Genomic DNA, 106826 nt, shown 5'->3' with positions numbered 1-106826 from the left:
ATCAGCATCGGCGTCAGCATCGGCATCAGCATCGGCGTCGGCATCCGCGTCAGCATCGGCATCTGCATCTGCATCGGCGTCAGCATCAGCATCAGCGTCAGCATCCGCGTCAGCATCCGCATCGGCGTCAGCATCGGCATCAGCGTCTCCTTCTTCAGGAGGTGTTACAACAACCTTTGTACCATTAACAACTAAAGGAACTGACGTTGTATCTGATAATGCTGATAATAGCGAAATATCAATAACATTTGCACTCAAAATTCCAGCCTTAACTGCAATTGGATATGTGCCTGCTAAGTCAGCGTTAATTAATGACTCTTCTGGAATATTTAATTTAACATTTTTATAATTAACTGACATTTCTCCCAATACTTGTACTTGTAATAAATCATTAGCAATATCAATTGTACCATCTGATATTTTACCAATTGCATCTGTTAACAGTGACGTTGTTGAGGTTACTGTTTTGAAAACTGTTGCAATCAATGCATTTAACGTTTTTGGTACAAGTCCAATCAGTGGAATTTTTTCAGCTTCAGGTAAAATTTTTATTTCTAAAGCATTTAAAGCCGTTACAACATTTTGCAACGTTTGAACAACAACATCGTTCACAGCACTTTCGAGATGATTACCTAATCCAGCCGTAAAATCGGCAACTAGCTCACCATTCTCACCCACTGTGACAGACACATCTTCATCGTAAGCTAATAAATTAGCTAATGCCTTATCAATATTATTTAACGCATCAACTGCTGTTGACAGTTCTTCAATCCCTTTGATTGTAATTAATGAATTAGGAATAACTGATTTGTCTAATTGATTAACTAAATCCAAGACAGAGGCAACAGTCGTTCCAACAGTATTAGTTAGACCTCTCACTAAACTACCTAGGCTGGTAAATCGGCCATTGTAATTGGTAATAATTCGACATGCACGTGAGCACCTTCAGATGTAATCGTCACCTGATCACGTAATTCTTCAGGTATACTGCTTAAATCAACCTGGGCAACACCTTTTCGATTTGTCCCTAACAATTCGAGATCAGCTAAGGCTGTTCCTGCAACCGTGATATCATAAGCATTTGTTCCAACTGCTGTTTGAGACACACTTGTATTGCCAAGTAAATTAACTTGTGCTAATGAAGCCGTGTCTGCCGAAACAGTATGATAATCAAATGATAAGTTTTTATTAAAATTGACTGACAGTGGCGAAGTTACGAGTCCAAAAGCGACAACCGCCGTTGCAATTTGTTGAATTCTTAGTTTGCGTTTATTCTCAATTCTTTTCTTGAAATCATAGTTCTTTGTTTTCTTCAAAAGAATTCCCCCATCCCATTTATGGTTGGCCATGTCAAGTGATATAGCCAGTATATAAATTATATCATAAAAAGAGAGACAATTCTGAAAATTAAATCATTTTATAATATAACAACAAAATAATAGCGATTTAGGACTGTTTTAATCAAAAAAATATTTTAACGATACTTATAACTAGCCAAAATAAAAATATGCAACTCGATTTTCACTTTTTGAACTAGCGCCACCTTGTTTGATTAGCTATTAAAAAAAAACAGTCATTTCCTCGGTTATGTACAAAAAAAGCAATCGCTATTTGCGACTGCTTTTTGCTTTAATCAACACCTTATTGTTCATTTTTCTCATACAAGAAATGGTGCAATGGCACACAGATGATTAAAATAAAGCCTAAGATTAAATACAAGCCTTTATAACCTAAGGTTGGCACAACATAGCCTTGTACAAATGGCCCAATGCCTAAACCGATATCGGTTAAGATAAAGAAGGTTGCTGTTGCTAAGCCAATCCGGTGTGGCGGTGCCTGTTTAATCGCAACTGCTTGACAGCTCGATAAATACGTCCCGTAGCCTAAGCCAATAAAAGCACCTGCGATTAGCAAGACGGCACCAGTTGTTGTTTGGCTTAAAATAAACATCCCGATAATGAGGATGATTAACGCCGGGTACATAATAAAGTTGGGGTCCTTCGTATCAAATAAACGACCTGTGACCGAATCTGGCCGCTTGCTTTATCAACATGCCAAACAAATGATTAACCAACTGGATTATGTCAAAACCGAAATCGCCGCGCTTGAAGGTGGACTTATGGGCACACTGGCGATTGGTGTCGCCACCAGTTGTGCCAAATACTTACACGAGATGATCCACGCTTATCGCCAACATTATCCCGACGTTTTCATTAAAATGTATAAGGGCGATTCGGCCTATCTCGAACAGCTCTTATTAACTGAAGAAATCGAGCTCGCCTTTATGTTACAACCAGCCGACTTAACGAATTATGATGTCATTCGTTTGAAGCAGGAACCCTTTGTTGTTGTTATGCCGACGAGCTGGCATCAACAACTCGCAACACCAGCGATTTCGTTACAACAGGTTAATAAGTATCCGCTGTTGATGCTCGGTGCGATGGATGGCTTTTCGATCCACGAAAACATCCTCAATTTTTTTAGCCTCAAAAACTTAACGCCTAATATTGTGTTAGAATGCAAAGATATTTTCACCTTGCTCAACTTTGTCGTCGAAAAAATCGGGGTCGCGATTTTACCACAATCTGAAATTCACGACGTCTTTGCGAATCAGTTGCAAGCGGTTGCGATTAAAGACGTCACTTCCGTCACCAAACCGAGTATCATCACCTTAAAGTATGCGACGCCCTCACGTCGTGCCCGTTTCTTTATGGATGTTGTCGCTGCTATTTTGATGGAAAAATACCTTGAAGTAAACAATTAAGTCGTATCGATTGGCAGCTAGCAGACCATTGCTCAGCTGTTTTTTGTTAAGGCTAATCCTTTGTAACTATTCAAGCACTAGACTTGCAGTTATTTCAACATCGTTGTATACTTACTTTAAGTAAGAGGGTTACCTAAAATAAAAGGATGAAAGAAGGAGATTTTAATGATGGTTACAGCAAAAACAATTGGGTTTGATCGATTTGGTGACGTTGATGTGTTTGAAGAACGTACGGGTGAGATTGCCCTTAATTCGACGAATAATGTGCTGGTGAAAGTCAAAAAAGTTGGCATTAATCCTGTTGAAGCCTTCGTTCGCAGCGGTAAAATGAGTCGTAGTGCCGCACCAGCTCAGTTCCATGTGTTAGGTAATGAAGTCGTTGGTGAAGTCGTTAAATTATATGACAATGCAAGCAACCTCAGTATCGGCGATAATGTCATCGTCAAACCTGGCGCTGGCGGCTATGCTGATTATTTAACAACTAACGCGCGCAATGTCTTTAAAGTCCCTGCTGAGATGCCACTTGATTTCGCAGCCGGGTTTTCGGCGACTGCTTCAACCGCTTATTGGGCGCTCTATGGTGGTTTTTATGACCTCAAAAAAGGTGATACGCTCGCTGTTGTTGGTGCCTCAGGTAGTGTTGGTAACTTCGTCGTTCAACTGGCCAAAAGTTTTGATGTGACCATCATTGCCCTCGCAAGTGCACATAATGAAGCCTACCTCAAAGAATCGGGTGCCAATGTTTTTATTGACTATCGTGACAGTGATGCTGTAGCAGCTTATGCTAACAAAGCCGACTTCGTCGTTGATGCATCGCTCTTCAATAAGGGTGAAAAAGTTGCGTTACAACTTGTGAAAGAAGGCGGCACTTATTTAGGGATGACAACCTTACCACAGGATACCCTCGGTAAAAACGTCAAAGTCGTCTTCTTATCACGGACACCGGCAATGACGAATGCGGTTGTGATGCCATTCTTATTCAAATTTTACGAAGAACATGGTCTAACACTCAAAATTGCTGAAACATTACCGTTAACTGTCGCCGGTGTACAAGAAGCCCATCGCTTAATCGTCAGTGATCGCGCCGCTGGAAAAATCATTTTAACTACTGAGGATTAATAAAAACTAAAGGAGGAGATCGTATGTATAAAGATAAAATTGTTGTTGTCGCTGGTGGAACGGGGAGTGTTGGTGAAGGGATTGCCAAATGGTTTGTTTCTCAAGGAGCAACTGTCGTTATTCCGACGCGTAATATGACTAAAATTGCGAAGGTTCAAGCTTACATTGCACCGAATGGTAAAAACCTCCATTTTATTGAAGGAAATATTGCTGATGAAACAGATGCGATTCGTGTGAGAGATGAAATTATTGCGACATACGGTCAAATCGATGCAATGGTCTCTTCCTTATTTGGCTGGTGGTCTGGTGATAAATTAACCGACCTTTCATTAGAACGATGGAATTACATTATCAACAGTAGTTTAACCACACACTTTATCGTCGCGAAAACGTTTATTCCTTATATCGCACCACGCGGAAGCTATAGCTTTATCGTTGGTCTTTCATCGGTCAGACCCGTGCCTCATTCAGGACCAATTTCAGTAGCCAATGCCGCTGAGTTAATGTTACGTCGTGTCTTATCGGCTGAAAATGATCCGAACCAAATCCGCATTAACGATATTAACCTTGGCCCAATCAATACGCGTTCACGTGGTGCGATGTACTCTAGTCCTGATTATATCGACGCAGTCGAAGTGGGACGCATTGCTGGTATCATCGCCTTTGAAGAAGGACAAAATATTACTGATGCTTCCATTGCACTTCGCTTAAAAACAAATTATCACGAATGGTTAACTCAAATGGGTATTAACTAAGACCCATTCGTTAGGAGGAATGTTCTGATGATGAAAGGTAAAGCTTATCCGGTCGATTCAGCCCGAATCCCGGTGCAAAACCCCTTTATTTTAGTCGGTCATCACACGGATACTTATCCTAGTGGCGACGGTAACATGGCACCGAGTGAATACCCGACTGACTGGATTAAAGGCAATGATTTTAGTAAAACACGGGGCTGGAAAATGTATCATGGCCGCCATGTGCCGGGTTTTCCCGCACATCCACACCGTGGTTTTGAGACGATTACATACGCACGTAAGGGGGTAATCGACCACTTCGATTCATTTGGTAACAGTGGCCGCTATGCTGATGGCGATGTGCAATGGATGGTTGCAGGTAAGGGCATTCAGCACGCTGAAATGTTTCCTTTGATTGAAACCGAGCAGCCGAATCCGTTTGAAATCGTCCAAATTTGGCTCAACATGCCCAAACGTTTAAAAATGGGCGAGCCGGCCTACCAAATGCATTGGCGTGAAACGATTCCAGTCGTGCCATTGGCTGAAACAAACCCTGCTAAAAATTATTTAAAAGTGCTCGTTGGCCGTTACGATGATGCCGTCTCTGGCAGTGCCCCTGCCAGTTCTTATGGCTTTGAAGCCAACCATCACATCAATGTCTGGGATGGTCAAATCGAGGCTGGCAATCACTTTGTGATTCCGGCTTATCCAACTGATGTTAAGGTACAACTGTATGTTATGAGCGGTAGCCTCACTCATAAAGACTCCGTCATTCCAGCAAAAACATTACTCGTTTATACCGATGATGAGCCGACAACCTTTGAAGCCACAGCTGACACGACCTTTATGGTGTTTATCGGTCAGACGATTGATGAACCGGTCTTTGCTTATGGCCCATTTGTGATGACTACGCGTGCAGAAGTTGAACAAGCCTATGCCGATTTTGAAGTGACACAATTTGGTGGCTGGCCGTGGGATAGCCATGACCCTAAAATAGCGGCTGATCAACCACGCTTTTCGTCAGCGGATCAGTTGAAGTCCTAGCGTTAAATAAATCGGTTAGAAACAAATAACTTAGAAAATAAATGACATTGAATTAGACTTTGTCTACAAACAGAGAGCCTCCCCTGAATAATGTCGGGAGGCTCTCTGTTTGATAATTAAATTGTATAACTAGCAGGTAGTCCAGCAGTTGACTATAGGCAGCCACTGATCATTTCTCAACATGACCGCTTAATTCACTTACAAATTGCTGACGTTGTTTTGAATAGCGATGCACATACCACCCCCAATATTTTAGTGACACTGATTATGAGTGCAATTGTAGAGAAACTAAAGAGTACCAACCGACAACACAACCACACCATCTTTGTTAGCCGTCTTTGATGAAAAAAGAGCTATAAAAAAAAGCCAAAGCTGCCAATGTAACAGCAGCCCTAGCTTTGTTTTAATCTCTAACCAATTGATCCTTCCATCTCAAATTTAATGAGACGGTTCATTTCAACGGCATATTCCATCGGTAATTCTTTGGTAAAGGGTTCAATAAAGCCCATTACAATCATTTCAGTTGCTTCTACTTCAGTCAAGCCACGGCTCATGAGGTAAAATAACTGTTCTTCAGATACACGTGACACTTTAGCCTCATGTTCTAATGAAATTTGACTGTTTAAAATTTCGTTGTACGGAATCGTATCCGACGTTGATTCATGGTCCATAATGAGCGTATCACATTCGATATTCGAACGCGCATTTTTCGCTTTACGACCAAAGTGAACCATCCCACGATAAGTAACGTTACCACCTTGTTTAGCAATTGATTTCGAGACAATCGAAGAAGATGTGTTTGGCGCCAAGTGAATCATTTTTGTTCCGGTATCTTGACGTTGGCCACGGCCACCAATCGCAATTGTTAAGGTTGTGCCACGCGCGCCTTCGCCCCGAAGGTAAACCGATGGGTATTTCATTGTTAATTTTGAACCAATGTTCCCATCAATCCATTCCATTGTTGCATTTGCATCACAGAATGTACGTTTTGTCACTAAGTTATAAACGTTGTTCGCCCAGTTTTGAATCGTCGTATAACGGCAATAGCCGCCTTCTTTTACCATGATTTCAACGACAGCAGAGTGCAGTGAGTTCGTCGTATAAACAGGAGCAGTACAGCCTTCAACATAGTTGATTGAACCGCCTTCGTCAACGATAATCAACGTTCGTTCAAATTGGCCCATATTCGGTGAGTTAATACGGAAGTACGCTTGTAATGGCGTTTCTACCTTTACACCAGGTGGGCAGTAGATGAACGAGCCACCCGACCAAACGGCTGAGTTCAAGGCTGAAAACTTATTATCTTGCGGTGGGATAATTTTACCGAAGTACTCACGGAAAATAGCTTCATTTTCGCGTAAGGCTGAGTCGGTATCTTTAAAAATAACACCCTTGTCTTCAAGGTCTTTTTGAATGTTGTGATACACCACTTCTGATTCGTACTGTGCAGATGCACCGGCTAAATATTTTTGTTCAGCCTCTGGAATACCAAGTTTATCAAACGTTGCCTTGATTTCAGCTGGTACTTCATCCCAGTCACTTACTGTTCCTTCAGACGGTTTAACGTAATACGTAATGTCCTCAAATTTCAGTTCAGAGAGGTCACCACCCCAAATTGGCATTGGCATTTTATAAAATTGTTCTAGGGAACGTAAACGGAAGTCAAGCATCCATTGTGGTTCTTTTTTCATGTTGGAAATTTCAGTAACGATTTCAGCTGTTAAGCCACGTTCTGTTCTAAAAATAGAGACGTCCTTATCGTGGAAACCATATTCATAATCGCTTAATTCTGGCATATTGGGAGCCATTGTCATTCCTCCTCGTTAATTGTTCGTTTCTGTCGTTGCCAGTGCTTTTTCCATCGCCTTCCAAGCTAAGGTGGCACACTTGATGCGGGCTGGAAACTGGGCAACGCCTGCCAAGGCTTCTAATTCACCGTTTTCTTCATCGATGTGTGCATGTGGTTGCCCTTGCATCATCGCTGAAAAGTCGTCCGATATTAGGAGCGCCTGTTCAATCGTATGTCCTTTAATTGTTTCAGTCATCATTGAGGCTGACGCAATTGAAATCGAGCAACCTGAGCCAGTAAACTTCGCCTCTTCAATTAGGCTATCTACTACTTTCAGATGTAAAAAAATCTGATCGCCACAGGTTGGGTTATTCATTTCAATTTGATGCGTCTCATTCGTAAGCTCGCCACTGTTACGCGGTTTACGATAATGTTCAATAATTACTTGTCGGTATAATTGATCTAAATTACGCTTCACCATAGCCAAAATACTCCTTTGTCAGTTCGATTGCTGCCACGAGGGCATCGACTTCCGCTTTCGTATTGTACATATAAAAACTTGCACGGGCCGTTGATGAGGCCCCGAGCCATTTCATTAACGGTTGGGCGCAGTGATGACCGGCCCGAATCGCAATCCCTTGTTCATCTAGTACCGTCGATAAGTCATGCGGATGTATATCACCGACATTGAATGACACTAAGGCTGTTCGTTGTTGCGGATCAAGCGGACCGTGTATGTCAATGCCCTCAATTGTACGTAACCGTTCAAGCGCATAGGCCACCAGTTCTGTGCCATGGGCTGCTACGGTTGCCATCCCGATCGTATTCAAGTAGTCAATTGCCGCACCTAAGCCAATTGCCCCGGCAATAATCGGTGTACCTGCTTCGAATTTCCACGGCAACTCTTTCCAAGTTGCCCCTTCCAACGTTACAAAATCGATCATCTCGCCGCCATACTCAACTGGATCCATTGCTTCGAGCAAAGCCCGTTTGCCATATAAGACACCGATACCGGTTGGTCCCATCATCTTATGTCCCGAAAATGCCAAGAAATCAATGTCGAGTTCTTGGACATCAACTGGTAAATGTGGCACGGATTGTGCCCCATCAACCACGATGATGGCACCGTTGGCATGAGCGATGGCCGCAATCTCTTTAATTGGATTAATCGTCCCCAGCACATTTGAGGCCTGGGCTAAAGCCACGATTTTAGTTTGTTTATTAATCGCTGCAGCTGCTTTCTCAACTGTCAGACGACCGTCTACCTCCAACTCAAAGTAAGTTAAGGTTGCACCGGTTTGCTGAGCAACCTGCTGCCATGGAATCAAATTACTGTGATGTTCGGCTGGTGAAATGACGATTTCATCGCCTACCTGCAACTGTGCCATCGCGTAGCTTGAGGCCACGATATTGATAGAAGCTGTTGTGCCACGGGTAAAGATGATTTCAGCTGCATCGTTTGCCTTAATGAACGCCTGTACTTTCGCACGGGCACCCTCGTATAAATCTGTCGCTTGAGAACCGAGCGTATGTACACCACGGTGCACATTACTATTCGTTGTTTCATAATAATGCGACACTGCATCAATCACGCATTGGGGTTTTTGAGACGTCGCAGCGTTATCAAGATAAACAAGCGGACGTTCATTAACCACCTGCGTTAAAATCGGAAAATCAGCTTTGACAGATAAAGGGTTCATTAGCGTTTCACTTTCCTTTCAATCTCGTGTGAGAGTAATTCACTCACGCGTTTAATTGGTAATTGATCCACAACTGGATTCAAGAAACCGTGAATAACTAAACGTTCAGCTTCATGTAAGCTCAGACCACGACTTTGAAGATAGAATAACGCTTCTTCATCCACACGACCGACAGAGGCAGCGTGACCCGCTGTTACTTCGTCTTCATCAATTAATAAAATCGGGTTCGCATCGCCACGTGCGCTATCGCTTAACATGAGAACACGTGATTCTTGTTGTGCATCAGCACCTTTGGCATTGTGCATAATATGACCAATACCGTTGAAGATTGACGTCGCTGCGTCTAATACAACACCGTGTTTTAAAATCATGCCGTTAGAGGCTTTCCCAAATTGACGGATTTCGGTTGTGAAGTTTTGTGTTTGTTTACCTGTTCCAACCGTAACTGTTTTAACATCACTGTTTGAGTTATCACCCACAAGGTTTGTTAAATGGTTAATGACTGAGTTGCCATCATTCATCACACCGATTGCCCAGTTTAAAGTAGCATCGCGTAAGACGTGACCACGACGGTTAATGTATGACGTCACGCTTGCGTCTAGCGTATCGACTGCACCGTAAGTAACGATGGCGTTATCTTTAACGATAACTTCTGAAATAATGTTCGCAATCGCACGACGTTTCCCTGTTTGACCGACATAGTTTTCAACATAAGTTAATTTTGAACTTTCGTCAGCCACAATAATCGCATGGTTCATAAACGGTTTACGGTCATCATTTTGAATGAAAACAGCTTGAATTGGTGTTGACAATTCAACGTTTTTAGGCACATAAATAAACAGGCCACTATTAACAAGCGCTGTATGGAAGGCTGTTAAACGGTTTTCATCCATTTTGACAGCCGTTGTCATAAAGTATTGTTGCACTAACGCACTGTTTTCTTTAACAGCTGTTGCTAAGTCTTGCACAATAACGCCTTTATCAATCGCTTCTTGTGACAGGTGTAAGTGGACAGGTGTTTGATCTTCTTGAATGTAAAGCGACATCTCTTGATTGTCGACATCGGCAATTTCAGCCACGATTCCAGGTAATTTCTTCCCGAAGTTAGGTTGTGCCAAGCCAGCGTATTGGCTGAACTTTGTGAAATTCCATCGTTTAATCTTTGTTTTATCAACGTACGGTAACTCTAATTCTGCTGCTTTAGCCCATGCTTGTATACGTAAATCAGTTAACCATGACGGTTCTGCTGTTTTTTGCGCAAATGACGTAATAAATGCAGGGTTAATGGTTTCAATCGTTTGTAAGACCATCTGTATCTTCCTCCCTTTTTTAGTCGTTTGCTACTTCTTTCGCATCTACTTCAAGTCCTAATTCAGCACGAATGCCTTCATAACCTTCCGCTTCTAAGCGTTTAGCTAATTCTGGTCCACCTGATAAAGCAACTTTACCGTTCATCATCACATGAACGTGATCGGGTGTAATGTAGTTTAAGAGACGTTGGTAATGGGTAATAATCATGCAACCAAAGTCGTCGCCACGCATTTCATTGACACCTTTAGAAACGATTTTCAATGCATCGATATCTAAGCCTGAGTCAATCTCATCCAAAATTGCGAATTTAGGTTTGATCATCATCATTTGTAAAATTTCGTTACGTTTCTTTTCACCACCAGAAAAACCTTCGTTGACATAACGTTCTGCCATTTCTTCAGTCATTTCAAGGCCTTCCATTGTTTTATCTAATTGTTTCAAGTATTTCATAATTGGCATTTCGTCGCCTTCTTCACGACGAGCGTTGATTGCTGAACGAATAAATTCAGCGTTTGTAATCCCAGTGACTTCACTTGGGTATTGCATTGCTAAGAAAAGACCTGCGCGTGCGCGTTCATCAACTTCCATTTCTAAGACATCTTCGCCGTCTAATAAAATTTCACCAGACGTTACTTCGTATGAGGGATGCCCCATAATTGCTGATGATAAAGTTGATTTACCTGTTCCGTTTGGTCCCATAATGGCATGTACTTCACCGGAATTCATTGTTAGGTTAACACCTTTTAAAATTTCTTTTCCTTCAATTGACACATGTAAATCTTTCACTTGTAACGTGCTCATTAATATCCCTCCAACTTTTTCTAATAATTATTAGTTTAGTATGATTTTAATCTAAAAGCAATGCTGAAATCACATCAGTGTAAGGTTTCTTTTAGCGATTATCACTTAGATGATTCAAATTGATAATCAAATTCAGCATACTGTCATACCCTTATTGTAACAAATTACGAAAACATTGTATGCCTTTTAAATTGATAAATTCTTGATCCACATTAAAAAAGGAGAGACATGTAACGTCTCTCCTTTCATTACTGAAAAATCCTAGCTACACGAATCGTCAAGCTTTCAGGAAAATGCGTGTGCCAGTGCTATCTACTTCACTGGCACAACGGCACCTTCATATTTATCAGTAATAAAATCTTGGATTTCTTTTGATTGTAAAACTGCAACTAATTTTTTGATGGCTGCCTTGTTTTTATCCTTGGCATTAACCGCAATCACATTTGCATACGGTGAATCAGCATCCTCTAAAATTAAGGCATCTTCCGTTGGTTTCAAGCCCGCATCTAACGCATAGTTCGTATTGATGGCATAAAGATCAGCCTCGTCATTTTTATAGGCTTTTGCAAGTAAACCTGGATCGATTTGATTTAAGAATTTCAAGTGTTTCGTGTTTTCAATATCATCGAGGGTCGCATCGACTTTATTTTCAACTGAATCGTTAATCTTCACTAAGCCTTCTTTTTCTAATAACATTAAAATACGACCATGTTCAGCAACGTTATTACTAATTAAAATGGTTGCGCCGTCTTTGACATCAGCCACATCTTTGTATTTCGATGAGTAAATACCGAAGGGCTCAATATGAATTTTACCGGCATTGACTAAGTCTGTGTCGTTTTCTTTATTCGATAACTCCAAAAAGGGAATATGTTGGAAGTAGTTGGCGTCTAATTCACCATCTGCTAAGTTTTTATTCGGTAAGATGTAATCTTGGTATTTTTTAATATCTAAGATAATACCTTCTTTTTTCAAGATTGGTTTTGCCTCTTCTAAAATTTCGGCATGCGGTACGTTAGATGCCCCTATCACTAACGTCGTTGTTTTCTCTTTCTTCTCGGCTGTCGCATCGGCTGACCCACATGCTGCCAATACCACTAATAAAATGGCGCTAATAATTACTAAAATTGCTTTTTTCATATCCCATTCCTCCTAATTGATAAATATTGCGAATATTCACTCTTTTTGAACTATATATAAAATAGCGAAGGAGCGAACTCCCACACTATTGTTATATCGTTACTTGGTTGGTAAAACCGCACCCTCATATTTGTCAGTAATGAAGTCTTGAATTGCTTTCGAGTGCAATACTTTAATTAATTTTTTAATATTAGCATTGTCTTTATCTGCTTTGTTCACCGCTACAATGTTCGCGTATGGTGAGTCAGAATTTTCAAGAATCAACGCATCTTCTGTCGGTTGCAAGCCCGCATCAATCGCATAGTTAGTATTGATGGCATATAAATCAGCTTCCTCGTTTTTATACGCTTGTGCCAAGAGGCCAGGATCAACTTGATTTAAAAATTTCAAGTGTTTGATGTTGTCAATATCTTTAATTGTAGCTGTGACTTTATCTTTAATGCTGTCGTTAATTTTAACGAGCCCTTCTTGCTCAAGTAACATTAAAATCCGTCCTTGGTCAGCTGTGCTGTTACTAATTAAAATCGTCGCACCGTCTTTGATATCACTGACTTTTTTGAATTTAGCTGAATAAATACCGAACGGTTCAATATGAATTTTGCCGGCACTGACTAAATCGGTCTCGTTATCTTTGTTGTATTGTTCTAAGTAAGGAATATGTTGGAAATAGTTGGCATCTAAATCACCTGATGCCAATTGTTTATTTGGTAAAATGTAATCTTGGTACTTTTTGATTTCAAGTTCGACCCCTTCTTTTGCAAGGAGTGGTTTTGCTTTTTCTAAAATCTCAGCGTGCGGCACGTTTGAGGCACCGACCACCAGTTTAGCACTGTCTTTTTTGGCGTCATCATTGCCACCACAGGCAGCTAAGGTGACAAGTACTAATACAGTAACAAGACTTAAAATGATTTTTTTCATGTTTGTTCCCCCCATTTAATTAATTAACGTTTATCAAGTTTCGTTGTAATCTTATCGCCAATAAATTGGATAATAAAGACGAGGATTAAAATAATAACAGTTGTTACAAATGTCACATCATTTTGTGAGCGTTGGAAACCAGTGAAGTAAGCCATGTTTCCTAAACCACCAGCGCCGATAACCCCCGCCATTGCCGTGTAGCCAATCAATGAAATCGTCGTTACGGTTAAGCCAGAAATAATGGCCGGCATCGCTTCAGGCAATAATACTTTACGAATAATCGTCCATTGACTCGCACCCATTGCACGACTCGCTTCAATCACACCTTTATCAATTTCAACGAAGGCGATTTCAACGAGGCGGGCATAAAATGGTGCCGCTGAAATGATCAAGGCCGGGAATGCGCCCGCAGTACCAATGACTGTTCCCATGATGGTTTTCGTAAATGGCATCAGGAGGACGATTAAGATGATGAACGGAATCGAGCGGAAAATATTAACGAAGGCCACTGACACCCAATTGATTAGTTTAATGAAGATGTTGCTTTGATCGCGTGTTAAAAATAAGAGTAACGCGAGTAACAGGCCTAAAATAAAGACAAAGACGATTGAGATAACTGTCATAATTAACGTTTCTTGCGTCGCCGTCCATACTTCTGACCAGCTAATATTCGGTAACCATTTTTCCATTAATTCATTCATGCACGAATCACTTCCATTCTGACGTCAATCTCTGCTAGGTATGCTTTCGTTGCTGCAATGTTCGCTTCGGCCCCAACCAGTTGGATAAAGAGGAAACCATACGCACCGTTGCGTGTTTGTGTCATCGATCCATGTAAAATGCTAATATCGATGTCGAATTTTTTCGCCAAGTCGGTAATGACTGGCTGCGTCGTTTGTGAGGCTGTAAAGACTAAGCGCGCTAGTAAACCGGTCGGATACGTTTCAATCAACATTTGTTCAATCTCAGCTGTTTGGGTATCATCAGTGGCCTGCGAGACGAAACGACGGGTGATTTCTTGTTGTGGTGTTTGGAATACCGTCAAGACCTCGCCTAATTCGACGACTTTACCGCCTTCCATCACTGCGACACGGTTACAGATTTTACGGATAACGGGCATTTCATGCGTAATTAGGATAATTGTTAAGCCAAGACGTTTGTTAATATCGGTTAACAAGTTGAGTACCTCACTTGTTGTCTGTGGATCGAGCGCACTGGTCGCCTCATCACACAGCAACACGTCAGGATCATTGGCTAACGCTCGGGCAATGCCGACCCGTTGTTTTTGACCGCCACTGAGTTGTGCGGGATACGATTTGTCACGTCCGTCTAAGCCAACTAAGTGGATCAGTTCAGCTACACGACGCTCACGTTCTGCTTTTTTCACACCAGCAATTTCCAATGGAAACGCAATATTTTCGGCGACTGTGCGTGACCATAACAAGTTAAAGTGTTGAAAAATCATGCCGATTTTTTGGCGTGCCTTGCGAAGGTCTGCCCCTTGGATATTTGAAATGGCGATATCATTTAACTGAATATTACCGGCTGTTGGTGTTTCAAGGCCATTAAACATCCGGATAAGCGTACTTTTACCTGCTCCCGAATAGCCGATTATTCCGAAAATTTCGCCAGTTTCAATCTCAAAACTAACATTTTTAACAGCGTCTACTGCACCGTTGCGCGTTTGAAACGTCTTGCTGACATTTTCTAATTTAATCATCTGCTCCAACCTTTCTTATTAACCGCTTTTTAAGCATAAAAAAACATCTTTCTGAATTTCAGAAAGATGTGAAACGTCTATTATTAGAATAGCCCGCTTCTCATCTTTCTAAGTGATCACTCACTTAGCTTGATTTAGCACCGTCCATTCTCATGGGGTTGCTGGGTTTCATCGGGCAAGTCCCTCCACCACTCTTGATAAGAAATATCATATAAAGTTATACTTATTAACGTAATTATAAAGGCTTGCGCTACACAAGTCAATCACTGTTTCACTTTTTTTTTTAGCACTATTAACTCACGATACAATTCGGTCACATTATCAATCACGGTGAGGCGCTTGACGACACCGTTCGTATCAAAGCGGTACACGCTTGGAACGCTTTGAATTTGATAAGTTTGCACGATTTTCGGTAAATAATTGAGATTCATTTTAACTAACGTCAGTTCTGGAACTGTCTCTGCAATAATATCGAGTTGTCGTTCCACGACGTGACAACTGCCACACATCGGTGTGTAAAACAAGACGGCAAAGGCGCGCTGCTGTTCCCTTGCTTCATGAAATGAGGGTTCGTACCACTCTTGCATGACATCCCTCCTTCTTAAAATAAAAATCATTCAAAGCGTCTGTCGCCTTGAATGATTTCAGATGATAGTCAAAGTGGAATTAAACTGCTTTGATTTGAGCGTTGAATAAGCTAACAGCTGGGATATTTGATGCGAAAGTCAGCGACTGTCATTAGTCGCGCTTCTTTCACATGTCAACATCTGCGAAGTTATGCCTGCTGCCTTCACTTTTATTGCTCTCTTTTATGCTTCTGCGATAAATGCTTCGTACTGTTCATATGTTAGTAGCTCATTATAAGCTGCCTCATCAACATCGGTTAATGCACAAATCCAACCTTTTTCATACGGATCTTGGTTTAACGTTTCAGGCTCATCTTCAAGTAGCTCATTGACTGAAACAACGGTACCACCAACTGGTGCATAAAGTTCTGAGACTGTTTTAACAGATTCAACACTTCCGAATGAATCGCCTTTTTCGATTGTATCATCGACTTCAGGAACTTCAACAAAAACGATATCGCCTAGTTCATCTTGTGCATGTAATGAAATACCGATGTAGTAATTATCGCCGTCTTTTTTTACCCATTCATGTTCCTCTGTGTATTTATAAGCTTTGTAATCAGTCATATTAAAAAAACCCCTTTTCAGTTAGTTTAGTTTTATTTCCAAAAACGCGCGTAATCTTCTTCTTTAAAACCTAAGGTAACCATCTCATCACTGATTGCTAATGGACGTTTAATTAACATCCCATCAGTTGCAAGTAAGGCGAAAATTTCATCATTTGTCATGCGATCAATCTTATTTTTTAAGTTTGATTCGCGGTATTTTTGACCACTTGTGTTGAAAAAACGTTTGATTGGTAAGTTTGTTTTCTCAAAGGCTGCTTTTAATTGTGCGGCAGTCGGTGTTTCTTCTACGATATCAATTGCTTCAAAAGCGACATCGTTATCAGACAACCATTTTTTGGCTTTCTTACACGTCGTACACTTAGGGTATTCATAAAATTTAATCATTTATTATCCCTCACTCTTCTTTTTTCTGTTTCTATCCTTATCATAGTTGATTTTTAGTATTTGGACAACCTTTTAGCGGAAAGATTCTGAATAAAAAAAGCCAGCATCTTTCTGTAAGGAAGGTGCTGACGGCAGTTATTATTTTCGTTTCTTAACATCATATAAGGCAATATCAGTTTCTTTTTCTTCTTTCGAAAACATTGAATCAGGTGAGTTAAAACGCATCGACATTATGACACCTATCCCTAACAAGTTAACGACGAGCGAGGTCCCACCATAACTAATAAATGGCAATGGAATCCCTGTAATCGGTAGCAAGCCAATTGTCATCCCGGCATTTTCAAGCACATGGAACATAATTGTCATCACAACACCGGTACAAATAACCGCGTAAAACTCATCTTTTAAATCCAAGGCTGTTCCAATAATTTGGTAGACGAGAATAAAGAACAAGGCAATAACGATACTGCCGGCAATAAAGCCCCAGTGATGATTAATCATCGCAAAAATCATATCGGTATGACCTTCGGGAATTGATGCCATTCCATTCGTGCCTTCATAACCGGTAATTTCACCCGATCCGATGGCTTGCATTGCTAAAATTAATTGATAGCCATCTGAATCAGCAGATGAATAAGGATCCAACCACGAGGTGATTCGTCCAAATTGATACTGTTTGAAACCAATCAATGCGAGCCATTCTGGTTTAACCATTACAGTATAAATCATCGCTGCGCCTAATGAGAACACGCCTAAAATCAAGGGTAAGAGAATCCGCCACGTAATCCCTGAAATGATAAACATACCTAGCGTAATCGCCATTATAACTAAGCCGGTTCCTAAATCGTTCTCCAGTAAAATTAAGACAAATGGAATGAACGATGTTAGTGATATTTTAAACAATAACACCCAGTCGGTTCTGACTGTTCTAATTTTAGCCGCCTTATTATGTTCGATAATAACTTTACCTTGCATTAATACGAGGCAAATCTTCATTAATTCAGCTGGTTGAAACTGCCCAACAACTGGAAGTTTTATCCAACTACGTGCCCCATTGACTTCGACACCGATGCCAGGAATAAGGACGAGTAGTAAAATAAACAGCCCAAATACGTATAAATACGGGGTCAGTTTAATCATGAGTTCCCGATCAATCCGCATAATTACAGCAACTGCGACTGCTCCGATTATGTAAAATGCCCCTTGGCGAATAACCAATGAACGACCATAGGCTGGATCCGTATTTAAGGCGGTATAAATTGCGATTAAGCTAACGGCCGCAAACAATAACATCGTGACGATAATACCATAGTCAATCCGTTGGCCTTTATTTTTATTTTCCATATCATTCCCTCTTCCATCCAAACGTCTGCTACTGCACTTTCACAAAACGTATCAAATTGTTCACTTCATAATCTGCCTGGTAAATACTAGTTGGCTCCGCCTCAAACAGCGTTGCTAACAGCGGTTTAATATTGTTAACCACTCCTGTATTATCCGGTGACAGCACCCATTCAATTGTTTTAAAATCCAATAACCCTTCAATGCTCACCTGCGGACCAACAAATGGTTTTTTTGTTAATTCTGCGGTAAATAAATACATACCTCCATTAGCGGTGCCAAAATTAGTCCATCGCATCTCACCACGCGCGGTCACTTTGTCAAGACGTATCCCTGTTTCTTCATGTATTTCTCGAATGATACAGGCTTGCGGCGTTTCATTCGGTTCCAACTTGCCACCGACACCATTCCAACTGCCCATCCATGGCGCTTTTAAACGATTCAACAGTAAAAGTGAATCGTGATATTTAATAAAACAGATGGTATATTTTAACATCTTAGTCCTCTTTTCGTTCAAAAAATGGTCTTATTTAAGAGTACTCTTTTATTGCTGAAAAGGACAGTGATTTTCCTTCTCAAACAGTGATTTTTTATAAAAAAAGTTAGGTGTTTTGGTCGTATTCGCATAGGGCTGATGGAAAATATGTGTGCTTGCAGGCGACATCGGTGGTATCAACCACGCCCAGTTCCCTGTAACTTCACGGTGTGCTTCCACTTCATTCGACTCAAATTGGGCAAATTGTTTGGCTGCCGTATGATGATCGACCATTTGCACTTTTGCCCGCTTGTAGGAATCTAACACTGCGTAATTCAACTCGAGTAAGGCACGGTCCTGCCACAACTCACGATTTTTGCGCGTCTCAATTCCTAAGGCGGTCGCAATCGCGGGCAATTTATTATAACGGGCAGTATCGACGAGGTTACGTGAAGCAATCTCGGTTCCCATGTACCAGCCGTTAAACGGACAAGCTTCATAAGAAATACCACCGATGCTTAGACGCATATTGGCGATAATCGGCACTGCATACCATTTCAAGCTTAATTCTGCCAATTTTGGATAGTCTGGATGTGTGATCGTTACTTCTTTTACTAACGGTGACGGAATGTCCCGCATACACAAGGGCGAGTGTTCATCCACTTGAAACAATAATGGCAGGACATCAAAGTCAGTTTTATTCGATTGCCATCCTAATCGTTGACAAAGTTTCGTAATGTCATTTGATAAGGGATCACCGATTTGTTTGCCATCAACAATATAGCCAGCATAGCGAATCAATTGCTCATTCCAAATCCGCACCCTTCCTGGCTCAAAGACCGTAATTGTTGGTCTAATCGCTCCACCATTCGTACCCGCTTCAATATGATGCAACAACGCCGCTTCAACCTCAACAGCTGTCGTCGCCGATCTAGCATCAATCAATTGCAGTTGTTGCCAAAAGAGACGGCCGATGCAACGGTTGTTGTTGCGCCAAGCCATTTTCACGCCATGCGCGAGTTCCTCTTCGGTATGTTTATATGTATGAGTTGTTTTAATTTCACATTCAATTTGCTTAAGTCGTTGAGCTAACGCAGACGTCTTATTCAATTCTTTATAGCATTCCGCTATAAATACTCGTGCTTCTTCAACTAACGTCACTTTCATCATCACTCCCTAATTACAGTTTATTATACCAATAATTGCAATTAAATTCAGTTGGTTTGCTAAAAGGAGGACAAAAAAAGAAGCCAACAAAAAATGTTGGCTCCAGATTGTAGACAAAGTCGAATCAAACTGCTTTTTCTGTGAAAAGTGGTCAAGCGACTTTGCTATAAGCTACTTTCATTTTTAACCTCTAGTTCACTAATCTTTTTTCAGTTTTCCAAAAATAAGTGATGCGACAAATACTAAAATAACCGCACCGATAATCGATGGAAAAATCGCCATACCTGCGAGCGATGGGCCCCAGCTACCTAAAATCAATTCACCTAACCATGAACCAACAATACCGGCCACGATGTTGCCGACCCAGCCATAGGCTGTCTTAGTAATTGCTCCGGCGATTGCACCAATAATTGCACCAATAATTAATACCCAAATAAAATGTAACATGCTAACATCTCCTATCTTTCTCTCGTATTGTGTCAGTTATTTGTCTTTATCATTAAACGAGTCTTTCACCTTACCTGCAGCTTTTTTCACTTCACCTTTGACTTGATCGGCCTTGCCTTTATTTTTTAAAGAGTCATCGTTAAGTGCTTTACCTGCTGCTTCTTTTGCTTTCCCTTTAAGCTTGTCAAATGCTCCACTCATACCTATCCCTCTTCTCTTTGAATTTTTTGGCGTAACTTAAATTATCGTTACACTTTAAACTTTCCCTCCTATAAAAAAACCAAACATTTTTTATTAAAAAAGTTTGTTATTTTGTCACAACTATTCATTTTGATGCTTCATTTGACAATGCAAACGTTTGCATTTACACTTGTTTTAAGATGTAAACGTTTACTTTACGCGAAAGGAGACCGTTTATGACAACCTTATCTGATGTTGCCAAAATGGCACATGTCTCTAAAATGACTGTGTCGCGTGTCGTCAACCATCCTGAAAAAGTGGCACCTGACGTGCGTACGGCTGTTTTAAAAGTGATGGCAGAACTCAATTACACGCCCAACTATGCCGCCAAAGCACTTGTGACGAAACGCACGCAAATTATTAAGTTTCTCTTTTTAGAAGAGGTCGATACGACTGAGCCCTACTACATGTATTTATTGCTCGGCTTAAATAAGACACTCGCCAAACAGCGCTATTCGATTCAGCTTGTGCAACCTGAGTCCCTCGATATCGGAAATTGTGACGGCTTAATTGTCGCCGGATTCCGTGAACAATACCTTCCCCTAATACAAGCGCTAACAGAGCCTATCGTCTTTTTTGGTGAAAATAAACATGGCTTTGACTACGTCGATATTAATAATTACAAAGGGACAGCCTTAACGACCGAACAATTATTACAAGATGGCTACACGCGTATCTTTTTCTTCGGTACCAATATTAAGGAAGCCTTTGAATTATCACGTGAACAAGGCTACGTTGCGACGATGAGCGCCTGGAAACGAGACAGCGTCGTCTATAATATGCCCAATTCTTTCAATGACTCACAACGGTTCATGCGCCACTTTTTAACAAAGGCGATGCAGGCACCTACTCGCGAGCGGATTGGCATTGTCTGCGCCTCCGATAATATCGCGACAGGTGTGTTGCAAGCCGTTAAACAGTTCACCTCTTTAAAAATCGGTCAAGATATCGGTATCACTGGCTTCGATGGCATTTATCTCGACCGTGTTTCACAGCCTCATATTACAACCGTGCGTCAACCGATTATCGAAATGGGAGAAACCTGCGGTCAAATGATTTTAGATAAAATCAATCAAGAACCGACACCGTCGCGGTTTTTATTTGAACCAACATTACTGCTCACCCCTTCACGACAAGAAGGCGAGGCATAAAGGAGAGAGACATGACCGAACTTATTTATCACGTCTATTTAAAAAGTTTTCAAGACAGTAATAATGATGGGATTGGTGACTTAAACGGCTTATATGACCGACTCCCCCTCATCGCTGAACTGGGAATCACCGCTATCTGGCTCAGCCCTATCTTTCAATCGCCCGGCATTGATAACGGCTATGATGTCAGCGATTATTATACGATTGCACCTGAATATGGTACATTAGCGGACTTGAAACGTGTGATTACCCGCGCGAAACAATTTGATATTGCCATCTATTTAGATTTAGTCATCAATCATACCTCGAATCGGCATCCGTGGTTTGAGGCAGCGCTTGCCGATCAGCATTCCCAATACCGTGATTACTACATTTGGCAAGCAGCTACCCCAACGCAACCACCGACAAATTGGGCCTCGTTTTTCGGTGGCAGTACGTGGCAGTATGATGCCTCATCTCAGCAAGCCTATTTTCACTTGTTTGCTCCGGAAATGCCCGACTTGAACTGGGAAAATCCCGCAGTCATTAATGACTTAGCGGCGGTGGCAGCTTATTGGCTCAATCACGGAGTCGCCGGGTTTCGACTCGATGCCATCTCACATTTAGCAAAAGACCAACGTTTTTTGTCGGTACCGACAGCAAAGCAGACACCTGTGTTAGCTGAATGTTATTACGCTAATCTCCCTCGGAATTTCGAGCATTTAGCTGCCTTTAAGGCCGCGATTGCCGCGCGGACAAAGCAGCCGTTTGTCTTACTTGGTGAAGCCGCTTCTGCCCAGCCCGCAGATGTGCCGCGCTACTTTGAAACAATCGATTGTTTAATTACCTTCGGACATTTTCAAACAAAAACACGTGGAGACAGCGGTGTGGCACAGCAGTTACAACAGCTCGATTTACCCGCCTTCAAACGTCAATTGTTAGCCTATCAACAACAGGCCGACAGCGGACAAATGGCACTTTACTTAAGCAATCACGACCATCCGCGAGCCGTTTCACGATTTGGTGACGGCTCAACTGACGCAGCCATCGCCCTTTTATGCATGCAACTGTTTTTAAACGGCTGGCTACTGCTTTATCAAGGTGAAGAGCTGGCCTTAACAAATGCGATTCATCCGCAGTTAAAAGACTATGCAACTGATCCAAGCCTCCCTTCTTTTTTACAGGACACGGCAGAATTAAGCGTTGTTGAACAACTCTTCGTTGTTCAACAACGATCGAAAGATGCGGCCCGTGGTGCAATGAATTGGGATGAGCAGCCCTTTCAAGGCTTTTCAACCGTTGCCCCTTGGAACAATCTGTTGTCGCCTGGCACCCCTTATCTCGCGCAACGAGCTTCTACGACAAGCGCTTTAGCACACTATAAGCAGTTGCTGCAGTTACGCCAGCGATACAGCCAACAGTTGGCACAAGCAACGACACAATTTAATGCCATTGCTGATGAACAGCTTTTTGAACTGATACGTGAAACGACAGACGAACGTCTTATTATTCGTGTCAATCTATCGAATACACCACTCGTTGTGACACCTTCTGCTGACACAACGACATTATTTAACAACGGCTTTGACCCAAGCAACCAACAGTTGGCACCCTTTGGTGTCCTGATTTTAAAGGAGGAATTATAAATGGAACTTGCAGCAATTTATCACCGACCCGAAAGTGAAGATGCCTTTTTACACAGTGATGGACGCCTATACTTACGACTTCGCACAAAAAAAAGCCGATGCTCAAAAGGTTTATTTAATCGGCGGTGATCCTTACTTATTTACGGTCGATAACTGGTGGCGCGAACAACGTCCGATGCAGAGAGTTGCGCAGACACTCACCCACGACTATTGGGAGATTACCGTTGAACCTCCGCATCACCGTTGGCAATACGGCTTCGTTCTTGAAAGCCAAACAGACACCCTCTTTTTTGGTGACCGTGGCGCGTTTCCCGTCAGTGAGCGTGTCTTAACGTATGCCAATTATTACTTCCGCCTGCCCTATTTGCACGCAATCGATGCCTATCGTGCGCCGACTTGGGCAAGCGATACACGCTGGTACCAAATTTTCCCCGAACGCTTCGCTAATGGTAATCCCAGCCTGTCACCGACAGATGTGCGTGACTGGAGTCAAGAATCGCCAACTACATCAGCCTTTTATGGCGGCGATTTACAAGGTATTATCGATCATCTCGACTATTTGGCCGAGCTTGGTATTAACGGGCTTTATCTCACGCCTGTTTTCAAAGCACCAAGCAACCATAAATACGATACCGAAGATTATTTCACGATTGACCCTCATTTTGGTGATGATGAGACCTTCCAACGTTTTGTTGATGAAGCCCACCACCGTGGCATGCGGATTATGCTTGATGCCGTCTTTAATCACATTGGTGATCGCTCACCCCAATGGCAGGATGTGCTCCAACACGAAGAAAAATCACGCTTTAAAGACTGGTTTCACATTGAGAGCTTTCCCGTTCAAACTGGCGTTAACGGCAATATCGAAAATGAACCGACCTTATCCTTCGACACCTTTGCCTTTACGACACATATGCCTAAACTAAATACCGCAAACCCCGAAGTGCAGGACTATTTAATCAGCATTGCTACGTACTGGATCGAAAAATTTGGGATTGATGCGTGGCGCCTCGATGTGGCCAATGAAGTCGATCATCATTTCTGGAAAAAAATGAAGACCGCTCTAACAGCGATTAAACCAGACATTTATATTCTCGGTGAAATATGGCACAGCGCCCAACGTTGGCTCGAAGGCGATGAGTTTCATGCGACAATGAACTACCCTTACATCGAGACGATCAATGATTATTTCATCGACAAATCAATCGATGAAGCGACTTTGATTTCCGGCTTAAATACCCAGCTAATGATGTACCGCAAAGACACTACGGCTGTGATGTTCAATATGCTCGATTCACATGACACAGCCCGCGTGCTCTCGCGGATGGCTAACGATAAACAACGTTTAAAGCAATTGCTCGCCTTTTTATTTTTACAAAAAGGAACACCGTGTCTCTATTATGGTACTGAAGTCGGCCTAGATGGTTTCAATGATCCTGACTGCCGTAAGTGTATGATTTGGGATGAACAAGCGCAAGACAAAGACCTACTCGCCTTCACTAAAAACATCCTGAGCTTCCGTAAACAATATAACCACCTCATTCAAACCGGTCACTTAACATGGTTAGACACGCCCAACGAACTCATTGGTTTCACTTTGAAGGATGAAGCCAACCAATTAACAGCCTTATTTAATCGTTCGCCTGAGACGCGACGCTACCAACAGACCGCTGCGCTCAAAGAAGCAAGACCAATTATTGGTCACTTTGAAACGACAACTTCCCATATACAACTACAAGCAAATGATTTCATCGTTTTAGAGCAGTCATTGTAACAATAGACCAATTATTATTTTCCAGCTGGAATGATGTTACCGGTAACATCATTCCAACCTATTGAAAGCGTTTGCATAGATGGTTATACTTAAATTAGTTAGTAAATAAACTTATTGGGGGCTAATAACATGAAGAAGAAATTGACGGTATTCGCATCACTCTTATTAATTTTCACCCTTGTACTCGCAGGTTGTTCAAGCAGTTCATCTAAGAAAGAAGAGAAAAAATCATCCGATAGCGATTCGAACACGTTAACTGTTTCAGTTGAAGAAACGTATAAACCATACGTCGAAAGTATTAAGGCTCAGTTCGAAAAAGACAACGATGCTAAAATCAAAATCGTGACAAAACCGATGTTTGATCAGCTCGAAGCTATTCCCTTAGATGGACCAGCTGGCAAAGCACCTGACGTTACGATGGCTGCTTATGACCGTGTCGGTGGTTTAGCACAACAAGGCCACTTAGCTGAAGTAACTGAATTGGCTGCTGCTGATTTTAGTGATAAAGAAAAAAAATCTTGTCACATCAGAGAAAAAACAATTCGGCGTACCCTTTGTTATTGAAACACTCGTCATGTATTACAACAAAGATTTAATCGCTAAAGCACCAACAACCTTTACAGAATTAGAAAAATTAGCAACTGATACTAAATTTGACTTCGCTTCTGAAGACGGAAAAAACACCGCTTTCTTAGCAAAATGGACTGACTTTTACTATAGCTATGGTTTATTAGCTGGTAACGGTGGTTATGTTTTCGGTGAGGATGGCACAGATGTTAAAGACATCGGTCTTAACAATGATGGTGCCGTTGCAGGTGTTGAATATGCCAAAGAATGGTATAAAAAATGGCCTAAAGGCATGCTCGATAACAAAAGTGCCGGAGATTTCGTCACAAAAGAATTTACTGAAGGTAAAACAGCCGTGGTCATTGATGGCCCTTGGCAAGCAGCAACCTACAAAAAAGCAGACATCGACTATGGTGTAGCCGCAATTGCTAAATTACCTGGCGATAAAGCTTACAGTCCCTTTGCTGGTGGTAAAGCTTGGGTTGCAACTTCTTATGCTAAAAACGCTGACCTCGCACAAAAATGGTTAGCCTATGCCGGTAATGCTGATAATGCCTTTACCTTCTATGAAGATACGAACGAAATTCCTGCTAACGAAACAGCACGAGCTAAAGCTGCTGCAACAGATGACGCTTTAACTAATGCCGTGATTGATCAATTCAAATCAGCAACACCAACACCGACGATTCCTGAGATGAGTGAAGTTTGGACTGGTGTTGAAAACCTCATGTTTGATGCCGTATCAGACAAAAAAGAAGCACAAGCTTCTGCAGATGATGCCGTCAAAGTCATTGAGACAAATATTAGCGAAAAATACGATAGCAAATAAGGCTTAACGATTGAGACGCTCACTCTGTCACTCTTAATTGAGTCAGTCTGGGCGTCTTTTCAGCTTATTTTAAGACAGAATTGAGGAGATTAGCTATGAAAACAACACAGCAATCCGTAACCAAGGCAACCCTGTTATCACTTATCTCTGGATTAGGACAGTTCTACAACAAACAATATTTCAAAGGGAGCATCTTCTTAAGTGTGTTTCTTCTTTTTCTCTTTGAAATGTTCACCTTTGGTTTTACAGCCCTCGCTAATTTTATTAGCCTCGGCACAACCCCAGTTGTTGATAACTCCTTATTCATGATGATTAGAGGGACCTTACAAATTATCGTTACACTTATTTTCATCTTCTTTTACGTCCTCGTTATTAGTGACGCGCGTGCAATTGCCAGACGTCATCAGCAGGGCTTAAAAGTCAACACTGTCCCTAAAGACAACTTACGTTCATTATACGAAGAAGGTTTCCCGTATTTATTAACTTTGCCGGCTTACTTATTGATGATTTTCGTCATTTGTTTCCCCGTCATCGTGACCGTTTTTATCGCCTTTACAAACTATGATTTTCAACATATCACCCCCTTTCGCTTGCTTGATTGGGTCGGCTTTAAAAACTTCTTAAACTTATTCGTACTCGCTTCATACCGGGCAACCTTTGCCAGTGTCTTTTCTTGGACCGTTATTTGGACCTTATTAGCCACAACGCTCCAAATTGTATTAGGTATTATTACCGCCGTGGTCGTCAATCAAAAATTCGTGAAAGGCCAAGCCTTTTTCCGTATTTTATTTTTACTACCATGGGCTGTTCCTGCCTTCATTACGATTATGAGTTTTTCGAACATGTTCAATGACAGTATCGGCGCGATTAATGCCCAGGTTATTCCGTTCATCAATCATCTTCCATTCGTCAATATTGATGCCATCTCCTGGAAGACCGATCCTTTTTGGACAAAGACTGCCTTAATTATGATTCAAGGTTGGCTCGGTTTCCCATATATTTATGTAATGGTCACTGGTGTCTTACAATCGATTCCCGAAGAGATGTACGAGGCTGCTAAAATCGATGGTGCCTCGCCATTCCAACGTTTCTCGAAGATTACCTTACCAATGATTTTATTCGCAACCGCACCCGTCCTCATTACACAGTACACCTTTAACTTTAATAATTTCTCAATTATTTACCTTTTCAACGAAGGAGGCCCCGGCAGTGTGGGTTCTGGCGCCGGTTCAACCGACATTTTAATCTCATGGATCTACAAACTAACGACCGGTACAGCCCCACAATATTCAGTCGCTGCCGCCGTCACACTCTTAATTTCAATCATCGTCATCTCAGTCTCGTTGATTGCCTTTAAGAAAACCAATGCCTTTAATAATGAGGAGATGATGTAAGATGGCTCGGAAATTTGGTCAAAGTCAAAAGAAAGCACGCTTTTTCGCCCATTTATTCACCTATCTGTTCTTAATTGGGCTTGGTATCATCATTGTTTATCCGCTGTTAATCACCGCTTCCTCTGCTTTCAAAGACAGCAGTGTTGTCGCCTTCACCTTAGATTTGAGCGGACAATGGTCGCTTGATAGTTTCAGACGACTATTCAGCGAAACCAATTATCTCTTATGGTATAAAAACACAATCATTATCGCAATCGCCGTGATGGTTATCCAAGTGGCCGTTGTCACATTGGCAGGCTATACGTACAGCCGTTATCGTTTTAAAGGACGAAAAAACAGCCTCGTGTTCTTCCTTATTATCCAAATGGTACCAACAATGGCTGCCTTAACTGCCTTCTATGTTTTGGCGATGCTCTTAAATGGACTCGATACGTACTGGTTCTTAACCGTACTTTATATTGGTGGTGGGATTCCGATGAACACGTGGTTGATGAAAGGTTACTTTGATACCATTCCTCGTGACCTCGATGAATCCGCTCGTATTGACGGAGCCGGTCACTTCCGTATTTTTTGGCAGATTATTTTACCGTTAGCACGACCAATGATTGCCGTTCAAGCACTTTGGGCTTTTATGGCACCGTTTGGCGACTTTTTACTCGCGAAGTTCTTACTACGAACTGATGAACAATTGACCTTAGCAGTCGGTCTCCAAACACTTGTGTCTGATCCACAGCAACAAAAAGTGGCCTTATTTGCCGCCGGTGCCATCCTAACTGCGTTACCGATTGTTCTGTTGTTCTTCCTCTTACAAAAGAACTTCGTTTCAGGTTTAACGTCTGGTGGCACAAAAGGATAGACAGCATACACAGGCTTAGACTTACATCGCAAAATTGGAGGTTCAACAGATGAAACGCACACCCTTTATCATCAATTATTTCACACGTATCTTTTCACCACGACGCATGATGGCTGGTAAACAGCAATTTAAATGGTGGCAACTACTCGTCACACTCTTTTTTCTAGTTGCTTGTTTAATGGTTCCGCTTACGTTACAACTTACTAAAATGACAACCTTCAATCTGTCACTCATCATGCCTGAACCGTATGAACTGTCGCTAACAAACAGCTTACAGAGCGTAGCAAATGGTTCCTTTAGCCAACAGCAACTACAGGCTAAAACCATCACGTCTGAATCGAATAAAGGGATGAGTGCCGTAGCAACCGCACACCCTTTCGTACTCGCAGATAACGTTACAACCGCGGTCATTTTCGAACGTACCGCCGTCACTATTAAAAGCCCTGCCGGATTATCGTTCAGCCTACCTTACGATGACACAACCACAACCGCTGACTTTAAGTCCGAAGAGTCGTTTAAAACATGGGTGAATAAACATTGGTTTGAAGCCAATGCCGGACTGCTACTGCCGACCTTAATCCTCGTCGCTTTTTGCGCGTTACTACTAACACAGTTAGCTACATGGTTAGCCGTTGCTGTTTGTTTCGCATTAGTGAAACGTTCGCACGTCAGTGATATTACAACGGGCCGTGAAGTCATGACCCTCAGTACCTTAGTGATGGGTGCACCCGCCGTTGTTACAGCCATCATCAGCCTCTTTGTTTTTGATGTCATGCTGTTTATGTCATTGTTATCCATCGGCTTAATCGCGATGGTTCTCTTACTCTTTTACGTTACGCATTTCCGTCTTAAAAAAAAACTAATACAAGGGGTCGATCATCATGGTTGCCATTTCACTTAAAAACATTTACAAAATTTACGATAAGAAAGTTACCGCTGTATCAGACTTCAATCTTGAGATTGAAGATAAAGAATTCATCGTTTTTGTCGGACCATCAGGCTGTGGTAAATCTACCACGTTACGGATGATTGCTGGGTTAGAGGATATTAGTAAAGGGTCCTTTACGATGGATGGTCATTTAATGAATGATGTTGCTCCCAAAAACCGTCACATTGCAATGGTGTTTCAAAACTATGCCCTCTATCCTCATTTAAGCGTGTACGATAACATGGCTTTTGGCTTAAAACTACGAAAAATGCCGAAAAAAGACATTAAAGTGCGTATCGATAAAGCCGCCAACATTTTAGGCTTAACTGAATACCTCGAGCGAAAACCACGGGAATTGTCTGGTGGTCAACGCCAACGGGTTGCGTTAGGTCGTGCAATTGTACGTGAGGCTAAACTCTTTTTAATGGATGAACCACTCTCTAACTTAGATGCGAAACTGCGCGTGCAAATGCGAGCTGAAATCAGTAAAATCCATCAAGAACTCAACACGACGATGATTTATGTGACCCATGATCAAACCGAAGCAATGACGATGGCGACACGTATCGTCATTATGAAAGACGGCATCATTCAACAAGTCGGCACACCCGAGCATGTTTATGAAAATCCAATTAACCTCTTTGTTGGTAGTTTTATCGGATCGCCTCCAATGAATTTTATTAAAGGTGAACTTCAAGGCAACCGCTTTATTACCGAGGGCGCGAGTTTAACAATCCCTGAAGGAAAACGCAAGCTGTTAAACGACCGTCCTGATGGCCCGATTATCTTAGGCATTCGACCGGAAGACCTTCACGATGAGCCGATTTTTTTAAATGCAGTGCCGCAAAATATTATTGACTGCACGATTAGCGTCGCTGAATTAACAGGAGCTGAATACATGCTCCACTCTGACCTTGGCGGTCAAAACTTCATTGCCCGCGTGAATGCCCGCTCAAAATACCCGGTCCATTCAACGATTCAATTAGGCTTAGATATGAGCAAAGCCCACCTGTTTGATCCTGAAACAGAATTGTCACTGACAAGTAAGGAATGAAAGCGAAATTAACCTGTTAGAACTGTAGAAATTGGAACTACCGAATTTGCCGATTATTTACCATCGGCAAGTAAGGGAGTGAAATTTCCTAAGTTCTGGTTGATTGAGCTGGAAGAATGAAAGCGAAATTAACCTGTAAGAACTGTAGAAATTGGAACTACCGAATTTGTCGATTATTTACCATCGGCAAGTAAGGGAGTGAAATTTCCTAAGTTCTGGTTGATTGAGCTGGAAGAATGAAAGCGAAATTAACCTGTTAGAACTGTAGAAATTGGAACTACCGAATTTGCCGATTATTTACCATCGGCAAGTAAGGGAGTGAAATTTCCTAAGTTCTGGTTGATTGAGCTGGAAGAATAAAAGCGAAATTAACCTGTTAGAAACGAGAAAATTGGAAGAAAAACGCAAGCGACTATTTTTGTCGCGTAGCTTTTTCTGAAATTGGCAAGTTTCTGGTTGATTGAGCTGGAAGTATGAAAGCGAAATTAACCTGTTAGAAACGAGAAAATCGAAAAAAAAGAAGCCTGTCCAACATTTTTTTGTTTGCGGGCTTCTTTTTTTTGCTTTTATAGCCTCACATCGTAATACTATCCGCTCGTATGTTATAATAAAACCATACTATTCAACCGGAGGAAACACATGCTAAGTAAAAAAGAACACAGCATTGCTCGCTTAACACAACATGAGTCTATCCTAAATTGCCCGATTTGCCACACCTCTTTTACAATAACAGAACAGTTAACTTGTACCAATGGACATAATTTTGATTTTGCGAAACAAGGTTATCTTAACTTACTGAATCAACATAATGCCACACATTATGATAAAGCACTCTTTGAATCACGACGGGAGCTTATCACCGAAAGTGCTTTTTTTACACCATTGATTGAACGACTCACCGCCTTGATTACAGTACATACGACTGAGCCCGTCTGCATCGTTGACGGTGGCTGTGGCGAAGGTTCACATCTCGCTGCCATTGTAGCGGCTTTAAAAGAACAGGTAACGATTGCCTTCGGGACTGATATTGCCAAAGAAGGCATCTTATCTGCTGCTAAACATTACACAGACGTCGCTTGGATTGTAGCCGATCTTGCGAACATGCCCTTTGCGGATAACAGCGTCAACGTGCTTCTTAACATTCTTTCACCCGCCAATTATAAAGAATTCGAACGCATGTTAAGCCATAATGGCCTTGTCCTTAAAGTCGTACCGCAATCACGATACCTTCAAGAACTACGTCACCATTTTTACGCTGATTCGGTTAAAAAGACATATAAAAACGATGATACTGTTGCACTCTTTGCAGGTCAATTCCCACAGTTCAGACGCGAATCATTAACCTATAAAGTACAATTAAGTATCCAACAACTATCACAGCTTTTGCACATGACACCCTTAACATGGAATTTGGGAGAGGATGACATCCAAGCTTTCATCACCAAAAGTGATGGGTGTATCACAGCTGATTTTGACATCTTAATTGGTCATAAATAAAGGAGATTGTAATTATGCCCGTAGCCTTTCACATCAATGAAAATCATAAATGGCAAGACCTCGAAAATAATATCGCTCATTTATTAACGACCGGTTATACCGATAAAATTGTCGTCGTCGCAACCGATGAAGCAGTCACTCATTTTTACGACATTACACAATTATGGTATATCGAGCGCACCTCTGGTCACATTAAATGGATGGTTTGTAACGATACGCTCGAAGCCCAAGACCTTGATGCCAGTCAATTACCCCCATTTGTTGTTATCGTCCCCAATGGCATCAAAGAGTTACTCAATCGTCAAATCGTTGGTTATGGTTATATTAAAATTTAAAAAGCTACTTCTTAATTGATAAATTATCAATTAAGAAGTAGCTTTTTCAGACCCAAAATAAATGTTGCTCTGTTTCCAAAGTAAGTTCATACGCGGATTGGCCTAAGACTTCACCATCAATTTGTCCATCGACTTTTTCATCAATAATCAACTTCATATTAGATGACTGATAGTGATGAAATTCGACAGATTTCACGTGATGCCCACCCAGTAACATCCCACCGAATAATTGAACCAATTTAAGCAAGGACACTTTTCTAACAACAACCAAATCCATTTTCGCATCATTATTCTGTGCCATCGGTGCAATTGCTACACCGCCACCAAAATAGGGATGGATTGTTGTCGTCACTAAAAATGCCTGTGGAAACGCAATCGTTTGGCCATTCATTTCAATCTGTAAATCAAACGCTGCTTGTTTGAAATAACCTCTCAGCAAAGCAATCACATACGTAAATGTTCCTAAACCGAGCTTATTCAAGAATTTTTTCAAGCGTGATTGATTAGCGATTTTCACAATCAAAGCATCAAATCCTAAACCAAGATTGTTTACAAAGTAACCACGTTTCTCCTTTTCAACTGTATGATAATGTACGATATCAAACGCTTGTGGCTCTGTTAAACGTAAGATATGAGCTAATGCTTTTTTGGGAGAACGCGGTAAGCCACTGCCACGGGCAAAATCATTGCCCGATCCCGCTGCAATATAAGCAATTGGTATGTGACGATAGTCCTCTCCCATCGCTTGAATGGTTTCATTAACCGTACCATCGCCACCCACAATTAGTAACGTCGGTCGCTCTTCATCAGTTTGATACTGACGACAGTATTGCTTGACTAGCGCTAGTGTTTCACCCGCATACTGACTTGTGACTTGCTGGTAAGCAATTTTTTGTTTATTTAACATCCCACTCAACTGACGGCCGATAACAGCACCTCTACCACCGCCAGATGTTGGATTAATAATCATATAAATTTGTTTATGTCTCAACTGAATTATGCCCCTTTACTTAGACTTCTTTTAATTATAGCAAATGTACACTTTTAGCACATGCTTTTTTCCATCACGAAAACGCACTGTTACATGACTATTGAAGTAGTGAAACTCAGTCTCTAGTATGATGTTATTAACTCAGAATAGCACTATACTAAAGATATACTAATAAAGGGAGTGTTAATTATGAAATTATCTAAAATTATCACATTAACCGCTTTAGGATTTGGTTTAGCATCAGTTGGCGTCCTGGCTGGCTGTCAGGATGATAAAGCAACTTCAGCTACACCAACCGAAAAAACAGAAACTGCTAAAACGACTGAAAATAACAATGCGACGAATGATGCGACACAAAAACTCCCTAAAGTAACAGTAGCCGAAGCGATTGATACTTATCAAAAAGAATTTCCTAATAGCGATATTACAAGTATCGAATTAGATAGTTCATTTTCAAAATGGTACTACCAAGTTGAAGGCGTTGACGATAATAAAGAATACGAAGTGAAAATTGATGCCGAGAAAAACACCGTGAAAGACTCATCTGATAAAAAATTAGACAGAGATGATCAAAATGGTATTAAACGCGCTGAAGACAAACTTGATTTAAACAAGCTTGCATCACTTAAAGATGTAACTGATATTGCCCTCACAAAAGCTGAAGGAACTGCGACTGATTGGAGCCTAGACAAAGAGCTTAACGTGACTTACTGGAGTGTTACAATCGAAAATGGTAAGAATGAAACCGAGGTTAAAATCAACGCAAGTTCTAAAGAAGTGATTGAAATCGAGCAAGACAATTAAGTCATACGATAGATAAATAAAAATGTCCCTCGCAGATTGCGAGGGACATTTTTATTTCATAAGTTAAAACTTACGCTTTACCTTTAGAACCGAACCATTCAATACGTTGTTTAACTAACTCAGTTACTGCAGTAGTACCTGGAGCTAATAATTTACGAGGGTCAAAGCCTTTACCTTCTAAGTCTTTACCTTCTTCGATGTATTTACGTGTTGCTGCTGCAAATACTTCTTGGCATTCAGTGTTAACGTTGATTTTAGAAACACCTAATGAGATTGCTTTTTTAACTTGTTCAACTGGGATACCAGATCCACCGTGTAATACTAACGGAATACCATCAGTAATATCAGCGATAGCGCCTAAAGTATCAAAGCTTAAGCCAGTCCAGTTAGCAGGGTAAGAACCGTGAATGTTACCAATACCTGCTGCTAAGAAATCAATTCCTAAGTCAGCGATAACTTTACATTCTTCAGGAGAAGCTAATTCACCAGTACCAATAACGCCGTCTTCTTCGCCGCCGATGCTACCAACTTCACATTCAACAGAAACGCCTTTAGCGTGAGCTTTAGCAACAACTTCTTTAGCTTTTTCTAAGTTTTCTTCGAATGGTAAGTGAGAACCATCGAACATAACTGATGTGTAACCAACTTCGATACATTCTAATGCATCTGCATAGTCACCGTGATCTAAATGAAGTGCTACAGGAACTGTAATACCCATTGAATCGATTAAGTTTTTAACTAAATCAACACATACTTTGTATCCGCCCATGTATTTAGCTGCACCCATTGAAGTTTGGATCATAACTGGTGAGTTTGAAGCTTGTGCTCCTGCTAAGATTGCTTTTGTCCACTCAAGGTTGTTAGTGTTGAAAGCACCTACTGCGTATTGTGCTGCGCGTGCGTCTTTTAACATTTGTTCTGCTGATACTAATGCCATAATTGAATTCCTCCTAGTTTATCTACATTTCATACTCTTAAATATTACATCTTATTTGCATAAAATTCAATACCTAAAGAGTTTACTCCTACATTGTAACAATTTATCGCACGAATTCCCACAAAATGATATTAATTTTATGAAAATAACACGGAAATATGACATTACTTTCGAGTAAATGTCACATTTCGTTATCGCTTCATAATGTAAGCGGTTTTTCTTCTCAAAAAACAAACAATCGCCTTTAATAGAAGGCAATCCAGATTGTAGACAAAGTCGAATTAAACTGGTTTCACTTTGAACGTTAGTTCAAGTAACTTTGGCTACAAGATGACTTGACTGAAAAGAAACGTTGTTATAGTAGGAAACACGAGCCTTTGAGGTGAGTGTACAGATGGTACTCGACTCCGAGAAGGCGAGGCATTGACGACCTAGAACAGCGTTTATCTTCAGTCTGAATCGCCTTTAATAGAAGGCGATCATTTTAAATATTCTAATGACGCAAAGTGTCATGTCCGTTTATACGCTGTTGAACGAGCTGCTTTCGCTTTGATTACTCCAGTTCTATCAGCTAAAGGCTGTCTAAATTTCGCCTTTTCGTACCGGAAAAGATAGCCGGCCTCAAAGCCTCCAATTTAGTTGCCTTTGACGAGCTGCTTTCGCTTTGATTACTTTTTTAAAACGCTGGTAACAACGTATCTGCGTGTTCTTTTTCTAAAAAGTCACGGACTTCTTTGCTTGTCATCGCTTTTTTCAATGCTTTGATTTTTGCTGAGTCTTTATTATCTTCACGAGCAACTAAACTAATGGCAAAGCGATCATCGACTGTTTTTTCTAACAAGACTGCATCTTTTGGTGTCAAATTCAACTTAGCAATGTAAGTCGGATAATTGTAAACAAGTGCCACATTATCTTCACCGTATGTTTCCGCTAAGTTAAGTAAATCAACCGATAGCCATTGTAATTTTTTAGGATTTTTAACGATGTCTTTAATTGTACCGTCGAAGCCGACACCCTCTTTAAGAGTAATCAGTCCAGCTTCATTTAAGATGGCTAAAGCTCGTCCTTCATTCGAAACGTCATTTGGCAAGGCCACTTTTGCGCCTTCAGGAATAGTTGTGATATCTTTGTATTTTTTTTGAATAGAAGCCCACTTTAGCATTGTAAATTTTTTGAATTGCCACTAAGTTGGCATCCTTTTCTTCATTAAATTTCATCATAAACGGTTCATGCTGTGCAAAATTGGCATCTACTTCTTTATTTTTTTAAAAGTTCATTATACTGGATGTTATCATTAACCTGTACTAATTCAATCGTGTAACCGTCGGCTTTAATTACCTCGCCTGCTTTTTCTACCACATCGGTCATTGGTGTCATGTGTGACGCCACTTTAATGACCTTATCTGCTGATTCATCCTTCGTAGCAGTCTTGCTGCCACATCCTGCCATCAACACCATTACTACCACTAATAAAAGGCCAATCCAACTTTTTCTCATCATCTTTGCTCCCCCTACTTTCGTTTATCTAATTTGGTTGCTACATACGAACCTACTACTTGAATCGCAATCACGCTCAGTATCATGATAACAATCGTCGTGTACATCACATCATATTCATAGCGTTGGTAACCGTAGCGAATTGCAAAATCGCCAATCCCACCACCACCGACCACGCCCATAATCGTTGAATATGACACCATACTAATAATAACGGACGTTAAGGTTAACACTAACCCGGATCGTGCTTCGACATACAAAAAATGGCGTAAAAACTGCCATTTGCTTGCGCCCATTGCACGGGCGAGTTCAACCACCTCCTCTGGAACGTCTAATAATACTTGTTCTACGAGGCGTGCATACAAGGCAACGGCTACAAACGCTAGCGGAAAACTGGCAGCATATGTACCAAAAGCCGAACCGATGACCCATCTTGTTACAGGAATAAGGGCGACAACGAACAATAAAAAGGGAAATGAACGAACAATGTTCACATAATTGTTCAATAATAATGAGACGCCCTTATGCTCCAACACACCATTTTTTCGTGATAAGTAGATGAATGTCCCCATTGGTAAACCAATTAAGATTGCGGCTGCAATCGCTATGAGTAACATTACAGCTGTTTCACTCAGCGCACGTAGCATTTCTGGTTGATAATAAAGGAGATGTGCTAAGTATGTTGTCATTGTTGAAGGATCTCCATCGCCCTTGCCTCATACGAGTCATATTGCTGAGCGTTTTCTGCTGATTTTACAGCTGTGATACCAACAAGTTCACCTCTATTAAAAATCGCCGCACGTTGACACATCCGTTTAATTACGGCCAATTCATGACTAACAATGACCATTGTGGTTTGAAACTGACTGTGTATTTTTTCTAATAGACTGAGCACCTCATCAACGTGTTGGGCATCAAGGGCTGAGGTGGGTTCGTCACAAAGAAGCAATTTGGGTTCAATGACTAAGGCGCGGGCAATCGCAACCCGCTGTTTTTCGCCGCCACTCAATTCGCGTGGGTAAGCGTCTGCCTTATGTGTCAGGTTAACAAAGGCTAACATGTCTAATACGCGCGCTGGCTCCATCTTGCCGCGAAGTTTTAATGGCAATGCCACATTTTGGGCCACCGTTTGATTATGTAATAAATTGAATTGCTGAAAAATCATGCCGATTTGTTGTTGGCGCTTTTTTATATCCCGCTCACTTAAAGTAGCTAACACTTGTTGTGCCACTGTAATCGTTCCGCTCGTTGGTCTTTCTAACTGATTAAGCAGTCGCAAAAAGGTTGACTTTCCCGAGCCGCTCTCACCAACAACACCAAAACATTCGCCTTGATTAATCGTCAACGTCACGTTATGAAGCGCTTTCAAATCAGAATCGTAGTTCTTGGTCACTTTATCAAATTGAATCACCCTCACGCGCCTCCTTAGTTCCTTTTAATTAGTTATTTATAACGTTCTTTTCATCTTACAATAACATAAGAACAAACAGATTAATCACAATTTTCGCATAAACTGCTATAGCACACCATTTTTTTGTGCTATAACACCCTTCACCAATAAAACTCGGGTTGGGCCTCACTAGCTGTTAAATAATGTTCATCGACTGGTGCTTGATTAGTAATCACCGCTGAAAAAGCCGTTAATTGGGCTAATTTATAAAAATAGCGGGTTGAAAATTTAGTCGCATCACAGAGTAAAATCGACTGTTGCGAAACGTCCATCACCTGTTGCTTAAAATGGGCGTGTTGATTATTCGCTTCATAAGCAAAGTTAGGATCAATGCCACGGCAGGAGAAAAAAGCAACATCAATCGTAAATGGGAGCAAAAAGGCCTCGGCTAAGCCGCCACTCGCCCCCCCCAATCCTGGCGTGAGCTCTCCTCCAACAAAAAACACGCGGTTATTTGTTTCCGTATTCAGTTGTGCTGCGGTCGCTAAGCCGTTTGTAATAATAACAATATCCTGCTTATCACGTAAAAAGGGCACCAACAGATGGACACTTGTACTGCTATCTAAGAACACTGTTTGCCCGTTACCAATAAAATCACTCGCTATTTCAGCCATCTGTTGTTTTGCTTGTCTATTTTGACGTTGTCGCTGTTGAAAAACCGGTTCAGTATGTGCTAATTGTTTCAGCGATATCTTACCATATGAGCGTTTAATCTGGCCGTCTTTTTCTAACTGTATCAAATCACGTCGCACAGTCGATAAACTGCTATGTAACATCAAACATAAGTCACACGGCTTCACTTCTTTTTTCAACCGTAATATTGCCATAATTTCTTGCTGACGCTCCTGATTACTCATCGATGATTCCTCCTTATGATTACAGTGAACATTCGTCAACTTGTTGAACATTGATATCCGAACCCCTTTTCGCTGTCTATAATGGAATTGAGAAACGCCTTGCTCATAACGTTAATTTTGATTAGAAGGAGTGGTCTTGTGCAAAATTACATTTATTTTTTTGACGAAGGTCGCAAAGAATTGAAGCATCTCTTAGGTGGCAAAGGTGCCAACTTGGCCGAGATGAAACGAATTGGTCTACCTGTACCCGCAGGCTTTACAGTGACGACTGCAGCCTGTCTTGCTTATTTTAACGCAAAACAAACGATGCCACCAACCTTAAAGGCTGCACTGCCACTCGCAATCGAGCGACTGGAACAAGAAACGGCAAAGCAACTCGTTGGTACCACACGTCCGTTGCTCTTATCCGTTCGGAGTGGTTCTGTTCATTCGATGCCAGGAATGATGGACACGATTTTAAATCTCGGTTTAACTGACCAATCGGTTCTCATACTTGCGAATGAAACCAACAACCCACGCTTCGCCTTTGATTGTTACCGTCGCCTCATTCAAATGTTTGGTAATGTTGTCATGGGCATTTCAAGTGCGCTCTTCGAGGAAGCACTGACGGCACTAAAAACAGAGCAGCAACGTGCGCGCGACACTGACTTAACTAGCGACGACCTCCAACAACTGATAACGACGTATAAAACAATTTACCGGACACAAACAGGCAAAGACTTCCCCCAAGACCCTTTGCAGCAGCTCATGTTAGCGATTGAGGCCGTCTTTGATTCTTGGTACAACCCACGGGCACTCACTTACCGTCAACTGCATCATCTAGCAGACGATTTAGGCACCGCCGTTACCATCCAAGAAATGGTCTTTGGCAATATGGGTGACACCAGTGCCACCGGTGTCTGTTTCACTCGCAATCCATCGACCGGTGCAAACGAAATCTTCGGCGAGTTTTTGCTCAATGCGCAAGGAGAAGATGTCGTTGCCGGTATTCGAACACCTTTACCGATGCAATCGCTGCAACACATTATGCCCTCCTTATACGCCACATTTAGCGAACGGATTCAGTTGCTTGAAACCCATTACAAAGACATGCAAGACGTTGAATTTACGATTGAAAAAGGGCAGCTCTACTTTCTGCAAACCCGTAACGGAAAACGAACGGCAGCCGCGCAAATTCATTTACTAATGACTTTTTTGGACGAGGGCCTTCTTACAGCCGCTGAGGTGATTGAACGTCTTTCTTACGATGACATAGAAGCCGCCTTGCATGATACGTTTAACACCGCTGCCATCGAAGCACTCACTCCGTTTGCGATTGGTTTACCCGCTAGTCCGGGAGCTGCCACAGGTCAACTTTATTTTTCAGCGACAGCTGCTCAAGCCGCTGCTGAGCATAACATTCCCGTTATTTTAGCTCGGCAAGAAACATCACCGGAAGATATCGCTGGGATGATTGCAAGCGAAGCGATTATTACAAGCCGAGGGGGCATGACGAGCCACGCCGCTGTCGTTGCTCGTGGTATGGGGACTGCGTGCGTCTGCGGCTGTCACACCTTGTTAATTGATGAGGTGGAAAAAACCTTACATTATGATAACGGTATTTTAACCGAGGGTGATTGGCTCTCTGTTGATGGCAGCACAGGGAAACTCTATCCGCAAAAAATCCCACTCTCACCAGCCGTAATCACACCGAGTTTCAAGCGGCTGATGCAAGTGCTATCAAAGCGCACGCATATATCCGTACGGGCCAATGCCGATACAGCAACTGACTTTGCCCAAGCCTTGCAATTCGAAGCAAGTGGCATTGGCTTAACACGCACAGAGCATATGTTTTTTAGTCCCGAGCGTTTGCTTGAGATGCGTCGCCTTATTTTAGCAACGACGGCGGCGGAACGACTTGTCGCCTTGAACGAGCTTGAACCTCATCAAACAGCTGATTTTAGCGCACTCTTTCGGACAGCCGGATCGCGCCCTGTCACCATTCGTTTGCTTGATCCACCGTTGCATGAATTTTTGCCGACGCAACTGAGTGAACAACAGCAGCTCGCAACCCAATTAAACATCTCGCCCCTCCTTTTAACAGAGCGTTTAGCAGCCTTAAAAGAAAGCAATCCGATGATGGGACACCGAGGTGTGCGGTTGGCAATTAGTTACCCTGCTATTTATAAGATGCAGGTGCAGGCGATTGTTAAAAGCGCCTTACAACTGCAAGCTGAAGGCATTACGGTCACACCAGAAATTATGATTCCACTGATTGGTAGTGAGGCTGAACTGAACTGGATGCGTCATTTTTTAGAACAGGCAATTGACGAAGTGTTAACGGACGCTAATAAACAGCTGACTTATACGATTGGCACAATGATTGAACTGCCTCGTGCCTGTTTAATCGCTGGGAAACTAGCAACTACCGCTGACTTTTTCAGCTTTGGTACGAATGACCTCACACAAATGGTCTATGGTTTTTCACGCGATGATAGTGCCGGTTTTTTGCCGGAATATATAGCCAAGCAATTATTGCCGGTTGATCCTTTCCAAACGATTGATAAGGATGGTGTCGGCCAACTAATGCAACAGGCAATTTTGGCGGCCAAAGCAACGAAGCCAGGTATTAAAATTGGTGTCTGTGGTGAACTGGGGGGCGAGCCTTTATCGGTTGCCTACTTTGAAAAAATTGGGGTTGATTACGTTTCTTGCTCACCCTACCGCGTACCGCTTGCGAAGCTCGCTTTAGCCAAGGCTGCCCTCTTAAATCGTACAGTTAATTAAAACGAGAAAAACCCCAAAGACCGTTAAGGTGTTGGGGTTTTTGCCTGCTATTCACTAACAATCCGGTCAACTTTCCATGTGCCATCTTCTTTTTTGAGCTTAACAGTTGTGCCACTGAAATTAGCTTCAGGCTCATAGTCCAACTGAAAAATAAGTGTCTGTTCTTCAAGATGACTATCAGTAAAGTTAGGTGTAGTCGCTAAAAATACCGCCTTATCTTCATCGGTTCGTGGTGCAATAAAAAACAAATCATTGGCATAATTTCCCGCCTGCCATTGTGGTATCTCACTCTTCATCTTGCGCAGTTCATCTTTGGTGACGAAGTCACTTAACTTGTCGGTTAAGGTTTGTTTGAGTTCATCCGTATTCAATCGACTAAAGGTTTCATTCGTACTAAACAACTTACCCATTGCCGTTAATTGTTTGCTCGCTGCTTGCTGTTCTTTTTTGACATCAAAACTAGCTGCCGAACTCGAACAGCCACTAAAGAAGATGGCGGCTAAGAGTATCATCATTACTGCGGTGATTTTTTTCATTGCGTTTGCCTCCTTTTATGCTACCCATATCATGCCTTGAAAAAAAGCGTCTTCGCTGAGATTGCTATTTACTGGTAATTTTGTCCCATTAGCCACTATGATAACAGTGTAATTAGCAACAGGACCACTTCCAGTATAATAACGCCCGCCTTTATTACTACCTTGAAATGGACTATATTGTCCTACCATCACCATTCCACATTTATACATCGGAAACAGTGGCCTTTCAATAGTACCGTCCCTCTTTTCTCACGTACGTCGCCTGATCCATTCCCTTTCATATTATGCTTACCACCTAATGGACAAGGAATATATTTCGGAGTTTTTTCTGACATATCAATAGTTACCTCAACATCATTTTGACACATAATTATCAGCTCCCTTTTTTATTTCTACTTACATTTTAAAACAGGTAGCTAACGAAAGTCAAAGGGAATGGTCTGAATATTCACTTTTTTAAAAGGAGTAAAAGGCCTGTTAACATACAGTTAACAGGCTCAGAGTGAAGATAAACGCTATTCTAGGTCGTCAATGCCTCGCCTTCTCGGAGTCGAGTACCATCTGTACACTCACCTCAAAGGCTCGTGTTGCCTAGAACAAAAGAATTTAAAACCGTTCTAAACTGCAGTGATTGGAGAAAAAGTCTAAACAGACTTCATTTTCTTTGAAATGCTATGATAGTGTCTTTGTTTACGAGATGATTTCGCTTTTATTTCTCCAGTAATTCTTCCATAACCGTCAGTACGCCTTCAGCATCATTTCGGGGGGCAATGTATTTAGCAGTCGCACGTACAATCGCACTCCCATTTTCCATCGCATAGCTCTGACCAACATGGCTGAGCATTTCGAGGTCATTGCCACCATCACCAAAGGCCGCAATATCCTCTGCACGAATCTGCCATTTTTCTTGTAATACGCGTAACCCATTCGCCTTATGTAAGCCAGGAATGATTAAGTCAATATCGCCATGACCACTGGTGACTGCTTTAATCCTACCACTAAAACGCTCGTTGATGGCAGCCATCCGTTGTTCCGTCTCTGCGATTGGTACATGTAAGGCAAACTTAAATAACACATCAGCCGGTAAGGTCTTAAAATCAGCAACGGTCGCCAAGCGATGATAATACTGACTCGCTTGTGTGATAAAGCTTGCGGGTTCACTCACACGTACGTATGCGCTATGACGTCCGCATAAGATAACACGCACCTCTTGCTGGCTATCTAAAAAGGCTAAAACCTCTGTAATCAGCGCTGGTTTCAACTTGCCACAGAGCAGTTCATCACCTTCACTAATAACTAATGCCCCATTCTCGGCAACAAACGAAATGTCAGCCGCAATGTCCGCAAAAAAAGAGGTCAATTGGTAGTACTGATTACCACTGGCAACAACAAATTTAACATCTTGCTCCTGCATTTTTTGATACAACCTCTGAAAACGTGCTCTATTATAGTCTTTCGCTGAACTTAAAAAAGTTCCATCCATATCTACTGCGATCATTTTCACCATCTAATTGCTCCTCTAGTCGTTTTCGTAGTCAGCCCAATAAGCTGCTTGTTTTTCTTCCCATAACTGCTTATCAGCAGTGGTTAGTTCGCGAATGACACGGCAAGGGTTACCTGCTGCAATAACATTTGCAGGCATTGTTTTCGTCACCACTGACCCCGAACCAATAATTGTATTGACACCAATTGTCACACCTGGATTAACCGTAACGCTACCGCCTAGCCACACATTGTCGCCAATCGTAATTGCTTCTCCATATTCTAAGCCGCTATTTCTAACCGTAGCATCCAATGGATGACTGGCTGTTAACAAGCTAACACGCGGGCCAAACATCACGTTATCACCGATTGTAATCGGCGCTACATCAAGTAGCACGCAGTCATAATTGGCATAAAAGGACTCTCCAACCGTAATATTCGTGCCGTAATCACAACGGAGGTTCGGCTCGATGTACAGCTGTTCACCTGTCTTTGCAAACAGCTGTTTCAGTAAGGTCGTACGATAATCAAGCTGTTCTTCTGTGCTTGTATTAAATAGACGTGTCAATTGTCGTCCCCGTTTCATCTCCGCCTTCAGTACGGCATCATTCGAACGATACAATTGTGCTGCTATCATCTTTTCTTTTTCGGTTGTCATCTTCTCACTCCATTCATCCTTGCTCTTAAATAAAGCGCTTACCTCTTAAGTATAGCGAGCAGACAAAGTTAATGCAAAAAATTACTTTTAGACCCTCTATCATCTACTTTCAAAAGATGCTTGCAAGAACTCATCCGCCAAAAATTATTTTTTCGAGAATTATCATATCGTTTCATCCCCTCACTCTCTTGGTCTCCGTTTAACTCTCCCTGATTTGGCTACAGTATTTATTGCATCTTATAAATACTAATGATTAGTTCCTCTCAAAAACAGTATTTGCAATCGTTTACATTTTGTTTTACGATGAACTTGAATCGATTCAAGTTTTACGATAAACTGATGAAAGAAGGAACATTTATGTCTTTTTCTGATAAGTTAAGCACGCGCTTAATGCCCTTGGCTGCTAAAATGGCTAATCAGCGTCATTTAGTAGCGATTCGTGATAGTTTTATTGATATTATGCCCATCATTATGGTCAACTCGCTCTTTATTTTATTAAACGCCCTCGTCTTTACCAACGTCAAAATCAATCAAAGTTGGCTCGATTTACGACCACTTTCGAATTTAGCGACGATGGTTAACAATGGTACGATGGGTTTCATGACAATTTATTTAACCTTTTTAATCGGCTATCGCCTTGCAACACATTATGTGAGCGTTTCGAAAATCGAAGCGAAGTATTTCAATCCGATACATGCTGGTATTTTAAGCCTTGCGCTTGCATTAATTATGTTTCCACTCATGAATGACGTAATACCACTTGGTGCCGAACAATCGGTTGAAATTGCAGGTGCCTACATGCAATCACTAACTTCTTCAGGAGGGATGTTTGTTGGTATTATTGCTGCACTGCTTGGCACCGAATTATTACTGCGTATTTCACAAAATAAAAAACTACGTATCAGTATGCCCGACGGGGTTCCACCGGCAGTTAGTGATTCCTTTAACTCGCTCATTCCCGAGGCCATCGTCATTATCATTTTTGCGGTTGGTACGTTTAGCTTCGTCTCATTAACAGGGATGACCATTCCTGATGTGGTAACGAAGGTTATTTCGAGCCCGCTTCAATTTGCAATGCAATCACCGATTGGCTTGTTCAGTGTTGAGTTGTTAACCCAAATTTTTTGGTTCTTTGGCCTGCATGGACAAAACATCGTCTCGTCGGTGACCTCACCGCCGATGTTAATTGCGATTCAACAAAACATGGATGCTTTTGCAGCTGGCTTACCGATTCCAAACATTGTCACGAATCCTTGGATTGGCATGTACACCCTCTTTGGTGGAACAGGTGCGATTTTGCCCTTCTTAATTGCCATCTTTATTGGTTCAAAACAAAAAAACTACCGTCAGGTCGGAAAAATTGGCCTACTACCGAGCTTATTCAACATCTCTGAACCAATTATGTTTAGTTTACCCGTTGTGATGAATCCGTTCTTTGTGATTCCTTTTATCTGCGTGCCACTCATCAACCTCGCGATTGCCTATCCGCTCACTGTGATGGGACTCGTTGCTAAAAGTGTCGTCATTCCACCATGGACACTTCCACCGATTATTACTGCTTGGGTAACAACAGCAGGTGACATTCCTGCTACCTTACTGGCGGCAGCGCTTTTCATCCTCGATATTTTCATCTATTTACCTTTTGTACTTGCAAGCAATCAATTAATAAAAAAACTTAATCAAACACAATAGAAAGGTGGAATCTCAATGGCAACGATTCAAGAAGTCGCCAAACAGGCCGGTGTTTCTGTCGGTAGTGTCTCTGGCTACTTAAACGGTCATAAACTGCGACCTCAAAACGCCAAAAAAATTGCTGCTGCGATTGAAGCCTTGGATTACAAAGAAAAACTTTTTTTGCCAAAGGATTAAAAAGTAGCGAAACGCACACAATTGGCTTATTAATGAATAACATGCAAAGTAATTTCAGTGCTGCTCTTGTCGCCAAAATTGATGATGTATTAGAACCACTCGGCTATTCACTGTTATTATCGAATTACCGTGATGATCCACAACTGATTCCCAAAAAGCTCAACTATTTTGCCTCTCGTGCAATCGATGGCTTAATTATTGTCGGTGCCGAGCAACAGTGGCCGCAGCTAGACATGTTGAAACACTTACCATTTCCCATCGTATCATTGATTACACCACTCGATAATTCCCAAATCGATTCGATTGTCGTCGATAATCGTGCCAGCACAACAAAGGTACTCGCCAAGATGCTTGAGCTCGGACACGAGCGGATTGGTGTAATTGTTGCACCACAAACCGACTATGTTGCACGTGAACGTTTTCTAGGCATTCTTGATGCGTTTGAAGCACAGCAACAGCTGTTAGCAGAAGAGCTGATTTATTACGGTGATTATTCTAAAGAAAGTGGTGCCCGTGGCATGGCCCATTTGCTCACACAAAAAGTCACTGCCGTGTTCGTCTGTAACTACAACATGTCACTGGGGGCGTTGCAGACAATTCATACACAACAAATCCACATTGGCAGTGCTCTTTCGTTTGCCAGTTACGATTATTTTGATGCCAGTGATATCTTTTATCCACAGCTTACGGTCATCAAACAACCGATTCCGCTAATTGGTCAATTAGCGGTCGAACGACTGCTTGAAAAGATTCGCAATCAAGACCACTTAAAAAGTGAAACCTTTACACTCACCAATACGATTTTATGGCGTGACTCCATTGTTAAAAATAACCTAAAAAGCGAGTGATTAGATGGCGATTAACCGTGCAGATATTGAATCAAATGATGATACAGCGCTAGAACGGTATCAAGCGCTCACACCTGGCTTAGCCAAAAAAATTGACTGGTTTAAAGATCAAAAAATCGGTGTCATTTTTCATTGGGGTCTCTATAGCGAAGCCGGCATTGTTGAATCATGGCAACTATCGGCTGAAGATGAGTGGGCCCGTAAAAAACCGTGGCGTGATGATTTAGACGTGTTGCGTCAAGATTATTGGCGACTCAATCAGCAGTTCAATCCCCTCCAATTTGATGCAACAGCTTGGGCACAGCAAATTAAGGCAGCTGGTTTTAACTATATGCTGTTTACGACGAAACATCACGATGGCTTTACAATGTACGATACACAGCAGACTGACTATAAAATGACGGCATCTGACTGTCCTTATGCTGTCCAACCAACAGCTGATGTTTTCAAAGCGCTTGCAACCGCCTTTAAAAAGGAACAGCTGGCCGTTGGTGCTTATTACTCTAAAGCCGATTGGCACCATCCTGCTTATTGGGTGCCCGGTTCTGAGCCACGTGGCCGTTATGCAAGCTATGACCCGCTCAAACAACCCGCACTCTGGCAAAAGTTTAACGACTTTGTTGCTGCGCAATTGACTGAACTGTGCCAAAACTACGGCGAATTAGACATTCTGTGGCTTGATGGTGGTTGGGTGAATCGTGCCAACAACGAACAGCTTGATATGACAACACTCGTGCCACAATTACGGCAATTGCAACCGAATCTGCTCGTTGTTGACCGTACGATTGGCGGTGCCTTTGAAAACTACGTTACGCCGGAACGTCAGATTCCGACTGAATTACCGCTTAAAGCTTGGGAAAGCAATATTCCCTTTGCCAAAAATTGGGGGTACGTGCCGAATGACACCTATAAATCCTTCGCTGAATTGCTGGAAACGCTCGTAAAAATCGTAGCACTGGGTGGCAATGTGATTTTTGGCATCGGTCCTAAACCAGATGGCTCTTTACCTTTGGAGGCGCAGCAGCTTCTGAGCGAATTTGGCGCGTGGCTCAAACGATTTGGTGACGGTATTTATGGCACCCGTCCCTTTAACATCAAGGCCCTTGACCCTTGGTATTTCACTCAAAAGGAGAACAAAGTGTTCGCCTTTTTATTACCACAGCCAACAGCTACTAGCTTGACATTAGCTGATTTGCAACTCAACAGTCCGCTAAGCCAATGTCTGGTAACTGATACAGGTGAAAGTCTCTGCATTATAAAAGGACAAGTTACTCTTCCAGCTGCCACATCAATTACTGCTTTAACACTACTATTAGAAAGTGAGGTCTCTTATGTACCAGTTTCCAACTAATTTTTTATGGGGCGCTGCCGCCTCTGCTCCCCAAACCGAAGGACATGCCCTCTTAAACGGAAAAAGCCCCTCAACTTGGGATAAATGGTATGAGCTTGCACCAGCTAACTTCCAACCGAATCAAGGCCCCGCTATCACCTCTAATGTCTATGAATGCTATGCTGATGATATTAAGCGGATGCAAGCAATTGGCCTGACTTCTTATCGCACATCCATCTCATGGACTCGCTTATTGCCTGACGGAAAAAACATCAATGAAGAAGCTGTTTCTTATTACCGCGACTATTTTAAAGCCCTTAATAAGGCTCACATCCACCCCATTATTAACCTCTTTCATTTCGATATGCCATGGTGGTTGATGGAAAAAGGTGGATGGGAAACTCGTGAATCGGTTAATGCCTTCGCCTTTTATGCACAGACTGCCTTTGACCTTTTTGGCGATCTCGTGCCACAATGGACGACTTTTAATGAACCGATTGTTCATGTTGAATGTGGCTACTTATTCGGTTATCATTATCCAGCAGTGGTCGATTTAAAAAAAAGCTGTCCAAGTCGGCTACCATACGCTAATGGCCCATATTGCCGCTGTTGAAGCCTTTAAAACCGGTGGTTTCAAAGGCTCAATTGGAATAATTCTTAACATTTCACCAACCTATGCTCGCAGTGAATCAGCGGCCGATCAACGCGCAAAAGATGCGGCCGATCTCCTTAATAGCAAAAGTTTTCTCGACCCTTGTGTGCTTGGACACTTTCCGCCAGCCTTGATTGCCTTATTGAGCGAACATCAGCTCATGCCACTAACCGAAGATGGTGATGCAGCTCGCATCGCTGCTAATCCCGTTGATTTTCTCGGCCTTAACTATTACCAACCACGCCGGGTGCAAGCGCCGACACAGCCAAAATCCCCTGCGCAAATGCCGGCAGATTTTTACAGTCCTTATGATTGGCCTGCCAAAAAAATGAACCATTACCGTGGGTGGGAAATATACCCCGAAGCACTCTATGACATGGCTGTGATGATTAAAGATGAGTATCACAACATTCCGTGGTACGTGGCTGAAAATGGGATGGGCGTGGCCGATGAGGACCGCTTCATGAACGCTGCTGGCATGATTGAAGATGATTACCGCATTACTTTTATGCAGGATCATTTGCGACAATTACATCGTGGCATTGCTGCTGGCAGCAACTGTTTTGGCTATCATACGTGGACCTTTGTTGACTGTTGGTCATGGCTTAACGGCTATACTAATCGCTATGGTTTTTATCGGATGGCTTTAAACGCTCCGTATGAGCGTTCGCTCAAAAAAAGTGGTCTCTGGTTTAAAACAGTCAGTGAGAACAATGGTTTTTAAATAGCTTTTTAGACATAAAACGCCCCCGTAACCAAAACGTTACGGGGGCATTTTATTTAACGATTTTGTCGTTTAAATCCTGATAACACAAAGACGATTAAACCAACGATTCCAATGCCGGCAATCACATTAAATGAATGACCAGTATAGAAGCCGCTACCGAAGTAGAAAATATCACGTAAGCCTTCAGCAGCAAAGCGGATGGGAATCCATGGACGAACAAAGTTGACGAAGAAATCAGGAAGCATTTCAGGTGGCATCATAATGACACCCATGCCTAATAACATTACCACCATGAAAAGCGTAATGGCTGGTTTGCCGATCCACGCGGTTACCGCTGAAACGAGTAAGTAGAAACAGAAAGCAGCAAATGACACGAATAGCGCCACTAATAAATAGCTCGGCATCGCAATATCCGCAATTGTGCCGATGGTTGCGACTGTAAAGCCTGAGAATAAGGCGATGATAATCCCAAACAGCAGTTGATTGCTCATTAAGCGTAGCACTTGTGACCGGTTCAAGCGTTCTTTTTTTACAATGCTTGCGGTTGCTAAAAAGACGATGAAGCCACCGATTAAAGCACCGACCCAAGCTGGCATCGCCATTAATAACGGTGCACTCCCATTGGCTGTTTTTGCTGTCACAGCATTAAAGACTTTATCTTGTGCCACAATTGGATTCGCCAGCACGGTTGCATCAGCCGCATCAATTTGTTTATCCCCTAGTTGTTTAATAAAGGTTGTTGAATACTGTTGACTCATTTGATTAACGAGTGCTGTTAAGGCCGTTTTTGCCGCATTGGCCCCCGTCGCATTGTATCCTTGGTTCACATACACTTTTAAGGTTGCTGGTTGCTTATTTTTAACCGCATCTGTCAGTGCATCATGATAGCCTTTTGGAACAACTAAGGCCGCATAATAGGTTTTGTCATTAAAGAGCGTGTCAATATCAGCCTCTTTTTCAGTTGTAAAAGCAATCACTGGCTCTGCACCATCGACGCCTTGGCTCATGTTTTTCACGGCTGTTTTAACCGCATCGACGTTTTTACCTTCATCATTCACAATCAATGCAACCGGTAAATTTTTAATTTGTGGATCCCCTTGCACAAAGAGGTTGACCGAAAATAAAGCAATGATTAAAATAACCGCAATCGGTGCCGCCCAGGCTAATTTTTCTTTAAATAATCGCACGTTAACTATCCCCTTCCAAATTTGAACAACTTGTTTATTTTTATGTTATTATCATATAATGAGCAACAAACCAAAGCAATCAACAAAAGTGAACAACTTGTTCATTTTTGAGAAAGAGGTGTTTATGAGTCGTTATATCGAAAAAAATAAGCGCACGAAAGCACTTATTACCGAAGCATTTATTAACATTATGAGTAAGAAAACATTTGATACGATTACGATTGGTGACATTACCGCGGCAGCAAAGATTAACCGCGGCACGTTCTATTTACATTATCTGGATAAGTTCGACCTCCTCGATAAGGTCGAACAGCAACTGTTTACTGATATCGGCAATCATCTTGACGAGTTACAGGCGCGCTATGCCACTCCTGCTACCTTTGCCAAAGAGCAGGAACTGTTAGCGGCCAGTTTATTTCGATCTATCGCCACCCAATCACCCTTGCTGAAGATTTTTTTAAGTGACCATGGTCGGGCTGGTTTTCACCTTCGTTTTAAGGCAGCTTTTGCAGAAAAAGTGCAAATTAATCTCAGCAAAAACGACTATTACCAGCAAAACCTCAATGTACCACTTGATTATTTTATCGCCTTTATCACATCGGCCTTTTTAGGCTTGATTGAACAGTGGCTCCAAAATGACCTCGATCAAACACCGATGGAACTAACGACTCTCTACATTAATATCATCGCTTTTATTCAAAAAAAAATAAGACCATCATGAGCGAAAGTCTGTGCAAGTTCCGCCGAAAAATGATACTATTTATGAGCATGTATAATTTAGAAGATAATGACTAAGGAGAAGATGAAATGACTAAGCAAGACAATTTTTGGCTTGATTTACCAAAGCCGTTTTTTATATTAGCACCAATGGAAGATGTGACCGATGTTGTCTTTCGACACGTCATTAGTGAAGCTGCCAAACCCGATGTCTTTTTTACCGAGTTCACTAATACGGAAAGTTACTGCCACCCTAAAGGCAAAGAAAGCGTGCGTGGTCGTTTAACCTTTACTGAGGATGAGCAGCCGTTAGTTGCACACATTTGGGGTAACAAACCCGAATTGTTTGCACAGATGAGTATAGGCATGAAAGAAATGGGCTTTAAAGGCGTTGACTTAAACATGGGCTGCCCCGTTCAAAACGTGGTTTCAAAAGGACGCGGCTCCGGCTTAATCAATTACCCTGAAAATGCGGCTGAAATTATTCAGGCTGCTAAAACAGGTGGGCTGCCTGTTAGTGTCAAAACACGTCTTGGCTTTACCCAAATCGATGAATGGCGTGACTGGCTAACTCATGTGTTAAAACAAGACATTGCTAACTTAACGATTCATTTGCGGACGCGTAAAGAAATGAGTAAGGTCGATGCGCATTACGAACTGATTCCAGCAATTAAGCAGCTGCGTGATGAAATTGCACCACAAACATTGCTAACGATTAATGGCGACATTGCGAATCGTGCCGATGGTTTAGCACTCGTCGAAAAATATGGTGTGGATGGTGTGATGATTGGCCGTGGTGTTTTCACAAACCCTTATGCTTTCGAGATCGAGCCACAAGCACATTCAGCTGCTGACTTTTTAAACTTATTGTTGTTGCAAGTTGACCTTTATGATCACTATGCAAAAATAACCGAACCTCGTCCCTTTACACATATGCACCGTTTCTTTAAAATTTATGTACGCGGCTTCAAAGGCGCAGCCGAACTACGCAATGCTTTGATGAACACCAAGTCAACTGATGCTGTTCGCGCCTTAGTGAATGAAGCACTGCAACAACCGATTGAAGAGATTGGTGAAGATAAATAAGCAAAAGACAGGCGAGTAGTTGAATGCAACTACTCGCCTGTCTTCTGTCTTACACGTATTACTTCTAACGTTTTATCGAACGTGCCATCATACTCACTGTATGGCGTAATCCTCGAATTGCAACAGATAGTGCAAAGATGTTTTGCGGTGGTGCCATTCCACCAACACCTGCATCACCAATATGTTGAATGTCGACTCCTGCCATTTTATTTTTCAATGCAATCTCTTCTATCACATGTTGCGACGATGATTCTTGACTCGTACCTATCGCCGACATCACTAAAGCTCCTGCTGCTCTAATTTTTTTAACAACCACATGAAATTCTTGTTCTGTCACACCTGCAACTGTACCTAAAGCTGGTACTAAAATAACATCCGCACCACTCGCAATAAAAGCATCAATTGTTTCATCATCTGGTAAAACCGATTCATTAACACCTGCACCATGCATCTTACCAGCAATGACTAAACCATCAAAATGTTCTTTTACAGTCTTAATCGCTCGTTTAATTTCTTTATTAGTTACACCCGTTCCTGGATTCCCTGTTAAGCAAATGAAATCAACACCTAATGCCTGTGCTTTCTGAATCGTTGCAACTGAGCATATCCGCCCTGATTCCAGCTCTGTTTTATATTCTAACAGTTCCGCTGTTTCATCTACAGGCTCTAAGTTAATTCCGATTGGACGTCCCGTTAAATCCTTTAATTGTTGCACTGGATTGGTAGTGTTTTCCCCTAGACCATTTACAATAGGATGAATACAATCAAATGCATTTAATAGAATCAAATCCGCTCCAAAACTTTTTGCAACTTCAGCATTTGTAATATTCGAATCATAAGGTTGACTCATAACCACATTTTCAGAACAGACTGTCCGACCTTCACTCGCTAAAATTGCTCGTTTCAAATCGGCTCCCTTCATCTTCTTAAAGTCACTTGCCTGACAATTCAATAGTCTTTTCATTTGTCCATTCCTTTCGAGAAACTCTCAATTTTCATTTTTTCATTATCTAACATCTTAAAGAACGGGAAGTAAATTAAGATATCAATTACAATTATGACTACTTGTAAAATCGATCCCGTTATATCTCCGCCTGTAGCAAGATAACCGCTGATTAATGGTGGTGTTGTCCATGGAATGGCTATCCCGACTGTTTTAGCAACCAGTCCAGAGGACATTGCGATATAGGCAATCACTGTATTCGCCATCGGTGCAAGCACAAAGGGTAAGAATAAAATTGGCTTCATAACAATTGGAATCCCAAACATTGCTGGTTCTCCAACATTGAAAATATCTGGGAAGAAACTCAATTTCCCCATCGTCTTACCTTCTTTACTTTTCGAGAAGAAAAAGAGCAAGAATACTAAAGCAAATATAGCCCCTCCCCCACCGATATAAACAAATGCATCCGTAAAGGTCGATGTGAAAATATGCGGCATTTCTTTGCCTGCTTGAAACGCTATTCTGTTATCATCAGTATTCATTAACCAAATAGGTCCCATGACCGAACCAACAATGTTTCCACCATGAAGGCCAATAAACCAAAAGATAGAATTTAAACTCACAGCAATCATCGTGCCAAATAACGTGCCACCCAAAAAGGTTAGCGGCTTATTAAAAATAATTAAAATTAAATCGTGAATATTTGTAATATCAAACATATTCAATGCTTGATAAATCAATGCAAAAAACAAAATAATCGCAAAACCAGGAATTAAGGCAGAGAACGATTGAGATACTGCCGGTGGTACAGAATCGGGCATTTTAATTCGGATGTTCTTTTTAACAAACCATCTAAATATTTCCGCTGATAATAGACCAATCAACATTGCGATAAACAATCCACGGCTTCCCAAAAACAGGAGCGGTACACCCGCGGCATCAGTGCTGTCTAGTATATTAGGTGTCACAATTAAAAATGAGGATAATGAAATAATCCCCGTTGAAATCCCATCAATTTTGTACTGATGCGCAAGACTATAGGCTATCGAAAAACTGGCGACTAGTCCCATCGCACCAAATGAGCCATCTACAATTTTATTAAACCATACCATCAAATCACTTGTATTGTTTAAAAACTCGCTGTATCCAGGAATCGGTAAATTGGAAATAATTAAGAACAGTGACCCAATCATTACTAACGGCATCGAATAGACAATCCCATCACGGATAGCAACTAAGTGTTTTTGTGTTCCTAGTTTTATACCTAAAGGTGCTAACTTACTTGCTAAAAAACCAACGTACTTATTCACTTTTTTCTCCTCCTACATCTAAAAATGTATTCGTTTACATTAATGCTATTAGCTAATAACTTAATTCTAATTTACCATAAACAAAGCTCACTAATAACACATCCTAGTCATAAAGACTCCCAAACGGTATACTCGGTACAATTATCTAACTAGATACACTGCGTATCAACGGGAGGCTGTTAAATGTTATTTTTAGAACACACCCCTACCTTGGGGGAAATTGATTACGAAATTTACCGCTTTATTTCTAACAATTTAGAGATAATGCCACATATTAATATTAGAGACTTAGCCAAAAAAAAACATACGAGTGTCGCAACTATACAACGCTTTTGTAAAAAGTTCCAATGTGATGGTTTTAATGAATTCAAAATCCGTATGAAAATCTACCTTGAAGAACAACAATCAAAAAAAAATACGTTGAATTTCGATTCCTACGTCTATAGTAATTTTTTGAATCGTAGCAATGAAAAAGAGTTTCAAGATCAAATAAAAGCGGCCGTTTCGTTGCTGAAAGACAGAGAGTTCGTTCTTTTTTTAGGTGTTGGAACATCTGATATTCTCGCTAACTATGGGGCTATTTATTTTTCGTCATTATCAAAAATGGCTTTACGCATTGAACAACCCATTACCAATCCACAAAACTTTGTCTCTAATCAAATTATGGAGCAGTCTTGCGTTATCGCGATTAGCGTTTCAGGGGAAACAACCGATATTGTTAATTATTTAAGTTCTCCACCATTTAGAAATGCCTCGATTATCTCAATTACAAACTCGCCATCGTCAACCGTGGCGATGTTATCCGATGCGAACATTTCTTATTTCATTCCCTCCGAAAGTTTTAACGGACAGGACGTCACCTCTAAATTACCGATTTTATTTATTTTAGAACATTTAGCAAAGGCCCTGCACGCTGAATACTAAGTGTAAATGGACATCACTTTCGATAATGTACACATTGATGCCTTGCTCTCCGTTTACCTTCAATCTGAGGAGCTGTTCTCTGAGGGATAGCTCCTTTGTGCTAATTCAAATAAAAGAAACTCCTTTAATTTGAATTTAAAATACTCACGCGTCACAAATAATTGCAGCAGTAGTGGCTTTTATCGGATAATCGGGGGGGAAGAGAAAAGCCTCAAAACGATAATTTTCGTTATTTTTATAACTTTGTCACAATTATTGTCGCTGATTGTTGCCGCTTTATATTCGATGCAACTAGTATCTCCCTTTAAAATGCGGCTCCTACATACCCCCTGTAGGTATGTTATACTACTCCTATAAGGAGCTGATTTTAATGACGACCCCCAACAAAACCACCCCAAACTGTCGCAAAAGCCACCATCCTGAGGCAGTCAAACAAAACTTAACGACGCGGTTGAACCGTATCGAAGGTCAAATCCGTGGTATCAAAACAATGATTGCGGATGATGTCTACTGCGATGACGTTATTACCCAACTGGCGGCCAGTCAAGCCGCTTTAAACAGCGTCGCCAAGCTGTTGCTCGAGGGCCATTTAAAAGGCTGTGTCGTAGATCGACTCGCGGCTGGCGATGACGACGTGCTTGATGAACTTGTTTTAACCATCCATAAACTCATGAAAAAATAACGACCGAAAGGAGTTGGTTACGATGACAACAACCGCTGTCTTAAAAAACACCCAGTTGCAAATCACTGGCATGTCGTGTGCCGTCTGTGCCACACGGATTGAAAAAGGACTCAAGCAATTAGACGGTGTGACACAGGCCTCAGTTAACTTCACTCGAGAACAAGCCGTTCTCACCTATGATGGCGCTCAACTTGACGAAGCTGCGATTGCCGCAACGATTAAAGAACTCGGATTCGATATCGTCACCGCAACAGCTGACTTCGCGCTTACTGGCATGTCGTGTGCGGTTTGTGCCGCGCGAATCGAACACGGCTTGCAACAATTAGATGGTGTGACACAGGCCACTGTCAACTTCACTCGGGAACAGGCGCACATTGGCTATCTTCCCCACACGATTGACGTTGCTCGCATGGTGTCAACGGTTGAAAAGCTCGGCTATCACGCCCATCATTTACAAGCTGAGGAACCCGCAGCTGATTACCGTGCGCGCGACTTACAAGCGCAAACACGCCAACTGCTCATTGCCGCAGTGTTAACCTTGCCCTTGCTTTGGAGCATGGTGGCGCATTTTTCATTCACGGCTTTTATCTATGTGCCCGCCCTTTTGATGAATCCTTGGTTTCAGCTGTTATTAGCCACTCCGGTGCAATTTTTAATTGGTGGTCGCTTTTATGTTGGCGCCTACAAAGCGCTCCGACATTGGAGTGCTAACATGGATGTACTCGTTGCGTTGGGCACTTCTGCGGCTTACGTATACAGTCTCTATCAAACCATTGCCACAAGCGGCAGCTCACAAGCGCCCCAACTCTACTTTGAAACAAGCGCACTCCTAATCACCTTAGTGTTATTAGGCAAGCTAATCGAAGCTAAGACCAAAGGTCGCTCGGCGGATGCCATCAAAAAATTAATTGAACTGCAACCAGCAACCGCTCTCGTCATTCGTGATGGTCACGAACGTGCAGTGCCACTTGCCGACGTTCAGCTCAATGATTTAATTGCGATTAAGCCTGGTGCCAAAATCCCGGTCGATGGTGAGGTCATTAACGGTTCATCCGTCGTCGATGAAGCGCTGTTAACCGGCGAAAGCATACCCATTTCTAAACAGAGTGGCGATAGCGTCTATGGGGCAACCCTTAATAAAACTGGTTTCATCACCATGAGGGCCACAAAAATCGGCAGCGATACGGCTTTAGGTCAAATTATTAAGATTGTCGAAGATGCCCAATCCTCAAAGGCACCGATTCAACGCTTAGCTGACACGATTGCCGGTGTTTTTGTGCCGATTGTTGTTGGCTTTGCTCTTATTAGTGGGCTCAGTTGGTTTTTCTTGTTTGCTCCAGGTGACTTTACGACTGCCTTTGAAGTCTTTATCGCCGTCCTTGTAATCGCTTGCCCCTGTGCGCTAGGCTTGGCAACCCCGACCTCGATTATGGCAGGATCCGGTCGTGCTGCTGAAATGGGTGTTTTGTTCAAAGGTGGCGAATACCTTGAACAAACTGGGCAGATTGACACCGTTGTTGTCGATAAGACCGGCACACTCACACATGGTCAACCGGTTTTAACTGACGTTATCCTCGCTCCTCAACAGACGAGAACGGCCTTTTTAGCAGTTGTGGCCGCTGCTGAAAAACAATCGGAACATCCACTCGCTCAAGCCATTGTTGATGCGGTGTCAGCCGAGTGGATTGCTATCGATAACGCCGAGGCGTTTGAGGCAGTGCCTGGTTACGGTGTAAATGCAACGGTTGCTAACGATACCATCGTGATTGGCACGCGTGCCTTGATGCACCAAAATGGCATCGCGACTGCGGCGCTTGAAGCAACGATGACCCGCCTCGAACACGAAGGAAAAACGACCATGATTGTAGGTATTAACGGCCGCTATGCCGGCTTAGTGGCTGTAGCGGATACGCTCAAACCGACGTCGGCAGCTGCTGTCGGCACCTTACAAAAAATGGGCATCGCCGTGATGATGATGACCGGCGACAATGCCCGAACAGCAGCAGCAATTGGTGCTAAAGTCGGCATTGATACCGTCATTGCTGAGGTGCTCCCTGTCGATAAAGCGCGGGCGATTGAGCAGTTACAACACGAAGGAAAAATCGTAGCAATGGTAGGCGATGGTATTAATGATGCCCCTGCCCTTGCGAGCGCTCAAATCGGGATGGCGATTGGCACCGGCACCGACGTGGCAATCGCTGCCGCTGATATTACCTTAATCGGTGGTGACCTTAACGCTATCGTTGATGCCATCATCATCAGTCGTAAAACGATGCGTAACATTAAACAAAACCTTTTTTGGGCGTTTGCTTACAACATCATCGGCATTACGATTGCTGCATCCGGCCTCCTCGCACCGTGGGTCGCAGGTGCCGCGATGGCCTTTAGCTCAGTGTCGGTTGTGCTTAATGCACTGCGACTACAACGGGTGAAATTAAATGAATAACTTGTTACCTACATTATTCCACAACGAACTAGTCGTATCTAAAAGAAAAGAGCTTACATCATGTCATCTTTTATCATCCAAATTGTACTTGGTCTCTTAATCGCCCTTGGCGGTGTCACCTACACAATGGTTGCAACTCAACCTAATTACCTCATCGTAACGTTTCTCTATGCCCTTGCTGTGATACTGATTGCCTTAGCAATCGCAAAAGTGTTTAAATCAAATGAAGAGGAATGAGCTTGATTATTTCACAAGCAGCCACTGAATATCAAGATTCTGACTCAGAAAAGCAACCTACCGAGCAGACCAACGAACAAGGTTATAGTATAGATGAAACGACATTAACAGGCTTTTTGAATAAATATGGAATGACCCCTGTTTCTTATAAAATACAGCAAGGTATGTCTGAAGATGAAGCATTTCGCTCTACACCTCGTGATATGAAAATGTCTGGCGAAATTCAGTATGAATATATGGAATACGGCCGATAATGACATAAAATAAAAAGAACAAACAGCCGATAAATCCATTCAATATGTCAGTTTTTAAACAAAGCGGAAGACATTACGGAAGAAGTGGACAAAAAAAGAGGACAATACTCACGAAACCCATTGGGGCAGTGAGTATTATCCTCTTTTAGCGTTCCAAATTAATGGAGACGGCGACCATTGTTTAATTATCTATAAACACTTGATATAATAATGATTACAAGATGTTTACCCATCAAATAATGTACCATTAGTGTACACTATCTTTGGAATCACAAATGGCTTTTCCAAAAATATCTGTTAATATATATAGTGACATTAAAATCCAAACAAGATAAATATACCTTTATTTAATTAGTCGAATTCAAAAAAACATACATTCTATAGTGGTAAATGAATTGGTATCTTTCTATTTTAAAAAAACTGTAATTACTAAGTACGCTTTTATTTTTTGTTTGTTTTTTCTCCAAATATACGCCATTTTTTATTTACTGACCAATTGAGACTTACAATCATTCCAATAATCAAAACTATTCCTATCATAACTAATCCATAATATAAGTACGTTTCTTTCACATATATGCATTCAAAAACAGTTTTTGGGATTATTTTAACTAACACACTAATAATGAAAATTGATGATAAAGCAATAAGATTAAGACTCATAACTGGATGTCGTTGAAAAACAGAATGATAACATTTCGTTTTATTGTCGCATCCACAACTCTTTAAAGTTGATTTAGATAGTATTTTAATGCCTTGCATTAAAGCAAATAATAATAAACTTAGTGATCCTAGTGTCAAAGAAATCGCTATCATTATATTAGGTAAATTAATAGATTTATTAAACGTAGCAGTTACTATGTCTCCTATAGCTGAAAACCCTCCAAACAAACCAAATATCAAAGCGGAAAATATCCCCATAATTGCAACAAAGTCTGTATATATTTTCCCTTTTATATCTTGTATGTCTTCTATAATTTTCTTCGCCTGTAAACTATTTTTATTTGCATCTACCATATTTTTATCTATATAACTTTTTTGAACACATGCAAGGTTATAATGTGTTTTTACTTTGCTTTTGAATTTTTCAGTCTCTGTATCAATTTCACCACAAACTGCCTCTACTATTCTATCGAAATTTGTGTCAAACACATCAATTTCAATACTTTTACTGCTAATAGAATAAACACTACTAGTTATAATAGGGTATGGAATGTTCTTTTTTGTAATATACTCTTGTAGATATATTGAGACAATTTTTATTTCATCAGATTCTAAAAAACGGTTACTAGAGAGGTTAATTATTTTTTCTATGACCGGATTTAAATTTACAATTTTACCTTCATCATTAGTTTCTACAATATCTAATATAGTCTGTACATCTTTACTAGGCACTATTCTTACCACCTCTTATTTAACAATACTATTTTTTTTAAAATATTTTTCGATTTCGTCATTTTTATATTGCAAATGTCTTACACCTGAAAGAATATCTTTTTCATCATTACTCCACATAGGGTGTGCGTGAGTTAATTCGACTAAATCGAAATCTCCATATTTAGACAATTCTTTAATAACCTTATCTATAAAATTTTTGACATCCTCTAATTTAGCAGAATCAAATGATTTCCATACCACATTTGACTTAGTAACATATAATTCTTTTTCTTCAGTTATAGGGTTACTACCAAATTGATTGTAATTATAATAAACACTTGGTGTTACAGGTCCTAGTCTCCATTTTTCAATAATATCATCAAATAAAGGCTTACCATATTCCGCAAGATACTCTCCTTGTAAAAAATACATAGTTTTTTGTAGTCTTAGATTACTAATTCCTCCTTCTGATTTACCTATTATATATTTTGCTATATCGAGTGCATCATATGTTTTTCCCATCATATTCCACAACCCCTTCTACATTATTATCTCATACCAGAAAAACAGCCCCTCTTAGTACACTTTAGACAAGCGGTGCGAGAGACTGTTCTATTAGTTAACCCTATCTTACCTGTTATTGAACATAACGTCAACGAAAAATATATATTACAACATTCATAAATGTTTAGTATTCAGAACATTTAAAACGAATATACTAATATTTTTCAGTGCGATATGAATTTAATTTCACTTTCATGTATATATACTCTATATAGCCCTATCTCAAATAAGAGGCGGAGCTTAGTTTTATTTCACTTGTAGTTTTTGATCAACGTAAATTTTATTCACGTCTGAAAGCTTGTTCAAGCTCTTGATTTTAGCGGTTGTTGTTGCGTGTTTTTTAGCAATGAACTCGACGTTGTCGCCTGATTTAACAGTGTAGTACTGCTTAGCAACTGTTGTGGTTGTTTGTTGAACGTATGTCTTGTTCGCAGTGAGTAAGTGACCTGATTGCGTTACTAATCGAGGTGTGCCACCACTTGATTTTTTAATGCCTGTGATGACAAATTCAGTGCCTTTTTTGAAACTTGCTACCTGGTTAGATTGCTTATCCCAGTCAGCTCCGTTTTGCGCGTTTTTCTTGCGAAGTGTAGATGCCTTCTTCAAGGTGACACGTTTCGGATTTGTGTTGTAATAGTTATCATTCGCAGCAGCTGTTACTTTCGCAACGTCCTGTGCCAACACCCATGAATTAATGCCGCTAAGTAATACAGCTTGTTTTGAGTGTGACTGCGCAATCACTTTTGTTTCTAATACTTTGTAGTTTTTGTTTTTAACTGATGCATCGATTTTTTGCCCGGTGTGGTAGTGAGTAGCTTTATTAAGCAACTTCACTGATTGCCCGACAGAGTAGCCACCCTCTGTGTAATCATTTGCTTGTTCGTTTGCCTCTGTTTTACCCACATAGTAAGATAACGGCTTAGCATCGTTTGTGAGCTTGTTTAAATCAACACCACCTGTGATACCTTTTACTTGTCCACCGTCCGTATATTGCCAAATATCATGCTTGTGGTCGGGTGCGGCTGTTCGGTAAGCTGGAATCCATACAAAGTCAAACTTAGAAGTATCTAAGTTGAACTGCGTGTACGTATGATTCCCTACATATAAACCGATTTTTTTATCAGTTAATGATCGCAACTCTTTAACGAATGCATTTGTTGCCTCACGCATTGTTCCTGATGTGACAGTAAATTCTTCCACATCTATAACGTAAAACTTAGCACTTTTACTTGTGCGATTGTATAATGCTCGTGCTTCTGTTTTTGCATCAGCAGCATTGATATAACGTGCGTATGCATAAGTCCCAAACGGCACATCATGCTTAATTGCTTCTGACTGATTACGGTCAAGATACTTATCTTTATAGTTTGTTCCGTACTGTGCACGAATAATTGCCATGTTTAAATCATCTTTTGCTAATGACCAATTGATGTTGCCTTGCCACTCTGAAACATCAGCAATCTTGGGATTTTTAATATCATTTGCTGATACTGTTAATGCACTACCTAAAAATAGCCCTGTTGCTAATACACCTGCTGTTAATAATTTAATTGTTTTATTCATTATTTATCTCCTTTTGGATTATCGTATTTTTGGGCTTGTGAGCTGTCTGTAGCACCTTCGGTCGTTGGGTCAATAACGACACCTAACAGAACTAAAACGCTGAATACCGCACCTACAATGTCTAATAACTGCGATTGTAGTTGCGTGAAGTTGAAGTCAATTCCCACAACAATTAATAATTTTGAGCATAAAAAAAGGATAGCCGGGATAATGGCCACCCAAAACATTTTTGATTTGATTCGAACTTGCCAGTTAATGCCTAAAAAATTCTTCATATTAATTCTCCTCTTTTCTTAAGTCTGTTATTCGTACGTCATGTTTCGCTAATAAAACCGTATGCTCTTGTAATTTTTTCTCTGCTGAATCTAATCGTTTGGTCGTTGCATCTAATGTTTGTGCTAAAATATCAATGCTTCGTTTGAACGTTTGCATATCAAAACTTAGTCTATCCATTACAAGCTTTTTAAGCATCCAAATAACAAAACTAAATGCTGATGTTAATAAACCGACAATTGCACCAATATCCGCAAATGAGTAATCACCAATTCCGTGCATGTTATACCTCCTCTAAGATGTAATCAAATCCAGTAATGTCTTTGTATTCTTTGGCAGTTAATCGGTTATTCAGCACAAGCTGTTTCATATCGTCTAATGTATATGTTCCGTTGCTATAAGACATTATTACTAGCTTCAAAGCGATAATGCTTGTCATGTCATTCTCCTCCATTCAGATTTGTGGCCAAATACATTTCAGCCACCATTTCAGTCAATTCAGCAAGAGTTAAAGCCTCATTATTTTGTTCTTCGATTGGTTCGATATAGTTTTGATTTAGAATGATGCGATCATCTATTAAAGAAAAATAAAGAGGCTTAAAATCAGCCTCAAAATTCGGTGGTAACCCATACAGATATTCATCATCTCGTCCATCGTCACTTCGGAGTCTGTCAAACTGCCGCGGCAACAGTAGTTCATAGGATACCGCGCCTTCAATTTCTCCGATTAATGCATAGGCTACAATTTCATTTGATTCATTTAAAACAAGCTGCATTAGTCTACCTCCTCTACTTTTCTTAGAGTAAATGTATTTTTATCAAGGGTTGTTTTACTTGTCGTCAAGTCATAGACCGCATCAAAAATAATTTGAAATCCTGTAAGCGTTGAAAAATCAACTTGTGCTTCATAAACACCACCACCACTTCCAGCATCAATTAAATTCAAGTCGTGAATAATAAACTTCTTAGTGTTTGTTAAATCAATGACAGCTACTTTTCCACTTGCACCGGGATAATCATAAGTAATCCGTATCTTACGAGCAAGATTAATCGCACGTGTCAGCTTATAAATGGTGTTTGCGACACCCTTTGCTGAACCAGACCATAAAACAACTGGTTTCAAAGTCGTAATGGACGATTGTAGTGTTGAAATATCAGTATTTGTTGCCAACTTAATCCAGCCAAGCCATGTACTTGTTCCTGCATTATAAGCATTTCGATAAATTTCATTTTTACCAAAGGCGGAAAAGTACACTTCCATGTACCCACCGTCACGTACGTTACGCTTGTAATATCCTGACGAATTAGTTGTATCAGGACCGTTTAAAGGGGTTGTTACATAAATATTTTTACTTTTTAGTTCTGTCACATTTAACATGTCGTAGTTGCTTTCTATTTTTATAGTTCCATCGTCTTTCCATATCTGATCTTTTTGAAAAGTACTAACATCTTCATCTGTCATATTTTGAAGCCAAGGCAACCAAGCGGTTGCTCCCTGTTTACGTTGGCGTGAATATACTTTATTGGTACTGTAGCTTCTAAAAATCTGTAGGTAGTATCCAGAATTGGTTGTAATGTCTATATTACCGGCAAGGACCGTTAAATAACCATTTCCTGTTGTAGGCCCATTTTTAGGACTTAGACAATAAAAATCACCTACGGTAAAAAACGTGTCAATATCTATATTGCTGATAGCCTTTTGTGTTCCATTTGCGTTCCATCTTTGGAATAACTCGCTTTTTTTCCAAAAGTCGCCGTCTTTAATTGCAGCTAACACTTCTTCACTTTTTTTATCAACAGCGTTCATTGCTGTAGTCGAAGTCGTTTCAATGTTTTTTTGACCGCTGGTAACCGCAGCGTTAATAGATATTACAGCTGTTGTTGCCGCAGCCGAAACATCTGCTTGAGCATCAGTTGCTGTATCCTTTAAATCTGACATAGATTGATTGACTATTTTTTCTATCTCGGACTTTCCAGATGCTAAAGTCGTATTCATCAAAGATACATAATCCTCTCCGTTTGCAAGAGCTTCTTCGATAAGCTGAACACGTTCAGTAATAACCGTTTCTAAGTCATGAAATGTTTTTATATATTCAAGTTTAGTTTGAGCACTGTAACTACTTGTAAGACTGTCTTTTAGCGTGAAACTAAACATACGAGTCACAAGAATATTGTCATTTTGATACACGTATATCTGACCAATAACAGGTCCAGTATGTTTTAAAAACCAAGTCGGAATTGTATAACTTATCTCTCCTTTTTCTTCATCAAATACAATAGGTAAATCGTATATTTTACTGCCATCTTGAGCAATCAAGACAATATTGCTTTTCGCTTTTTCTTTTGATAAATTGATTGGCTTTCCGCATCGTGTCAGTATAAAGTGCAAAACTGACGTGTTAATATCTTGATCGTAAAATTCAACATTCAAATCGGATAGCGGTTTAATGCTAGACCCTAGTTCCATGCGAGAGTGATTTACTTTTTTTTATTTTCATCATCGAGACTCCTTTCTAATCAAAAGATAGGTATTGTTAGATACATATAAACAGATGTAATTGCCGGTTCATTAACTGCATCTAATCCATAAAAATTCATGCGGCCATCCGCATTAACGGTCACCTTCGTATAACCAGTTGTCCCTCCTAATGCGCATATTTGCTCCCAGTAAAAATTAGGACGATAGCCTTCAGGTAAGTTAGCAAAAATAGCACCGTCATTATCTTTGAAATTTATTTTTGTTTTCCCTCGAATGATTAAATAATTCCCTTGATTAGCCACACGAAGTTCTTCTACTTCACTAGCGATTGCAGGCACTAAAGGTATCTTTACATAATCTAATTGACCGGCTCGTGTAGCTATCCACGAACTTATGCCATTGTTCATCCGTTGGTGAATGTGTCCGCGCGTACTGCTGTTTTTTGTTAATCTTTGCAATGAATTTCCAGCGCTATCACCTGATAACACTTCAAAGAACCAGCCCGACTCGCCATCTTTTTCAGGATGGTCTTTAAATAGTTTTGCTTGAGGTGTTGTAATGTAATAGGTGTCTGGCAAAATAACATTAGATAACTGATAATCGTAATCTGCAGCTGCGATATATTCCTGTTGTGAACTTACTGACGAGCGAGTGGACCAAATGCCGGCGCTACCATCGTAGTCCAACATTCGTTCAACACTTAAATTTTTCCGACTATAAGAGGACCGTGTCACAATTTGTCGTAAATTATCATGTTGTTCACCAGGTTTATTTTCTACAAAGATTCCAGCATTTTTTAAATTGTGGGGAAGGTAAATCAGTCAATAAAGCACCCATTTCAGCTGTTAAATAATAAACACCTGTTCGTCGTAAATCAGACAGTTTAGTAAGTCCAGTTGGAATGCCATGTGCGCGTCCATCACCTCTAAAATAGGCGTAATTTTGAGATTCTAACGCTCTGAGGCTGTCAAAATGTTCTTGTGCACCTCGTTGGTGGATAGCATAAATCATTTGATAACGTTTAATTGAGTCCCCACTCGTAATTCCCATCAATAATGACTCTTTACCTGTATAAGGGTTGATATAGTAAGCCAAACCTTCAGGCTCCCGATAATCATCAGTAAATCCATTACCTGTCTCATTTGGAAATTCAAACTCACGTGTGATCAGTAATTTTTTTGAGACCATATCATACTTAAAAACTTTCACTGCATTGGTTGACCAACCGGAGTACCAGTACAAAGTAGTGCCGTGTGAAACAGCGCCTTGCATTGGACGGTCGTCATTATTTTCAGTGATAGGCACCTGTACGCTATATAACACCTTATCTATGCCGTTCTTAATGTCATCTAAATGACGTAATTCACATAAACCATCACCACGGCGAATTAGCATGGTGTTATGAAGCATGTCAACGACTGGAGTGAAATAGATGTTTTTCAGACTTGCTGGTGTATAATCTTTCAAGTCCGTTGAATAGTCGAGTGTGCTGTTTTTTACATAAGGAACACGAATTAGACGTTGTTCATCCGCACAATTGTTAGTAATCGTCCAGATATAAATAGTGTCTTTTTCACGTTCCATGCCAAATGTCGTCCCATGTCCAGAATTTGGAAAGTTCATGGTAGATAATAACTTGCTGCCTGCAGGCGATATCTGAGAAATAACAAACCCTTCAGGCGTTTGACTATCTGATTGTGCTGCATAATACTGTGAAGTTTTAGTATCAATACAAAATGCCTGCAGCACAGCATTTCTTCGAGTGGCTAAATTAGAAACGAACATAGGCTCTAGCGTAGCTAAATCAAAGCTATTTTCTAACTCCTCTAACCTTTTAACTAAGGCATCAGTATAGTCCAAACGTTCTTTTAATGTACTGTGTTTCATATCAAACGGTGTTGAATGACGTGCATCGAGTAGTTCTTTTAAAATAACGCCACCAGGATCAATCGAGGCTAAAATATCTTTGACAGATTCAAACCAATCATCAAAATCACCCATCGCGTGTTCAATGTAGTCTTTCAGATTCTCTATCAAATCTGCAATCGTCCAAACATAGTCGCACCCATGATGTAACGGGTGGCTCAGTGCGGACCAAATAACGTTATAACTAAAGTCTTTTGTGCTAAATAGAACATCATCTTCATTTTTAAAGCTAAAGTAAGCTTTACAACGACCGACTGACTGCATCGCAGCTTTATTTAAATGGTATTCAACCAAACCATTTGGTCCATCTGTGATATAAGCTTCATCAACAATAACGTGGTCCTTTGCATCAACCATATTAAATTCCGCAAAAACACCGGTTAAATTTTTAGGTGAGCCGTTTTCATAGATTGTTACTTTGAAAATTTGCGATTCATCATCGTCTTGTCGTACACGAATAAGCCCGATAGAGTTGTTAGGCTCTGTCGTGCTTAAGTTGAATTGGTAGATTGTCATGTGTCACACTCCTTATAATTTACGGTCGTATTAGCCCAAGAAACGGAGCGGGGTCTTGATACGGTCCCCACAGTGCAGTCCCAACACTGAAATGTAGATGAACACCTGTTGAGTTCCCTGTCGTCCCCATGTTGCCTATTTGTGACCCTTTGCTGACTTTAGCGCCTGTAGATACTGAACGAGCATTCAGATGGCCGTATCCTGTAAAATTGCCGTCTGCGTGCTTAATAACGACGTACTCACCAAACCCGCCACTTTCAGCTGTTGGTAAGCTGGCAATAACTTCGCCATCTTCTACTGCAAAAATCGCTGTTCCTAATGAATCTGCAAAGTCCATCCCTTTATGCGTTTCTAAATTACCGGGATTCATTGGATCATCACGATCGCCGAACCACGACGTGATTTGATAACCGGCCGGTACAGGCATGCCATATTTTCCTGCGGCCACTAAGCCATGTAGTTTTTCATACCAAGCCTTCGCCATTGGAATACGCTCTGGATGAGTTACCGCAGGTCGTTCAAAGTTTCGTTCGAAGGCAACCGTTGCCGTCGTGATATCCGTTAATTTTTTAAATTGCGTGGGGCTATAAGGATAATCGGATGTTTGAATGTACTGTCCGTTTAACATATCCCATTCCAATAACTGGAGCTGCACGTTAATCGTGCGATAGTCGCCAGAAATACCAGCTTCTTTCAGCTTACGTTGCACGTATGCTCGACCGGTTTCGCCAGCGTTCGGAGACGTCCATTGCACTAATCCATAACCAGGGCCACCGCTACCTTCTTCAGTGTCGGGTATAATGTACGACTCTTGTTCCATGTTTCCCAATACGCCGGCCACTGCTTGTTCGGACCAATCTCTGTCTTTGAGATAAGACCAAATCGCCCAAGCGTTTTTTTCTTGTTCGGTTGTTAGGCTTGGTGGTGTACCACCGCCTCCACCACCGCCTGAGCCTCCGCCAGTGACTTCTTTTCCGTTAACGAACAGTTTATTAACGTTTAACGTTCCGTCAATTCCCATGTTTCCCATGTGTACCCAACCTGCAGGATTATCTGGATCAACCGCACTGTTAATTTGTCCACCTTTGTATATACCGATGCCATATCCTTTCCCATCATCAATTTGGAAAAGTTCAGCCGCGGTATCTAATGAAATAAAGGCTCCTTTGCCTGTCTTATCTTTTCCAAAATCAGCCGTTCCAGCAATGGCCACTTTCCCTGCTGTCCCAATTCGAGCGAGTTGGATGTCGTCGTTCCAAAATTCGAGACCTGTTTTTGTCAGTTCCATAATTTTATTTTTAGCATTGTAAATCACCAATGCATTATTCACGAGTTGCAATGTATCACCAATGCCATTAAAGCCAACGCGTAACATTTCAGCGTTAAATGTGCCGGCAGTAATTACATCTGCCACAATTTGTCCGTCTGCAGTCATGGCCGCATTAAAAGGGCCATCCACTCCATTTGATGAGTGGCCAAGACCGCCTAAGTTCCAGCGCCACACTTCTTTGGCCGTATTAACGTTGTCAGTGTCCATAATCAAAATTTCAGACGGTTTATTCTTCGGTCTGAAACGAACGTAACCACCAACTGTACCGGTAATTAGATTTGAGGCGCTTAGAATCTTCTCTGAGAGCACCTCACTTTGCAGTTTCAGCTCTTTTCGCACGCTATCTACCGTATTGTTGAAGGTATTTGAGTACATTTCTAAATCATTGCCCAAAACTAATGATTTATAGTTTCCCGTACGCGGTAACCAAGTGTATTCGATCAAACGTTCTTCGACTTCGATATCAATTTCCTGTAGCTGACAATGAACAGTATCGCCTAACTGTAATTCGACTAAACGAATAAATTCTTTGTACTCGTCAGTCCCAGCTAAATCAATAATTGAAAGTTCATGTGTGACTTTCGGTAAATGAATTTTATCTTTATCAAAAAGAGACTGTCCCCATTTTTTCAAATCTTCAATGGTTTTACAGTCTCCGTTTTCACGTTTTTTTTATAATGCGAGTTTCGTCGGTCACGCCCTTAACTTCTAAATAACTGAAGGTTATAGGGTCCTGTTCAACATCATAATCGCCTTCAGGTGTTGCTCCGACTAGAAAAAGTGAGTTGGCCATTGTCGTGACATCGACAGTTTCGGTGATACTATCTAAGTTAATGCCAAAATCGACACGAAAGCCGCGGTCTTGTCCGAGCCGGTCTTTCAACGTAATCTTGAACTGGTCCATATCTAGCTCGCCACCTGTCACGCCAGTTAAGTTCTGACCACCATTGTTACTTCCAATCAGAATGTCTATCGGTGAACCTTGCTTCGCGGTGAACTGATGCGTACTTGTGACATTAGACGCGTATGAAAACCGTTGTTTAAAAGCCAACGACTGTTCCAGACCGGCCATGATTTTAGCACCACTTCCATTAGACTCAAAAAAATTAGAAATGAAGTTTCGATTCGCATCATAACAAATATGAAACCCAGAAAGTTCAATGGTATTCAAACTTTTTTCTTTGATTTGAATACGAAACAGCTGCCACGTTCGATCAGGACAAAGAACTTTTAAAATACAGTTTTCTTTCAGCTGTTCGGAATGTTGGCCATGCATCGCATACACACCAAAGAAACTAAACGCGCCATTTAAAACACGTTTAACCTCTGGTTCATCCTCAAAATCTTTCATTATTAAGCCATTGTGTGTAAAATCAACTTCATTTGCGTCGTATAAACTAATATCGTTAATACCAAACACTCCTTTTTTGCAGTGACACGCGCTTGAAAGCACCGTTCACCTCTATTTCGTTCAGACCTGGTTGCAGTTGTGGGTATTTCCCTTTAGATTTAACGATTGCACCATCAAATATAGCTTGTCCGAGCTCACTATCTAATGTAATGAAGCCCGCTTTTGTGTTCATTAATGAGAACGTGTCACCATTAATGACGAACACTAAGTCACCACCCAACGACTCAATATAAAAAACTGGTTTGGCACTTTCTGTGCCTGCATCGAATAGACGATTGACCCCTGTTTCTAAGTCAATCACAGGGTCCACAACCTTGTATCTAAAGGGCTGACATTCGAAGCTCACACTGAACGTATAGAAAACACCCCACTCGTTTTCGTACTGAAAAGGCGCGCCCATTAGTACACGAGCTTTTCGACACTTGTCTTTATCTGTATGCAAAATTAAATCACCAGAGCCCCTTAGCCAACCTCGAACATCGTCCAACCGGTCGCAGGGAATGGTTATATCTTTGATTTCATAGGTGAAAGAATCATAATCGCCATATGAACGATGTAAGGACCCGTTTCGTCCAGTTATTTTGATAACTTCAACACGTTCTTCGGCAGACACTTCATGAAGTTCATTTTCAATGATGCAGTCATAATCAATCAAACTGTGTTGATTGTTAAAAATAAAATAAGGAACACTCACGCATTCGTCCTCCCTACTCCGAAGTTATTTAAACGTGCCGCTTTTGCAATGCCACGATTCATACGATCAAGCTCATTCATGCTACCTGTATTAATACTGTTAATATGAACATGTTGTTCGACGGTTGTTCCTTTAAGGTTGCCACCAATCCCTTTGCTTTTTTCATCATTAGATAGAGGTGTAACGGTAGTTCTACCATTTGTACTCGAAACAAGTTCCGGTCCAGCTTCACCTACAATCGCTTGGCCATTTAAGAAATGACCACCTTTAGCAAGGTAAGGAATTGGAGAGATTGAGAAGCTATTCCCACCAAATTTAGGCACCCAGTCCGGTATCTTGATATGATTTAAACCACCAATAAACCCATTAATCATACCAATCACAGCATTGAGTGGCGCTTTGAATACCGCGCTTAAACCGTCCATGATGCCTCCGAAAATGTTAACGAGACCTTCCCAAGCGCGGGACCAGTCACCTGTAAAGACACCCGCAACAAAATCAATAATTCCATTAAAATAGCGTTTCATTGCAGAAAAAACATCACTGACAGTAGTTAATATTCCGCCAAAAGACGACTTGAAAAAGCCGGATATAAACTTGAGAATCGTGACAAATATATCTTTAACACCTTTCATGTACATATTGACGCCGTCCCGGAACCAGCCTATTTTTGTGTAACACAAAACAAACGCAGCAATTAATAACCCAATTCCTAAAACAACCGGGTTAAATGACATTAATGCTAAAGCGACCTGTAGCGATTTAACCACTCGAACAATCGCACTAACGCTAGTTACCAGTTGACCTAATATAATTAAGGTCGGCCCAATAGCAGCTACAATACCAACGAACGTCATAATCATTTGTTGCGTGTTTTTGTCAGCCTCACCAAACTTGGTAGCGATTGAAGAAATAACATTCAGTATCGGTGTTAATCCATCCAACATTCCCGCAACAGCATCCATAAAAGGTCCTCCGACAGTAATCATAATGTCAGAAAATTTATTTTTAACCATCTGAAGTTTCGACTCAAATGTAGCATAGCGTGTCTCGGCTTCTTTAGTGAGAGCTGTGTTTTCGCGCCAACCTTCAGCCGACGTATCTAATGCGCCACTTAGTACATCACCGGCACCAGCTAGACGTAGCATCGTATCAACTTCTTGTGTTGAACGGATACCCATGTCTTTTAAAATGCCAGATACATCCTCGCCTGATTTACCGGCCGAGTCCAGTCCTTCAACAAATGAAACAAGTGCACTCGATGCATCCTCTTTCCACGCTTTCTGAAAGTCAGAAGCACTCATGTTCGCAACACTTGCAAAGTTTTCGAGGTTTCCAGCACCACTCATCACGTCGCTATTGATTTTCTGCATGATGCGCGACATAGAACCACCACCGGCTTCAGCATTAATACCAACTGACGACATGGCCGCAGCCAATGCTAATATTTGGTCCTCGCTCATGCCTGCCTGTTTAGAACTACCAGCCAGTCGCAAAGACATTTCGACAATATCAGACTCTGTCGTTGCCATGTTGTTCCCTAAATTAACAATTGACGAGCCTAACTTATCAAAGTTCTCTTGTGGCATTTGCGTGATATTCGCTAATTTTGCTAATGCGGTGGCCGCATCCTCAGAACTCATGTTTGTCGCTTGCCCCATATCAATCATCGTCCGAGTGAACGAAAGAACGTTCTCCGTTTTAATACCTAATTGGCCAGCCGATTCAGCAACTGCATTTATTTCAGTCGTTGCTGCAGGTATTTCTAATGCCATTTTACGAATACCATCTTCAAGGTCTTTATAAGAAAGTGTTACTTTACCGTTCTTATCAACAACCTCATCCACCGTTTTCTTTACACCAGCGAACGAACTTTCGAAGTCAGAAGCTGCCTTAATTGATAGACCGACACCTGCAACGATTGGCGCAGTGACATACATCGACATCGTTTTCCCGACACTTTTCATTTTATTGCCAACTTCAGTCATTTTGTTTAATTTTTCTTTTAGTTCATCGCTGTAAATCGCTTGCTTCTTTAACTCTTGGTTTGTCTTTGCGAGCGAGTCTTTTAATACTTTTTCAGCGCTGTCAGACTTGGCTAACTGCCCATGTAATTTAAGTGATTTATCAGAGTAGGCGCCTGTTTCTTTAACTGATTTTTCGTATTCTTGGCGTAATTTTTCAGTTCGCTTGGTTCCTGCTTCGATTTGTCGTGTTAACTTTTCTTTCGTCGCTTTCAATCGATCGGTGGCGGTGGCATCAGTGCCCATCGCATTCGTTTGCATTCTGTATTTTTGCGCGGCTTCGTTCATGATTTTATTTAGTTGTTTCGCATTTTGTGCAAACTCTACTTGACCGGTCTGCTTGAAATTAAGTACGACGTTTTCTTCTTTTGTCCCCACTTTTTTCACCTCCTACCAAAACGAGCCTTTATCAATAGTGAGTACCTGTTCTTCTTCAAAAAGTTCACCATTTTGCATTTCCAAATATTTAATGTATGAAACAAGCCAAAAACGAGGAGATGCTTTAAGAAAAAAAGCGATATCCCAATGTAGGAGGGACACCGCAACATGCAAATAAACGTCCCAGGGGGTAACTAATTCCTCGGACGTTGCATCTGTTTTCTTCTGTTGTTCGTTCGTGACTTTCATTATTTTTTTAAGTCAGACTCCTGAAAATTCTGGCGCGTAAATACATCCAGACATGTTTCAAAAATAGCTGGTAGCGTATTAAATGGCATAGACGCATTTAATTCTTCCGGTGTACATTCTGTTCCACCGGAGCGCACCATTCCGTAAATCAATGCACGTATAATTTTCAATGTTGAACTTTTAAAAGTAATGGTTCCTTCTTTCAGAAATTCATTAATGTCCCGCTCAAACTGGGCATATTCACCGTATACATCACCGATATACTCCATTGACTCCATCCCAAATGAAATAGGAATTTCAGCCTTTTGAATGGTAACTACGTCACTGTTATGACTGACGTTAACTAAATCTGATAGTTTGGCCATTATTCATCACCTCCAGCAGGTGGTTCTGGAATATTTAATTGTTTTTCTTCGTAGATTGGTTCTTCAATAAACGTTGCGAGATCAATCATATCTGTATCCATGCGAGTGCTGTCATACGCTGAATTCAAGACATCATTAAATAATAAAGCGCCCGCAGTAAATGTCGCTTTAACATCTTTAATCTCGTCATCTTCTTCAGCAGTGACGTATTCAGACTCCGTCGCATTAACCATTTGAACTTTTGGATACCAAACAGCCATTCGCTCACCATCACTAATTCGGCCGATAAAACCGAAGGCAAAATAAGGTAACTCAGTGGCCATCGCACGTTTAAATACGACACCTTTATTTGAAATGACATTTTGTATCTTATCGAGCACTTCGATTGGAATACCGACATGCTCCAGTGATAATTCATGTTCGGTTTCGCGACTAACACGACGAAAAACCTTACTAGAGGCATACTTCACTTTAGTTGAACCGTTCCCTTTAACACCTAACTTAGTAGCAATCGGTAAACGATACAGTTGCTCGTCATAAACCGGTGGTGTTGCAATCGTATCTTCTTCTTTCATCATGACAATCATGATGTCATCAATGCCTTCAAAATACACTTTTTGATTAGCGGCCATAATTACTCATCTCCTTTAATAGTTGTTTACTCATTAAACTTTCAATTTTTGTTTTGTTTTGCGCATAGGTTCCTGAAGCGAAACTTTGTGCACGTTGATTGACCGTACCGTTTTCAACAAAACGCCAATAAAAAGCCGTATCTTCAAATACGACTCTAATTTGTTCATTTTCGATGATGACTTTCACGTGATCACGCATGTGTTTTTTTTGTCTTAAGACTTTTTGGAATTCGTGGTATCATTTGTTCGACATAGTAGGTCGCGGCTTCTTCTAGCGATTTCAATGTAATGTCACTTTCGGCCACATCAGATAACTTGCCTAAATAATCGGCCATTCCTGCAAAACCATTGCCATCAGACGACATCTTCAACACATCCAACCGTTATATAGAAATTAGTCACCGTCTCATCGTTTTCATCACCTTGAATACTATTCATCGGTGAAAAAAGGACCTTTCTTTCGTTCAGAGCATCTCTAATCGCTTTAAATTCATCTTCGACTCCAGTCGTAAACAATGACACTTGGTACTTAGGAAACACCCTGTATATTGACCCTGATGCGCGCTTGTAGTCTTGATTAATATACGTGTAAACGATATACGGATAAGCGGTGTTGCTGGGCGCTTTATCTCGAAACACTGGAAAAGGTGTCTTTTTTAGTAACATGACAAATTCTTTACTGCTAATCGACATAAGCCAAACTCAACTCCATTTCTCGCAATGTCCTGTTTGTAAAGATACGTGTAATGTTGTAATTGACATCATTGATACATACGGCTGACTTTTTTTCAGTGATCAAGGGGTCCCATCGTACTTTTATACGTAAAACAACATTTGTTTTAGCTTGTTGTGATAGATATTTTTCTTCTGCTAAAATACCAAGTTCTTCATACAACAAATCACGTTTCTTTCGATACGTCTGTGTTGGACGATCGTTGGCATCTTTATCAGCTATAATTTCCATCAACGCTGCACGCCACTTCAACCTATTTGTCAGACGTTTTGCCACCGGCTAACACCTCCAAAATTAATAATGGCTCGACTGCTTTTAGCGCTTTCTTTAAGCCATCTTCTGACACACGATATTCAAACATCAAAGCCGCAATCATCACAATTAAATAAGGCTCATCAGAACCTGTAGATTTATTCACATAGTTTGTAGCGGCCTCAACATAAAAAGGGAGCATGGATTCGTCCATGTCCCCTTCTAGTTGAATGTGGCCTTTCAGTTTTGCTATTAAATCATCAGACATTTTCAACGCCCACCTTCGATAACAACGTTGCTTTATTATCGCTTGGAACGTATTCAATCTCTCGCTCATCTAACCACGTTTTAATTTGTGCGACCGTCCAACTTTCGTTAGGGGTAATCACCTCTTTTTCAAGAGGGGGTGTTACTCCCCCGACGGCGGTGTTGGTTCTTCTACAGCTTTTAATGTAAGATGTGCGAAGGCTTTTTCTTGTGTTACTGACCAGTCAATAATGGTATGGCCTTGATACAAGGTCTCGCGTTTTTTAAGATGACGTTCTGTTTCGATTGAGAGTGGTTTATTGGTGTTGCAGATAATACCGTTAGCTGGGTTCCCTAGAACGATTTCATCTGTTGGAACGCCATCATCTTCAACAACTGGAACACCGAAGATTGTACCGACTCCGCCGGCAGATGGCACTGGAATGAAAATGGCACGTCCCGTTTGATCAACGACATTTGCTAATTGATTCCAAATCGTCTCTGATTTCGCATAATACTTTAATCCATCTGAAAAATCAGACGCAATTTTCGAACGCATGCTTGTTAAATCTGTATAACTAACTTTTCCACCTTCGCTTGTTTCCATCGTCTGAGAGGTGCCTGCGAGTTCTACTAATACACCTTTCGGTTGTTTAACTCCGGTCCCGGTGAAAATGCCTTTTCCTAAGGTATGGCCGATTCGTGTCGCAATTTCTCTTTGAATGTAAGCTGTAAATTCTTTGATGCTCATGGCTTCTAATTTAAATGAGATTGTTACATTTTTAACAACTTCAAATCCGCTCAAGACAATTTCTTCGAATTTGTTCTTTTCGTCATTTCCTTCTTCGCCTTCATCTACAAAAGCAGCATCACCTTCAGTAATTTCAGTATGTTTTTTTACTGAGATTTTACCAGGAATGTTCAATTTTTGAACTTCGCCAAAGAACGGATGACGCGCGCTAATCAAACCAATAATGTTACCTACAACTGTTTCTGGAACAAGAATTTCTTGGTCTTTTGCTTGATGTACGTATGTTGTATTGTTCATTCGCTCGTATTCTTCAATTTCTAAATTTGTTAAATCGCGACCCATCAAAACCTTTGCAAACACTTCTTCATAAGACGCATTACCTAAAGCTGGACCCACTGCGGTAGACAAATCTGCCTGACCGATTTGGCTCACGTTTTCTAGACCATTAATCGGATTATGACTTTGCACCTTGTTATCTAATGCCGCTAAGTTCGCTGCCATTTTTGCAGATTCTTCAAATTGAGCATCCAACACTTCAATTTCTTTCATTTTAAGATTAGCGTCTTCTGGATTAGATGCATCTAAAAGCCCTTGCGCTTCATTCACCATTGCAGTTCGTTTTGCTAAATATTCTTGTTTAGTCATAATTATTTCTCCTCTTTTCTAATTTTTAGTAGGTTCAATCGACTTTGTGCCACTAAAAAAGAAGCATCGCCGCCGTTGGCAATTGCTCCTTTTTCTTTATCCATTAAGGATTTTAATTCAGTTATTTTATCGGCAGAGAAAGGTAGATTGCCATAATTGGCAGTAAATGCATAATCTTGTTTTTCTTCAAACATAACCTGATCAACAAAGCCTTTTTCTTTTGCTTCATTCGCCGATAACCAAGTCGTTTTATTCATCATTTCATGGACCTCGACGTCTGATAAACCTGTTTTAATGATATACGCATTTTTTATAGCCGTGTCAGCGGACTTTAACTTTTGTAAGCCCGACTCTATATCGTTCTTGTCGCCTGATAGCGTACCAGAAGCGTTGTGACACATGAATTGTGCGGTAGGTGACATCTTAACAACGTCACCAGCCATTGCAATAACCGATGCGGCACTTGCGGCCAAGCCAACAATTGAAACGGTTACTGTTTTTTCATGTTGCTTCAGCATTGTGTAAATAGCTGACCCGCTCCAAACATCGCCACCCGGCGAGTTTATTTCAACGTCAACATCTTCATTCGCATTACTTTCAAGTGCTTCGGCCACTTTTCGTGGACTTGTTCCTTCAATTTCAAGCCAGTCATACAATTCTTGATAATCATTAGGGATAATTACACCTGAAATTTTAATCTTCGGCATCTTCTTCATCACCTCCTTTACCTTCTCTCAAAGTAGCTGTATCTAATCGAAGGACCATCACATCACCACCTTCAACAGGTGACAAGTTAAAGTAACTCCTCATTTCGTTACGCGTTAAAACACCGCGATCAACTAATGCTGCTAATCCGAGTTTTGTTTTCATGCTCGCGAATGTAAGTGCTGATGATTCAAAAATAATTGAATTGCCGTCAAAACGATCACGTCGACTAAATAGCTTCACTGAAAATTGTCCGGATAACTGCATCAAGACCGGTTCGATTTGGCTTTCATAGTAACTAATCCATTCGTTTTCTGTGTACTTAGATTGCACTATCTTTTCATTTGAATTAAACAATGAATAAATACGCTCTTTAGTCACAGCCATTTGACGTTCATTCGGCACATAATCTTTTGGCTCTATCTGAATAGCTTCTGCTTTTGTATCTACACCGGCAGCTCCTCCAGATTCAGCTTCTTCCGATAAAAAAACTTTTTTGTGAATGCCTTTGTATTTTCTTCAATATCTTCTGGACGAAGTACCTGGTTAAATTTCAATAGCCAACGAATGACATTAGAATTTTTGATGGCCTTAACAATTCCCTGGTCCGTCGTGCTAACGATTTCCATCAAAGGTGCCAATGCGGGTGCTAAACTATCGCCAAAGTAATCATTATCATTAAAATCTTTTCTTAAATGGATGATATCAGCGTATCTAAACGTGTATTGTTTGCCAGTTAGTAAAAAGCAGTTTAAGTATAAGGTCCCTTGTTCGCCTTGTAACAATCGGAACTGCGTACCTACTAGCGGATATAATCTAACCGGATAACCATTCTCATCTCTATCGATTAACGCAAAAGCATTCCCATTCAGTTCAAGTTGATTCGCTAATTTTTCAAGTAGCAGTTGCATGGTCATCATCTCATTCGGTTCTTCCAATAAAAAGCGCATATAAGGATCGTCGTTCACCATTAATTTACCATCAGCATCTTTTTTCATATGTTTAGCAACGGCTTTACCAATGGTCTGTGCTTTAGGCCGCATTGCTGACCGAACAATATCAGACTTGTAAATGTCACCGTTCCATGAATAATAACCAGTCCCGGTGTCACTCATCATTTGATATGAACTGACTTCTGTCGTTTTCTCTTTTGTTTTCTTCTTAAAATTAAACAAACCCAATTTCTCACCGCCCTTCACATCAAATGACAGACTCATATTCTTCCAGATAGCGTTCGTAAATAACATACGCGTCTAAAAGACTTGCTAATCCATCGATACGACGTTTCTTATTTTTACCTTTATCTGGTTGAATGTTTCCGTTCCTATCCACTTCAATCGTTGTATTCGACATACACCACTTCAGAACAGGGTTGTTGTTGTAATTAATTACTTTAGAGGCTAAATCTGCGCCTAAGTTGTGCATTGGACCTGAAAGCGTTCGTTTACCTTGCATAACTTGGTCCATCGAGTTTTTACCAAAATTGGACTCCATATCTTTAATAAAGTAAGTAGAGCTCCAATTGTCATAACCCGTTTTGAATAAATAGATGTCATACGTGTTTTGTATTTCTAAAAACCACTCCGTAATGTCGCGATAGTCAATTTTATTACCTTGACTCAACCTTAAGTGTCCGGCATCTTTCCACTTGTCGTAGGGTATTCTATCGTCTTGAATACGTTCTTGAAAAATATCTTCTGGGAGCCAATACATTTGTTTAACATAAATCGTTGGATCCCCCGCAACTCTAAAAATAACTGTGGCGCACGTTAAATCGGTCGTGCGAGATAAATCGACACCACCCACACCATAACGAGGCTTTAATTTAGCGAGGTCATACGTTGCTTCATTGTTCAACTCGTTAAAGGTTAGCCAACTTTCTGTGGCTGTTTCACGAATATTAAACTCTTTACACACTAAGTTTTTAACAAGCCGGAGGTTTTGTTTCGCTTTCCCTACTTTTTCACGTAAGGTTCGGAGGTTTTTAATTGTTCCCAGTCCAGGATTTGCCTTTTTCCAACAATCCTCGTCCTTCCATTCCTCTCGCTTATCCAATTCATACACAAAAAAAAATAGACCTCTCATCGGAGTATCCATCGTCTAAGTCATATCCTGAAATGGTCATCTCGGCTTCATCATAAATCTCATCGTAAATATCTTCACGAATAACACCTGCAGTTGATGTCATAAAAATAAGTGGCTGCTCTCTGGCAGCTATACCATCAACAATAATGTCATAAAGAGGTCGGCCGTGTTTCCACTGGTGAAATTCATCCATCAATGCGCCATGAACATTTAAACCATCGAGCGTATCACTGTCACTGGCTAACGGCTTATAAACGCCATCATTAAATTCTTCACTCGATATTTCAGCGACTTTTGTTTTGATTCGCTTACGCAGTGCCGGCGATTTACGCACCATGCTGCGCGACTCATTCCAAATGATTTTTGCTTGGTCTTTTTTTGTGGCCACCGCATATATTTCGGCACCAGGTTCACCATCTGCAACTTGTAAATAAAGTGCAACTGCAGATGCGATTAACGATTTACCATTCTTTTTTCCAATAATCAAAATGGCTCTTTGGTATTTCCGATTGCCTTCGATATCTATAAAACCAAAGATAGAAGCCAACATCGCTTTTTCCCATAATTCCAAAACAATTGGTTTTCCACCCATTTTACCTTTGGAGTGTTTGCAATACTTTTCGATAAAGTCAATAACATGCTGCGCACGATCATGGCTATAATAATATTCACCTTCGACATCATGTAAATCTTTCACTAGTTTTCGGTACGTACGGTAAATCTTTTTACTCACAATTTCAGTGCCACCATTTTGCTTGAACGTTTTCCAATACAAGTAAATCGAACTTTCATCTAGCCGCAAAGAGTGATCTTGCTTACTCACCACGTTCACCTACAAAAGCATCGAACCCATCATCCGTTTCAATGGATGTCAGTTCGTTTTTAGGTAATAAGTCTAATACTTTCGAATACATCGCATTGTAGCGATTAATCATTGCGTTGTATGACTTCTGGGCTGGATTCTCAATGTTCATCACTTGTTTGCCGTTCTCCATTAAAATGATAGGGCCGTACTCATTAACTTCTTCTTCCAGTTTTTCTAATGTCACCTGCATGAATGCCAGTCGCTGCATAAGTGGTTTGGCCACTCTGACTTTTTCTTCTGGAATTTCATCGAATATTTTAACTAGATTATCATAGCGCCGCTTGATTTTCGTTTTATTTTTCATTCAGGACACCTCACTCGTTATTAATAAATTCACATTTTGAAAACACTCCTTTTTTAGCACTTTGCTGAATAGATAACATAATGCTTCCGTAATTTTTCTCTGATAAGTTACGAACAGGATCTTTGTTAATACGTTCGAAACATGTCGCTGCCGTTTCGTTCATATAATAGTATCTGACAGCTTCGCTTTTCAACTTCTCACAAAATGCTGCATCAGGAACACTGCGTATTAACCAAACCACGCGATCGCTTTTGTCTAATTTTGCAGTTGTAATAATACTATCTAATATGCCCAACACATATTCGTGAACTGATTCATACGAATGCCACCGTTCACCATTTGTTAAAGCCAACATGATTTCGTCGTAATCGAAAACGACATCCTCCTTCCCTTTATTCGCTTTTACGTACGTTGATTTTCCACTTGCGGGAAAACCAGACACCACTTTAAAAACAGCCATATATGCCCCCCTAATCAATTCTGTTTTTTCACGATTAATTACGCGTATTCCTTTTAAAAACCGCACACGAGCGTTGTCACTCGTCCTACACCCCCCCTCATGTAGAAAACGCCCTGCGCGTTACAAAAAAGTTTACCCTCCGGTGTTTATCCAAAAACTAAAAATCAATTTGAAGGGGGGCTTAGTTGAATAAGGTTGCCTTCTTTATCAAAGGTTAAGCCTTTATCAACCATTACATTCGCATGATGTTCTTGGTTATGACAGTCTTGACAAAGATATTCAAGATTACTCCAGTTCAACGTGATATATACATCATCTATGTTCTCCTCTGTGATGTATTTAATATGATGAACTATCTTTCCTGGTTTAAACTTCTTTCGTCTAAGACATCGTTCGCACAGTCCACCGACTGAATCGATGTAACCTCTGCGGCACTTCTTCCATGCCATTGATTGATAGAACGATTCTGCATACTCTTTGGACACTCTCTATCACACCCTTATAATCTTTCACTGTTTGCTATTGCATCTTCTGATTCAGCAATGACCTTATCTACTTGTTGCTTTGAATGCTCTGTCTCCATGTACTGAAGCGTTAAGAGTTGTTGAATGGATGTGACGGCTTCAACTGTCAGCGTATTCGTTTTGATTCCCAACGGATTAAGTATTGCCTTGCTACTTTCAAAGTTGAGATGAACGTACATGACTGATGTAAGAACTGCAGCGCGTTCCTTTACATCCAGCCCACTCGTCGACATCATCTTAACGATTTCTTTTTGAATATCATCTACTTCATTCACACGCTCACTCCTCAATATTTCAAATTGAATTTTTTATCACATTTGGGACAATGCTTTTAAATTGCCCTTACACTATATGGCGCATTCATATGACAAAAGTGCTCTGCGAATGTAACATATCTTATAAACTGTACACTTTCGCCAAATCATCAAACCCTTTCTGTCCCAATAGTTAGCGTCGTTTTTCTTTTTGAATGTAACGTTGTTCATTTGAGTGACTATTTGGTTTTAAGGATTAAAGTATCTGAGCATAAAAAAAAACACCACATAGGTGCTTTTTTTAATACCGTACTTCATCTCTACTTATGCTGAGTTTATCTATTTCATCCATTAATACTTGTTTTTTGTTTATATCATCAGAGAGAGCAACTTCTTCTGTTTTCACTCTTATTTCTTCGTTAGTTTTACCTTTCCTTTTTATATATGTATTATTATTATCCGTTGCTTTTCTCAATAATCTTTTGTACTTTAGCGCCTTAGGTTCAAAATAAAAACAATAAGTTGTTTTCCCTTTGAACCAAGCGAATTCATCATCCCCACCAATTTTTTCTTATTATAAAATACACATTTGAATAACTTTTACCAAAAACTGATAACCTCGTATGTTTATATTTACCGCAATGATTAAACGGAATTTTCAATTCAATACTTGTTTCTTTGTTATTTACTAACAATTTACTTGTATGCACTTCGTTATCTTGCTGATATATAAATATTAGCATTTGAATTTTTTCTGGATTTTCCATTTCTATAGTCAAGTTAACCTCGGCATTATAGTTTATAGATAAATTACTATCCACAGCCTTTAAACACGAGCTCCAATTCAAACTCGGACTATTATTCACCTTGTAATTCATCAAATTAATAATTGTGGTAATAAGTCCTGTAACAAAGGCACATATCGATATTACAAATGCCGCTCTCTCCATCATTTAATCTCCTTTTAATAAACGTGCGTATACTTCCGATTCATTTTCAAGTAATGCTTTCTGCAAAATCCCATTCTTTTTTGAAAAATTTCTTGAATGTCTCAATAAGTGCTTCTAATTCGATTAATTGCATTTCACAATTATTCTCCGCTGAAATAAATACACAATGTTTTTCTAATTTTTTTAACACTACTATTTCTTCGTCTTTAATCAATTTTAGTGATAATTGGATTTTAATTCCTCTTAAATTTTTCAATAGTTCTTTAACTTCAGAATCGAATGTTTCTAAGCCCTTTTTTAAGATATTGAGTTCGTTGTGTTTAATATTATAATCATCACGATTCACGTTTATTACTTCCCCAGCTGTCACTTCAGGACTATAACCCAATGTTTCATCTCCATATTCATTAATATAATTTGATTCATATCCCTCATGAATAATTTCATCTTGTCTGTCTCTGTACTCGTATTCAAAAGAATTTATCTCTGTGATTATTTTATTTATTTGTATTATTTCATTATTGTTCTCCTGCATCGTTTCTTTTTTTCTTTATTATTTCGTTTGAAGTTAAAACATATTGAGCAAAGTCGCTTTGTATATCTCCTATAATTTTCAATCTATTATTATATAGATAATTCCCCTTAATTGTTTTTCTATTTAATTCACGCGTTTTATAATTAGACCATAAACTAGCTACAAATGCGAAAAATGCTGAAATCGCAGTAATTCCTTGCCATTGAAATTCGTTTTCTTTATTGAAAAATATATCTTTGTGATTGTACAATTCTACTCCTAACACTCCCACGAGCATTAGAATACAAACAATTCGTATTATTTTTAACTTTAAATTTTTCAGTATAAACTCCCCCTTATACCAATTATACCCATATTCAAATATAAATTTATACTTATATTTATATTTATAAACCGAATCCTTCCATCATCGTATCTAATCCATCTTGTTCAATACCAATGTACCTTAGCGTTATTTTAGGGTCCGCATGATTAAAAATAATTTGCAAGGCAGCTACATCTTTATATTCCTTGTAGAAGTGGTAACCAAATGTTTTACGTAAACTATGTGTCCCGAGGTTTCCTAGTTTAAAGGTCTCTTGGATATCAACTAAAATACGATAAGCTGTAATTCTTGATATTGCAGCATAACCTTTTCTACTGGCAAATAACCAATCATCATCGCTTTTATTATAGATAAAGCGGCTGACAGCTTTTCTTGCTTCTTTATTTAATTTTATCTTCTTATGTTTTCCGGTCTTTTTTTCTCGAATATTAATATAATCGCCTCTAACATCCTTTACTTTTAAAAGTAAAAGATCACTAATACGTAATCCAACGTTAATGCCTAGTACAAATAACGTATAATTACGTCCACCGCTATCTTTAATTAATAAATATTTTTTGATTTCACGTATAACATTCTTATCTCGTATTGGTTCAACAAAATTCACACTTACCACTCCTTTAATTCAACAAATGGATTATTTTGTTTATTTTTTTTTCTATCTTCGCAGTCGCGCGAATGACAAATCTCTCAACAGCACCTACACTAATATTCAGCAAATCAGCTGTTGCGTTATATGAAAATAAACTTTGTTTAATTAATAGATAACATTCTTTTTCACGTGCGCTCAAATTTTTTAGTAAGTCGTTCAATAATGCTTCATCAAACGTATTGGCTTCCAATTCTTCCTCTATTGGAGCTTGTTGACTTTTTAATACCGATAGCAAATGTTCATCCGCAATTAATGTAATCCTTCTTTTAGGTGCACTCGCTTCGCTTTTATAATTCCACGGATCGATACCTGTCTCCATGTATTCCATCGCTTCGCCTAAATCACGAGCCATACTATTCAACAACGTTTTCTCGGTTGATTCCGTTCTTTTGTTTGCTTCTCTATTGACGTACCTTTTACAAACAGCATATTCAAAAAGCAAATCGCTAAATTGTTCTTTTCTACTCATAATTATTCCTCCTTTCATAAAATAAAAAAGGATATTAAAGGATAACCATAATGATTATCCTTTAATATCCTTCGAGTGTTTCGACCAGATATACGTATTTTTGTTATAATTCTATTAGAGGGTGGTGAAAAAATGAAACTTAATCATGAGTGTGTAAGAGATGTTTTAATGGCTATTGAAGAACAAGCCAACACTACTCTATCGTTGCAGAGTTTAAATTTCCCTACAGTTTATACTGAAAATGAAATTATATACACCTTAGAAAAATTAAAAGAAGCAAACTTCGTAAATGTCACGTTCAAATATGCGAGCAACAAACTATATTCATGCCGTATATCCTCGCTAACCTGGGATGGACATGCTTTTTTGGATACGATTAGAGATGATACTGTCTGGGCTAAAACAAAATCAGCAACTGAAAAATTAACTAGTGTATCGTTAAACATGCTTTCTTCTATCGGGAGTGAAATCGTTGTAAAACTACTTTCAGGAACTAACTAATTACACTTCAAATACATTTTTTTCTAATAATATATATAACTTTTTATACTTAGGTATTCCAGCTGTATGTCTTATTTCTTTAATTTCATTCTCATCCAATAGCATTTTTATGTCGTTAGATTCAACAATGCTTACTATTTTTTTTCTGAAAATATTGTTCACAAAGTAAACTGCTTGATAAGACATTTAACTTTCCCCTTTCTTTTATCTAATCACTCAAGTTAAAAGGATTCTTTGCTAGATCTTCTATTTTCTTCTCTAAGTCAGCAAATAAATCCCTATTTTCTATGCGCAACTCTTTATTTGCCTTAGTATCTTTCGCCAAAGTGCTAAGGTGCTTTTCTATGCTCTCTAAAGCTTCAACTATTCTTTTTTCGTTACTCACTTCCACTTCCATTGCTGTTTTCATTACATTTCAACTCCCTAACTTTATAAATTCCAACCATTTTCGTTGTTAACATTTCAGAACTAACCATAATATATTTCAATGGTTTAAATCCGAGATAAGTGTTTTTTGTTATACTAACTAGAGAAAGTGAGGTGATTAACATGGATGCAGTATTGAAAATTTGTATAAATGATGGTTCTGATATAATTATTGATGGATTCGATACTATTTCTTTTTCAAATGATGCAACAACTTTTGAAATAGATTCTTCTGCTTATAACATTCAAAAAGAGTACCCAAATGTGTTAAATAACTTAATTCATTTCAATTTCATTCGAATTACACGTTGTTATATGAGTGATCGATTGGAGTACAAGGACCATTCCTTTACATTTGAAAATACAATTACTTCGAAAAATACACCGTTTATTCTTCCTACTCAATCAATAACGACAATTATTGATATGATCAATTAACTTTTTTTGGCACATAGCCCTCAGATGCTGTGTGCCAACTTCTTTCTAGAAACAGAGCATTCGCTTTTTCCAATACTTCGATGGCTTCCTTAGCATTCATATTACTATTCACTAAAATACCGATTACCTGACTCACTACAGCATCTTTTATTTTCCAAGTCTATTTCATCTCCTTAACTTTATAAGTTGTCGCCATTGTCATTGTTGTTGGTTCGTAATTAATCCATTTAATATCTGTTTGTCCAAAACCTGTGGAAGGCACTGGACACACCTTAGTTAACTCTCCATTCAACTTCACATAGACTCCGTCTGATTCAACTACTACTTTCTTTTTTTCATTTTTCATTAGTCACCATCCTTTTCAATATTATCCAATTACACTAAACATTTATAATTTCTCGGACTCTCATGTTCCACTTCATTTTTCATGTCTTATGAATCGGACATCGTTCCAGCTATTTTCGTTTTTCTTAAACGCTTGCCTTGCAAGGTATATACACCATTGACGGTTTCTATTAAATAGCGATCATATTCAGTATGATAGGCTCTAATCGTCAAATACGTTACTTTTTCACCTAGCAATGACTCCACACGATTCCTTACATTTTTGATTAAATCATTTCTCATGATATGTACACCCTTTCTATATCACAGTCGTTTGCTAGTTCACAAAAACCGCTCGTTCCATTGTTATAATTTTTAATTGCCTCTGTCTCCTCTGCAGCGGAATAACAAACGGTCTTAAAAGTTGCTACACCATCCACCAACCAATTAATGATTGAAAATGGTTCATTATCATAACCAATAAATTGAGGCTTTATCATTTCAAACCACCCTTTCTAATGCCTTTTTGGATAAACAACGGTTCGTCATTTTTTCTTTGAAAACTAATCTCTCTTTGCGTGTCTGAATGAATAAACTCTGTAATTAAATCAAACATCGCTGCTTTACTGATACAATTTGCTGTTACTTGATTATTAACAGTTACCGTTCCATATGATTTGTTCATTACCAATCAACCGCCTTTACTCGATAATCGAGTGTGTTTTTAAATGTTGTAATTTTGATGTTAGCCATCAACCGAGAAACCGTTCTAGCATCATACATATTCACCAGTTCATCCTTTGATAAATTAGTTGTGATAATCGATGGTTTTGTCTGTAGTTCTGACGTAATTTTATTTAAAACCGTTGTCGTAAAGTTCGATGCTGCGTTGTTAGAATTGACGGTACCTGTTTCAGCACCTAAATCGTCGAGTACGACAACATCAGCCTCTGTCACTAACTCAATAAAATACGATTGTGTTGTATTTGATTCTTTGTTATTGAACGAGTGATAGATTTTATCAAACATTTTTGGAACATTGAGGTACAAGCACTTTTTATTAGCCTTTGTATATTCATTAATCGTGTTGAGGATGCCCCAAGCAATGTGAGACTTACCAACACCAGCATTACCGATAAGCCAGTAACTGAAGGCTTCACCCTTAATCGCTCGTTTAATAACTTCTTTTGACGTTTCAATTGCCTGTTCTTGTTCATGTTGTTTTGTAACATAGCTTGAAATACTCGCTCTATACGTACTGACATCTCCTACAAGCGATTTTTTACGTAGCATGCTGTAGTTATGTTGTTTAGGCTCTAAACGTCCTCTACTGTTCACCAACAGCCTTTCCATAACTTCCATTTGCTGTTCCCTATTTCTCTTGTCGCGATCACAAATTGGGCAGTAAATAAATTTCGAGCCATCTTCGTTATCCAGCTCCCATTTGTGTACATGCGGATGTTCATCACAGTGTTCACCAATCGGGCGTGCCCGGTTGGAAATTGCTCTGCTTAGCTTGCTGAGGCTTGTTTCGTTGATTATTTGCATTGTATTGCCCTCCTGTTTGTCGTTTTGCGGTTAACATTTGAGTCATGAGTATGTCGAATTTATCTCGAAGTTTTTGTGTGCTTAAAATATTGACCTGCCAAAACTTATTAGTCTGTGCAAAAATAATAACTTTTCTAATATCCTCCAGATTACGTCCGTCTCGTTCAATCATCAGTCGTATGACATCAGCCCATTTTTGTAGGTCAGGGTTTTTTATATTTCGGATTAATTTTTCGAATCATCGTCAGAAGTAATTCTGCTGATTGTAATTCGCTGGAGTCGTTAGTGAATTTATTCACTGACTTCTTTTTTCTCTTTTCTTTTTTATTACTGTTATTATTAATACTGTTACTATTAATACTGTTACTATTAGTTCCTCTGTTTTGACTGTGTTCAAAATGACCGGGGTCAGATTGACCACTATCAAATTGACCGTTATCAATATCGTTGCTATCAGTTTGATTTTGAGAATTATCTTCTTCCTTTTTTTCGACATCGGCTAAAAGAATATTACCTAGTACAATTTCATACATGTTTGATTTATTTCTGTTGTTATTAAAACGTTTACTCACTTTTAAATAACCGCAGGCCACAAGTTCTTTTCGATATTTATAAAATCTTTTTTCGCCTATTTTTAATTTCGCACAAATATATGACACACTTGGATAAGCCGTTGCTCCAGCGCCAGCATAAGAAGCGATAAAGCCATAGATAGCTTTGGCTTCTATACTCAATCGATCGTCTTTAAAGACCTGCTTAGGTGCAAAACCAAATCCTTCTGATAAAACTCCATTTAATTCTTTTTTTTCTGCCAAATTAGAAACCTCTTTTCGCCATTTGTGTTATACTAACTATAGTTATTTTGTTCAGCGCCGCTCTCGTAAAGCGGCGTTTTTTATTGTCTTTTTTTAAGATAAGTTCTTTCTAGTTCAATCTCTTGCATAATCCTCTCGAAACGTACTTTCGACCCTTTATTCTCAATCAAATCTTGAATAACTATGATATAAATCATACGAGCTACTATCATTGCTCCTAATGTGTATAATCCTGCATACCAAATAATAGGCATTGTCCTCACCTCCTTTTATTATCTGGAATAGATTTCCGAAAAATGCTGATCTAAAAAATCAGCCATCCCTTTTGCTTGAAACGACCATTTTTCACCTGTTCCAGGTGTCGGATAAAATACACACCCGCCATTTTCAACATCGAGATATTTTTTAAACAAAGGTTTTTCCAAAATGTTTTCTTTTATCCATTTGGATTGTCTTTGAACACGTTTTTCTAAATCTTTCATGGTCCAGGTTTTCCCTAACAAACTACTTTCTTCTAACTGATAAAGTTCAGCTTCAGCAACCAACACCATCCCATCTGGAATCTGAAACACAGATTTCACTTCTAAGCTTTTATATGTATCTATCAAACTAACTCCTCCTATTCCAACCCACTTTTGTAAACGATTCGCTTATCTTTGATCAAAAAAAAATATTACTTTCAACTTCTAATATCTCAGCAAACTTTTGTATATCGTCCGCTTTAATATTTATTTCTCCGTTAGATATCTTTGAATACCATGGTGCTGTGAATCCAAATGCTTCTGCAATACTTTTTTTTAGAAATTCTTTTTTCTATTCTAATCATTTCTATCTTTTCATAAATCTTCATTTTGGCCTCCTATTAATAAACAATTCGTTTACTTAATTACACTATAAAATAAACGATTCGTTTAGTCAAGGTTTTTTAGGGCAAAAGTAAACGATTCGTTAATAAAACTAAACATATTGTTTATATCATGTTACTATTTTAGTATCAAGTTAACGAGGTGCTTACAATGAGCGATTTAGGAAGAGAATTAAAAAAAAGCTAGAGAACGTACAAATTTAACTCAAAAAGATGCTGCTGAAAAACTAGGCATTACTGCCGGTGCTTTGTCCGGATATGAACGTAACTATCGGAAACCTGATACAGATATGATTTCCGATATTGCAGTTCTCTATGACGTTTCAGTAGACCACCTTTTAGGTTTGAGTAATCTTTCTGTTCCTGACTGGGCTAATGAACAAGATAAATTAGATTTAAAAAAGTTTTTGGATAATCAGCAAGAAATGTACTATGGCGACATCAAACTTACTGAAGAAGAAAAGAAACAGTTAAACGACATTGTAATTGGCGTATTTTGGAAACGCATGAAAGAAGCTAAAGACAATCAAATCGAAAAGAAATGAGCGTGATCTATGGCTTGGGTAAATGAAAGAATATTAGACATCGTCTATGATATTGCTGATAATATCAGTACCGATCCATTCGATGTCTGTGATTTTTTAGGTGTGAAAGTTGAATATGTTCCATTACCTGGAACTATAAAAGGGATGCGACTGGCAATTGATAATAGTAACCTCACTGAAACAACTATTTTACTTGATGCCAATACCGATACCGATTCATTGAAATTCATTTGCGCACATGAATTAGGGCATTGCTTATTGCACGAGGGAATAAGCCGAATGTTTATTGAAAAAGAAACGTTCAATGCTCCGGGTAAATTCGAATTGGAAGCTAATTTATTTGCCACTTATTTTTTGTTATACAAAAAAGATCTGAATTCCTATTCAGACCCTTACGAATTATTTTCAAGTTATGGTATACCCAATGAAATGATTGGGTATATTGAAAAAATATATAGTTAAAATTGGAGGCTATTAAATGAGTTTTTTTAGTGATATTAAAGATTATATGAACTTAAAGAAAACAATAACTCGTGATAAAGAATCTTTGGAATCTCTCAAACATGATATATCTAAAAAAAATGATTTATTGGGCATTGCTGAAAAAAAAACTTAATAATAAAAACGATCTTATTCTAGAAATCAAAAATGAGATAGTTGCTGAAAATGAAATGATTCGAAAAAAGATAATAGAAGATGCTGAAAAAAAAGAGCAAGATTTAACCGCAATTGTCGACGAACTAAATGTAAAAAAAAATTGAACTTCAAAAAGAAATTGTTTCCATTGGAGAACAAATCCAAGCTGAAAGTTTTGGTTTTTATACACCTCAATATAATTTAGCAAGTTCAATTTCCTATAAAAATCGCTTATTACAATTAAGAAACAAACAGAAATTAACAGTTAAAAATAATGAAGCTGTAGTTATTATCCATCAAATGTTATTGAATAATAGTCTTTCTAAGGGACAAGCAATGACAAAAAAACAAATTAAATTTTTAATAAGAGCCTTTAACAATGAATGCGAAGCAGCTATAAATAAAGTTAGGTATTCAAATTTCATACAAATAAAAAAAAGAATCATAAAATCATTTGAGCAATTAAATAAAATGAATAGTTATAATCAAATAGAACTTACTGAATACTATTTACATTTAAAAACTGAAGAACTTCAGTTAGCATACGAGTATGAACAAAAAAAAGCAAGAGGAAAAAGAAGAGTTGCGAGCACAAAGAGAAGTTGAACGTGAGGAAAAAGCACTTCAAAAGGAGATAGCATCAAAAAGAAAAGTGTTAAATAAAGAAATATCACATTTTGAAAATATGATTAATGAGTTGAAAGAAAAAATCACAACTTCATCTACTGAGGAAGAACGTAATGCCTTAACAATTGAAATAGATATTTTACAAAAAAAGGTAGATAAATATCAAGAAGAAAAAGAAGATTTGGATTATAGAGAATCTAATGCTAGAGCTGGATACGTCTACATTATAAGTAATATTGGTTCCTTCGGAAATGATGTTGTAAAAATAGGTGTAACTCGACGACTCGAACCACTTGAGCGAATCAATGAATTGAGCAGTGCATCAGTTCCATTTAAATTTGATGTTCACGCACTAATATTTAGTTATGACGCCTATACATTAGAATCACAACTACATCAACATTTCTCAGCACATAGAATTAACAAGGTTAATAATAGAAAAGAATTCTTTAAAGTTTCTATTGAAGATATAGAAGAAGTTTTAGTTTCTCATAAAAATTTGACTATTGATTTTGAAAAGATGGCTGAAGCGCAAGAATATAGAGAAAGTTTAATAAAAGAATCCACTTTATAATTTACTTTTCACTTAACATTTAAATAGGAGGCTGAATATGGCTAGTTACAAAAAATTAAAATCCGGATGGCAATTCCGGATTTCTTTTTATATAGGAGGCGTTCGTAAAACAAAAAGTGTCAATGGGTTTAGAACAAAGTCAGAAGCACAAATCGCTGCCACTGAATTAGAACAACAATTAAGTCGAGGTAATTCTTTAACAGCTGGTGAAATTCCTTTCGTTCAATATTTCACTAATTGGTACACGCTTTTCCGTAAAGGAAAATTAAGTTGGAAGAATGATCGCGACATTGAAATTAGTATCAATACAGCGGAACGTTTTTTTAAGGCCACAAAGTTAAAAGATATCGATCGTCATCTCTATCAAGAATTTTTAAATGATTATGGAGCAACACATGCAACTGCTACTGTAAAAAAAAATCCACACCTATACACGCGCCTGTTTACAGGATGCATTAAATGACGGTGTTATCTTTAAAGACCCTACCTATCGTGTTAAGGTTGTTGGCCAAGTTAAAAACAAAGACGAAAGTCTTAAATTTTTACACGAGAATGAACTCCTAAAATTATCTAACAATATGCAAGATAATCTTAATCCACGTTATCCTTCGCGGTATATGATTTTATTCGGTATCGCCACTGGTTGTCGTTTTTCAGAAGTGGTGGGTCTTACCTGGGATTGTGTTGACTTTAAACAACAAACGATTAAAATCAATAAAACCTTTGATTATCAACGAACGCTTGATTTTTTGCCAACAAAAAATGATGGTTCAATGAGAACTATTTCTGTAGATCCTTTCACTCTCTCTTTTTTAAAAGAGCTACTTGTTTACCAACAAACAAAACTAAAAAAAGAAAAAACAGCAAGAACCTGGTGTTTATAGATGCAAATGCAACCATAAATTCAAACACTGCTGTCAACAAAGTTCTAAGAGCAGCCTGCGCTGAACTAAAAATAAATTCGATTACTTTCCATGCATTACGTCACACTCACGCTTCCATTCTGTTGTATCGTGAAATAAACATCAAGTATGTTTCACGAAGATTAGGTCACACCGATATTGTTACTACATTACAAACTTATGGTCATATTCTTGATGAACTTGAGCAACGTGAATCATCTAAAGTTGACCAAGTCATGGATAATCTCTATCAACAAACACGCGAATTAGAGTGTACCGATAATGTACCAAAAATAATAAAACAATGATTTACAAGTTAATCTCTCAAGAACAAAAAAAGAACTTAAACGCTATTATATCAACGTTTAAGCTCTTTTTTTATTGTGCATTTCCATACAGGTTTAACACTGAAATGGAGACGGCGGGAGTCGAACCCGCGTCCAGACATATCGGCACTTGAATTTCTACACGCTTAGTCTACCTATTAGAATTTCGCCAAATAGGCAGCCGGTAAACAGGCTTTCTAAAGGCTAGTCTGATTAATCTCTTCTGTCATGCTCCAGACGGAAACAATCGAGCGTATCCCACTTAATTTGAGACCCTGATCTTACCACATGGGCGATGGAAGGAGGATCTTGCTAGTTAACTACTTACGCAGCTACTGCAAAGTTGTTGTTAGTTTTGCCAGTTATTATTGGCTGTGACGTTTTGACAGAGACGATCCCTCTGACATGCCATCCAAGCTCGAACTATGCCTGTCGAATCCGTAACGTCCCCTCTATAAAGAGGTTAGCTTCCGGGAATAAGCCGAAAAAGCTTAATTGTAGATATAAAAAGTGGGAGCAGTTACAATCCGGCAACATACTCCCTTGACGTTGTTTTTGCGTGCACGTCATCACAATTGGTTTGGCACCAATACGCTAATTATAACAAGTTACCCATCAAAAATCAACTAGTATTTTTGATTATCACGGAAAGCACGTTGAATATCGCGCTTCGCTTCTTTTTGTTTTAAGTCTTGGCGTTTATCATACTTCTTTTTACCGCGTGCTAAACCGATAACAACTTTTAAAAAGCCGTTTTTAAGATACATTTTCACAGGGATCAAAGAGTAACCTGATTCCTTCGTATCACCAATTAATTGGTCGATTTGCTTACGATGAAGTAATAATTTACGCACACGTAACGGTTCATGGTTGTAGCGGTTTCCTTGTTCATACGGACTAATATGCACGTTGTACAAGAAAATTTCACCCTTGCGAATTTGCGCATAGCCATCTTTTAAGTTAATGCGGCCATTACGAACCGATTTAATTTCAGTTCCTTGCAAAACAATGCCTGCTTCATACGTTTCTTCGATAAAATAATCGTGGTACGCTTTTTTATTGCCTGCAATTTGTTTACCTGCACCTTTTGGCATCTGTTGTCACCCTCTCACTCTGATGAATGTTTCTTTGTTTTCAACTAACAGCTGACTCTTTCACGCAATCACTTGTGACTCACGTCACGGCGTGCTCGCCTTCCAAGTGTTGCGCTGCTGACCAGTTGTCTTCGCTTTTATTTTTACTTCGAATATTTTTGGTAAAATGGTTTTTTCGCTTTTTTATGATTATTATTGTTGCTTTGGCCGCCACCTTTGCCTTTACCATACTGGGGTTTATCTTTATCCCCTTTAGAGCCTTTCGGTGCATAACCTTTCATATTAAGTGCTTTTGGCACTTTTTTGCCTTTGGTATATTCACGTCGTTCTGTTTTAGGCAGTTCTTCAAGGTCAACCACGACTGCTGGACCCGGTTGCGCTACTGAAAAGTCGATTTTACGTGCATCGACATCGACTTTTTCAACTTTAACCATAATTTCATCACCGATGCGGTATGTTTTACCTGTACGTTCACCGATTAATGAGAATTGTTGCGGATTAAAGTTATAGTAATCGCCTTTAAGGGCACTGATATGAACTAAGCCTTCAATTGTGTTTTCAAGTGAAACAAACAACCCAAAGTTAGTCGCTGAACTGATAACGCCTTTAAATGTTTCGCCCACTTTATCAAGCATAAACTCGGTTTTCTTCAATTCATCCGTTGCACGTTCTGCTTGAATCGCACGACGTTCACGTTTCGATGTATGATCCGCAATCTCAGGTAATTCAGTGTTCCAGTGCGTTAGCGCTGCCTCATCTGTTTTGTGATTGATTAAATACGAACGAATTAAACGATGCACAATTAAATCGGGGTAACGACGAATTGGCGAGGTGAAATGTGTGTAAAAGTCAGTCGATAAACCAAAGTGGCCGAGGCTATGTGTATCGTAACGTGCTTGTTGCATTGAACGTAACATCACAGTTGAAACAACCAATTCTTCTGGTTTCCCCTTCACTTTTGCAAGTATTTCTTGCAACATGCTCGGTTTCAAACCATCCTTCGTGCTTTTTACAGTCAAACCAAAGTTGGTAATAAATTCGAAGAATGTTTGTAAACGGTCTTCTTTCGGTTCCTCATGCACACGATAAATAAATGGCACGTGCATGTTATTGAAATGTTCCGCCACTGTTTCGTTGGCCGCCAACATAAATTCTTCAATCATTTTTTCACCAACACCACGTGTTCGTAGTACCACATCGGTTGGATGCCCCGCCTCATCAACCAAGACACCAGCTTCGCTAATATCAAAATCAACGGCACCACGCACATCACGACGGTGACGTAATAATTGCGCCACTTTTCCCATCATTTCAACCATTGGCACAACGGTCGCAAATTGTTCGCGCACAGCCACATCATGATCGGTTAAAATTTGGTTAACACCCGTGTAGGTCATTCGTTCGGTTGTATTAATCACACTTTCAAAAATATCATGGCTAACCACCGCACCATTGGCATCAAGCTCCATCGTACATGATAGCGTAAAGCGATCTTGACGCGGATTCAATGAACAAATACCATTTGATAAGCGGTGTGGAATCATTGGAATAACACGATCGACCAAGTAGACGCTTGTGCCTCGATCAGCGGCTTCGCGATCGAGCGCTGAACCTTCAGTCACATAATGACTAACATCGGCAATATGCACGCCTAACTCAAAGTTACCATTCGGTAATTGTTTCACGCTAACCGCATCATCTAAATCCTTCGCTGACTCGCCATCAATTGTAATTAACATTTCAGCACGCAAATCACGACGCGTACCAATTGTCGATTCTTCGATTTCATCAGGTACGTCGTTAGCTTCTGCCAACACATCCTCTGGGAATTCGATATCAATTTCTAAGCCATGCACGATTGATAAAATATCAACCCCCGGATCATTTTTATGACCGATTACGCTCGTTATGTAACCTTTGGCTGGTTGGTTCGCCTGTGGGTAGTCTTTAATCGTCACAACAACTTTATGGCCTTCCACTGCTTGTACACTGCCTTCAGTAATAATTTCCACTTGAAAGTTCAATTTTTTATCATCTGGTGTCACAAACGCATCACCATTCATTTTTTCACTGTACGTTCCGACCAACGTCGCCGTGCCACGTTCGATGATTTTAATAACCATACCTTCTTGACGTGAATCATTGCGTTTTGATTGAATGATTTCAGCCATAACGGTGTCACCATTCATCGCATTGTTTGTCATCCGCGGTGGAATAAAGACATCATCTAAACTTTTATCTTCAGGAATAACGAAACCAAAGCCTTTTTCATGCGCCTGGAAGCGACCTGTCATATGATTCATTTTTTCTGGTAAGCCGTAACGATTGCGTTTGTTACGAATAACCTTGCCTTTTTCTTCGAGTTGTACGAGTGCTTTAACAAGTACTTTAAACTCATCTGCCTCTGTTAATTGTAGCCCTTTTTCAATCTCTTCTAACGTCACTGTTGTTTCCTCTTGTTCTTGTAGAAAAGCGATTACCTCATCTTTGTATTGTGATTGTGATAACATGCACAACACCTCCTTATCATTGTTGTTAATTACTCCAGTCCAAACTTTCTATAAAAGTAAGAATGTCTTGATGTAATTGATTTCTTTCTTTATCCAGCGTCAAAATATGGCCCGACTGTGGGTACCATTTGAGTTCTTTTTGAACCGATTCAACGTGGTTATATATATACTTGGCATTTTCAGCTGCAACCATCTTATCTTGCTCCCCTTGTGTAACTAAGATGGGCGCATAAATCATGTCAATGTTTTGACGAATTGTTTGTATCTCAGCAGCTAACTTTGTAATTGTTTCAAATGACGCCGAGTCAAACCGTGCCATTTCGCGGGCAATTTGTGCCTCATCCTTGCCTTCATACTTTTTATAGTTAGCCGCAAAGCGACTAAAACCGGCAATAATTGGCGAATCACCATCAACTTTGGCTGGTGCAGCCATGGTCACTATCCCTTTAACAGGCTTGCTATAGCCTAGTTTCAACGAAAAAGCCCCACCGAGCGATAAGCCCATCACAACAATCTCGTCAAATCCTTCTTTTTTTAAAAAATCATAGCCATCGACGGCCGATTGCCACCAATCAGCGGGTGTTGTTTCAAGTAACATTTCCGGCTCCAGTCCATGACCTTTGTACAACGGGGCATAGCTCGTTATATTCTCATTTTCAAGAAAACGACCGAGCATCCGCACATCGGTTGTATTACCGGTAAAACCATGTAAAAGCAAACAGGCTTTCGGGCCTTTTTTTAAAATAAAACGGTTCTGCTTGACGAAGTTTCATTTGGTGTTCACGTCCTTATCTGTGGTGAGTTTAAAAGTTGATAAACAAAAAGCATCTGCCTTATGCAGATGCTTAAGCGATTATCGCTTCGTTTCTGTTTCTAAACAGCCGCACTCGTACCGTTGGAATGATCTTTTTTTGCTAATTATCCAGATGATACATCCCGCTTGTTGTAAACAAGAAGTTGTCATACAGCCTTAATTTGTTACTTATTTCACAAAAAAACTTAGTAAAATAACTAATACAAAGAAAACGATAGAAAGGATTACTGTTGCACGATGTAACACAAGTTCAACACCACGCACTTTCTTTTTACCGAATAATTGCTCTGCGCCACCCGTAAGTGCACCTGATAAACCGGCATCTTTACTTGGTTGCAAAACAACAGCAGTAACTAATAATACACAGGTAATAATTAACAACACTATTAATAAAGTATGCATAATAATCCTCCAAAACAATATATGTGCCTTTAGTATAACATGAAATGACTACCTATGCTAGTTAATGACATGTGCTAAGCGTTTTCTTTTCACCTTGTTTCAACACGCTCACTCTGAATCACAAAAGACACATTACGTAACATCAATCATCAAAAAATCGTGTCCAATCAAAGCCTAAAATTGTAGCTACTTTTTTTGCGGTCTTGACAGTCGGGTTCCGCTGACCGTATTCATACATTGCATAGGCCGTCCTTGAAATCCCTGTTTCGCGAGCAACATTCTCTTGTGTCAATTTCTTTCCCTTACGAATAACGACTAACCATTTTCTCATGTCGCACCTCCAAAAAGTCACGTTACGTGTACTGAAACTATAGCCTTTTTTACACAGCTCTGTCAACTATAACGAAAATAACGATGATTATTTTACCAACTTATTATAAGACGTTATAATAAAGGAAGAACGACACATTTAGTGACGTCAATTGAAGGAGTGAAACATGGATACTTTGAAGAAATTACGTCATCAAAAAAACATCCGCCAAATCGATGTTGCGACTGCTCTTGGCATCGCACGAACAACTTATGCAATGTATGAATCAGGTCAAAGAACACCTGATAAGGAAATGCTCATTAAATTAGCGGACTTTTTTGCTGTTTCGGTCGATTATTTAATTGGTTATGTCAGTATTCCACCACAGATGAGTCAGCTAAATGAAATAGGTCTACTCGACTGGTATAAAAAACTGCCCGAAGCAGCACCAGAGGATTTGCAAAAATTAAAAGACATTTGGGAGATTATTAAAAAAGATGAAAATTCTTAAGTAATCTTCTCGTTATTTTCAGTTGTTTCACATCTTCCTTAACTATAATTACTTTATAGTTAACATAAAGGAAGTGCCTTATAATGCCACATAAACAAAAAATGACAACCGCGATGATCATTGAAGCGATTAACGCTTCAATCTCATACGATTGCCAACTCAATAGTCAATTATTAACCACACAACTGCAACACTCTAAACAGTCACAGTCATTTGAAGCTCGTGTATACCTCCAAAACAAACTGCTTTGTTTTCTAGATAACGTCATGATTATTCAGGCGATTCGTTCTTGGTTAATGGTCGAATACGACTTGAATCCCTACATTAAACTCGAACTATTTACTGATGAAGCGCATCATATTTCCGCTAGCTTTTAAAGGTGACCTCATGACCAATTGGCAAAACGCCTGCCTCATCGCCATGTCCGATTGCCGCCGTACGCACTAGTGGAATACCCGGTGGTAATACATCCGCTAGCAGTTGCTCGATTTGTTGACTCCCAGTCTTATCTAACTCACTAAAGGTACCTAATACCACACCGACACAGTTATTAAACACATTTAACTGGGCCAACTGAGCCACATAGGTCGCGTTGCGTTCATAATTACCCGATAACCCTTCTAACAATAACACCCCTTTGTTTACCTTTGGCCAATACGATGTCCCTGCTAATTTCAGCAAACACCGGATGTTGCCACCATAAACAATGCCCGAAAAAGTTTGTTCATTACGAACAAAATGATAGCTAGGCAACGATCCATTAGACATAAACTGTTTAATAAACTGCTGTTGTTGAGTGGCAGCGGACGAACCCGCTAAGGTCATCAATTGGAAATAGTAACCTGCCACAGCTGTTTTTTGCCAAATCGCATTTAACAAGGTCGTTAAATCACTCAATCCAACGAGTGGTTTTTTTGTTTGTTTTATAATGTCAAAATCAATAAAGGGCAGCACTTGATTCGCTAAATCGCCACCTGAGATATCAAAAATCAGTTTAATTTTGTCATCCTGATATAATTTAGCAAGTTCAACCGCACGTTGATGCGCTGTGCCGCTGGCCTGGCCTTCACAAGCGAAAAGTGTTGCCGCTCTAACTGTTTGAATACCCAAATCAGCCAGAAACTGCTCGATTTGCTTTAGCTTTATTTCAGATGCACGCGGACGACCATTTGAACAAGCAATTAGACCGATAGTATCACCGTTTTTCAACACCGCTTCACACCTCTTTTCTTTACTTTCATCATACACTATCCTTTACATATAGTTAATCCGAATTATTGTTTAGGTTTGGACGCTTCCTTCGTCTCGTTTTTGGTGGCCTCACTCGATGCTTTTTCTGCTGCTTGTTTGGCTGCCTCACTCGACGCTTTTTCTGCTGCTGCTTGTTTGGCTGCCTCACTCGATGCTTTTTCTGCTGCTGCTTGTTTGGCTGCCTCACTCGCAGCCTTGTCCATTGCTACCTGTCGAGCAGATTCTTCCGCTGCCAAACGTTCTTCCTCGGCAATTCTTAAACGTTCCTGTTCTTCATCCATCACTAGTCGTTTATTAAGTTTAACTAATTCTATATGATAGGTTTGGCGGATGGCTTTATTTTTGATTTGTTCTAACAAATTTAACGCCTCTTCATAGTTTTTTCGTCGCTCAGATAAACTTACTAACTCCGTTTCATTTTCAAGTGTTTCCTCTAGTTGTTCTGTTGCACGGGCTTGTTTCATTCCGACTCCGACAACCGTCATCATCTCTGTATGCCACTGTGTATTGGTAAAGTCAGCAAGTGTTTCATTCAATTTCACTAGTGTCTTCATTTTTGTAGATTGGGCAATAACGATTTCATCAGATGGAATCACTTCATCACCGCTTATAGCTGGATTCGTAAACTGAACATTCAGCTCGCTTTGTAGGGCGTACATTTTTGTTACGGCCGTTACAATTTCATTCAATTGCGTACGTAAATCTTTTTGGTGTACGCGTGCCACTTTTTTTTGAACACTTTTAATTTTTTCTAACGAAATATCTTCGTTTAAAAACGAACTATTTTCAGCAACATATAGTGATTTAACCGCCGTTTGGGCAATACGTGCACGACCTGTTGTGCTGTTTGCCTCAGCTAATTTAGCAGCCCGTTCTTCCTTTGCTGCCACCTGTGCTTGATACTGTAAACTACCAACATATATGCCCAGAGCTATTACAAATATCCCAATTGCAATCACACTTTTTTTAACCGTTCGCTTTTTTGCCTGCTGTTTCTTTTGTTCATGATAATCTGCACGTGTTGGCATCTCATCTCCCCTTTTTTACCTGAAGTGCATAATGACAGTCTTTTGCTTCCTCTTATTGCATGTCTTTAGTCAATACCCTTTTCATTAATAAAAAATACTTATTTTTGTTTTTTATATAAAAAAACAGTCCTCTATTGAGGACTGCCTTTTTAATGTCAACTGTCGTTTTTAATCATCAACAATTACATTACGTTTTTTCTTCAATAATTTGGAAAGTAATTCATACATCAGAGGAACAATCACTAATGTTAAGGCAGTTGAACTAATCAATCCACCAATAACCGTAATCCCTAAGCCTTTCGAGATCAAGCCACTACCTTCAGCACCAATCGCTAACGGGATCAACGCACCAATGGTTGCAAGAGCTGTCATTAGGATTGGACGTAAACGTGTTGCCCCCGCTTCAATGATGGCTTCGCGCATCTCTAATCCTTCATGCTCTTTATGAATAATCCGGTCGACAAGTACAATTGCATTTGTTACAACGATTCCGATCAACATCAGTAAACCAATCATTGTTGAGACATCAATCGGCTCATTCGCAATCAATAAGGCAATAATCGAACCAATTACTGTCACTGGTAACGAGAATAAGATTGCAAGTGGCGCAAGTCCCTCACCGAAGGTAATAACAAGGATAAGATAGACTAACGCAATTGCCGCAACCATCGCTAAGCCCAGTTGACTAAAGGCACTATTCATATCCTCAGTCACACCACCAGTATCAATTGTAACTGATTTAGGTGTGTCAATTTTATCAACTTTTGCTTGTACTGCTGATGATGCTTTCGAAATATCTTTATCGGTCACTTTACCCGACACGGTTGCATACACCTTACCTTGACTACGGCTCACTGAGTTCGCTGTTGTGCCATTCTCGACTTTCACAAGTTTCGACAAAGCAATCGCTTCACCAGTCGGTGTCTTAATCGTTTGTTTCAAGACATCGTCAAACTCTTTTGGTGCTTTGACGCTGCTTTGAACCTCAACATCGATATCTTTATCGTCTTTTTTAATCGTTGTTAAGACGGTTGCTTTTTTATTCGGGTTGATGGCTTGGCTAATTTGAGCGGTTGATAAACCGGCTGCTGCCACTTTCTCGCCATCAATTTTCAACGTATGCTCTTCGTACGTTTCAGTTAAACTCGATGACACATTGTTCATATCATCACGTTTAGACATGATCGCTTCTATTTTTTTTAACAGTTGCTTTCAAATCTTTTTCGCTGTTTCCATAAACAGAATAGCTTAATTCACTGTTCGACGTCATACTGAAATCTTGAGATTTCCATTCGCCAGCTTGTTTCAAGCCCATAATTTTGTTCATAACTTTTTCTTTCACTGCTTCAAAGTTTTTCGTGTCACTGTCAAAGGTGACATACATTAACGAACCGTTACCCGAACCACCCATCATCGGGTTAGCACCACCAGTTGATAATTGTGTCATCTTAACATCTTTCCGTTCCATAAATAACTGTTCAACTTTTTCAACATCTTTAGCGATGTCTTTTTCGGTTTGACCCGCTTTTGGAGTGTATGTCACATACATTAATTTTTGTTCATCGTCAGGCATGAAACTAAAACCAACGAGTGGTGTTAAACAGAGGCTACCAATTAAAACGATGAGCGTTGCCATCGATGTAATCCATTTATGATTAAGCACCCACTTTAAAATACGGGTATAACCGACTGCCATCTTACCATGCTCTTCAGTTTGTTTCTTAATAACCTTCGTCGGGTTATTAATTTGTTTTTTAAATAGTGAATGTGATAACACCGGTACAATTGTAACCGCAATAATTAACGAGCCAATTAACGCAAATGCCACCGTTAAAGCAAATGGCAGGAAGATTTCTCCGACCATGCCACCGACTAAACCAAGCGGTACAAAGACAGCTACGGTTACTAAGGTTGAAGACACAATTGGCCGGAACATCTCAAGTGTTGCTTCGCGAATGAGTGCCTTGCCTTTTAATTTCTCATCCGGTAAATGCATCCGACGATAGATGTTTTCGACCACGACAATCGAGTCATCAATTACGCGACCAATCGCAACGGTCATGGCACCTAAGGTCATCATGTTTAAGGTAATATCCATTTGTTTCAAGACAATAATACCCATTAATAACGACATCGGAATGGATACAATTGAAATAATCGTTGAACGGAAGTTACGTAAGAATAGTAAGATGATTAAGACGGCGAATAGTGCACCGAACAATGCTTTATCGAACATTGTTTTCACTGATGCTTCAATCGGTTGCCCTTGATCTAGGGTTGTATCGATTGTGACATCGTAACGGTCTTCGTATGTTTTTAACTTGTCTTTAACAGCGTTAACAACATCCACCGTATTGGCATCTTGGCCTTTAACAACTTGAATGGCTATCGCTTCTTTACCATTTGTGCGTGAGACAGATTCGACAACACCGACTTTTTCAATCGTTGCAACGTCTTTTAATTTAATGCTCGCTGGAACACCGGCCGCTGCAGCTGCTGCGGCTTGTGCTGGATCCGTAATCGTAAGTGGAATAAGCAGATTTTCTAGTTCCTTAACCGTTGTTGCTTTACCATCAACAGCGACTGATTCTTGTGACTTTTCAAAGTTGAACAGTCCAAGCGGCATTTTCAAATCGGTTGCTTGAATGATTTGGGCAATCGCCTCTTCCGTTAAACCATATGACTTCAGTTTTGCTTCATCATACGTAAGTTTCACCTTATCAATTTGTTGACCACTCGCTGCGGCTGAACCAACACCATCAATCCCTTGAATATCCGTCACGATGTTATTTTCGACTGTGTCGGTTAATTCTGCAATTGATTGTTTGTCGTTCGAGACACTTAAGGCAATTACCGGGAAAGCGTTGATTGAGACACGATCGATGATCGGCTTGTCGACCGTATCAGGGAAGGTGATTTTTTCAATCACTTCTTTGACGTTATCTTGCGCCACTTTCATATCGATGCCATACTTATACTCAATCTGTAATGATGACATGTTTTGATATGAAGTTGAAGTGACCGTTTTGACACTCTTGAGTGACTCCACCGCATTCTCAATCGGAATCGATACATCATTGGCCACCTGTTCTGGCGTTGCCCCTGGATACGTTGTCGCCACTGAAATAATTGGCACAGAAATATCAGGTAGTGTCTCCATTTTCATTTTAACGCCGGAATAAATTCCCGCACTCGCGATAATAATTGTCATTATCCAAATCGCTAGTTTGTTACGTAACACAAAGTTTACAATACTTTTCATGATTTTCTCCCTTTTATATGTATTCTTCCACGCGAAAAAACGTCGCTTCACCTTTAATATAGCATTCCAACTTGTCGATTGCACCTCATACGGAGCGAATCAGACGATGATGAACAAAATAACGTTTTCTGTTCAGTATATGGCTCAATTGAACGGCGAGACCGTCTCTGTTATTCTATAACTAACGAACTAACTAACAAACTACTAAAGGAGCATCTAAATGATAAACACCTTATCACTAACAAATCGCAAGGAGTTACGCACTTGGTTCGAATGTAATTATCAAACTGAGAGCGCTTGTTGGCTCACAATTACTATCAAACCTCAGCCTAATATTCTTTTTTACCTCGATGTTGTCGAAGAAGCCCTCTGTTTTGGGTGGATTGACGGCGTAAAAAAGAAAAACGCCGAAGGACAGCTTATGCAACGACTTTCACCACGTGCTAAACGCAGCAACTGGACCGAACTTAATAAAGCCCGTGTGCGTCGGCTTGAACGTGAAGGTTTAATGACTGATGCTGGACGCCGCGTTCTTCCTGCAATGAATGACTTTGTCATCCACCCTACTATTTCAGCTGCCCTACAAGCTGACCCACTCGTCTACGCTAACTTTTGTCAATTCCCCTCACTTTATCAATGTATTCGTGTCGATACCATACAAAGTTATCAACATGATCAAGCACTCTTTAGTAAGCGCTTGGATAAACTAATCGAGAATACCCGTTTAAATAAAATGTATGGCCAGTGGAATGATGATGGCCGGTTGAACTGAAAGTGACAGTAGCTCGTTCAACTTCGAAGATATTGGAAGATAAAAGGTCTGCGACTATTTCCCGTCGCTGCCTTTTAGCTGAAATATCCCAGAAGTTAGCTGATGGAACTGGAAGAAACAAAAGTGACAGCAGCTCGTTCAACTTCGAAGATATTGGAAGATAAAAGGTCTGCGACTATTTCCCGTCGCTGCGTTTTAGCTGAAATATCCCAGAAGTTAGCTGATGGAACTGGAAGAACAAAAGTGACAGCAGCTCGTTCAACTTCGAAGATATTGGAAGATAAAAGGTCTGCGACTATTTCCCGTCGCTGCCTTTTAGA

The 106826-nt window shown here is 40.0% G+C and carries 122 protein-coding genes, 1 other RNA gene, 8 pseudogenes and 1 riboswitch; of the genes and pseudogenes, 42 read left to right on the top strand and 89 right to left on the bottom strand.

Annotation, left to right across the window (positions count from 1 at the left end; all coding sequences use genetic code 11):
• The 3 genes from BCAMP_RS01415 to BCAMP_RS01405 all read right to left on the bottom strand — a co-directional run.
• Positions 1–879: adhesive domain-containing protein (locus BCAMP_RS01415; RefSeq protein ID WP_035313063.1), on the bottom strand; the 879-nt coding region annotated here is incomplete at its 3' end.
• An 8-nt stretch (positions 880–887) separates the two neighbouring features.
• Entirely contained in the window at positions 888–1316 is a 429-nt protein-coding gene (locus BCAMP_RS01410) for an adhesive domain-containing protein (protein WP_035313062.1), read from the bottom strand.
• 325 nt (positions 1317–1641) lie between these two features.
• On the bottom strand, positions 1642–1983 hold the full coding sequence (locus BCAMP_RS01405; protein WP_035313061.1) for an MFS transporter: 342 nt from the start codon (positions 1981–1983) through the stop codon (positions 1642–1644).
• On the opposite strand from BCAMP_RS01405, the gene BCAMP_RS01400 reads away from it, so the two are divergent.
• The 4 genes from BCAMP_RS01400 to BCAMP_RS01385 all read left to right on the top strand — a co-directional run bounded on the left by BCAMP_RS01400 (position 1964) and on the right by BCAMP_RS01385 (position 5661).
• A complete protein-coding gene (locus tag BCAMP_RS01400; protein WP_198015669.1) occupies positions 1964–2764 on the top strand; it encodes a LysR family transcriptional regulator substrate-binding protein in 801 nt (266 codons plus the stop codon). The two genes, BCAMP_RS01405 and BCAMP_RS01400, sit on opposite strands and share 20 nt — an antisense overlap.
• A gap of 165 nt (positions 2765–2929) precedes the next feature.
• The gene (locus BCAMP_RS01395; RefSeq protein ID WP_084038413.1) at positions 2930–3883 is read left to right on the top strand and encodes an NADP-dependent oxidoreductase; all 954 of its coding nucleotides are present in this window, start codon (positions 2930–2932) and stop codon (positions 3881–3883) included.
• Between the two features lie 23 nt (positions 3884–3906).
• Positions 3907–4638 (top strand): SDR family NAD(P)-dependent oxidoreductase, encoded by a 732-nt coding sequence (locus tag BCAMP_RS01390; RefSeq protein ID WP_035313057.1) that lies wholly within the window; start codon positions 3907–3909, stop codon positions 4636–4638.
• Between the two features lie 27 nt (positions 4639–4665).
• Complete coding sequence (locus BCAMP_RS01385) at positions 4666–5661, top strand: pirin family protein (protein ID WP_051456788.1); 996 nt, start codon at positions 4666–4668, stop codon at positions 5659–5661.
• A gap of 410 nt (positions 5662–6071) precedes the next feature.
• Here the strand turns inward: BCAMP_RS01385 and sufB are convergent, their stop codons facing one another.
• From sufB to BCAMP_RS12935, 17 genes are all read right to left on the bottom strand, one after another.
• A complete protein-coding gene (sufB, locus tag BCAMP_RS01380) occupies positions 6072–7469 on the bottom strand; it encodes a Fe-S cluster assembly protein SufB (RefSeq protein WP_035313056.1) in 1398 nt (465 codons plus the stop codon).
• Positions 7470–7484: 15 nt separating this feature from the next.
• Entirely contained in the window at positions 7485–7931 is a 447-nt protein-coding gene (gene sufU, locus BCAMP_RS01375; RefSeq protein ID WP_035313081.1) for a Fe-S cluster assembly sulfur transfer protein SufU, read from the bottom strand.
• The gene (locus BCAMP_RS01370) at positions 7918–9150 is read right to left on the bottom strand and encodes a cysteine desulfurase (RefSeq protein WP_035313055.1); all 1233 of its coding nucleotides are present in this window, start codon (positions 9148–9150) and stop codon (positions 7918–7920) included. Before BCAMP_RS01370 ends, sufU begins: the two co-directional genes overlap by 14 nt.
• On the bottom strand, positions 9150–10460 hold the full coding sequence (gene sufD / locus BCAMP_RS01365) for a Fe-S cluster assembly protein SufD (protein ID WP_035313054.1): 1311 nt from the start codon (positions 10458–10460) through the stop codon (positions 9150–9152). The genes BCAMP_RS01370 and sufD overlap by 1 nt, the downstream gene beginning before the upstream one ends.
• Positions 10461–10479: 19 nt before the next feature.
• On the bottom strand, positions 10480–11262 hold the full coding sequence (gene sufC, locus BCAMP_RS01360) for a Fe-S cluster assembly ATPase SufC (protein ID WP_035313053.1): 783 nt from the start codon (positions 11260–11262) through the stop codon (positions 10480–10482).
• Between the two features lie 312 nt (positions 11263–11574).
• Positions 11575–12402 (bottom strand): MetQ/NlpA family ABC transporter substrate-binding protein, encoded by an 828-nt coding sequence (locus BCAMP_RS01355; protein ID WP_035313052.1) that lies wholly within the window; start codon positions 12400–12402, stop codon positions 11575–11577.
• A 99-nt stretch (positions 12403–12501) separates the two neighbouring features.
• On the bottom strand, positions 12502–13320 hold the full coding sequence (locus tag BCAMP_RS01350; protein ID WP_035313051.1) for a MetQ/NlpA family ABC transporter substrate-binding protein: 819 nt from the start codon (positions 13318–13320) through the stop codon (positions 12502–12504).
• 23 nt (positions 13321–13343) lie between these two features.
• Positions 13344–14021, bottom strand: coding sequence for a methionine ABC transporter permease (locus BCAMP_RS01345; RefSeq protein ID WP_035313050.1), 678 nt, complete (start codon positions 14019–14021; stop codon positions 13344–13346).
• Positions 14018–15040 (bottom strand): methionine ABC transporter ATP-binding protein, encoded by a 1023-nt coding sequence (locus BCAMP_RS01340; protein ID WP_035313049.1) that lies wholly within the window; start codon positions 15038–15040, stop codon positions 14018–14020. The genes BCAMP_RS01345 and BCAMP_RS01340 overlap by 4 nt, the downstream gene beginning before the upstream one ends.
• A 97-nt stretch (positions 15041–15137) precedes the next feature.
• Positions 15138–15244: riboswitch (SAM riboswitch) on the bottom strand.
• Positions 15245–15303: 59 nt separating this feature from the next.
• On the bottom strand, positions 15304–15627 hold the full coding sequence (locus BCAMP_RS01335) for a thioredoxin family protein (protein WP_035313048.1): 324 nt from the start codon (positions 15625–15627) through the stop codon (positions 15304–15306).
• 222 nt (positions 15628–15849) lie between these two features.
• Positions 15850–16233: a glycine cleavage system protein GcvH gene (gene gcvH / locus BCAMP_RS01330; RefSeq protein WP_035313047.1), complete on the bottom strand. Its 384-nt coding sequence runs from the start codon at positions 16231–16233 to the stop codon at positions 15850–15852.
• Positions 16234–16265: 32 nt separating this feature from the next.
• Positions 16266–16619, bottom strand: a complete 354-nt coding sequence (locus tag BCAMP_RS01325; RefSeq protein WP_035313046.1) for a Spx/MgsR family RNA polymerase-binding regulatory protein — start codon at positions 16617–16619, stop codon at positions 16266–16268.
• Between the two features lie 138 nt (positions 16620–16757).
• On the bottom strand, positions 16758–17963 hold the full coding sequence (locus BCAMP_RS01320; RefSeq protein WP_051456787.1) for an FtsW/RodA/SpoVE family cell cycle protein: 1206 nt from the start codon (positions 17961–17963) through the stop codon (positions 16758–16760).
• A 28-nt stretch (positions 17964–17991) separates the two neighbouring features.
• Complete coding sequence (locus BCAMP_RS01315; RefSeq protein ID WP_035313045.1) at positions 17992–18456, bottom strand: NUDIX hydrolase; 465 nt, start codon at positions 18454–18456, stop codon at positions 17992–17994.
• Between the two features lie 48 nt (positions 18457–18504).
• Positions 18505–19605 carry a nitric oxide synthase oxygenase gene (locus BCAMP_RS01310; protein WP_035313044.1) on the bottom strand — a complete coding sequence of 367 codons (1101 nt, stop codon included), beginning with the start codon at positions 19603–19605 and terminating at the stop codon, positions 18505–18507.
• Positions 19606–19800: 195 nt separating this feature from the next.
• On the bottom strand, positions 19801–20049 hold the full coding sequence (locus BCAMP_RS01305) for a GlsB/YeaQ/YmgE family stress response membrane protein (protein WP_035313043.1): 249 nt from the start codon (positions 20047–20049) through the stop codon (positions 19801–19803).
• A 36-nt stretch (positions 20050–20085) separates the two neighbouring features.
• Positions 20086–20250 carry a CsbD family protein gene (locus tag BCAMP_RS12935; protein ID WP_084038409.1) on the bottom strand — a complete coding sequence of 55 codons (165 nt, stop codon included), beginning with the start codon at positions 20248–20250 and terminating at the stop codon, positions 20086–20088.
• Between the two features lie 215 nt (positions 20251–20465).
• Between BCAMP_RS12935 and BCAMP_RS01300 the strand changes: the two genes are divergently transcribed.
• The 10 genes and pseudogenes from BCAMP_RS01300 (at position 20466) to BCAMP_RS01255 (ending at position 32299) form a co-directional block, all read left to right on the top strand.
• Positions 20466–21440, top strand: a complete 975-nt coding sequence (locus tag BCAMP_RS01300) for a LacI family DNA-binding transcriptional regulator (protein ID WP_035313042.1) — start codon at positions 20466–20468, stop codon at positions 21438–21440.
• Between the two features lie 11 nt (positions 21441–21451).
• Entirely contained in the window at positions 21452–23065 is a 1614-nt protein-coding gene (locus BCAMP_RS01295) for an alpha-amylase family glycosyl hydrolase (protein WP_051456786.1), read from the top strand.
• Positions 23066–24839, top strand: a pseudogene (locus tag BCAMP_RS01290) (glycoside hydrolase family 13 protein).
• 129 nt (positions 24840–24968) lie between these two features.
• Positions 24969–26235, top strand: a pseudogene (locus BCAMP_RS01285) (extracellular solute-binding protein).
• A 95-nt stretch (positions 26236–26330) separates the two neighbouring features.
• Positions 26331–27629: a carbohydrate ABC transporter permease gene (locus BCAMP_RS01280; RefSeq protein ID WP_035313040.1), complete on the top strand. Its 1299-nt coding sequence runs from the start codon at positions 26331–26333 to the stop codon at positions 27627–27629.
• A gap of 1 nt (position 27630) precedes the next feature.
• Positions 27631–28485 (top strand): sugar ABC transporter permease, encoded by an 855-nt coding sequence (locus BCAMP_RS01275; protein WP_035313039.1) that lies wholly within the window; start codon positions 27631–27633, stop codon positions 28483–28485.
• 49 nt (positions 28486–28534) lie between these two features.
• The gene (locus BCAMP_RS01270) at positions 28535–29386 is read left to right on the top strand and encodes a hypothetical protein (protein WP_035313037.1); all 852 of its coding nucleotides are present in this window, start codon (positions 28535–28537) and stop codon (positions 29384–29386) included.
• Positions 29367–30467, top strand: a complete 1101-nt coding sequence (locus BCAMP_RS01265; RefSeq protein ID WP_035313036.1) for an ABC transporter ATP-binding protein — start codon at positions 29367–29369, stop codon at positions 30465–30467. The genes BCAMP_RS01270 and BCAMP_RS01265 overlap by 20 nt, the downstream gene beginning before the upstream one ends.
• Positions 30468–31106: 639 nt before the next feature.
• Entirely contained in the window at positions 31107–31964 is an 858-nt protein-coding gene (locus BCAMP_RS01260) for a putative RNA methyltransferase (protein WP_035313035.1), read from the top strand.
• 14 nt (positions 31965–31978) lie between these two features.
• Positions 31979–32299 (top strand): DsrE family protein, encoded by a 321-nt coding sequence (locus BCAMP_RS01255; RefSeq protein ID WP_035313034.1) that lies wholly within the window; start codon positions 31979–31981, stop codon positions 32297–32299.
• A gap of 46 nt (positions 32300–32345) precedes the next feature.
• Here the strand turns inward: BCAMP_RS01255 and BCAMP_RS01250 are convergent, their stop codons facing one another.
• Positions 32346–33290 (bottom strand): diacylglycerol/lipid kinase family protein, encoded by a 945-nt coding sequence (locus BCAMP_RS01250; RefSeq protein ID WP_156921085.1) that lies wholly within the window; start codon positions 33288–33290, stop codon positions 32346–32348.
• Between the two features lie 189 nt (positions 33291–33479).
• Between BCAMP_RS01250 and BCAMP_RS01245 the strand changes: the two genes are divergently transcribed.
• Positions 33480–34094 carry a PepSY domain-containing protein gene (locus tag BCAMP_RS01245; RefSeq protein WP_035313033.1) on the top strand — a complete coding sequence of 205 codons (615 nt, stop codon included), beginning with the start codon at positions 33480–33482 and terminating at the stop codon, positions 34092–34094.
• 70 nt (positions 34095–34164) lie between these two features.
• On the opposite strand, the gene BCAMP_RS01240 is transcribed toward BCAMP_RS01245, so the two are convergent.
• The 6 genes from BCAMP_RS01240 to BCAMP_RS01220 form a co-directional block, all read right to left on the bottom strand.
• Positions 34165–35031 carry a class II fructose-bisphosphate aldolase gene (locus tag BCAMP_RS01240; protein ID WP_035313032.1) on the bottom strand — a complete coding sequence of 289 codons (867 nt, stop codon included), beginning with the start codon at positions 35029–35031 and terminating at the stop codon, positions 34165–34167.
• 676 nt (positions 35032–35707) lie between these two features.
• Positions 35708–36193 carry a MetQ/NlpA family ABC transporter substrate-binding protein gene (locus BCAMP_RS14885; RefSeq protein ID WP_332248493.1) on the bottom strand — a complete coding sequence of 162 codons (486 nt, stop codon included), beginning with the start codon at positions 36191–36193 and terminating at the stop codon, positions 35708–35710.
• 95 nt (positions 36194–36288) lie between these two features.
• Positions 36289–36531: a hypothetical protein gene (locus tag BCAMP_RS14880; protein WP_332248492.1), complete on the bottom strand. Its 243-nt coding sequence runs from the start codon at positions 36529–36531 to the stop codon at positions 36289–36291.
• Between the two features lie 11 nt (positions 36532–36542).
• Positions 36543–37217 (bottom strand): methionine ABC transporter permease, encoded by a 675-nt coding sequence (locus BCAMP_RS01230; protein WP_035313031.1) that lies wholly within the window; start codon positions 37215–37217, stop codon positions 36543–36545.
• On the bottom strand, positions 37214–37939 hold the full coding sequence (locus BCAMP_RS01225) for a methionine ABC transporter ATP-binding protein (RefSeq protein WP_035313030.1): 726 nt from the start codon (positions 37937–37939) through the stop codon (positions 37214–37216). The genes BCAMP_RS01230 and BCAMP_RS01225 overlap by 4 nt, the downstream gene beginning before the upstream one ends.
• A gap of 140 nt (positions 37940–38079) precedes the next feature.
• Positions 38080–38835: a DeoR/GlpR family DNA-binding transcription regulator gene (locus tag BCAMP_RS01220; RefSeq protein WP_035313029.1), complete on the bottom strand. Its 756-nt coding sequence runs from the start codon at positions 38833–38835 to the stop codon at positions 38080–38082.
• A 138-nt stretch (positions 38836–38973) separates the two neighbouring features.
• Between BCAMP_RS01220 and ppdK the strand changes: the two genes are divergently transcribed.
• Entirely contained in the window at positions 38974–41601 is a 2628-nt protein-coding gene (gene ppdK, locus BCAMP_RS01215; protein WP_035313028.1) for a pyruvate, phosphate dikinase, read from the top strand.
• A 47-nt stretch (positions 41602–41648) separates the two neighbouring features.
• Here ppdK and BCAMP_RS01210 read toward each other — a convergent pair whose 3' ends face one another.
• The 4 genes from BCAMP_RS01210 to BCAMP_RS01195 all read right to left on the bottom strand — a co-directional run bounded on the left by BCAMP_RS01210 (position 41649) and on the right by BCAMP_RS01195 (position 44277).
• The gene (locus BCAMP_RS01210; protein ID WP_035313027.1) at positions 41649–42137 is read right to left on the bottom strand and encodes a hypothetical protein; all 489 of its coding nucleotides are present in this window, start codon (positions 42135–42137) and stop codon (positions 41649–41651) included.
• A 15-nt stretch (positions 42138–42152) separates the two neighbouring features.
• On the bottom strand, positions 42153–42326 hold the full coding sequence (locus BCAMP_RS13360) for a hypothetical protein (protein ID WP_156921084.1): 174 nt from the start codon (positions 42324–42326) through the stop codon (positions 42153–42155).
• Positions 42327–42846: 520 nt separating this feature from the next.
• Positions 42847–43644, bottom strand: coding sequence for a Cof-type HAD-IIB family hydrolase (locus BCAMP_RS01200; protein WP_035313025.1), 798 nt, complete (start codon positions 43642–43644; stop codon positions 42847–42849).
• A gap of 12 nt (positions 43645–43656) precedes the next feature.
• Positions 43657–44277, bottom strand: a complete 621-nt coding sequence (locus BCAMP_RS01195) for a sugar O-acetyltransferase (RefSeq protein WP_035313024.1) — start codon at positions 44275–44277, stop codon at positions 43657–43659.
• A 357-nt stretch (positions 44278–44634) separates the two neighbouring features.
• Here BCAMP_RS01195 and BCAMP_RS01190 point away from each other — a divergent pair, with 357 nt between their 5' ends.
• The 5 genes and pseudogenes from BCAMP_RS01190 to BCAMP_RS01175 all read left to right on the top strand — a co-directional run bounded on the left by BCAMP_RS01190 (position 44635) and on the right by BCAMP_RS01175 (position 49700).
• On the top strand, positions 44635–45969 hold the full coding sequence (locus BCAMP_RS01190; RefSeq protein ID WP_035313023.1) for a PTS sugar transporter subunit IIC: 1335 nt from the start codon (positions 44635–44637) through the stop codon (positions 45967–45969).
• A 15-nt stretch (positions 45970–45984) separates the two neighbouring features.
• Complete coding sequence (locus BCAMP_RS13675; protein WP_198015668.1) at positions 45985–46146, top strand: LacI family DNA-binding transcriptional regulator; 162 nt, start codon at positions 45985–45987, stop codon at positions 46144–46146.
• A 20-nt stretch (positions 46147–46166) separates the two neighbouring features.
• Positions 46167–46994: a LacI family DNA-binding transcriptional regulator gene (locus BCAMP_RS01185; protein WP_269479246.1), complete on the top strand. Its 828-nt coding sequence runs from the start codon at positions 46167–46169 to the stop codon at positions 46992–46994.
• Positions 46995–46998: 4 nt separating this feature from the next.
• Positions 46999–48345, top strand: coding sequence for an alpha-L-fucosidase (locus BCAMP_RS01180; RefSeq protein WP_035313022.1), 1347 nt, complete (start codon positions 46999–47001; stop codon positions 48343–48345).
• A pseudogene (locus BCAMP_RS01175) lies at positions 48326–49700 on the top strand (glycoside hydrolase family 1 protein). Before BCAMP_RS01180 ends, BCAMP_RS01175 begins: the two are co-directional and overlap by 20 nt.
• Before the next feature lie 56 nt (positions 49701–49756).
• Here BCAMP_RS01175 and BCAMP_RS01170 read toward each other — a convergent pair.
• A complete protein-coding gene (locus BCAMP_RS01170; RefSeq protein WP_035313021.1) occupies positions 49757–50890 on the bottom strand; it encodes a YhgE/Pip domain-containing protein in 1134 nt (377 codons plus the stop codon).
• A 124-nt stretch (positions 50891–51014) separates the two neighbouring features.
• On the opposite strand from BCAMP_RS01170, the gene BCAMP_RS01165 reads away from it, so the two are divergent.
• A complete protein-coding gene (locus tag BCAMP_RS01165) occupies positions 51015–51611 on the top strand; it encodes a TetR/AcrR family transcriptional regulator (RefSeq protein ID WP_035313020.1) in 597 nt (198 codons plus the stop codon).
• Between the two features lie 86 nt (positions 51612–51697).
• Complete coding sequence (locus BCAMP_RS01160; protein ID WP_035313019.1) at positions 51698–52693, top strand: tRNA dihydrouridine synthase; 996 nt, start codon at positions 51698–51700, stop codon at positions 52691–52693.
• Positions 52694–52757: 64 nt separating this feature from the next.
• On the opposite strand, the gene BCAMP_RS01155 is transcribed toward BCAMP_RS01160, so the two are convergent.
• Both BCAMP_RS01155 and celB read right to left on the bottom strand, forming a co-directional pair.
• A complete protein-coding gene (locus BCAMP_RS01155) occupies positions 52758–53657 on the bottom strand; it encodes a DUF7916 family protein (RefSeq protein ID WP_035313018.1) in 900 nt (299 codons plus the stop codon).
• Positions 53654–54946: a PTS cellobiose transporter subunit IIC gene (gene celB / locus BCAMP_RS01150; RefSeq protein WP_035313016.1), complete on the bottom strand. Its 1293-nt coding sequence runs from the start codon at positions 54944–54946 to the stop codon at positions 53654–53656. Before celB ends, BCAMP_RS01155 begins: the two co-directional genes overlap by 4 nt.
• Positions 54947–55129: 183 nt before the next feature.
• Between celB and BCAMP_RS01145 the strand changes: the two genes are divergently transcribed.
• The 5 genes from BCAMP_RS01145 (at position 55130) to BCAMP_RS01130 (ending at position 59489) form a co-directional block, all read left to right on the top strand.
• Positions 55130–55870 carry a MurR/RpiR family transcriptional regulator gene (locus BCAMP_RS01145; protein ID WP_035313014.1) on the top strand — a complete coding sequence of 247 codons (741 nt, stop codon included), beginning with the start codon at positions 55130–55132 and terminating at the stop codon, positions 55868–55870.
• A 370-nt stretch (positions 55871–56240) separates the two neighbouring features.
• On the top strand, positions 56241–56552 hold the full coding sequence (locus tag BCAMP_RS01140) for a metal-sensitive transcriptional regulator (protein WP_035313013.1): 312 nt from the start codon (positions 56241–56243) through the stop codon (positions 56550–56552).
• 22 nt (positions 56553–56574) lie between these two features.
• The gene (locus BCAMP_RS01135) at positions 56575–58998 is read left to right on the top strand and encodes a heavy metal translocating P-type ATPase (RefSeq protein ID WP_035313011.1); all 2424 of its coding nucleotides are present in this window, start codon (positions 56575–56577) and stop codon (positions 58996–58998) included.
• A 60-nt stretch (positions 58999–59058) separates the two neighbouring features.
• Entirely contained in the window at positions 59059–59235 is a 177-nt protein-coding gene (locus tag BCAMP_RS13355) for a hypothetical protein (protein WP_156921083.1), read from the top strand.
• A 2-nt stretch (positions 59236–59237) separates the two neighbouring features.
• Positions 59238–59489, top strand: a complete 252-nt coding sequence (locus tag BCAMP_RS01130) for a hypothetical protein (protein WP_051456784.1) — start codon at positions 59238–59240, stop codon at positions 59487–59489.
• 441 nt (positions 59490–59930) lie between these two features.
• Here BCAMP_RS01130 and BCAMP_RS01125 read toward each other — a convergent pair whose 3' ends face one another.
• The 36 genes and pseudogenes from BCAMP_RS01125 to BCAMP_RS00970 all read right to left on the bottom strand — a co-directional run bounded on the left by BCAMP_RS01125 (position 59931) and on the right by BCAMP_RS00970 (position 86025).
• Positions 59931–60884, bottom strand: a complete 954-nt coding sequence (locus BCAMP_RS01125; RefSeq protein ID WP_035313009.1) for a hypothetical protein — start codon at positions 60882–60884, stop codon at positions 59931–59933.
• A 15-nt stretch (positions 60885–60899) separates the two neighbouring features.
• Complete coding sequence (locus tag BCAMP_RS01120; protein ID WP_035313008.1) at positions 60900–61391, bottom strand: Panacea domain-containing protein; 492 nt, start codon at positions 61389–61391, stop codon at positions 60900–60902.
• A gap of 285 nt (positions 61392–61676) precedes the next feature.
• Positions 61677–62993, bottom strand: coding sequence for a GH25 family lysozyme (locus BCAMP_RS12305; protein ID WP_051456783.1), 1317 nt, complete (start codon positions 62991–62993; stop codon positions 61677–61679).
• Positions 62993–63268 (bottom strand): phage holin, encoded by a 276-nt coding sequence (locus BCAMP_RS01110; RefSeq protein ID WP_035313006.1) that lies wholly within the window; start codon positions 63266–63268, stop codon positions 62993–62995. Before BCAMP_RS01110 ends, BCAMP_RS12305 begins: the two co-directional genes overlap by 1 nt.
• A 1-nt stretch (position 63269) precedes the next feature.
• Positions 63270–63548 carry a hypothetical protein gene (locus BCAMP_RS01105; protein ID WP_035313004.1) on the bottom strand — a complete coding sequence of 93 codons (279 nt, stop codon included), beginning with the start codon at positions 63546–63548 and terminating at the stop codon, positions 63270–63272.
• Between the two features lies 1 nt (position 63549).
• Positions 63550–63705 carry an XkdX family protein gene (locus BCAMP_RS12930; RefSeq protein ID WP_156921082.1) on the bottom strand — a complete coding sequence of 52 codons (156 nt, stop codon included), beginning with the start codon at positions 63703–63705 and terminating at the stop codon, positions 63550–63552.
• Between the two features lies 1 nt (position 63706).
• Positions 63707–64042 carry a DUF2977 domain-containing protein gene (locus tag BCAMP_RS01100; RefSeq protein WP_035313003.1) on the bottom strand — a complete coding sequence of 112 codons (336 nt, stop codon included), beginning with the start codon at positions 64040–64042 and terminating at the stop codon, positions 63707–63709.
• Positions 64042–65733 (bottom strand): BppU family phage baseplate upper protein, encoded by a 1692-nt coding sequence (locus tag BCAMP_RS01095; protein WP_035313001.1) that lies wholly within the window; start codon positions 65731–65733, stop codon positions 64042–64044. The genes BCAMP_RS01100 and BCAMP_RS01095 overlap by 1 nt, the downstream gene beginning before the upstream one ends.
• 50 nt (positions 65734–65783) lie before the next feature.
• Positions 65784–66434: a hypothetical protein gene (locus BCAMP_RS01090; protein ID WP_035312999.1), complete on the bottom strand. Its 651-nt coding sequence runs from the start codon at positions 66432–66434 to the stop codon at positions 65784–65786.
• Between the two features lie 79 nt (positions 66435–66513).
• Positions 66514–68187 (bottom strand): phage baseplate upper protein, encoded by a 1674-nt coding sequence (locus tag BCAMP_RS01085; RefSeq protein WP_035312998.1) that lies wholly within the window; start codon positions 68185–68187, stop codon positions 66514–66516.
• A 19-nt stretch (positions 68188–68206) separates the two neighbouring features.
• Complete coding sequence (locus tag BCAMP_RS14560) at positions 68207–70159, bottom strand: phage tail tip lysozyme (RefSeq protein ID WP_269479245.1); 1953 nt, start codon at positions 70157–70159, stop codon at positions 68207–68209.
• Positions 70160–70178: 19 nt separating this feature from the next.
• Positions 70179–70937, bottom strand: a complete 759-nt coding sequence (locus BCAMP_RS14555; protein ID WP_198015664.1) for a phage tail spike protein — start codon at positions 70935–70937, stop codon at positions 70179–70181.
• Entirely contained in the window at positions 70924–71622 is a 699-nt protein-coding gene (locus BCAMP_RS01075; RefSeq protein WP_035312995.1) for a hypothetical protein, read from the bottom strand. Before BCAMP_RS01075 ends, BCAMP_RS14555 begins: the two co-directional genes overlap by 14 nt.
• A complete protein-coding gene (locus BCAMP_RS12300; protein ID WP_051456782.1) occupies positions 71619–74024 on the bottom strand; it encodes a phage tail tape measure protein in 2406 nt (801 codons plus the stop codon). The genes BCAMP_RS01075 and BCAMP_RS12300 overlap by 4 nt, the downstream gene beginning before the upstream one ends.
• 248 nt (positions 74025–74272) lie before the next feature.
• A complete protein-coding gene (locus BCAMP_RS01060; protein WP_035312992.1) occupies positions 74273–74638 on the bottom strand; it encodes a hypothetical protein in 366 nt (121 codons plus the stop codon).
• Positions 74638–75270: a major tail protein gene (locus tag BCAMP_RS01055; protein ID WP_035312990.1), complete on the bottom strand. Its 633-nt coding sequence runs from the start codon at positions 75268–75270 to the stop codon at positions 74638–74640. Before BCAMP_RS01055 ends, BCAMP_RS01060 begins: the two co-directional genes overlap by 1 nt.
• Complete coding sequence (locus tag BCAMP_RS14195) at positions 75260–75469, bottom strand: HK97-gp10 family putative phage morphogenesis protein (RefSeq protein WP_232217877.1); 210 nt, start codon at positions 75467–75469, stop codon at positions 75260–75262. Before BCAMP_RS14195 ends, BCAMP_RS01055 begins: the two co-directional genes overlap by 11 nt.
• Positions 75462–75635: a hypothetical protein gene (locus tag BCAMP_RS14190; protein WP_232217876.1), complete on the bottom strand. Its 174-nt coding sequence runs from the start codon at positions 75633–75635 to the stop codon at positions 75462–75464. The genes BCAMP_RS14195 and BCAMP_RS14190 overlap by 8 nt, the downstream gene beginning before the upstream one ends.
• Positions 75625–75963: a phage protein gene (locus tag BCAMP_RS01045; RefSeq protein ID WP_035312988.1), complete on the bottom strand. Its 339-nt coding sequence runs from the start codon at positions 75961–75963 to the stop codon at positions 75625–75627. The genes BCAMP_RS14190 and BCAMP_RS01045 overlap by 11 nt, the downstream gene beginning before the upstream one ends.
• Positions 75953–76279: a phage head closure protein gene (locus BCAMP_RS01040; protein ID WP_035312986.1), complete on the bottom strand. Its 327-nt coding sequence runs from the start codon at positions 76277–76279 to the stop codon at positions 75953–75955. The genes BCAMP_RS01045 and BCAMP_RS01040 overlap by 11 nt, the downstream gene beginning before the upstream one ends.
• Entirely contained in the window at positions 76257–76523 is a 267-nt protein-coding gene (locus tag BCAMP_RS01035; protein ID WP_035312984.1) for a head-tail connector protein, read from the bottom strand. The genes BCAMP_RS01040 and BCAMP_RS01035 overlap by 23 nt, the downstream gene beginning before the upstream one ends.
• A 141-nt stretch (positions 76524–76664) precedes the next feature.
• Positions 76665–77897, bottom strand: a complete 1233-nt coding sequence (locus BCAMP_RS01030; RefSeq protein WP_035312982.1) for a phage major capsid protein — start codon at positions 77895–77897, stop codon at positions 76665–76667.
• Between the two features lie 2 nt (positions 77898–77899).
• Positions 77900–78604, bottom strand: a complete 705-nt coding sequence (locus BCAMP_RS01025) for a head maturation protease, ClpP-related (protein ID WP_035312980.1) — start codon at positions 78602–78604, stop codon at positions 77900–77902.
• Positions 78591–79007, bottom strand: a complete 417-nt coding sequence (locus tag BCAMP_RS14550; protein WP_269479244.1) for a phage portal protein — start codon at positions 79005–79007, stop codon at positions 78591–78593. The genes BCAMP_RS01025 and BCAMP_RS14550 overlap by 14 nt, the downstream gene beginning before the upstream one ends.
• A gap of 41 nt (positions 79008–79048) precedes the next feature.
• Positions 79049–79783, bottom strand: a complete 735-nt coding sequence (locus BCAMP_RS14545) for a phage portal protein (protein WP_269479243.1) — start codon at positions 79781–79783, stop codon at positions 79049–79051.
• Positions 79784–79802: 19 nt separating this feature from the next.
• Positions 79803–81468 (bottom strand): annotated as a pseudogene (locus tag BCAMP_RS14950) (terminase large subunit).
• Between the two features lie 34 nt (positions 81469–81502).
• Positions 81503–81856 (bottom strand): hypothetical protein, encoded by a 354-nt coding sequence (locus BCAMP_RS01010; protein WP_035312979.1) that lies wholly within the window; start codon positions 81854–81856, stop codon positions 81503–81505.
• Positions 81857–81866: 10 nt separating this feature from the next.
• The gene (locus BCAMP_RS01005; protein ID WP_035312977.1) at positions 81867–82316 is read right to left on the bottom strand and encodes a hypothetical protein; all 450 of its coding nucleotides are present in this window, start codon (positions 82314–82316) and stop codon (positions 81867–81869) included.
• A gap of 164 nt (positions 82317–82480) precedes the next feature.
• Positions 82481–82765, bottom strand: a complete 285-nt coding sequence (locus BCAMP_RS01000; protein ID WP_084038417.1) for an HNH endonuclease signature motif containing protein — start codon at positions 82763–82765, stop codon at positions 82481–82483.
• Between the two features lie 50 nt (positions 82766–82815).
• The gene (locus BCAMP_RS00995) at positions 82816–83115 is read right to left on the bottom strand and encodes a hypothetical protein (RefSeq protein WP_035312974.1); all 300 of its coding nucleotides are present in this window, start codon (positions 83113–83115) and stop codon (positions 82816–82818) included.
• Between the two features lie 280 nt (positions 83116–83395).
• Positions 83396–83569, bottom strand: coding sequence for a hypothetical protein (locus BCAMP_RS13350; RefSeq protein WP_156921080.1), 174 nt, complete (start codon positions 83567–83569; stop codon positions 83396–83398).
• A gap of 76 nt (positions 83570–83645) precedes the next feature.
• Positions 83646–84047, bottom strand: a complete 402-nt coding sequence (locus BCAMP_RS00990; RefSeq protein ID WP_198015663.1) for a hypothetical protein — start codon at positions 84045–84047, stop codon at positions 83646–83648.
• Positions 84048–84090: 43 nt separating this feature from the next.
• Positions 84091–84579: a hypothetical protein gene (locus BCAMP_RS00985; RefSeq protein WP_035312971.1), complete on the bottom strand. Its 489-nt coding sequence runs from the start codon at positions 84577–84579 to the stop codon at positions 84091–84093.
• Positions 84563–84829 (bottom strand): hypothetical protein, encoded by a 267-nt coding sequence (locus tag BCAMP_RS00980; RefSeq protein ID WP_035312970.1) that lies wholly within the window; start codon positions 84827–84829, stop codon positions 84563–84565. Before BCAMP_RS00980 ends, BCAMP_RS00985 begins: the two co-directional genes overlap by 17 nt.
• A 136-nt stretch (positions 84830–84965) precedes the next feature.
• Complete coding sequence (locus tag BCAMP_RS00975) at positions 84966–85511, bottom strand: tyrosine-type recombinase/integrase (protein ID WP_035312969.1); 546 nt, start codon at positions 85509–85511, stop codon at positions 84966–84968.
• 13 nt (positions 85512–85524) lie between these two features.
• Positions 85525–86025 carry a hypothetical protein gene (locus BCAMP_RS00970; RefSeq protein ID WP_035312968.1) on the bottom strand — a complete coding sequence of 167 codons (501 nt, stop codon included), beginning with the start codon at positions 86023–86025 and terminating at the stop codon, positions 85525–85527.
• A gap of 132 nt (positions 86026–86157) precedes the next feature.
• Here BCAMP_RS00970 and BCAMP_RS00965 point away from each other — a divergent pair, with 132 nt between their 5' ends.
• Positions 86158–86526, top strand: coding sequence for a DUF2513 domain-containing protein (locus BCAMP_RS00965; RefSeq protein ID WP_035312966.1), 369 nt, complete (start codon positions 86158–86160; stop codon positions 86524–86526).
• Here BCAMP_RS00965 and BCAMP_RS00960 read toward each other — a convergent pair whose 3' ends face one another.
• Entirely contained in the window at positions 86527–86712 is a 186-nt protein-coding gene (locus BCAMP_RS00960) for a hypothetical protein (protein ID WP_035312964.1), read from the bottom strand.
• 22 nt (positions 86713–86734) lie between these two features.
• Positions 86735–86935, bottom strand: a complete 201-nt coding sequence (locus tag BCAMP_RS00955) for a hypothetical protein (protein ID WP_156921079.1) — start codon at positions 86933–86935, stop codon at positions 86735–86737.
• Between the two features lie 140 nt (positions 86936–87075).
• Here BCAMP_RS00955 and BCAMP_RS00950 point away from each other — a divergent pair, with 140 nt between their 5' ends.
• On the top strand, positions 87076–87390 hold the full coding sequence (locus BCAMP_RS00950) for a hypothetical protein (protein WP_035312962.1): 315 nt from the start codon (positions 87076–87078) through the stop codon (positions 87388–87390).
• A gap of 160 nt (positions 87391–87550) precedes the next feature.
• Here the strand turns inward: BCAMP_RS00950 and BCAMP_RS00945 are convergent, their stop codons facing one another.
• The 8 genes from BCAMP_RS00945 to BCAMP_RS00910 all read right to left on the bottom strand — a co-directional run bounded on the left by BCAMP_RS00945 (position 87551) and on the right by BCAMP_RS00910 (position 90685).
• On the bottom strand, positions 87551–87736 hold the full coding sequence (locus tag BCAMP_RS00945) for a hypothetical protein (protein WP_035312960.1): 186 nt from the start codon (positions 87734–87736) through the stop codon (positions 87551–87553).
• A gap of 86 nt (positions 87737–87822) precedes the next feature.
• Positions 87823–88017: a hypothetical protein gene (locus BCAMP_RS00940; protein WP_035312958.1), complete on the bottom strand. Its 195-nt coding sequence runs from the start codon at positions 88015–88017 to the stop codon at positions 87823–87825.
• Positions 88014–88214, bottom strand: a complete 201-nt coding sequence (locus BCAMP_RS00935) for a hypothetical protein (RefSeq protein WP_035312956.1) — start codon at positions 88212–88214, stop codon at positions 88014–88016. The genes BCAMP_RS00940 and BCAMP_RS00935 overlap by 4 nt, the downstream gene beginning before the upstream one ends.
• Positions 88211–88399, bottom strand: a complete 189-nt coding sequence (locus BCAMP_RS00930; protein ID WP_035312954.1) for a hypothetical protein — start codon at positions 88397–88399, stop codon at positions 88211–88213. The genes BCAMP_RS00935 and BCAMP_RS00930 overlap by 4 nt, the downstream gene beginning before the upstream one ends.
• The gene (locus BCAMP_RS12295) at positions 88399–89262 is read right to left on the bottom strand and encodes a DnaA ATPase domain-containing protein (RefSeq protein WP_084038399.1); all 864 of its coding nucleotides are present in this window, start codon (positions 89260–89262) and stop codon (positions 88399–88401) included. Before BCAMP_RS12295 ends, BCAMP_RS00930 begins: the two co-directional genes overlap by 1 nt.
• Positions 89263–89465: 203 nt before the next feature.
• Positions 89466–90077, bottom strand: a complete 612-nt coding sequence (locus tag BCAMP_RS12285) for a helix-turn-helix domain-containing protein (protein ID WP_051456779.1) — start codon at positions 90075–90077, stop codon at positions 89466–89468.
• 80 nt (positions 90078–90157) lie between these two features.
• Positions 90158–90331 carry a hypothetical protein gene (locus BCAMP_RS13345; protein ID WP_156921078.1) on the bottom strand — a complete coding sequence of 58 codons (174 nt, stop codon included), beginning with the start codon at positions 90329–90331 and terminating at the stop codon, positions 90158–90160.
• Between the two features lie 18 nt (positions 90332–90349).
• A complete protein-coding gene (locus tag BCAMP_RS00910; RefSeq protein ID WP_232217875.1) occupies positions 90350–90685 on the bottom strand; it encodes a DUF771 domain-containing protein in 336 nt (111 codons plus the stop codon).
• Between the two features lie 445 nt (positions 90686–91130).
• Between BCAMP_RS00910 and BCAMP_RS00905 the strand changes: the two are divergent.
• From BCAMP_RS00905 to BCAMP_RS14945, 8 genes and pseudogenes are all read left to right on the top strand, one after another.
• A pseudogene (locus tag BCAMP_RS00905) lies at positions 91131–91487 on the top strand (helix-turn-helix domain-containing protein); the annotation flags it as partial.
• A gap of 9 nt (positions 91488–91496) precedes the next feature.
• Complete coding sequence (locus tag BCAMP_RS12280; RefSeq protein WP_051456777.1) at positions 91497–91949, top strand: ImmA/IrrE family metallo-endopeptidase; 453 nt, start codon at positions 91497–91499, stop codon at positions 91947–91949.
• Positions 91950–91965: 16 nt separating this feature from the next.
• Positions 91966–92103 (top strand): hypothetical protein, encoded by a 138-nt coding sequence (locus tag BCAMP_RS13665; RefSeq protein WP_198015661.1) that lies wholly within the window; start codon positions 91966–91968, stop codon positions 92101–92103.
• Positions 92084–92248, top strand: coding sequence for a hypothetical protein (locus BCAMP_RS14185; protein ID WP_232217874.1), 165 nt, complete (start codon positions 92084–92086; stop codon positions 92246–92248). The genes BCAMP_RS13665 and BCAMP_RS14185 overlap by 20 nt, the downstream gene beginning before the upstream one ends.
• 211 nt (positions 92249–92459) lie before the next feature.
• Complete coding sequence (locus BCAMP_RS14180) at positions 92460–92729, top strand: DUF4041 domain-containing protein (protein WP_051456775.1); 270 nt, start codon at positions 92460–92462, stop codon at positions 92727–92729.
• Positions 92674–93324, top strand: a complete 651-nt coding sequence (locus tag BCAMP_RS14175; RefSeq protein ID WP_232217873.1) for a GIY-YIG nuclease family protein — start codon at positions 92674–92676, stop codon at positions 93322–93324. The genes BCAMP_RS14180 and BCAMP_RS14175 overlap by 56 nt, the downstream gene beginning before the upstream one ends.
• A gap of 37 nt (positions 93325–93361) precedes the next feature.
• Complete coding sequence (locus BCAMP_RS14170) at positions 93362–93787, top strand: Arm DNA-binding domain-containing protein (RefSeq protein ID WP_232217872.1); 426 nt, start codon at positions 93362–93364, stop codon at positions 93785–93787.
• A 115-nt stretch (positions 93788–93902) separates the two neighbouring features.
• Positions 93903–94534: pseudogene (locus BCAMP_RS14945) on the top strand (site-specific integrase).
• Between the two features lie 102 nt (positions 94535–94636).
• On the opposite strand, the gene ssrA reads toward BCAMP_RS14945, so the two are convergent.
• From ssrA to BCAMP_RS00865, 6 genes and pseudogenes are all read right to left on the bottom strand, one after another.
• Positions 94637–95003, bottom strand: a transfer-messenger RNA (tmRNA) gene (gene ssrA / locus BCAMP_RS12920).
• 175 nt (positions 95004–95178) lie between these two features.
• The gene (smpB, locus tag BCAMP_RS00885) at positions 95179–95646 is read right to left on the bottom strand and encodes an SsrA-binding protein SmpB (RefSeq protein WP_035312952.1); all 468 of its coding nucleotides are present in this window, start codon (positions 95644–95646) and stop codon (positions 95179–95181) included.
• 143 nt (positions 95647–95789) lie between these two features.
• Complete coding sequence (gene rnr / locus BCAMP_RS00880) at positions 95790–98156, bottom strand: ribonuclease R (RefSeq protein ID WP_035312950.1); 2367 nt, start codon at positions 98154–98156, stop codon at positions 95790–95792.
• Positions 98157–98181: 25 nt separating this feature from the next.
• Positions 98182–98929, bottom strand: a pseudogene (locus BCAMP_RS00875) (alpha/beta hydrolase).
• Between the two features lie 209 nt (positions 98930–99138).
• Positions 99139–99372 (bottom strand): preprotein translocase subunit SecG, encoded by a 234-nt coding sequence (gene secG, locus BCAMP_RS00870; RefSeq protein WP_035312947.1) that lies wholly within the window; start codon positions 99370–99372, stop codon positions 99139–99141.
• Between the two features lie 142 nt (positions 99373–99514).
• Positions 99515–99703, bottom strand: a complete 189-nt coding sequence (locus BCAMP_RS00865; RefSeq protein WP_035312945.1) for a helix-turn-helix transcriptional regulator — start codon at positions 99701–99703, stop codon at positions 99515–99517.
• Positions 99704–99869: 166 nt separating this feature from the next.
• Between BCAMP_RS00865 and BCAMP_RS00860 the strand changes: the two genes are divergently transcribed.
• Positions 99870–100193, top strand: a complete 324-nt coding sequence (locus BCAMP_RS00860) for a helix-turn-helix domain-containing protein (RefSeq protein ID WP_035312942.1) — start codon at positions 99870–99872, stop codon at positions 100191–100193.
• Positions 100194–100276: 83 nt separating this feature from the next.
• Complete coding sequence (locus tag BCAMP_RS00855) at positions 100277–100570, top strand: hypothetical protein (protein ID WP_035312940.1); 294 nt, start codon at positions 100277–100279, stop codon at positions 100568–100570.
• On the opposite strand, the gene BCAMP_RS00850 is transcribed toward BCAMP_RS00855, so the two are convergent.
• From BCAMP_RS00850 to BCAMP_RS00840, 3 genes and pseudogenes are all read right to left on the bottom strand, one after another.
• Positions 100560–101405 (bottom strand): LD-carboxypeptidase, encoded by an 846-nt coding sequence (locus BCAMP_RS00850; protein ID WP_035312938.1) that lies wholly within the window; start codon positions 101403–101405, stop codon positions 100560–100562. The two genes, BCAMP_RS00855 and BCAMP_RS00850, sit on opposite strands and share 11 nt — an antisense overlap.
• 62 nt (positions 101406–101467) lie before the next feature.
• The gene (locus BCAMP_RS12260) at positions 101468–102472 is read right to left on the bottom strand and encodes a hypothetical protein (protein WP_051456773.1); all 1005 of its coding nucleotides are present in this window, start codon (positions 102470–102472) and stop codon (positions 101468–101470) included.
• A 168-nt stretch (positions 102473–102640) separates the two neighbouring features.
• Positions 102641–105734, bottom strand: a pseudogene (locus BCAMP_RS00840) (efflux RND transporter permease subunit).
• 220 nt (positions 105735–105954) lie between these two features.
• Between BCAMP_RS00840 and BCAMP_RS00835 the strand changes: the two are divergent.
• Together BCAMP_RS00835 and BCAMP_RS13340 are read left to right on the top strand one after the other, a co-directional pair.
• A complete protein-coding gene (locus tag BCAMP_RS00835) occupies positions 105955–106506 on the top strand; it encodes a YdeI/OmpD-associated family protein (RefSeq protein ID WP_035312936.1) in 552 nt (183 codons plus the stop codon).
• Between the two features lie 102 nt (positions 106507–106608).
• Positions 106609–106826 (top strand): hypothetical protein (locus BCAMP_RS13340; protein ID WP_156921077.1); only part of this gene is annotated, 218 nt, incomplete at its 3' end.

The sequence above is a fragment of the Brochothrix campestris FSL F6-1037 genome (assembly GCF_000525915.1).
GTDB classification, from domain to species: domain Bacteria; phylum Bacillota; class Bacilli; order Lactobacillales; family Listeriaceae; genus Brochothrix; species Brochothrix campestris.
This window is presented reverse-complemented; position numbering and strand designations above follow the sequence as displayed.

Bases quoted from the DNA above. Each gene is read 5' to 3' on its own strand.
- BCAMP_RS01400 (WP_198015669.1), top strand. From the start codon at position 1,964: ATGATTAACGCCGGGTACATAATAAAGTTGGGGTCCTTCGTATCAAAT.
- BCAMP_RS01405 (WP_035313061.1), bottom strand. From the start codon at position 1,983: ATGTACCCGGCGTTAATCATCCTCATTATCGGGATGTTTATTTTAAGC.
- BCAMP_RS01395 (WP_084038413.1), top strand. From the start codon at position 2,930: ATGATGGTTACAGCAAAAACAATTGGGTTTGATCGATTTGGTGACGTT.
- BCAMP_RS01390 (WP_035313057.1), top strand. From the start codon at position 3,907: ATGTATAAAGATAAAATTGTTGTTGTCGCTGGTGGAACGGGGAGTGTT.
- BCAMP_RS01385 (WP_051456788.1), top strand. From the start codon at position 4,666: ATGATGAAAGGTAAAGCTTATCCGGTCGATTCAGCCCGAATCCCGGTG.
- sufB (WP_035313056.1), bottom strand. From the start codon at position 7,469: ATGGCTCCCAATATGCCAGAATTAAGCGATTATGAATATGGTTTCCAC.
- sufU (WP_035313081.1), bottom strand. From the start codon at position 7,931: ATGGTGAAGCGTAATTTAGATCAATTATACCGACAAGTAATTATTGAA.
- BCAMP_RS01370 (WP_035313055.1), bottom strand. From the start codon at position 9,150: ATGAACCCTTTATCTGTCAAAGCTGATTTTCCGATTTTAACGCAGGTG.
- sufD (WP_035313054.1), bottom strand. From the start codon at position 10,460: ATGGTCTTACAAACGATTGAAACCATTAACCCTGCATTTATTACGTCA.
- sufC (WP_035313053.1), bottom strand. From the start codon at position 11,262: ATGAGCACGTTACAAGTGAAAGATTTACATGTGTCAATTGAAGGAAAA.
- BCAMP_RS01355 (WP_035313052.1), bottom strand. From the start codon at position 12,402: ATGAAAAAAGCAATTTTAGTAATTATTAGCGCCATTTTATTAGTGGTA.
- BCAMP_RS01350 (WP_035313051.1), bottom strand. From the start codon at position 13,320: ATGAAAAAAATCATTTTAAGTCTTGTTACTGTATTAGTACTTGTCACC.
- BCAMP_RS01345 (WP_035313050.1), bottom strand. From the start codon at position 14,021: ATGAATGAATTAATGGAAAAATGGTTACCGAATATTAGCTGGTCAGAA.
- BCAMP_RS01340 (WP_035313049.1), bottom strand. From the start codon at position 15,040: ATGATTAAATTAGAAAATGTCAGCAAGACGTTTCAAACGCGCAACGGT.
- BCAMP_RS01335 (WP_035313048.1), bottom strand. From the start codon at position 15,627: ATGCAAGAGTGGTACGAACCCTCATTTCATGAAGCAAGGGAACAGCAG.
- gcvH (WP_035313047.1), bottom strand. From the start codon at position 16,233: ATGACTGATTACAAAGCTTATAAATACACAGAGGAACATGAATGGGTA.
- BCAMP_RS01325 (WP_035313046.1), bottom strand. From the start codon at position 16,619: ATGATTAAATTTTATGAATACCCTAAGTGTACGACGTGTAAGAAAGCC.
- BCAMP_RS01320 (WP_051456787.1), bottom strand. From the start codon at position 17,963: ATGGAAAATAAAAATAAAGGCCAACGGATTGACTATGGTATTATCGTC.
- BCAMP_RS01315 (WP_035313045.1), bottom strand. From the start codon at position 18,456: ATGTTAAAATATACCATCTGTTTTATTAAATATCACGATTCACTTTTA.
- BCAMP_RS01310 (WP_035313044.1), bottom strand. From the start codon at position 19,605: ATGATGAAAGTGACGTTAGTTGAAGAAGCACGAGTATTTATAGCGGAA.
- BCAMP_RS01305 (WP_035313043.1), bottom strand. From the start codon at position 20,049: ATGTTACATTTTATTTGGGTATTAATTATTGGTGCAATTATTGGTGCA.
- BCAMP_RS12935 (WP_084038409.1), bottom strand. From the start codon at position 20,250: ATGAGTGGAGCATTTGACAAGCTTAAAGGGAAAGCAAAAGAAGCAGCA.
- BCAMP_RS01300 (WP_035313042.1), top strand. From the start codon at position 20,466: ATGACAACCTTATCTGATGTTGCCAAAATGGCACATGTCTCTAAAATG.
- BCAMP_RS01295 (WP_051456786.1), top strand. From the start codon at position 21,452: ATGACCGAACTTATTTATCACGTCTATTTAAAAAGTTTTCAAGACAGT.
- BCAMP_RS01280 (WP_035313040.1), top strand. From the start codon at position 26,331: ATGAAAACAACACAGCAATCCGTAACCAAGGCAACCCTGTTATCACTT.
- BCAMP_RS01275 (WP_035313039.1), top strand. From the start codon at position 27,631: ATGGCTCGGAAATTTGGTCAAAGTCAAAAGAAAGCACGCTTTTTCGCC.
- BCAMP_RS01270 (WP_035313037.1), top strand. From the start codon at position 28,535: ATGAAACGCACACCCTTTATCATCAATTATTTCACACGTATCTTTTCA.
- BCAMP_RS01265 (WP_035313036.1), top strand. From the start codon at position 29,367: ATGGTTGCCATTTCACTTAAAAACATTTACAAAATTTACGATAAGAAA.
- BCAMP_RS01260 (WP_035313035.1), top strand. From the start codon at position 31,107: ATGCTAAGTAAAAAAGAACACAGCATTGCTCGCTTAACACAACATGAG.
- BCAMP_RS01255 (WP_035313034.1), top strand. From the start codon at position 31,979: ATGCCCGTAGCCTTTCACATCAATGAAAATCATAAATGGCAAGACCTC.
- BCAMP_RS01245 (WP_035313033.1), top strand. From the start codon at position 33,480: ATGAAATTATCTAAAATTATCACATTAACCGCTTTAGGATTTGGTTTA.
- BCAMP_RS01240 (WP_035313032.1), bottom strand. From the start codon at position 35,031: ATGGCATTAGTATCAGCAGAACAAATGTTAAAAGACGCACGCGCAGCA.
- BCAMP_RS14885 (WP_332248493.1), bottom strand. From the start codon at position 36,193: ATGCTAAAGTGGGCTTCTATTCAAAAAAAATACAAAGATATCACAACT.
- BCAMP_RS14880 (WP_332248492.1), bottom strand. From the start codon at position 36,531: ATGATGAGAAAAAGTTGGATTGGCCTTTTATTAGTGGTAGTAATGGTG.
- BCAMP_RS01230 (WP_035313031.1), bottom strand. From the start codon at position 37,217: ATGACAACATACTTAGCACATCTCCTTTATTATCAACCAGAAATGCTA.
- BCAMP_RS01220 (WP_035313029.1), bottom strand. From the start codon at position 38,835: ATGAGTAATCAGGAGCGTCAGCAAGAAATTATGGCAATATTACGGTTG.
- BCAMP_RS01210 (WP_035313027.1), bottom strand. From the start codon at position 42,137: ATGAAAAAAATCACCGCAGTAATGATGATACTCTTAGCCGCCATCTTC.
- BCAMP_RS13360 (WP_156921084.1), bottom strand. From the start codon at position 42,326: ATGGTAGGACAATATAGTCCATTTCAAGGTAGTAATAAAGGCGGGCGT.
- BCAMP_RS01200 (WP_035313025.1), bottom strand. From the start codon at position 43,644: ATGGTGAAAATGATCGCAGTAGATATGGATGGAACTTTTTTAAGTTCA.
- BCAMP_RS01195 (WP_035313024.1), bottom strand. From the start codon at position 44,277: ATGACAACCGAAAAAGAAAAGATGATAGCAGCACAATTGTATCGTTCG.
- BCAMP_RS01190 (WP_035313023.1), top strand. From the start codon at position 44,635: ATGTCTTTTTCTGATAAGTTAAGCACGCGCTTAATGCCCTTGGCTGCT.
- BCAMP_RS13675 (WP_198015668.1), top strand. From the start codon at position 45,985: ATGGCAACGATTCAAGAAGTCGCCAAACAGGCCGGTGTTTCTGTCGGT.
- BCAMP_RS01180 (WP_035313022.1), top strand. From the start codon at position 46,999: ATGGCGATTAACCGTGCAGATATTGAATCAAATGATGATACAGCGCTA.
- BCAMP_RS01165 (WP_035313020.1), top strand. From the start codon at position 51,015: ATGAGTCGTTATATCGAAAAAAATAAGCGCACGAAAGCACTTATTACC.
- BCAMP_RS01160 (WP_035313019.1), top strand. From the start codon at position 51,698: ATGACTAAGCAAGACAATTTTTGGCTTGATTTACCAAAGCCGTTTTTT.
- BCAMP_RS01155 (WP_035313018.1), bottom strand. From the start codon at position 53,657: ATGAAAAGACTATTGAATTGTCAGGCAAGTGACTTTAAGAAGATGAAG.
- BCAMP_RS01145 (WP_035313014.1), top strand. From the start codon at position 55,130: ATGTTATTTTTAGAACACACCCCTACCTTGGGGGAAATTGATTACGAA.
- BCAMP_RS01140 (WP_035313013.1), top strand. From the start codon at position 56,241: ATGACGACCCCCAACAAAACCACCCCAAACTGTCGCAAAAGCCACCAT.
- BCAMP_RS01135 (WP_035313011.1), top strand. From the start codon at position 56,575: ATGACAACAACCGCTGTCTTAAAAAACACCCAGTTGCAAATCACTGGC.
- BCAMP_RS13355 (WP_156921083.1), top strand. From the start codon at position 59,059: ATGTCATCTTTTATCATCCAAATTGTACTTGGTCTCTTAATCGCCCTT.
- BCAMP_RS01120 (WP_035313008.1), bottom strand. From the start codon at position 61,391: ATGATGGGAAAAACATATGATGCACTCGATATAGCAAAATATATAATA.
- BCAMP_RS12305 (WP_051456783.1), bottom strand. From the start codon at position 62,993: ATGAATAAAACAATTAAATTATTAACAGCAGGTGTATTAGCAACAGGG.
- BCAMP_RS01110 (WP_035313006.1), bottom strand. From the start codon at position 63,268: ATGAAGAATTTTTTAGGCATTAACTGGCAAGTTCGAATCAAATCAAAA.
- BCAMP_RS01105 (WP_035313004.1), bottom strand. From the start codon at position 63,548: ATGCACGGAATTGGTGATTACTCATTTGCGGATATTGGTGCAATTGTC.
- BCAMP_RS12930 (WP_156921082.1), bottom strand. From the start codon at position 63,705: ATGACAAGCATTATCGCTTTGAAGCTAGTAATAATGTCTTATAGCAAC.
- BCAMP_RS01100 (WP_035313003.1), bottom strand. From the start codon at position 64,042: ATGCAGCTTGTTTTAAATGAATCAAATGAAATTGTAGCCTATGCATTA.
- BCAMP_RS01095 (WP_035313001.1), bottom strand. From the start codon at position 65,733: ATGGAACTAGGGTCTAGCATTAAACCGCTATCCGATTTGAATGTTGAA.
- BCAMP_RS01090 (WP_035312999.1), bottom strand. From the start codon at position 66,434: ATGTTGGACTACGATGGTAGCGCCGGCATTTGGTCCACTCGCTCGTCA.
- BCAMP_RS01085 (WP_035312998.1), bottom strand. From the start codon at position 68,187: ATGACAATCTACCAATTCAACTTAAGCACGACAGAGCCTAACAACTCT.
- BCAMP_RS01060 (WP_035312992.1), bottom strand. From the start codon at position 74,638: ATGGCCAAACTATCAGATTTAGTTAACGTCAGTCATAACAGTGACGTA.
- BCAMP_RS01055 (WP_035312990.1), bottom strand. From the start codon at position 75,270: ATGGCCGCTAATCAAAAAGTGTATTTTGAAGGCATTGATGACATCATG.
- BCAMP_RS14195 (WP_232217877.1), bottom strand. From the start codon at position 75,469: ATGCGTGATCACGTGAAAGTCATCATCGAAAATGAACAAATTAGAGTC.
- BCAMP_RS14190 (WP_232217876.1), bottom strand. From the start codon at position 75,635: ATGTCGTCTGATGGCAATGGTTTTGCAGGAATGGCCGATTATTTAGGC.
- BCAMP_RS01045 (WP_035312988.1), bottom strand. From the start codon at position 75,963: ATGTCGATTAGCAGTAAAGAATTTGTCATGTTACTAAAAAAGACACCT.
- BCAMP_RS01035 (WP_035312984.1), bottom strand. From the start codon at position 76,523: ATGTCTGATGATTTAATAGCAAAACTGAAAGGCCACATTCAACTAGAA.
- BCAMP_RS01030 (WP_035312982.1), bottom strand. From the start codon at position 77,897: ATGACTAAACAAGAATATTTAGCAAAACGAACTGCAATGGTGAATGAA.
- BCAMP_RS01025 (WP_035312980.1), bottom strand. From the start codon at position 78,604: ATGCCGAAGATTAAAATTTCAGGTGTAATTATCCCTAATGATTATCAA.
- BCAMP_RS01010 (WP_035312979.1), bottom strand. From the start codon at position 81,856: ATGAAAAATAAAACGAAAATCAAGCGGCGCTATGATAATCTAGTTAAA.
- BCAMP_RS01005 (WP_035312977.1), bottom strand. From the start codon at position 82,316: ATGGCTGTTTTTAAAGTGGTGTCTGGTTTTCCCGCAAGTGGAAAATCA.
- BCAMP_RS01000 (WP_084038417.1), bottom strand. From the start codon at position 82,765: ATGGCATGGAAGAAGTGCCGCAGAGGTTACATCGATTCAGTCGGTGGA.
- BCAMP_RS00990 (WP_198015663.1), bottom strand. From the start codon at position 84,047: ATGATGGAGAGAGCGGCATTTGTAATATCGATATGTGCCTTTGTTACA.
- BCAMP_RS00985 (WP_035312971.1), bottom strand. From the start codon at position 84,579: ATGCAGGAGAACAATAATGAAATAATACAAATAAATAAAATAATCACA.
- BCAMP_RS00970 (WP_035312968.1), bottom strand. From the start codon at position 86,025: ATGAGTAGAAAAGAACAATTTAGCGATTTGCTTTTTGAATATGCTGTT.
- BCAMP_RS00965 (WP_035312966.1), top strand. From the start codon at position 86,158: ATGAAACTTAATCATGAGTGTGTAAGAGATGTTTTAATGGCTATTGAA.
- BCAMP_RS00960 (WP_035312964.1), bottom strand. From the start codon at position 86,712: ATGTCTTATCAAGCAGTTTACTTTGTGAACAATATTTTCAGAAAAAAA.
- BCAMP_RS00955 (WP_156921079.1), bottom strand. From the start codon at position 86,935: ATGAAAACAGCAATGGAAGTGGAAGTGAGTAACGAAAAAAGAATAGTT.
- BCAMP_RS00950 (WP_035312962.1), top strand. From the start codon at position 87,076: ATGGATGCAGTATTGAAAATTTGTATAAATGATGGTTCTGATATAATT.
- BCAMP_RS00945 (WP_035312960.1), bottom strand. From the start codon at position 87,736: ATGAAAAATGAAAAAAAGAAAGTAGTAGTTGAATCAGACGGAGTCTAT.
- BCAMP_RS00940 (WP_035312958.1), bottom strand. From the start codon at position 88,017: ATGAGAAATGATTTAATCAAAAATGTAAGGAATCGTGTGGAGTCATTG.
- BCAMP_RS00935 (WP_035312956.1), bottom strand. From the start codon at position 88,214: ATGATAAAGCCTCAATTTATTGGTTATGATAATGAACCATTTTCAATC.
- BCAMP_RS00930 (WP_035312954.1), bottom strand. From the start codon at position 88,399: ATGAACAAATCATATGGAACGGTAACTGTTAATAATCAAGTAACAGCA.
- BCAMP_RS12295 (WP_084038399.1), bottom strand. From the start codon at position 89,262: ATGCAAATAATCAACGAAACAAGCCTCAGCAAGCTAAGCAGAGCAATT.
- BCAMP_RS13345 (WP_156921078.1), bottom strand. From the start codon at position 90,331: ATGCCTATTATTTGGTATGCAGGATTATACACATTAGGAGCAATGATA.
- BCAMP_RS12280 (WP_051456777.1), top strand. From the start codon at position 91,497: ATGGCTTGGGTAAATGAAAGAATATTAGACATCGTCTATGATATTGCT.
- BCAMP_RS13665 (WP_198015661.1), top strand. From the start codon at position 91,966: ATGAGTTTTTTTAGTGATATTAAAGATTATATGAACTTAAAGAAAACA.
- BCAMP_RS14180 (WP_051456775.1), top strand. From the start codon at position 92,460: ATGACAAAAAAACAAATTAAATTTTTAATAAGAGCCTTTAACAATGAA.
- BCAMP_RS14175 (WP_232217873.1), top strand. From the start codon at position 92,674: ATGAACAAAAAAAAGCAAGAGGAAAAAGAAGAGTTGCGAGCACAAAGA.
- BCAMP_RS14170 (WP_232217872.1), top strand. From the start codon at position 93,362: ATGGCTAGTTACAAAAAATTAAAATCCGGATGGCAATTCCGGATTTCT.
- smpB (WP_035312952.1), bottom strand. From the start codon at position 95,646: ATGCCAAAAGGTGCAGGTAAACAAATTGCAGGCAATAAAAAAGCGTAC.
- rnr (WP_035312950.1), bottom strand. From the start codon at position 98,156: ATGTTATCACAATCACAATACAAAGATGAGGTAATCGCTTTTCTACAA.
- secG (WP_035312947.1), bottom strand. From the start codon at position 99,372: ATGCATACTTTATTAATAGTGTTGTTAATTATTACCTGTGTATTATTA.
- BCAMP_RS00865 (WP_035312945.1), bottom strand. From the start codon at position 99,703: ATGAGAAAATGGTTAGTCGTTATTCGTAAGGGAAAGAAATTGACACAA.
- BCAMP_RS00860 (WP_035312942.1), top strand. From the start codon at position 99,870: ATGGATACTTTGAAGAAATTACGTCATCAAAAAAACATCCGCCAAATC.
- BCAMP_RS00855 (WP_035312940.1), top strand. From the start codon at position 100,277: ATGCCACATAAACAAAAAATGACAACCGCGATGATCATTGAAGCGATT.
- BCAMP_RS12260 (WP_051456773.1), bottom strand. From the start codon at position 102,472: ATGCCAACACGTGCAGATTATCATGAACAAAAGAAACAGCAGGCAAAA.
- BCAMP_RS00835 (WP_035312936.1), top strand. From the start codon at position 105,955: ATGATAAACACCTTATCACTAACAAATCGCAAGGAGTTACGCACTTGG.